101 protein-coding genes and 1 riboswitch (2 of these 102 only partly in view) are annotated in these 115,343 nt (G+C 42.3%); of the genes, 60 read left to right on the forward strand and 41 right to left on the reverse strand.

Translation table 11 applies throughout. The annotated features are described in order from the left end of the window. Positions 1–810 carry the 5' portion of a 3-keto-disaccharide hydrolase gene (locus J3L18_RS08250; protein ID WP_129570121.1) on the reverse strand. 168 nt of this gene lie to the left of the window's left edge, so only the first 810 of its 978 coding nucleotides appear in the window; it begins with the start codon at positions 808–810; the stop codon falls past the left edge of the window. 414 nt (positions 811–1,224) lie between these two features. Then, positions 1,225–1,641 (reverse strand): DUF1003 domain-containing protein, encoded by a 417-nt coding sequence (locus J3L18_RS08255; RefSeq protein ID WP_091170840.1) that lies wholly within the window; start codon positions 1,639–1,641, stop codon positions 1,225–1,227. A gap of 174 nt (positions 1,642–1,815) precedes the next feature. On the opposite strand from J3L18_RS08255, the gene J3L18_RS08260 reads away from it, so the two are divergent. The 14 genes from J3L18_RS08260 to J3L18_RS08325 all read left to right on the forward strand — a co-directional run bounded on the left by J3L18_RS08260 (position 1,816) and on the right by J3L18_RS08325 (position 22,609). Further along, a complete protein-coding gene (locus tag J3L18_RS08260) occupies positions 1,816–3,330 on the forward strand; it encodes a lipase maturation factor family protein (protein ID WP_129570122.1) in 1,515 nt (504 codons plus the stop codon). Between the two features lie 91 nt (positions 3,331–3,421). Continuing rightward, positions 3,422–3,775: a HopJ type III effector protein gene (locus tag J3L18_RS08265; RefSeq protein WP_129570123.1), complete on the forward strand. Its 354-nt coding sequence runs from the start codon at positions 3,422–3,424 to the stop codon at positions 3,773–3,775. A gap of 135 nt (positions 3,776–3,910) precedes the next feature. After that, on the forward strand, positions 3,911–4,576 hold the full coding sequence (locus J3L18_RS08270) for an RNA polymerase sigma factor (RefSeq protein WP_189549285.1): 666 nt from the start codon (positions 3,911–3,913) through the stop codon (positions 4,574–4,576). Between the two features lie 63 nt (positions 4,577–4,639). After that, on the forward strand, positions 4,640–5,659 hold the full coding sequence (locus J3L18_RS08275) for a FecR family protein (protein WP_129570125.1): 1,020 nt from the start codon (positions 4,640–4,642) through the stop codon (positions 5,657–5,659). 243 nt (positions 5,660–5,902) lie between these two features. Continuing rightward, the gene (locus tag J3L18_RS08280; protein ID WP_243771463.1) at positions 5,903–9,160 is read left to right on the forward strand and encodes a SusC/RagA family TonB-linked outer membrane protein; all 3,258 of its coding nucleotides are present in this window, start codon (positions 5,903–5,905) and stop codon (positions 9,158–9,160) included. 28 nt (positions 9,161–9,188) lie between these two features. Further along, the gene (locus J3L18_RS08285; protein ID WP_129570126.1) at positions 9,189–10,847 is read left to right on the forward strand and encodes a RagB/SusD family nutrient uptake outer membrane protein; all 1,659 of its coding nucleotides are present in this window, start codon (positions 9,189–9,191) and stop codon (positions 10,845–10,847) included. A 179-nt stretch (positions 10,848–11,026) separates the two neighbouring features. Next, positions 11,027–11,749, forward strand: coding sequence for a rhamnogalacturonan acetylesterase (locus J3L18_RS08290; protein WP_311085772.1), 723 nt, complete (start codon positions 11,027–11,029; stop codon positions 11,747–11,749). Beyond that, positions 11,739–13,394, forward strand: coding sequence for a glycoside hydrolase family 43 protein (locus J3L18_RS08295; protein ID WP_129570128.1), 1,656 nt, complete (start codon positions 11,739–11,741; stop codon positions 13,392–13,394). The genes J3L18_RS08290 and J3L18_RS08295 overlap by 11 nt, the downstream gene beginning before the upstream one ends. Positions 13,395–13,503: 109 nt before the next feature. Continuing rightward, positions 13,504–14,712: a glycoside hydrolase family 88/105 protein gene (locus J3L18_RS08300; protein ID WP_129570129.1), complete on the forward strand. Its 1,209-nt coding sequence runs from the start codon at positions 13,504–13,506 to the stop codon at positions 14,710–14,712. Positions 14,713–14,821: 109 nt separating this feature from the next. After that, the gene (locus tag J3L18_RS08305; RefSeq protein ID WP_129570130.1) at positions 14,822–15,661 is read left to right on the forward strand and encodes a chromate resistance protein ChrB domain-containing protein; all 840 of its coding nucleotides are present in this window, start codon (positions 14,822–14,824) and stop codon (positions 15,659–15,661) included. Between the two features lie 78 nt (positions 15,662–15,739). Next, positions 15,740–17,146 (forward strand): TolC family protein, encoded by a 1,407-nt coding sequence (locus J3L18_RS08310; protein WP_129570131.1) that lies wholly within the window; start codon positions 15,740–15,742, stop codon positions 17,144–17,146. Beyond that, entirely contained in the window at positions 17,143–20,301 is a 3,159-nt protein-coding gene (locus tag J3L18_RS08315) for an efflux RND transporter permease subunit (protein ID WP_129570132.1), read from the forward strand. The genes J3L18_RS08310 and J3L18_RS08315 overlap by 4 nt, the downstream gene beginning before the upstream one ends. Further along, positions 20,298–21,386 carry an efflux RND transporter periplasmic adaptor subunit gene (locus tag J3L18_RS08320; protein ID WP_091170874.1) on the forward strand — a complete coding sequence of 363 codons (1,089 nt, stop codon included), beginning with the start codon at positions 20,298–20,300 and terminating at the stop codon, positions 21,384–21,386. Before J3L18_RS08315 ends, J3L18_RS08320 begins: the two co-directional genes overlap by 4 nt. A 236-nt stretch (positions 21,387–21,622) precedes the next feature. Next, positions 21,623–22,609, forward strand: a complete 987-nt coding sequence (locus J3L18_RS08325; protein WP_129570133.1) for an energy transducer TonB — start codon at positions 21,623–21,625, stop codon at positions 22,607–22,609. Between the two features lie 7 nt (positions 22,610–22,616). Here the strand turns inward: J3L18_RS08325 and J3L18_RS08330 are convergent, their stop codons facing one another. Continuing rightward, positions 22,617–24,116 (reverse strand): malate:quinone oxidoreductase, encoded by a 1,500-nt coding sequence (locus tag J3L18_RS08330; protein WP_129570134.1) that lies wholly within the window; start codon positions 24,114–24,116, stop codon positions 22,617–22,619. Positions 24,117–24,417: 301 nt separating this feature from the next. Here J3L18_RS08330 and J3L18_RS08335 point away from each other — a divergent pair, with 301 nt between their 5' ends. Beyond that, a complete protein-coding gene (locus J3L18_RS08335; protein WP_129570135.1) occupies positions 24,418–24,948 on the forward strand; it encodes a hypothetical protein in 531 nt (176 codons plus the stop codon). 19 nt (positions 24,949–24,967) lie between these two features. Here J3L18_RS08335 and J3L18_RS08340 read toward each other — a convergent pair whose 3' ends face one another. Beyond that, positions 24,968–29,272 (reverse strand): hybrid sensor histidine kinase/response regulator, encoded by a 4,305-nt coding sequence (locus J3L18_RS08340; RefSeq protein ID WP_129570136.1) that lies wholly within the window; start codon positions 29,270–29,272, stop codon positions 24,968–24,970. Positions 29,273–29,445: 173 nt separating this feature from the next. Here J3L18_RS08340 and J3L18_RS08345 point away from each other — a divergent pair, with 173 nt between their 5' ends. After that, positions 29,446–29,658, forward strand: a complete 213-nt coding sequence (locus J3L18_RS08345) for a VF530 family protein (RefSeq protein WP_091170888.1) — start codon at positions 29,446–29,448, stop codon at positions 29,656–29,658. A 125-nt stretch (positions 29,659–29,783) separates the two neighbouring features. Here J3L18_RS08345 and J3L18_RS08350 read toward each other — a convergent pair whose 3' ends face one another. The 4 genes from J3L18_RS08350 to J3L18_RS08365 all read right to left on the reverse strand — a co-directional run bounded on the left by J3L18_RS08350 (position 29,784) and on the right by J3L18_RS08365 (position 32,950). Further along, positions 29,784–31,082, reverse strand: a complete 1,299-nt coding sequence (locus J3L18_RS08350) for a DEAD/DEAH box helicase (protein WP_129570137.1) — start codon at positions 31,080–31,082, stop codon at positions 29,784–29,786. A 406-nt stretch (positions 31,083–31,488) separates the two neighbouring features. Next, positions 31,489–32,301, reverse strand: coding sequence for a tRNA pseudouridine synthase A (locus J3L18_RS08355; RefSeq protein WP_129570138.1), 813 nt, complete (start codon positions 32,299–32,301; stop codon positions 31,489–31,491). Between the two features lie 94 nt (positions 32,302–32,395). Next, complete coding sequence (locus J3L18_RS08360) at positions 32,396–32,620, reverse strand: CDGSH iron-sulfur domain-containing protein (RefSeq protein ID WP_090525766.1); 225 nt, start codon at positions 32,618–32,620, stop codon at positions 32,396–32,398. 102 nt (positions 32,621–32,722) lie between these two features. Then, the gene (locus J3L18_RS08365; RefSeq protein ID WP_311085786.1) at positions 32,723–32,950 is read right to left on the reverse strand and encodes a hypothetical protein; all 228 of its coding nucleotides are present in this window, start codon (positions 32,948–32,950) and stop codon (positions 32,723–32,725) included. A gap of 148 nt (positions 32,951–33,098) precedes the next feature. Between J3L18_RS08365 and J3L18_RS08370 the strand changes: the two genes are divergently transcribed. The 4 genes from J3L18_RS08370 to J3L18_RS08385 all read left to right on the forward strand — a co-directional run bounded on the left by J3L18_RS08370 (position 33,099) and on the right by J3L18_RS08385 (position 38,163). After that, positions 33,099–34,130 (forward strand): aldo/keto reductase, encoded by a 1,032-nt coding sequence (locus J3L18_RS08370; protein WP_129570140.1) that lies wholly within the window; start codon positions 33,099–33,101, stop codon positions 34,128–34,130. 165 nt (positions 34,131–34,295) lie between these two features. After that, the gene (locus J3L18_RS08375; protein WP_129570141.1) at positions 34,296–35,114 is read left to right on the forward strand and encodes a peptidoglycan-binding domain-containing protein; all 819 of its coding nucleotides are present in this window, start codon (positions 34,296–34,298) and stop codon (positions 35,112–35,114) included. Positions 35,115–35,399: 285 nt separating this feature from the next. Continuing rightward, positions 35,400–36,731, forward strand: coding sequence for a Gfo/Idh/MocA family protein (locus J3L18_RS08380; protein ID WP_129570142.1), 1,332 nt, complete (start codon positions 35,400–35,402; stop codon positions 36,729–36,731). Between the two features lie 70 nt (positions 36,732–36,801). Further along, complete coding sequence (locus J3L18_RS08385) at positions 36,802–38,163, forward strand: 3-keto-disaccharide hydrolase (RefSeq protein ID WP_129570143.1); 1,362 nt, start codon at positions 36,802–36,804, stop codon at positions 38,161–38,163. 159 nt (positions 38,164–38,322) lie between these two features. Here the strand turns inward: J3L18_RS08385 and J3L18_RS08390 are convergent, their stop codons facing one another. The 4 genes from J3L18_RS08390 to J3L18_RS08405 all read right to left on the reverse strand — a co-directional run bounded on the left by J3L18_RS08390 (position 38,323) and on the right by J3L18_RS08405 (position 43,133). Next, on the reverse strand, positions 38,323–39,351 hold the full coding sequence (locus tag J3L18_RS08390; RefSeq protein WP_129570144.1) for a GntR family transcriptional regulator: 1,029 nt from the start codon (positions 39,349–39,351) through the stop codon (positions 38,323–38,325). A gap of 117 nt (positions 39,352–39,468) precedes the next feature. Next, entirely contained in the window at positions 39,469–40,482 is a 1,014-nt protein-coding gene (locus tag J3L18_RS08395; protein ID WP_311085791.1) for a cytochrome d ubiquinol oxidase subunit II, read from the reverse strand. After that, on the reverse strand, positions 40,479–41,801 hold the full coding sequence (locus tag J3L18_RS08400) for a cytochrome ubiquinol oxidase subunit I (RefSeq protein WP_129570145.1): 1,323 nt from the start codon (positions 41,799–41,801) through the stop codon (positions 40,479–40,481). Before J3L18_RS08400 ends, J3L18_RS08395 begins: the two co-directional genes overlap by 4 nt. A 294-nt stretch (positions 41,802–42,095) precedes the next feature. Then, the gene (locus J3L18_RS08405) at positions 42,096–43,133 is read right to left on the reverse strand and encodes a LacI family DNA-binding transcriptional regulator (protein ID WP_091164875.1); all 1,038 of its coding nucleotides are present in this window, start codon (positions 43,131–43,133) and stop codon (positions 42,096–42,098) included. A gap of 130 nt (positions 43,134–43,263) precedes the next feature. Here J3L18_RS08405 and J3L18_RS08410 point away from each other — a divergent pair, with 130 nt between their 5' ends. The 7 genes from J3L18_RS08410 (at position 43,264) to J3L18_RS08440 (ending at position 52,562) form a co-directional block, all read left to right on the forward strand. After that, on the forward strand, positions 43,264–44,739 hold the full coding sequence (locus tag J3L18_RS08410; RefSeq protein WP_129570146.1) for a xylulokinase: 1,476 nt from the start codon (positions 43,264–43,266) through the stop codon (positions 44,737–44,739). 111 nt (positions 44,740–44,850) lie between these two features. Continuing rightward, positions 44,851–46,176 carry a xylose isomerase gene (gene xylA / locus J3L18_RS08415; protein WP_091164857.1) on the forward strand — a complete coding sequence of 442 codons (1,326 nt, stop codon included), beginning with the start codon at positions 44,851–44,853 and terminating at the stop codon, positions 46,174–46,176. 48 nt (positions 46,177–46,224) lie between these two features. Next, positions 46,225–47,931: a sodium/sugar symporter gene (locus J3L18_RS08420; RefSeq protein WP_091164853.1), complete on the forward strand. Its 1,707-nt coding sequence runs from the start codon at positions 46,225–46,227 to the stop codon at positions 47,929–47,931. 209 nt (positions 47,932–48,140) lie between these two features. Then, positions 48,141–49,541 carry a glucuronate isomerase gene (uxaC, locus tag J3L18_RS08425; protein ID WP_129570147.1) on the forward strand — a complete coding sequence of 467 codons (1,401 nt, stop codon included), beginning with the start codon at positions 48,141–48,143 and terminating at the stop codon, positions 49,539–49,541. Next, positions 49,542–50,573 (forward strand): sugar kinase, encoded by a 1,032-nt coding sequence (locus tag J3L18_RS08430; protein ID WP_129570148.1) that lies wholly within the window; start codon positions 49,542–49,544, stop codon positions 50,571–50,573. Further along, positions 50,570–51,232, forward strand: coding sequence for a bifunctional 4-hydroxy-2-oxoglutarate aldolase/2-dehydro-3-deoxy-phosphogluconate aldolase (locus J3L18_RS08435; RefSeq protein WP_129570149.1), 663 nt, complete (start codon positions 50,570–50,572; stop codon positions 51,230–51,232). The genes J3L18_RS08430 and J3L18_RS08435 overlap by 4 nt, the downstream gene beginning before the upstream one ends. Before the next feature lie 19 nt (positions 51,233–51,251). Continuing rightward, on the forward strand, positions 51,252–52,562 hold the full coding sequence (locus tag J3L18_RS08440) for an MFS transporter (protein ID WP_129570150.1): 1,311 nt from the start codon (positions 51,252–51,254) through the stop codon (positions 52,560–52,562). A gap of 52 nt (positions 52,563–52,614) precedes the next feature. On the opposite strand, the gene J3L18_RS08445 is transcribed toward J3L18_RS08440, so the two are convergent. Next, a complete protein-coding gene (locus J3L18_RS08445) occupies positions 52,615–52,854 on the reverse strand; it encodes a hypothetical protein (protein ID WP_091164845.1) in 240 nt (79 codons plus the stop codon). A gap of 163 nt (positions 52,855–53,017) precedes the next feature. On the opposite strand from J3L18_RS08445, the gene J3L18_RS08450 reads away from it, so the two are divergent. Together J3L18_RS08450 and J3L18_RS08455 are read left to right on the forward strand one after the other, a co-directional pair. Then, positions 53,018–53,953 (forward strand): MBL fold metallo-hydrolase, encoded by a 936-nt coding sequence (locus J3L18_RS08450; RefSeq protein WP_129570151.1) that lies wholly within the window; start codon positions 53,018–53,020, stop codon positions 53,951–53,953. A gap of 37 nt (positions 53,954–53,990) precedes the next feature. Further along, on the forward strand, positions 53,991–54,254 hold the full coding sequence (locus J3L18_RS08455) for a DUF3820 family protein (RefSeq protein WP_129570152.1): 264 nt from the start codon (positions 53,991–53,993) through the stop codon (positions 54,252–54,254). A gap of 46 nt (positions 54,255–54,300) precedes the next feature. Here J3L18_RS08455 and corA read toward each other — a convergent pair whose 3' ends face one another. Further along, on the reverse strand, positions 54,301–55,425 hold the full coding sequence (corA, locus tag J3L18_RS08460) for a magnesium/cobalt transporter CorA (RefSeq protein ID WP_129570153.1): 1,125 nt from the start codon (positions 55,423–55,425) through the stop codon (positions 54,301–54,303). Then, positions 55,426–56,037: a WbqC family protein gene (locus J3L18_RS08465; RefSeq protein ID WP_129570293.1), complete on the reverse strand. Its 612-nt coding sequence runs from the start codon at positions 56,035–56,037 to the stop codon at positions 55,426–55,428. Positions 56,038–56,072: 35 nt separating this feature from the next. Here J3L18_RS08465 and J3L18_RS08470 point away from each other — a divergent pair, with 35 nt between their 5' ends. Further along, positions 56,073–56,957: a lysophospholipid acyltransferase family protein gene (locus J3L18_RS08470; protein WP_129570154.1), complete on the forward strand. Its 885-nt coding sequence runs from the start codon at positions 56,073–56,075 to the stop codon at positions 56,955–56,957. Then, on the forward strand, positions 56,954–57,991 hold the full coding sequence (locus J3L18_RS08475; RefSeq protein WP_129570155.1) for a glycosyltransferase family 2 protein: 1,038 nt from the start codon (positions 56,954–56,956) through the stop codon (positions 57,989–57,991). Before J3L18_RS08470 ends, J3L18_RS08475 begins: the two co-directional genes overlap by 4 nt. Here J3L18_RS08475 and J3L18_RS08480 read toward each other — a convergent pair. Then, the gene (locus J3L18_RS08480) at positions 57,963–60,506 is read right to left on the reverse strand and encodes a mechanosensitive ion channel family protein (RefSeq protein WP_129570156.1); all 2,544 of its coding nucleotides are present in this window, start codon (positions 60,504–60,506) and stop codon (positions 57,963–57,965) included. The two genes, J3L18_RS08475 and J3L18_RS08480, sit on opposite strands and share 29 nt — an antisense overlap. Before the next feature lie 79 nt (positions 60,507–60,585). Further along, positions 60,586–61,005 carry a type II 3-dehydroquinate dehydratase gene (aroQ, locus tag J3L18_RS08485; protein WP_129570157.1) on the reverse strand — a complete coding sequence of 140 codons (420 nt, stop codon included), beginning with the start codon at positions 61,003–61,005 and terminating at the stop codon, positions 60,586–60,588. A 40-nt stretch (positions 61,006–61,045) separates the two neighbouring features. On the opposite strand from aroQ, the gene xerD reads away from it, so the two are divergent. Continuing rightward, on the forward strand, positions 61,046–61,945 hold the full coding sequence (xerD, locus tag J3L18_RS08490) for a site-specific tyrosine recombinase XerD (RefSeq protein WP_129570158.1): 900 nt from the start codon (positions 61,046–61,048) through the stop codon (positions 61,943–61,945). Between the two features lie 2 nt (positions 61,946–61,947). Here xerD and J3L18_RS08495 read toward each other — a convergent pair whose 3' ends face one another. Both J3L18_RS08495 and J3L18_RS08500 read right to left on the reverse strand, forming a co-directional pair. Beyond that, positions 61,948–62,370 carry an acyl-CoA thioesterase gene (locus tag J3L18_RS08495; RefSeq protein WP_091164824.1) on the reverse strand — a complete coding sequence of 141 codons (423 nt, stop codon included), beginning with the start codon at positions 62,368–62,370 and terminating at the stop codon, positions 61,948–61,950. Between the two features lie 18 nt (positions 62,371–62,388). Beyond that, on the reverse strand, positions 62,389–63,543 hold the full coding sequence (locus J3L18_RS08500; protein WP_129570159.1) for a serine hydrolase domain-containing protein: 1,155 nt from the start codon (positions 63,541–63,543) through the stop codon (positions 62,389–62,391). A gap of 126 nt (positions 63,544–63,669) precedes the next feature. On the opposite strand from J3L18_RS08500, the gene J3L18_RS08505 reads away from it, so the two are divergent. Then, positions 63,670–64,026, forward strand: a complete 357-nt coding sequence (locus J3L18_RS08505; protein ID WP_091164818.1) for a response regulator — start codon at positions 63,670–63,672, stop codon at positions 64,024–64,026. A gap of 108 nt (positions 64,027–64,134) precedes the next feature. Here the strand turns inward: J3L18_RS08505 and J3L18_RS08510 are convergent, their stop codons facing one another. From J3L18_RS08510 to J3L18_RS08520, 3 genes are read right to left on the reverse strand one after another with little or no spacing between them, the layout of a single operon-like run. Further along, positions 64,135–64,911: an HAD-IIA family hydrolase gene (locus tag J3L18_RS08510; RefSeq protein ID WP_091164815.1), complete on the reverse strand. Its 777-nt coding sequence runs from the start codon at positions 64,909–64,911 to the stop codon at positions 64,135–64,137. A 58-nt stretch (positions 64,912–64,969) separates the two neighbouring features. Further along, complete coding sequence (locus J3L18_RS08515) at positions 64,970–65,353, reverse strand: SRPBCC domain-containing protein (RefSeq protein ID WP_091164811.1); 384 nt, start codon at positions 65,351–65,353, stop codon at positions 64,970–64,972. 23 nt (positions 65,354–65,376) lie between these two features. Further along, on the reverse strand, positions 65,377–65,967 hold the full coding sequence (locus tag J3L18_RS08520; RefSeq protein WP_129570160.1) for an acetate uptake transporter: 591 nt from the start codon (positions 65,965–65,967) through the stop codon (positions 65,377–65,379). A gap of 104 nt (positions 65,968–66,071) precedes the next feature. On the opposite strand from J3L18_RS08520, the gene gpmA reads away from it, so the two are divergent. The 4 genes from gpmA (at position 66,072) to J3L18_RS08540 (ending at position 69,713) form a co-directional block, all read left to right on the forward strand. Further along, the gene (gene gpmA, locus J3L18_RS08525) at positions 66,072–66,761 is read left to right on the forward strand and encodes a 2,3-diphosphoglycerate-dependent phosphoglycerate mutase (RefSeq protein WP_091164799.1); all 690 of its coding nucleotides are present in this window, start codon (positions 66,072–66,074) and stop codon (positions 66,759–66,761) included. A gap of 89 nt (positions 66,762–66,850) precedes the next feature. Then, positions 66,851–67,336 (forward strand): hypothetical protein, encoded by a 486-nt coding sequence (locus tag J3L18_RS08530; protein WP_129570161.1) that lies wholly within the window; start codon positions 66,851–66,853, stop codon positions 67,334–67,336. 240 nt (positions 67,337–67,576) lie between these two features. Continuing rightward, entirely contained in the window at positions 67,577–69,187 is a 1,611-nt protein-coding gene (locus J3L18_RS08535; protein ID WP_208102473.1) for a hypothetical protein, read from the forward strand. A 181-nt stretch (positions 69,188–69,368) separates the two neighbouring features. Beyond that, positions 69,369–69,713, forward strand: coding sequence for a phosphoribosylpyrophosphate synthetase (locus J3L18_RS08540; RefSeq protein WP_090525677.1), 345 nt, complete (start codon positions 69,369–69,371; stop codon positions 69,711–69,713). A gap of 134 nt (positions 69,714–69,847) precedes the next feature. Here J3L18_RS08540 and J3L18_RS08545 read toward each other — a convergent pair whose 3' ends face one another. Beyond that, positions 69,848–70,411: a HEAT-like fold family protein gene (locus J3L18_RS08545; RefSeq protein WP_129570162.1), complete on the reverse strand. Its 564-nt coding sequence runs from the start codon at positions 70,409–70,411 to the stop codon at positions 69,848–69,850. Positions 70,412–70,536: 125 nt separating this feature from the next. Between J3L18_RS08545 and J3L18_RS08550 the strand changes: the two genes are divergently transcribed. From J3L18_RS08550 to guaB, 3 genes are all read left to right on the forward strand, one after another. Beyond that, entirely contained in the window at positions 70,537–71,775 is a 1,239-nt protein-coding gene (locus J3L18_RS08550; RefSeq protein WP_129570163.1) for a M16 family metallopeptidase, read from the forward strand. Between the two features lie 103 nt (positions 71,776–71,878). Beyond that, entirely contained in the window at positions 71,879–73,159 is a 1,281-nt protein-coding gene (locus tag J3L18_RS08555; RefSeq protein WP_129570164.1) for a M16 family metallopeptidase, read from the forward strand. A 279-nt stretch (positions 73,160–73,438) separates the two neighbouring features. Continuing rightward, the gene (gene guaB, locus J3L18_RS08560) at positions 73,439–74,911 is read left to right on the forward strand and encodes an IMP dehydrogenase (protein WP_129570165.1); all 1,473 of its coding nucleotides are present in this window, start codon (positions 73,439–73,441) and stop codon (positions 74,909–74,911) included. Positions 74,912–74,989: 78 nt separating this feature from the next. On the opposite strand, the gene J3L18_RS08565 is transcribed toward guaB, so the two are convergent. Continuing rightward, complete coding sequence (locus tag J3L18_RS08565; protein ID WP_129570166.1) at positions 74,990–75,769, reverse strand: hypothetical protein; 780 nt, start codon at positions 75,767–75,769, stop codon at positions 74,990–74,992. A 97-nt stretch (positions 75,770–75,866) separates the two neighbouring features. Between J3L18_RS08565 and J3L18_RS08570 the strand changes: the two genes are divergently transcribed. Together J3L18_RS08570 and J3L18_RS08575 are read left to right on the forward strand one after the other, a co-directional pair. Then, positions 75,867–76,451 carry an LOG family protein gene (locus tag J3L18_RS08570; protein ID WP_129570167.1) on the forward strand — a complete coding sequence of 195 codons (585 nt, stop codon included), beginning with the start codon at positions 75,867–75,869 and terminating at the stop codon, positions 76,449–76,451. Between the two features lie 189 nt (positions 76,452–76,640). Then, positions 76,641–78,269, forward strand: coding sequence for an acyl-CoA carboxylase subunit beta (locus J3L18_RS08575; protein WP_129570168.1), 1,629 nt, complete (start codon positions 76,641–76,643; stop codon positions 78,267–78,269). Between the two features lie 151 nt (positions 78,270–78,420). On the opposite strand, the gene J3L18_RS08580 is transcribed toward J3L18_RS08575, so the two are convergent. From J3L18_RS08580 to J3L18_RS08610, 7 genes are all read right to left on the reverse strand, one after another. Continuing rightward, positions 78,421–79,164 (reverse strand): hypothetical protein, encoded by a 744-nt coding sequence (locus J3L18_RS08580; RefSeq protein WP_129570169.1) that lies wholly within the window; start codon positions 79,162–79,164, stop codon positions 78,421–78,423. A gap of 17 nt (positions 79,165–79,181) precedes the next feature. Further along, positions 79,182–81,485 (reverse strand): family 20 glycosylhydrolase, encoded by a 2,304-nt coding sequence (locus J3L18_RS08585; RefSeq protein WP_129570170.1) that lies wholly within the window; start codon positions 81,483–81,485, stop codon positions 79,182–79,184. 321 nt (positions 81,486–81,806) lie between these two features. Further along, positions 81,807–82,763, reverse strand: coding sequence for a thioredoxin-disulfide reductase (trxB, locus tag J3L18_RS08590; protein ID WP_129570171.1), 957 nt, complete (start codon positions 82,761–82,763; stop codon positions 81,807–81,809). 73 nt (positions 82,764–82,836) lie between these two features. Then, positions 82,837–84,012: a dipeptidase gene (locus J3L18_RS08595; protein WP_129570172.1), complete on the reverse strand. Its 1,176-nt coding sequence runs from the start codon at positions 84,010–84,012 to the stop codon at positions 82,837–82,839. Positions 84,013–84,073: 61 nt separating this feature from the next. Then, positions 84,074–84,529, reverse strand: coding sequence for a DUF3592 domain-containing protein (locus tag J3L18_RS08600; RefSeq protein WP_129570173.1), 456 nt, complete (start codon positions 84,527–84,529; stop codon positions 84,074–84,076). A gap of 56 nt (positions 84,530–84,585) precedes the next feature. Beyond that, the gene (locus tag J3L18_RS08605) at positions 84,586–85,581 is read right to left on the reverse strand and encodes an aldo/keto reductase (protein WP_129570174.1); all 996 of its coding nucleotides are present in this window, start codon (positions 85,579–85,581) and stop codon (positions 84,586–84,588) included. Between the two features lie 110 nt (positions 85,582–85,691). Then, positions 85,692–86,294, reverse strand: a complete 603-nt coding sequence (locus J3L18_RS08610) for a CDP-alcohol phosphatidyltransferase family protein (protein ID WP_129570175.1) — start codon at positions 86,292–86,294, stop codon at positions 85,692–85,694. Between the two features lie 75 nt (positions 86,295–86,369). On the opposite strand from J3L18_RS08610, the gene J3L18_RS08615 reads away from it, so the two are divergent. From J3L18_RS08615 to J3L18_RS08635, 5 genes are all read left to right on the forward strand, one after another. Beyond that, positions 86,370–88,418 carry a BatA domain-containing protein gene (locus J3L18_RS08615; protein ID WP_129570176.1) on the forward strand — a complete coding sequence of 683 codons (2,049 nt, stop codon included), beginning with the start codon at positions 86,370–86,372 and terminating at the stop codon, positions 88,416–88,418. A 32-nt stretch (positions 88,419–88,450) separates the two neighbouring features. After that, complete coding sequence (locus tag J3L18_RS08620; RefSeq protein ID WP_129570177.1) at positions 88,451–89,701, forward strand: dihydroorotase; 1,251 nt, start codon at positions 88,451–88,453, stop codon at positions 89,699–89,701. A 7-nt stretch (positions 89,702–89,708) separates the two neighbouring features. Further along, positions 89,709–90,377, forward strand: a complete 669-nt coding sequence (locus tag J3L18_RS08625; RefSeq protein ID WP_129570178.1) for a hypothetical protein — start codon at positions 89,709–89,711, stop codon at positions 90,375–90,377. A gap of 8 nt (positions 90,378–90,385) precedes the next feature. Beyond that, positions 90,386–90,964, forward strand: coding sequence for a DUF4199 domain-containing protein (locus J3L18_RS08630; protein WP_129570179.1), 579 nt, complete (start codon positions 90,386–90,388; stop codon positions 90,962–90,964). Positions 90,965–91,207: 243 nt separating this feature from the next. Then, positions 91,208–91,774 carry a DUF4199 domain-containing protein gene (locus J3L18_RS08635; RefSeq protein WP_112652298.1) on the forward strand — a complete coding sequence of 189 codons (567 nt, stop codon included), beginning with the start codon at positions 91,208–91,210 and terminating at the stop codon, positions 91,772–91,774. 161 nt (positions 91,775–91,935) lie between these two features. Here J3L18_RS08635 and rseP read toward each other — a convergent pair whose 3' ends face one another. From rseP to J3L18_RS08665, 6 genes are all read right to left on the reverse strand, one after another. Then, the gene (gene rseP, locus J3L18_RS08640; protein ID WP_129570180.1) at positions 91,936–93,270 is read right to left on the reverse strand and encodes an RIP metalloprotease RseP; all 1,335 of its coding nucleotides are present in this window, start codon (positions 93,268–93,270) and stop codon (positions 91,936–91,938) included. A gap of 19 nt (positions 93,271–93,289) precedes the next feature. Then, a complete protein-coding gene (locus tag J3L18_RS08645; RefSeq protein WP_223266198.1) occupies positions 93,290–94,477 on the reverse strand; it encodes a 1-deoxy-D-xylulose-5-phosphate reductoisomerase in 1,188 nt (395 codons plus the stop codon). Between the two features lie 6 nt (positions 94,478–94,483). After that, on the reverse strand, positions 94,484–95,983 hold the full coding sequence (locus J3L18_RS08650) for a GH3 auxin-responsive promoter family protein (RefSeq protein ID WP_129570181.1): 1,500 nt from the start codon (positions 95,981–95,983) through the stop codon (positions 94,484–94,486). 2 nt (positions 95,984–95,985) lie between these two features. Next, positions 95,986–96,687: a hypothetical protein gene (locus J3L18_RS08655; RefSeq protein WP_129570182.1), complete on the reverse strand. Its 702-nt coding sequence runs from the start codon at positions 96,685–96,687 to the stop codon at positions 95,986–95,988. Positions 96,688–96,692: 5 nt separating this feature from the next. Then, positions 96,693–97,661, reverse strand: coding sequence for a glycosyltransferase family 2 protein (locus J3L18_RS08660; protein ID WP_112652293.1), 969 nt, complete (start codon positions 97,659–97,661; stop codon positions 96,693–96,695). A gap of 117 nt (positions 97,662–97,778) precedes the next feature. Then, complete coding sequence (locus J3L18_RS08665) at positions 97,779–98,729, reverse strand: glycosyltransferase family 2 protein (RefSeq protein ID WP_129570183.1); 951 nt, start codon at positions 98,727–98,729, stop codon at positions 97,779–97,781. Positions 98,730–98,946: 217 nt separating this feature from the next. On the opposite strand from J3L18_RS08665, the gene J3L18_RS08670 reads away from it, so the two are divergent. The 6 genes from J3L18_RS08670 to J3L18_RS08695 all read left to right on the forward strand — a co-directional run bounded on the left by J3L18_RS08670 (position 98,947) and on the right by J3L18_RS08695 (position 106,135). Beyond that, positions 98,947–101,550, forward strand: coding sequence for a M1 family metallopeptidase (locus J3L18_RS08670; RefSeq protein WP_189549287.1), 2,604 nt, complete (start codon positions 98,947–98,949; stop codon positions 101,548–101,550). Between the two features lie 230 nt (positions 101,551–101,780). Beyond that, on the forward strand, positions 101,781–103,706 hold the full coding sequence (thrS, locus tag J3L18_RS08675; RefSeq protein WP_129570184.1) for a threonine--tRNA ligase: 1,926 nt from the start codon (positions 101,781–101,783) through the stop codon (positions 103,704–103,706). Position 103,707: 1 nt separating this feature from the next. Next, positions 103,708–104,274, forward strand: a complete 567-nt coding sequence (infC, locus tag J3L18_RS08680; RefSeq protein ID WP_090525629.1) for a translation initiation factor IF-3 — start codon at positions 103,708–103,710, stop codon at positions 104,272–104,274. Between the two features lie 81 nt (positions 104,275–104,355). Continuing rightward, the gene (rpmI, locus tag J3L18_RS08685) at positions 104,356–104,556 is read left to right on the forward strand and encodes a 50S ribosomal protein L35 (RefSeq protein WP_090525627.1); all 201 of its coding nucleotides are present in this window, start codon (positions 104,356–104,358) and stop codon (positions 104,554–104,556) included. 81 nt (positions 104,557–104,637) lie between these two features. Continuing rightward, positions 104,638–104,982, forward strand: coding sequence for a 50S ribosomal protein L20 (gene rplT, locus J3L18_RS08690; protein WP_022829871.1), 345 nt, complete (start codon positions 104,638–104,640; stop codon positions 104,980–104,982). A 58-nt stretch (positions 104,983–105,040) separates the two neighbouring features. Then, positions 105,041–106,135 (forward strand): acyltransferase family protein, encoded by a 1,095-nt coding sequence (locus J3L18_RS08695; RefSeq protein WP_189549289.1) that lies wholly within the window; start codon positions 105,041–105,043, stop codon positions 106,133–106,135. 67 nt (positions 106,136–106,202) lie between these two features. Here J3L18_RS08695 and J3L18_RS08700 read toward each other — a convergent pair whose 3' ends face one another. Beyond that, the gene (locus tag J3L18_RS08700) at positions 106,203–106,937 is read right to left on the reverse strand and encodes an SRPBCC family protein (RefSeq protein ID WP_112652289.1); all 735 of its coding nucleotides are present in this window, start codon (positions 106,935–106,937) and stop codon (positions 106,203–106,205) included. Between the two features lie 65 nt (positions 106,938–107,002). Further along, a complete protein-coding gene (locus tag J3L18_RS08705; RefSeq protein ID WP_223266199.1) occupies positions 107,003–108,331 on the reverse strand; it encodes a serine hydrolase in 1,329 nt (442 codons plus the stop codon). Then, positions 108,305–108,499, forward strand: a riboswitch (cobalamin riboswitch). (Overlaps the previous gene by 27 nt.) Positions 108,500–108,619: 120 nt before the next feature. Here J3L18_RS08705 and J3L18_RS08710 point away from each other — a divergent pair. The 4 genes from J3L18_RS08710 to J3L18_RS08725 all read left to right on the forward strand — a co-directional run bounded on the left by J3L18_RS08710 (position 108,620) and on the right by J3L18_RS08725 (position 112,721). Beyond that, complete coding sequence (locus J3L18_RS08710; RefSeq protein ID WP_189549292.1) at positions 108,620–110,572, forward strand: TonB-dependent receptor plug domain-containing protein; 1,953 nt, start codon at positions 108,620–108,622, stop codon at positions 110,570–110,572. Between the two features lie 51 nt (positions 110,573–110,623). After that, positions 110,624–111,196 (forward strand): DUF6580 family putative transport protein, encoded by a 573-nt coding sequence (locus J3L18_RS08715; RefSeq protein ID WP_129570187.1) that lies wholly within the window; start codon positions 110,624–110,626, stop codon positions 111,194–111,196. Positions 111,197–111,281: 85 nt separating this feature from the next. Beyond that, positions 111,282–111,968 carry an SIR2 family NAD-dependent protein deacylase gene (locus J3L18_RS08720; protein WP_129570188.1) on the forward strand — a complete coding sequence of 229 codons (687 nt, stop codon included), beginning with the start codon at positions 111,282–111,284 and terminating at the stop codon, positions 111,966–111,968. Positions 111,969–112,007: 39 nt separating this feature from the next. Then, on the forward strand, positions 112,008–112,721 hold the full coding sequence (locus tag J3L18_RS08725) for a Dph6-related ATP pyrophosphatase (protein WP_129570189.1): 714 nt from the start codon (positions 112,008–112,010) through the stop codon (positions 112,719–112,721). 226 nt (positions 112,722–112,947) lie between these two features. Here J3L18_RS08725 and J3L18_RS08730 read toward each other — a convergent pair whose 3' ends face one another. Both J3L18_RS08730 and J3L18_RS08735 read right to left on the reverse strand, forming a co-directional pair. After that, on the reverse strand, positions 112,948–113,196 hold the full coding sequence (locus tag J3L18_RS08730) for a hypothetical protein (protein ID WP_090525603.1): 249 nt from the start codon (positions 113,194–113,196) through the stop codon (positions 112,948–112,950). A gap of 7 nt (positions 113,197–113,203) precedes the next feature. Further along, the gene (locus J3L18_RS08735; protein ID WP_091164683.1) at positions 113,204–113,905 is read right to left on the reverse strand and encodes a DUF3291 domain-containing protein; all 702 of its coding nucleotides are present in this window, start codon (positions 113,903–113,905) and stop codon (positions 113,204–113,206) included. Between the two features lie 74 nt (positions 113,906–113,979). On the opposite strand from J3L18_RS08735, the gene msrC reads away from it, so the two are divergent. The 3 genes in view from msrC to J3L18_RS08750 are tightly spaced (each overlapping or abutting the next) and all read left to right on the forward strand, a layout consistent with a single transcriptional unit that may run on beyond the window. After that, on the forward strand, positions 113,980–114,456 hold the full coding sequence (msrC, locus tag J3L18_RS08740; RefSeq protein ID WP_129570190.1) for a free L-methionine (R)-S-oxide reductase MsrC: 477 nt from the start codon (positions 113,980–113,982) through the stop codon (positions 114,454–114,456). Next, positions 114,456–115,106 carry an alpha/beta hydrolase gene (locus tag J3L18_RS08745; RefSeq protein WP_129570191.1) on the forward strand — a complete coding sequence of 217 codons (651 nt, stop codon included), beginning with the start codon at positions 114,456–114,458 and terminating at the stop codon, positions 115,104–115,106. The genes msrC and J3L18_RS08745 overlap by 1 nt, the downstream gene beginning before the upstream one ends. Then, positions 115,103–115,343, forward strand: partial view of a DNA-3-methyladenine glycosylase gene (locus J3L18_RS08750; RefSeq protein WP_129570192.1) — the beginning only. It continues 362 nt past the right edge of the window; the window shows 241 of its 603 coding nt (coding positions 1–241); the start codon lies at positions 115,103–115,105; its stop codon lies beyond the right edge, outside the window. Before J3L18_RS08745 ends, J3L18_RS08750 begins: the two co-directional genes overlap by 4 nt.

Below are 115,343 nucleotides of genomic sequence, written 5' to 3' on the forward strand. Positions count from 1 at the left end.
ACGCCCTACCAGTGTAATATCATATGATTGCCATTCCCCGGCATTTTTTGCCATCATTTTATTAGGCGGCAGGAAACCGTAAATAGCGCTAAACTGGTTATTGATAGGTTCAGGCTCACCGGTTTTAGTGTCGATAACCTGTACCTCATAGCGCCCTCTCAGATAAACGCCGCTGTTGCTGCCTTTTTGATAGCGAAATTCGATGTGTAATTTAAAATCGCTGAATTTTTGATCGGTAATAAGGTTTGCGCCGGAGTGCTTGCTTCTCAATATGCCCGATTCTACTACCCATTGGTTTTTGCCGTCAGTATGCCAGCCTTTGGTGTCTTTACCGTTGAACAGTTTAACAGGTTTGCCCCAAACAGGTGCCTTTGCCCTTGTCATTGATGGAGCTCTGACACCTGTAAAATGATAAGTAACCCCATCTGAATATACCATTGTTCCGGTTAATTCTTCACCCTTAACCTCAAATTCAAAATCCATGTTCCGGTTTCCCTCTTCCCATTGCAGCGGGATAGAAAAGCTGTATTTGCCGTCATGTGGTTTTACTTCTGATATTGGTCGCGCACTTCCGAAAGCATAGGTAAAACGGCCAATCAGGGTATGTGTGCCTGATTTTTGAACTTCCAGCCAGGAAGGAAGGCTTTTGCCACCTTTATCAATAGTTATATCCCATCGGCCGATAACGGCAGGATCCTTTGCCTGTTGAGCTTTGGCTCCCGAAATTATTAAAAGCAGCAATCCCGCGATAAGCTGTATGCGGATGAATCTGCTATTTGAGTTCTTTTTAATAGTAGTTTGGTTTCTCATAATTTTTAAATCTACAAACTATCATTCAATATTTTATTACACGGTTAGTTTTTTGTAACAACCATACAGCGATCATTTTCTTAAAGTTTAGTTAACATTAGTAATGTAGGTTTGTAATATCAAATGATGGAAAATGCCGATACTATTTTTGCTTTCACGAATCAGGGAGAACGATCATTCGGCTTTTGATCTGCTGTTTGAGCGTCACCTTTAACAGCATTAAACATAGTAAGGTTTGGGGCTGGATTACCCGCAACAACTACTGCCGACCAGGCATCATTGCGCGCTAAGCGAGTGGTACCTTGCCAAAACAGCGCTTTATGGACACCTTTTACACTCAACAAACGATTGGCAAAGATTAAGAAACCAACTATCCTGAAAAGGTGGTTGGTTTCATGTTTGTGAGATTATGGATTATTCTTTATCCATTTTTTCAAGCAATGCCAGGATCCTGTCAAGCTTGTCTACTTCAATGGCGTTTAAGCGCAGTTGCAATTCTTCAATTTCTTTTTTTGCTTCCACATTGGTTCGGAAGTCTTCATTGGCCTGGGCGCGGTCACGTTCATTTTGGCGGTTCTGTGCCATCATGATAATCGGGGCTGCATATGCCGCTTGGGTTGAAAACAACAAGTTTAATAAAATGTATGGGTAGGGGTCCCAATGACCAATAAAGGCCACTACGTTTAGCGCCATCCACAACGCAACAATTAAGGTTTGAATGATGATGAACCGCCATGAACCCATGCCGGCCGCTACAGAGTCGGCCAATCGCTGCCCAAAGTTCATAGAATCGATATGCCTTTGATACCAGTTTTTTTTATTGTTTGCCATTTTTTAGGAATTAAGCTTTGGGTAATAAATATATAAATTTAATTGCTGTGGCTGCTTATTGGGCTGAAGTCCTTAGGGTATGAGCAAGAAATTCATTTTGATTCGAATACTGCGTTAATCAAATATTTCTACCCATAGCCTTCAAATCTCTGTAACTTTAAGATACATGTCATTATGTTAGATAGCTTTGAACATACCTCAGCACCCCAATACTGGCTCACTCGTTTTGTGATCCTTCGTTTGCTGGGTGCGGTTTACGCGGTGGCGTTCCTTGTGGCTATAACCCAGGTGCTGCCATTAATCGGCTCAAATGGCTTATTACCGGTTGATCATTATTTGCATCAGGTAAGTATAGCACTGGGTTCAAAAGGAGCAGGGTTTATGCGGCTGCCTTCAGTGTTTTGGTTTTGGCATTCAGATCAGGCATTACTGCTTGTTTCATGGACAGGTTTAATTTTATCCCTGATTGTTGTGGCCGGTTATGCCAGCGCGTTTTTAATGGGGGTATTGTGGGTATTGTATCTATCATTGGTACATGTTGGGCAGGACTGGTATGGTTATGGCTGGGAAATCCAACTTACAGAAACGGGCTTTCTTGCTATATTTTTATGCCCTTTGCTGGATATGCGGCCTTTTCCCAGACGTCCGCCGCCTTTGCTGGTTATCATCCTGTTTCGCTGGCTCATCTTCCGGATCATGTTTGGTGCTGGAATGATCAAATATCGTGGCGATGCTGTGTGGCGCAATGGAACTGCATTGTATTATTATTTTGAAACCCAGCCAATACCGGGACCGTTTAGCCGCTGGTTTCACTTTCTGCCACATTCGTTATTGCGGCTTGGTGTTTGGTTCAATTGGCTGGCCGAACTATTGGCACCCTGGTTTGTTTTTGGCCCGCGGATATTCAGACACATCGCTGGTAGTGTTATTATTTTGTTTCAATTTGCAATCATCCTGAGCGGGAACCTCTCTTTTTTGAACTGGCTTACCATTGTGCCTGCGCTGTCTTGCCTTGATGATGGTTTTTGGGCTAAACTTTTGCCGGGCGTACTTGTACGCAAAGCTGCGAAGGCCGAAGAGCAAGCTGAAGTTTCGCAGCCTATGCACTACACCGCACTGATAGTAACTTGTATAGTAGGATTGCTAAGCTTCCAGCCCGCGTTTAACCTCCTGTCGCCCAAACAAATTATGAATACCTCATTTGATCCACTGGAGCTTGTAAATACCTATGGTGCATTCGGCAGCGTGGGACAGGAACGTTTTAATGTAGTTTTTGAAGGAACAAGTGATCTCAATCCCGATAGTGCAAACTGGAAAGTTTATCCTTATAAAGGCTTGCCGGTAGCACCTGACCAGTCTCCCCGCCAGGTGGCGCCGTACCAATTAAGACTGGACTGGCAGATGTGGTTTGCCGCAATGTCCACAGCCGATCAGTACCCCTGGACATATCATCTGGCCTGGAAACTATTGCATAATGAACCGGGGGTAGTTGGTTTATTTGCCGGAAATCCTTTCCCGGAAAAACCACCGCGTTATATTCGTGCAGTTATTTACCGTTACCGTTTTGCCCGTCCCGCGCCTGGTGCCGGCCCTTACTGGGAGCGGGAAAAGTTAGGATTATGGTTACCGGTGCTTTCCGCGCAAAACCCGCAATTTGTTGCTTATCTAAAAGGCCAGGGCTGGCTATAGGCTACGGTTAATCCGGCTCCATTTCAATTGAAATCAACGACCTGCATCAATAACTATTTTTAAATTTTATTTTCGCGAAAATATTTTCTTAATGAAAGAGCAATTGTCTGGTTTACTTACCGCCCTAAAAGAGGGTACAGTTACATTTAATGAAGTTATCGAATTTATTAATAATTATTACGAGCATCAGCCAACTGCATTTAAAAATGGCAATGTTTATAACGAAGCAGCACAGAACCAGGGCAGCGCCAGGGTTTTCGCTTTTGCACAACTCAATAATCTAAGTGAGCCTGATACGCTTTATTTATTTGCGGAGCACTATAGGACCGTCCTTGCAAATCCAGATGGTACAGATCATCAGAATATCCGTCAGTTTATGGCCTATGGCTGGCCGGGAATCAGGTTTGAAGGAGATGCACTTGTATTGAAGTCAGGACAGGTCTGAAGCGGACCTTAAGATTCCGTTATCGACATATTTAGCAATAATTTACGATATATCATTTAAGTAAAGGTTGACCGGTACAGAGCGCATTATTAATTGTATTCTAAACAATCATTTATTCACTTATTTATTGATTATTTGAATAATAGATTGTTACTTTATGATTCCAATTATAATATTGCCTTGTTCAACAATTTGGGCTCATCCGATACAGGTGACGAAATATCAAATTCGCTGCACCAGCGTCTGTCATCGGGCGATGAGCTTGCTTTTAAGTTATTCTTCCAAAAAAACCAACCCCGGCTTTTCGCCTATATTTATAAAGTTGTCAAGTCTCGCGAAATTGCAGAAGAATTGGTGCTTGATATTTTTGTAAAGATCTGGTCGGCTAAAGAGATCTTAAGTGAAGTAGAAAATGTTGATGCTTTTCTTCACCGGATGGCTGTAAATAAATCACTCGACTTTTTACGTACGGCCGCCCGTGAAAAAAAAATACAGCAGCTCCTTAACCAACACATGCAGTATGAGCAGGCAACGGCAGCCTCAAATCACGATTTTAAAGAATATAACCAGCATGTGATTCATTGTTTGCAAATGCTTACTCAGCAGCAACAATTGATACTCAATTTAAGCCGGGAAGAGGGGCTTACGCATGAGCAAATTGCTGATAAGCTAAACCTGTCAAAAAACACCGTAAAAAATCACATTGTTACAGCTTTAAAAAAAATGCGCGAGTTTATAAAGCACGGTCAACTATCCATCTTGCTTACAATCTCGCTTTTTTTTATTTTTTTTCAGATCTGATTAGTCCTCTCTTCTCTTTTTATCGTCATGTATATGAATTGGTTTTAACCAGCCAAGTGCAGCATGTCAACAGCCTCGGTTTTTCGCATAAAATACTTATTTCAAAAATACCTGGACTCCTCGTGTACTACAGAAGAGTTTAACGAACTTTTTGAACTGATGGCCAAAGAGGAGAATCTACCAGAAATTGAAGGTTTATTGGAGAAACTATGGGCCGATACTGAAATGAAACCTGATACTGACGCAGAAGTCGGCCATCAGGAGGTTTTATATAATAAGTTGCTTGAGATTGTAAAAAAGGAAAAAAACGTTTACTCATTTCAAAAAAGAAGCTCCAAAACAATTATCCGTCCGGTTGCCGCGACCATTGCATTGTTAATATGCGCAGGCCTGTACTTTTTACACACAAGGCCCAAGCCAATGCCCACGCTGGCCCGGGTAACACCATTAAACCCCGTCCGCCATGTGCACGAGATCAGGCTGGCCGACGGAAGCGTAGTGACATTAAATAAGAACAGTCATTTAGACTACCCGGCAAAATTCAACGGGAAAACCCGCGAAGTATATTTAACCGGCGAAGCCTATTTCGATGTAAGGCATGATCCACTTCACCCTTTCCTGGTGCATACAGGGCAAATTACAACCCGCGTGTTAGGTACGGCATTTAATATTAAATCGGAAGGCAGTTTGATCCAGGTAACGGTAACCCGTGGAAAAGTTAAAGTATCTACCCCTAAAAAAACTTTAGGCATTTTATTGCCCAATCATCAGATAAGTTATAACGAAATCAATAATCAATCTTCCATAGATATATTGAATGCCAAAACAACGGTACTTTGGAAAGAGACCGATTTGGTGATGGATCATATGACATTGAAAGAAGCCGCGGCCGTTTTAACAGAAAGATATGGTGTAAAAGTTATCCTTGATAGCGAAAAGATAGGGAGCTGTCGTTTTAGCGCCACCTTCTTAAATACTACTGGGTTGGAACAGGTTGTCAAAGTATTATCGCACCTGAATAATTTGAGCTATAAATGGAGTAAGGAGGGGGATGTTACGCTATCTGGTTCCGGCTGTGAATAATAACCAATTTTTTACCTCTTAAATAAAAAACCTATGAAACATTGATACTTTAAACCTTCCAGATTAAAAAAGCCCCGTTGCTTACGACTTCTCACATCATTCGGCGACAGGGCAAGTATTTAACCAATTATTATTAACCGATTAAAACCAATGCAAGTTATGAAAAAAACTCTTGCGTTTAAGCAATGGTGCACATTATCCGGTGCCTCTGCACGCCAATTTTTAAACACATTCCGAAAAATTATGCGATTCAGTTTTATGATCCTGCTGGTATTACTGGTCTCCGGTCAATTGCTCTTAGCTTCCTCAAGCAAGGGGCAATCGCTTGATAAGATCAATGTCAGGCTGGAAGTGGGTAACGAAACGATAAAATCGGTGATCAAAAAAATTGAAAAGCAAACCAATTTGCGGTTTGCTTACAAAGACAATGTCCTGTCACCAAACACCCGCGTTACCGTTTCTTCCCTCGACAAATCGGTAAAGGATATCCTGGACGAGCTCTTTGCCAACAGGGGAATTGGGTATAGCCAGATAGACAACAATATTATTTTGTTTAATACCGCAACCAGAGGGCCTGCTTCGAGCAACAACAACGGGCAAATCGAAACAATACCTATAAATGGCAAAGTAACCGACGAAAAAGGTGAACCCCTGCCTGGTGTATCGGTAAGGATAAAAGACACTGATATCGGTGTAGCAACTAATGTTTCGGGCGATTTTACCATTACTGTTCCCAATGCCAATACCGTATTGGTATTTACTTTTTTAGGATTCAGGCCGTTAGAACAGAGTGTTAATGGCAAAACCTTTTTAAAGGTGGTTTTAGTTCCTTTGAGCAAATCGCTCGAAGAGGTGATTATTGTGGGTTATGGTGCGGTAAAAAAGAGGGATCTTACCGGTTCCGTTGTTTCTGTTAAGGGTGATGAGATCACCAAAGTTGCGGCATCAAATCCTATGGAAGCGCTTCAGGGAAAGGTTTCGGGTGTAGATATCGTGCGTACAAGCGGTGTCGCAGGTGCAAATGTAAGCGTAACTGTTCGTGGTAACCGGTCTCTATCTGCAGGCAACGGTCCGCTTTATATAGTCGATGGAATCCAGTACAGCAATTATGAAGATATCAATCAAAACGATATTGCATCCATGGAGTTTTTAAAGGATGCTTCATCAACTGCTATTTATGGTTCGCGCGGAGCAAACGGTGTAATTATAATTACAACAAAAAGAGGCAGCAGCGGGCAACCGAAAGTAGCTGCGGGTTCATATTATGGAATTTCGGATGTTGCAGGCTATCCGGTACCCATGACAGGGCCGCAATATGCAAACCTGAAACGTGAAAGCTTCAGAACTATCGGAACATGGAATTCTCCTGCCGACGATCCAAAAGTTTTTACCAGTGCAGGCGATCTGGCTGCGGTTCAAAGCGGCCTGTCATATTACTGGCCTGGATTTTTACTGCATAAGGGCTCCCAACAGGATTATAACGCCAGCGTTTCCGGTGGTAGTGAAAAAACAAAAGCTTACTTTTCTTTTGATTATTTTAAGGAAAAAGGGTTATATGCTAATGATTACTCAAACAGGTATACCCTGCGGTTAAATATAGATCACCAGTTATTCAAAGCTTTTAAAGTGGGGCTGCAAAGTCAGCTTGCTTATTATGATCAAAACCTTCGAAACGATGGGGTATTATCCGTAGCCAATAAAATTATTCCCTATTTTAATCCGTACAATGCAGATGGTAGTATAGCTAAATTTCCGGGTAACGGTAACCAGGCCAATCCTCTTTTTGATGATGATGCATCCCAGTTTGTAAATAAAAACAAGATTACCCATTTGCTTTCAACCGCCTATGCAGAATGGAAGCCAATAAATGGCTTAACCATACGGTCAAATTTAGGTATCACACTATCTGGTTCACGAAACGGCCATTTTGAAAGTGCCAATACTATAAACCGGGCCTTATCTTCAGGGTCATTATCGTCAGTAACCAATTCAAACGAAACTAATTTGCTTTGGGAAAATATTATCACCTGGCAAAAAACAATAGCCAGGCATAGCATAGTTGTAACGGGTGTTACCAGTTATCAATCAAATGCTATGGACCAATCCGCAGCACAAGGCACCGGACAACTAATACCCGATCAGTCCTTCTACGCGCTGCAAAACAATCCGTCTAACTTAAAAATATCAAGTAATTACGTTGGGCAACATTTAACTTCAGGAGCATTACGTTTAAATTATGCATTTAAAGACAGGTATTTACTAACCCTGACTGGGCGTGCTGATGGTTCATCCGTATTGTCGTCGGGAAATAAGTGGGCATTCTTCCCTTCGGCGGCCGCGGCCTGGCGTATGGTTGATGAGGGATTTATGAAAACCCAAAACGTGTTTTCTGAGTTGAAATTACGTTTAAGCTATGGGGTTGCCGGCAATGCTGCTGTAAGCGCATACCAAACCCAAAGTAAGGCAGTGCTTATTCCATTTTCATGGAACGATATAACTGCGTTAGCATATGGCCTTGACCCCAATATCGGAAACCCTCAATTAAAGTGGGAGTTAACAGGAACCTTAAACGCTGGTATAGATTTCGGAATTTATAAAGACAGGGTTTCGGGCACTATAGATTATTATGATTCGCACACCAGGGATTTGTTATTGCCACAGCAATTACCTGCCTCAACAGGAGCGCTAAGAACATTGGCCAATGTTGGCAAAAGTCGTAATACAGGTATTGAGATTGCACTGAAAACCATTAACATCCAATTAGAAAGCTTTACATGGACATCCAATATCACCTATACACGCAATAAGGAGCGCATCACGTATTTACCAAATGGTGTGAACGACCTTGCCAATGGCTGGTTTATAGGCTACCCGGTTGTATCTTTTTACGATTATCAAAAAACAGGGATCTGGCAAACATCTGAAGCTGCCCAGGCTGCAACTTATGGGTATAAGCCAGGTGATATTAAGGTTGCTGATTTAGATAATGACGGAAAGTTTACCACAACATTTGACCGTAAAATACTTGGCTCAGCTGTCCCAAGGTATAGCTTTGGCTTTAGCAACGATTTTAAATATAAGGGCTTCGATTTAAATGTGCAGGTATTTGGACGTATCGGGCAGATGTTCGTATCTCAATACGCGTTGAAGTATGAGCCTAATGGAATTGAAAATGGCGCCAACGTAGACTATTGGACGCCTGAAAACCCAACAAACTCCTACCCAAGGCCAAGTGCCAATATCACAAAAGCATCCGAGCCATTTGCTTCAACATTGGGCTACAAAGATGGTTCGTATGTTAAAATAAGGAACGCAACGCTTGGGTTTACCATTCCTGCAAGTGTAACTAAACCCATCCACGTATCTAATTTGAGGATCTATGTGAGCGCCAAAAACTTTGCGACCTTCTCAAAGATAAAAGATTATGATCCTGAAGGCGGCGGTTCATTTGACAGGCCACTTACTAAATTGTTCCTGGCCGGTTTAAATATTTCCTTTTAACCAATACTAATATCTTAAAAAACATATTATGAAAAATTTACTAAAAAGTTGGGCGCTGCTGCTTATAGTCATTGCCACTTTATTTAGTGCCTGCAGCAAAAAGCTCGAAGAATATAACCCCAGTAATTTAACCGCTACAACAGTTTATACCAAAGCGGTAGGTTTTGAAACATTGGTTAATGCAGCCTATACCTATACCCGGTTTTGGTATGGGAAGGAAGAAGGATACCTGGCCTCTGAAATGGGAACGGATATCTGGACGAGCGGTACCGGCGACCCATACCCAATGTTTACTCAATATATTAATTTACAAGGCACCGCAGACCCGCTGCCTTTATTGTGGAACAACTTGTATGCCGGTGTAAATTTATGCAATACGGGCATAGCCCAGATTGCTGCCGTTACAGATTATACGGCAGCCCAAAAATTGAACCGCGAAGCCGAGCTGCGTTTTTTAAGAGCATTTTATTACTGGCATATTGTTGAAACCTGGGGTGGTGTAAACTTTACCACCAAACCAACTGCAGGCGCCAATACAGAAGCTAATAAAACACCGGTAGAGACTTTTTACAAGCAGATATTTGAAGATCTTACATTTGCAGTAGCTAACCTGACTCCAACCACCACCGATTACGGACGGGCAACAGTGCCGGTAGCTAAAGCCTTTTTAGCGCGGATGTATTTGACCCGTGGTATGAATGCCGAAGCATTTAACATGGCCGATGATGTGATTAAAAACTATAGCTATGTTTTGCAGCCTAAATATGCTGATCTGTGGAATATGGGGAACCTGAAAAATAAGGAAGTGATTTGGGCCATTGATTATTCAACCAACCTGGCCAATAACGATCTTACCTCGGCAACATATCCAAACGGGCACTATCGCGGTTCAAACAACGGGCACTTACTATACCTGATGGTTTATGACCAGGTAAATTCAAGCCTGCTCGTCCGTGATATTCCGAACGGAAGGCCGTTTAACAGGTATATGCCCACTTTGGCTTATCTAAACATGTTTGATCAGCAAAATGATTCACGCTATGCCGGTTCTTTTCAGAGTGTTTGGTATGCTAACAAAGCAGGTAATTATAATGGTAATGCTGTTAAAGTTGGCGATACGGTTTGTTATACCCCCAATGCAACTATACCTGCAGCATCGCAGAGCAGTAAATACGTTACTTATGACCTGTCCAAGGTATATAAATCAAATGGGGTACCTATTCAGCGTAAGTTTTATGTTTCTTTATCAAAATTTAAAGATTCAACACGTGCAAGTGTGGCTGAGGCCCAAAGTGCCCGCGATGTCTTTGTGATCAGGCTGGCCGAGATGTACCTGATTGCTGCCGAAGCAAAATTAAACCTGGGCGACCCGGGAACCGCGGCAACTTATATTAACGTACTCAGGACAAGGGCGGCAAAACCTGGTCATATCGCAGAAATGCAGATCACTCCTGCACAGGTTACGCTCGATTTTATTTTGGACGAAAGAGCACGTGAGTTGGGCGGCGAACAGTTACGCTGGTTTGATTTGAAGCGAACGGGTAAATTGGCGAGCCGGATCCAGGCTATGAACCCGGACGCGGCAGCCAATTTCAAGTCATATGAATTGGTACGCCCCATACCTCAGGGACAAATTGATGCCGTAACCAATAAAGATGTATTTAAACAAAACCCGGGCTATAATTAATTTGAAACGGTAAAAAGGGATCTGATAATTGATCCCTTTTTATAATTTTTGAGCCTGCTATAAGTATGCAACCGGAGAGAACAAATTTTGCTAAAAAACAATATATGATGTACAGGAGCGGTAATATTAGAATTAAAGGCTTATTATTTATCTGCCTTTTAATGAGTGCGGTGTTGTTGATGTCTTTTCTGATTACTCCCGGCCATACCACCGTATATCTGGCGGGTGATTCAACAATGGCCAATAAGCAGCCAAAGGCATTTCCCGAGACAGGTTGGGGGATGCCTTTCAGCGCTTTTTTTGATAGTACGGTAGTTGTTGACAACCGTGCGCAGAATGGCCGAAGCACCAAAACGTTTATTAGTGAAGGCTTATGGCGTTCTATTATCGGCAGTTTAAAGGAAGGCGATTATGTATTTATACAATTTGGCCATAATGATGAGGTGCCCACTAAAAAGAGCTATATCAATGAGCAAGGGTTCCGGGATAACTTAGCAAGGTTCATCCGCGAAACCAGGGAAAAAAAAGCAAACCCGGTATTGCTGACACCAGCAGCGCGAAGAAAGTTTGATACAACAGGAACCATAATTGGCACACATGAAGTGTATTCGGCCATAGTGCGTAAACTGGCAGCAGAACAAAAGGTCCCGCTGATTGACCTGGACAGAGAAAGCCAGGCTTTATTGCAAAAACTCGGGCCCGAGGGATCAAAAAAGTTGTTTAATTACCTTACTCCGGGAGAAAGTATTAATTATCCGGAGGGCCGGGCTGATGATACGCACTTTAGTAAGTTGGGAGCCCTGAAAATGGCCGAAATAGTTTTAGCAGGCATCCGGTCGTTAAAGCTTGGACTTACCCCGCATATCGCGCATTCAAATGTTAAACCTTTATATGAAAAATAAATTACTGTTCGTTACGCTATTAATTATAAACGGACAGGTTCTTGCGCAGCAAAAAAAAGGACTATCCGTAACTGGTGCCAATTATGTCTCTAAAGTATGGGTGGCAGATCAGGGTAATGGCACCTATAAAAATCCGGTGATAAATGCCGATTATTCCGATCCTGACGCTATTCGCGTTGGCGATGATTTCTATCTTGTATCTTCAAGCTTTGAAGCAATTCCAGGTTTGCCTGTTTTGCATTCAAAAGATCTGGTTAACTGGAGCATCTTAGGTTACGCGTTATTGAAGCAGCCTCCCTTTGATCATTTTGACGTACCGCGGCACGGCGATGGGGTTTGGGCCCCCGCCATCCGCTATTACCATAACGAATTTTATATTTATTATCCTGACCCTGATTTTGGCATTTACGTGGTAAAAGCTAAAAACCCTGCCGGTCCCTGGAGCAAACCCGTTATGGTAATGGAAGGCAAAGGTATAATAGATCCCTGCCCGCTGCTGGATAGCGACGGCAGCATGTACCTTGTGCACGGCTTTGCAGGCAGCCGGGCAGGTATAAAAAGCGTAATCGCTGTAAACAAATTAAATAATGACGGAACCAGGATAGTTGACGACGGCGTGATTGTTTATGACGGACATGAAATGGACCCTACCATAGAAGGCCCGAAGTTTTATAAGCGTAACGGGTTTTACTACATTTTTGCTCCGGCTGGGGGCGTCCCCACAGGCTGGCAACTGGCGCTGCGTTCAAAAAATATCTATGGGCCATATGAGCGGCGGGTAGTAATGGATCAGGGGAAAAGTAGCATCAATGGCCCGCATCAGGGTGCATGGGTGGATACACCAACCGGAGAAGACTGGTTTCTGCATTTTCAGGATAAGGGCGTTTATGGGCGCGTAGTGCATTTACAACCAATGATCTGGAAGGATAACTGGCCTGTTATTGGTGTGGATAAGGATGGTGATGGCAAAGGCGAACCGGTATTAACGTATAAAAAGCCCAATGTTGGTAAAATCTTTCCGGTGAGCACTCCGCAGGAAAGTGACGAATTTAATACCATGTCTCCAGGCTTACAATGGCAATGGATGGCTAACGCGAAGCCCGTATGGATGTTTATGAACACCAATAAAGGCGCTTTGAGGCTTTATAGTTATCAACCCCCAAATAATCCCGCTAACCTGTGGTTTACGCCAAATGTGCTGTTACAAAAGTTTCCGGCTGATGAATTTATGGCTACTGCCAAAATCACCTTTACGCCTAACTTAAAGCTGGAGGGTGAAAAAACGGGACTTACCATTATGGGTTTCAGCTACGCTAATATAGCCATGCAAAGTAAAAAAGATGGCATATACCTGGTATTTACTACTTGTACAGAAGCAGATAAAGGCAAAAAGGAGCTGGAGGAAGTGATTACGAAGCTATCGTCACCAACTGTTTACCTGCGTGTTAAAGTAACGAAGAACGCTGTATGTAACTTCAGCTACAGCACCGACGGAATAGATTATAAAAATACCGGCAGGCCATTTACGGCCGAGGCAGGCCGTTGGATTGGGGCCAAGATCGGCTTGTTTTGTACGCGTACAAGCCAGATCAATGATTCGGGTTATGCTGATGTAGACTGGTTTAGGGTAACGCCTAATAATTAACACGTTGTGTGGGTATATATTGGAACCGGTACCCATGATTTGTTAATCAGCAATAAATAAAATAAACGAAGATGATCCGGTTAGTTTATCATCACCAAAATGAATTCGTATGAGAAGTGATCAGCTTATAAAAAGGTGCCTGCTTATTATTGCCATCCTTGCACAGTGTTCATTGATGTTACAGGCTCAAAACAAGCAGCCTTATTCGCAGCGCATGACACAAACGGTTATGACTATCTGGAAAGATAACCTGACAACCGGCGACAAGTGGACTTATGACCAGGGAGTGATTTTGAAAGGCATAGAAGGCGTGTGGCAACAAACAGGCGACAAAAGATACTTCACCTATATACAGCGATGTATGGACAGATATGTTACGCCCGACGGCAATATCCGCACCTATCAGCAAGCTGATTATAATATAGATAACGTATTGTGTGGCCGTAATTTGTTGACGTTATATAAAGTGCTGGGTGCCCAAAGATACTATAAGGCGGCAACGTTGCTGCGTGAACAACTGCGGAAACAACCGCGTGTACCACAGGGAGGCTTTTGGCATAAAAACCGTTATCCAAACCAGATGTGGCTGGACGGCTTATATATGGGCGAGCCTTTTTATGCTGAATATGCTGCTGCTTTTCATGAAGATACCGCATTTAATGATATAGCCAGGCAATTTATCCTGATGGAAGAAAAGGCCCGCGACGCAAAAACCGGGCTGTTATATCATGGCTGGGATCAAAGTAAAAAAGAACGTTGGGCTAACCCGAAAACCGGCCAGTCGCCTAATTTTTGGGGCCGGGCAATGGGTTGGTATGGGATGGCATTGGTTGATGTGCTTGATTATTTTCCGGCGCAGCATCCCAAACGCGTGGAGTTACTGGCAATACTTAACCGGCTTGCTGCGGCAATTGTTAAATATCAGGATGAAAATTCTGGCTTGTGGTACCAGGTACTTGACAAAGGTTACGCCAAAGGGAATTATCCGGAAGCATCGGCATCATGCATGTTTGTATACACTATGGCAAAAGCGGTGAGGCAGGGATACTTACAACCAACCTATTTACCCGCCATTCAAAAAGGCTATAACGGAATTATCAAAAAGTTTATTGAAACAGATGCAAATGGACAGTTAAATCTTAACGGCACGGTGAGTGTATCGGGGCTTGGAGGGAAACCATACCGGGATGGAAGTTACGAGTATTATTTAAGCGAAAAGGTAATAACTAACGATGCTAAAGGTGTCGGCGCATTTATATTAGCCAGCGTTGAGGTAGAGCGCCTGGCCGATGTGTATAGCGGAATGATAAAACAATAATTCTGGTAGTCGAAAAAATCTTATGTATCATAATTATCACTAATTCCATTGCCGATTATAGGAATGGGGTCGCCACTAATATACTTTAGATTTTTAACTTTGATCCACTATGAAATGGATCACGCGTGCCCGTCCTAAAATTGACCGTATTGCCTGCCCCTGGCTCATCAAACGCTTCATTGATCCTGAAGGTGAAATCATCTACGTTCCTTACGAAGAAGTGTTGGCGAAGGCAGCTGAGCTGGATGCTATCGCCTTTGATATTCCCAATGTAGAGTATACCCACTACGAAGATCAATGCACCTTTGATTATTTCCTTAAAAAACACCAGTTAAAAGATGCAGCTTTAAACCGGCTTGCCTCGATAATCAGGGGCGCGGATACCGACCGTCACGATTTTGCGCCGCAATCAGCCGGGTTGGAAGCGGTATTTTCGGGGTTAAGACATGATATTGCCGATGATCAGCAGCTCCTGGCATTAGGCATGGTGATCTACGATGGACTATACAACTGGGCCAAATACCTCCATAAACAAAAACATACAGATGGGCCTGTTGAACAAAGGCTTATAGCGGTTTACCACCAGTACCTCAAAACTAAAGGAGATAAAAAAGCGCCATCCTGGACAAAGGAACTTAAAGAGATGATCCAGGATCAAATCGATACCAATATGAGCCTGAGCCTGCAACAGGCGTCTGAAGAGTTGGAAATCAATCCGGCCTATTTATCCAGGGAGTTTTCCAAATATTTTGAGAATATGAGCTTTGGCGATTATATCCGGAAAATGCGGATTGAAAAAGCCATTAACCTGATGGGGACCACCACCCACAGCTTCACAGAGATTGCTTACCTGACCGGCTTTTCTGATCAGGGCCATTTTTCGAGGATTTTTAAACAGCATACTGGGCAAAGCCCTTCGGAGTATAAAAAAAGCCTGGCCAAAAAGTAAAATCTATCCAAATGGTAAATTTTATTCAAGCTTTTCCTGTAGATTGTTTATAGCGTTGCAACCATAAATTTATATATAGTGTATTCAAAAACCTATTCGAAATTTTATCAGGCTAAAACCTCAAAAATTATACTGTTGATGCTGGCCATGGGGTTGTTTTGTCAGCAGCTTCATGCACAGCAATCCGGCAGCATTTATCTTGATTCCCTGCTCAGCACGGCGGCCCGTAATTATCCGCTGATCAAGGCCAAACGTTTGCAGACCCAGGGATTGCAATATGCCGTTAAATTACAGCAAAACGGCATCATTCCTTCTATAAATGCATCTTACCAGGTAGATTACGCTACTTACAACAATATTACGGGTATGATCTACCCGCAATACATCACACCTATCAGCGGGCCGCCAAGCAAATCAAATGATTATAAAGGCACGCCGGGAAGTGCTGCGGCTCTGAACCTGCAATGGGAGCCTTTTACCTTTGGGCAGCGTGGAGCAGCCGTTGAATTGGCCAGGGGAAAACTCAAAAACGGGCAAGCCGACGAAACGCTTACCATTTTTCAGCATAAGATATTTGTGATTAATGCCTGGCTCAATTACCTGCTTACGGCCGACCTGGTTAAAGTTTATCAAAGTAATATCAGCAGGGATGCTTATCGCCTGAAACAATCGCAGGCTGTTGTATCAAGCGGGTTAAGGCCCGGAACGGATTCATCTACTTTTCACGCCGAACTGGCTAAAGCGCAGATTCAACTCATAGCTTTTGAACGCCGAAGGGATTCATGCCTGATCGTTTTAAAAGAATTTACCGGTGGTAACTTACCCGGTACCCCGGTGGCAGATTCTGCGATGTTTAAGAGCCTGCCTGTTGTTCCACTCAATGCTGATGATACTGAACATCCCGAGCTTAGCTTGCAAAAAACCAATGTACTGACCAATGAGTTAACCCTTAAAACCTACAAAAGGAGCCTTTTGCCTAAACTAACTATCTGGAGCGTGGGTCATGGCCGCGGATCAGGCGTAGCCGCCGATGGGTCCGTTAATAATGGTGATGGGTGGCGTTTTGAGCGGTATAATTACGGTATCGGCGCACAGCTTTCTTTTCCTATCCTGGAAGTATTTCGACAGAAACCATTATTCAAACAGCAGCAACTGAATATTGAGGCCAGCCGGGAGCAGCTTAAACAAACCGAACTTCATTTGAATACTGAGCGGGAAATAGCAGATTCCGCTTTAACTAAGGCCATACAATCTGCCCGCCTGGCCCCGGAAGCATTGAAAGCGGCGCGGTACGCCTACCAGGCTATACAATCCCGGTATCAGTCGGGGCTCATCAGTTATTATGATGTGATCCAATCCCTGCAATTGCTTTACCAATCGGAAGCCTCGGTTAAGATCGCTTATTGGGGAGCCTGGAAATCTTTATTAACTAAGGCCGCTTACCAGGGCAATATAGATATCTTTTTAAATCAATACGGAAAATGAATATCATCCAGCTTTTATATGGTTCATTAAGAAAACCGGTAACGATCATTGTCGCGGTTATCGCCATTATTTTCTTTTCCGTAATTTCTATTCGCAATATGCCCGTGGATATTTTTCCAAAACTGGGCACCCCAACCATCTATGTAGCGCAAACCTATGGCGGCTTGTCTGCCGAGCAATTGGAAGGTTATATCACTTCTTATTATGAATACCACTTTCTGTATGTTACCGGCATTAAATCGGTTGAAAGCAAGACAATACAAGGCGTAACCCTGCTAAAGCTGAACTTTCATGAGGGTACGGATATGGGCCAGGCCACCGGTGAAGTTGTGGCGATGGTGAACCGGGCGAGGGCATTTATGCCACCGGGTACTATATCTCCCTTTGTTACCCGTTTTGACGGCGGCAGTGTACCGGTAGGGCAACTGGTATTCAGCTCAACGCGCTCCCTTTCCGAAGTGCAGGACCTGGCCTTGTTTAAGGTAAGGCCCATGTTCTCAACCCTGCCGGGTGTTTCCGCTCCGCCGCCGTTTGGGGGTAATCAGAGAACCGTACTCATTAAAGCAGATCCTGATAAATTACGCAGCTATAACGTTACACCCCAGGACCTGGTAACCGCCATTGCCAAAGGGAATGTTATCACCCCCTCAGGCAATATTCGTGTGGGCGATCAAACGCTGATCACGCCGCAAAATACGGTTGTGGAAAATATCCAGGACCTGGCTAATATTCCCATTAAAACTGGCAGCGGCCCGGCTGTTTTTGTACATGATGTGGCCGCGGTAGATAATGGGGCGGACATTACATCAGGTTATGCGCTCATTAACGGCAAACGCTCAGTATATATTCCTGTAACCAAAAGGGCCGATGCTTCTACCTGGGATGTGGTTCAACGGGTTAAAGCGGCATTGCCGGATATGCAGGCTGCCATACCGCCGGATATCAAAGTGAGCTACGAGTTTGACCAGTCGGGCTATGTCATTAATTCGATAAAGAGTTTAACTACAGAAGGGATATTAGGCGCCGTACTCACTGGCCTCATGGTACTGTTATTTCTGCGCGATTGGAGGGGATCGCTCATTGTGGTGCTTACTATTCCGCTGGCCTTGTTATCAGCAATTATTTGTTTGAAATTATTCGGGCAATCCATCAATATCATGACTTTAGGCGGCCTGGCGCTGGCCGTTGGTATTTTGGTAGATGAAGCTACCGTTACTATAGAAAATATCCATCATCACCAGGAAAAAGGCGAACCCAAAGGCCGGGCGATACTAGAAGCTTCTAAAGAGATAGCATTACCCAAGCTGTTAATATTGCTATGTATCCTTGCGATATTTTTTCCGGCATTTTTTATGTCCGGTATTCCCAAAGCGATGTTTTTGCCTTTATCCTTAGCGGTAGGTCTGGCCATGATCGCGTCATTCCTGCTTTCACAATCCTTTGTCCCGGTCATGGCCAACTGGCTTTTTAAGGATCGTTTGAGCGAAAACGCGAAAGAGGGTGAAAAGATGAGTAAATTTAAAGACCGGCATGGCAAATGGCTGAAAAAAGCCGCCACCGCATCTACATTGATTGTTACGGTATACCTGTTGGTATCTGTGGTTGCCGCGGTTTTATTGTTCAATGTTTTAGGAAAAGAATTATTTCCTAAAGTTGATGCAGGCCAATTCCAGGTCAGGATTCGTTTAGCCGATGGCACCCGTCTCGAGCGTACTGAAACTAAAACCAAAGCATTGCTGGCCCTGATAGATAGTTTATCGGGGCAAAAAATAGCCATTACCTCTGCCTTTATTGGCAACCAGGGCTCGTCATATCCTGTTAATGCTATTCACTTATGGACAAGCGGCCCCCAGGAAGCAATTCTGAAGGTCAATTTTGTGGAGAATGCAGGCATAAATCTCGAAGATTTTATGGAAACTTTGAGAAAAGAAGTGGCCCTGAAAATACCTGGTATGCAAATTTCCTTTGAGCCGTCGGACCTGGTAGACCAGGTGATGAGCCAGGGCACCAACACCCCTGTACAAATTAGGATATTGGGTAAAAATTTATTACAGGACAGGGATTTTGCGCAGCGGATCCTCGACCAACTACACAAATTGCCATACCTGCGGGATATTACCTATGGCGCACCTCAAAGTTACCCCGCCATGAAACTGGAGTTTGACCGGGTTAGGTTAGGACAATTAGGCTTAACGGTAGATGACGCAAGTAAATCACTGATCGCGGCCACGTCTTCCAGCAGGTTTACCCAGCCCAATTACTGGCTGGATAAAGCTAATGCCACTGCTTACCAGGTGCAGGTTCAGGTGCCGGAGTTTGTCATGAACGACCCTGGTAAGGTAGATAATATCCTGTTGGGTTCAAATGGCGGCAAACAGGTGTTTATGCGGGATGTGGCCAGTTGGAAGATGGGTAGGATAGAAGGGGAGTACGACCGTTTAAACCAAAAGCGTTTTATCACGCTTACAGCTAACCTGCATGGCAAATCGTTAGGCGCTGCCATCAGCGACATTGATAAGATTATTGCGGGCTTAGGCAAGTTGCCCGATGGTATGAAGATCCAGCAGCAGGGCCAGGCAGAAGTGTTTCAGCAAACATTTGATGAACTGCAAACAGGTGTCCTGCTGGCCATTGTCGTGATATTCCTGTTGCTGGCTGTTAATTTCCAATCATTCAGGATTTCGCTGATCGTGATCGGTATTATACCAGGCGTATTGACCGGGTGTTTTTTATTGCTGTGGCTAACGGGCAAAACCTTAAACATTCAATCTTACATGGGTTGTATTATGGCCATTGGCGTGGCGGTGGCCAATGCTATCCTGTTTATCATACAGGCAGAAAGCTATCGTAAACTAAGAACCGAAAATTCATTTCTGATCGGGATCAGGGATAGGACGCGGCCAATCCTGATGACCGGCCTTGCAATGATCGCAGGTATGGTCCCGATGGCATCGGGAATAGGTGAGGGCGGGGATCAGACCGCGCCTTTAGGCATAGCGGTAATAGGCGGGTTATTATTCGGGTTGCTCTTGAGCCTGTTAATTTTACCACTGATCTATCATGCCTTAGCCGGCGATCGCCCGGTTAAGTTAATCTCACTTGATCCCGACGATAAGGAAAGCAAATACTTTACCATTACAGAACCAAACGCATGAAAGCATTACATACATATTTAGGATTAGGCCTGTCGCTGGTACTTGGAGCTTGCGGCAGCAATGAAAATAAGACACCGGTAGCTACGGTGGCGCCGGCAAAACAACCTGTAGAGCTGATTGAACTTAAAGCCGGTAAAGTGAGCAATAAACTCAGCCTCACCGGGGAAATTATACCAAACGACCGCGCCAATATCTATGCCCGTACAGCCGGTTATGTAAAAGATGTAAAAGTGGACATTGGCAGCAAGGTGAGTAAAGGCCAGGTGCTTTGTATCCTGGACGCGCCGGAACTAAAAGCCGGCGAGGCGCAGAGCCGCAGTAACAGCCAGGGAGCTTATTCTAAGTTCCTGTCCAGTAAAAGCGTTTATTCGCGGTTGTTAAAAGCATCCAAAACACCCGGCGCCATATCAGATAACGAGCTGGATATTGCCCGCAACCAAATGAAAACGGATAGCTCCGCTTACGAAGCTTCTAAAGCTGCTACCCGGGCTAACCATGCATTAGAAGATTACCTGGTTATCCGGTCACCATTTAACGGAGTAGTTACCGCGCGTAATATTTTTAAAGGCGATTATGTGGATAATACCGGTAAAATCCTGCTTTTTACTGTAGAGGATAACTCGTTGTTAAGGATCCAGGTGTCGGTACCGGAGGCTTATAATGCTACTAAAATAGAAGATAACCAGGCCTCGTTTACCGTTTCTGCTTTGCCGGGTGTTGTATTTAAAGCCAATCTTGCCCGAAAATCGGAAGCGATCAGCTCAGATACCCGGAGCGAAACATGGGAGTTTAGTTTCCCCAATCAAAAAAAACAGCTTAAGCCCGGGATGTTTGCCCAGATCACCTTAAACGTTGATCGACCTGATCCTGGCTTTACGGTACCTTACAAGGCTGTTGTAACTACGCAGGAACGCAAGTTTGTCGTGAAACTCGTGGATGGCAGAGCGAAATGGGTAGATGTAAAAACAGGGTTTACAGGCAAAGAAAAAGTAGAAATTACTGGTGACCTGAAAGATGGCGATAAACTGGTTAAACAAGCCAATGAGGAGATGAAAGAGGGTGCAACTCTTCCTGTTAAGCAATAGTTGATCAATGTATCACACAGAGGTTATAAATTAATTCCGGGGTTCCAATCGAAACATTGACAGATACACAGGCAACAGTGCTATCAGGGCACAGGTGAGCTTTTCCATAGATCATTTGCCGCAATATGCAATGGCGATCCGTAAGCCTTGCCTTAGTCATATCAAAAAACGGTTTTAAAATTTCAATTTCATTGCTATCTTAACCTGATTTTTTGATAAGATTTGTACCTGAACCCATGCGTAAAGTAGTTCCCTTATTGCTAATAGCAATTATCCTTTGTACTGAACGTGTAAGCGCACAACGCGACACTATAATGGCTTACATGAAGAATTTTACTGTTGCCCCCTGGCTGGCACCATCAGCGAAAATAACCAATAGTAAAGATAGTGCTGATTTTATCCGAATGGTAACCACACCAGATTCCAGTACCGATAACCAACTTTTCCCCGTCAATGATTATTATTTAAATGGGAAACCCAAACTTCAAGGTGTTTCGAATACAGGTTTAATAGAGGCACAATTACAAGGTGCCTGTATTGAATATTTTCCTAATGGTAAAAGGAAGCGTATTTGCAATTATGAAAAAGGCAGGCTTTCCGGCGATATAACCGAATACTATCCCAACGGCAAAATTTATTTGTCCGGAATTTACAAAAAGGATACATTAATCGTTGCCCAGTGCGCTGACTCAACAGGACGCGTATTAGCCGAAAACGGCAACGGTACTATAATTCTTTATTCTGATGATTTTAAAAACACAATCGGTACTGGTCCTATAAAAGACGGTTTAAAAGACAATGCCTGGAATGGAACCTTAAACGATACTTTACGCTATGAGGCGACTTATAAAAGCGGCAACCTGATTGCAGGGAACAGCTATGCGAAAAGCGGTAATAAATATTCTTTTAATAAGGAATATACTGCCCCTGAATTTATGGGAGGGCTAAACAAATTCGGAAGCTTCCTTGCGAAAAGTATAGTATACCCGCTTGAAGCACGTAATAATAATATACAGGGGCGGGCAATCTTAACCTTTACCGTTGATCGGCAGGGCATCTTACACGATATTCGCTCCATACAAGGGAACCTAATCCTGGCTCAAGAAGCTTTACGGGTGATGCGTTTATCCCCGCCCTGGAAACCCGCCACCAGTTATGGCATCACTGTTGATGTAATTTATTCTGTACCAATAAGTTTTTCATTGGCTTATGAACAACGCTAAGTTAGTTTTAAACCAATCCCAACACTTTGCTCGTCCTTGCCCTGGTTTCATCGCTCAAAGCCTCGTTACTGGCCAATGACACGCCATATGAAGGGATCATTTGCCTGAATTTTTGCTGCCAGGCCTCTGTTTTGACGTGGTTTTTAAAACAACGTTCGATAAGCTGGATCATAATAGGTACCGAAGTAGATGCGCCCGGTGAGGCGCCTAACAAGGCTGAGATACTGCCATCAGCAGAGGTAACCACCTCTGTGCCAAATTCCAGCACACCAGTATGTTTGGCGTCCTTTTTAATAACCTGTACACGCTGGCCGGCTATATCCAGATCCCAGTCTTCGGCTTTGGCCGTTGGCATGTAATCCTTAAGTGCGTTAAGCCTGTCGGCAGGCGATTGCATAACCTGAGATATGAGGTATTTGGTTAAAGGCCAGTTATCGCGCCCCACAGCAAGCAGGGGAAGTATATTGTTTAACTTAATAGAACCAAAAAGATCAAGCAGAGATCCTTTCTTCAGGAAGCGGGTTGAAAAACCTGCATATGGACCGAAAAGTAAAGATCGTTTACCATCAATCATCCGGGTATCCAGGTGAGGAACCGACATTGGCGGCGAACCAACCGATGCCTTACCATAAACTTTGGCTTCATGTTGTTTTACCACATCGGGGTTGTTACATACCAGCCACTGGCCGCTTACCGGGAAGCCGCCAAAGCCCTTACTTTCCGGAATTCCTGATTTTTGCAACAGGGGCAAGGCACCACCACCGGCACCAACAAAAACAAATTTAGCATTCAGTTTTCTTTTATTGCCAGTGTTTTTATCTTTTACCGTAATTTTCCAGGTACCGTCGGCATTGCGTTTAATATCTCTTACATCATGATTAAGGCTTATGTTTACGCCTCCTTTTTGTTTAAGCTCATCTATAAGCGCACTGGTAAGGCTGCCAAAGTTTACGTCGGTGCCGATATCCATAAACGTTGCCGATACTTTTTCATCAGGGTCGCGGCCTTCCATCACCAGCGGGATCCATTTCTTTATCTGAGCTTTATCCTCCGAGTATTCCATCCCTTTAAAAAAATGATGCTTGGTAAGGGCCTGCTGACGTTTTTTTAGATATTCAACATTTTCTTCACCCCAAACAAAGCTCATATGCGGCACTTTACGGATAAAACTTTGCGGGTTATTTAAAAGGCCCTGTTCAATAAGATAAGCCCAAAACTCTTTACTGGTTTCAAACTGCTCGGCAATTTTAATAGCTTTTTTTATTTCAACGCTACCATCGGGAAGCTGGGGTGTGTAGTTTAATTCACAAAATGCTGAGTGACCGGTACCTGCATTGTTCATCGGGGCCGAACTTTCGGCAGCGATAACATCCAGGCGTTCAAAAATTTCAATCGTCAGATCGGGCTGCAGCTCTTTAAGCATTACACCAAGGGTGGCGCTCATAATACCTGCGCCAATTAAAACCACATCAACTGTTAAATTTGAACCTGTACCGCTATTAGTCATTTTATTATGATATCCTGCATATGCCGCAGTGTTATTTATAACAAGGTAAACCTCGTTTTTTTAAAATTGTTATGATGGTTTAAGTCCTGCCGCTAATTAACCGGCCCGGCAAAATAAATCAGGCAATTTTAAGAAATTTTTATAGAAAAACTGTTCTTTACCTGTCCATTAAATGCAATAAAATCTATGTTTAAATTGTTTAAACTCCATTTATAGATTAATACCGCATTTGGTATATCAAAACACGATAACACAAAACGGCTAAAATGATGTATATAAGTTAAGAGCTAATCTATAAACCATGATTCTGTTTAAACCATGTATTTGTTTTTGCGCCTTGGCGATGACCATATTTGCCTGCAAACAAAACAAACCGAAGCCTGTATCAAATGATATTTCAAAAACAATAGTTACCGTTGCAGGTAAAAAAAATAGCGTGATCAATAATCCGCGCAAAAAATATGGAGAGGCAACGGTGGGCGATCCATGCGTAAAATGTTTGCTTACAGTTATTCAGGATAGTAAAAGCTACAAAGAAAACACCAACGGTGTTTCGCCGCAAAACATAAATTATACCATTAACTGGGTAAAAGCGTCGGCCCCGGCATTAACACCAGACACGAGTAACAAAACCAACGGTATAAGAGTTGACGTAAAGAAAGATGAAGATGGTGAAGACGCGCGCTTATGCACATATATTTATAACAATACCAGCGGTACCATGTACCTGCTCAATAGCCAGAATAAATATCAGCATGAAGTGTCAAGCATAACACCCGCAATTCTTAAAAAAATCCGCCATAATTGTTACTGGGGTGTGGCATCAGAATAATTAGCTTTGCCTTCAACAGTTAAACATACTTGCCCTTTACATTCTTCATCATTTTGTAAGCGCCCTTTAAAACATTGATCAATGCTTCGGTTTTCATGGGCTTGGCAATATAATCGTCCATGCCTTCACTTATACACATATCCCGGTCGTCGGGGCCGGCATTAGCGGTCATAGCGATGATAAAAGGCTGCTTAAAAGCATATTGACGAATATGCCGGGTTGCCTCAAAGCCATCCATCTCAGGCATTTGTACATCCATGAAAATTACATCGAAGGTTGGATTAGCCTTTAATTTATCGAGCGTTTGGTGCCCGTTATGGGCCAGTTCAAAACTATAGCCCAGCTTTTCCAACATGCGGCTAATGAGCTTTTGATTAACCGTATTATCTTCAGCCACAAGTATGCTGAGGGGGTGATCTTTCGCAAAATTTACATCAAGCAATTTATCCGGCTTTGCTTCAGGAGCCGGCGCCTGTGTTTTTCCCTGGAACTCGGCCTGGAGGCTTTTACCTAATTGCGATTGTTTTACAGGTTTGGTTAAAATAGTTGAAAATAAGCCCGGATATTTTTTCTTTGAACCATCGCCTATAGAACTGAGCATAATTATCGGCAATTCCCCATAATTGCTCTTGATTTCCCGCGCCAATCCTACGCCATCCATCTCAGGCATTTCCATATCGGTTATAACCAGGTTAAATCCATTATTGGCAGTAAGGATGTCAAGCGCCTGCCTGCCCGAGGCCGCCGCCACCGTTTGGATTCCCCACTGTTCGAGCTGCGTTTGCAGGATAAACCGGTTTGTTTTATTATCATCAATAATAAGCACCTTTTTGCCCTCAAGCTCTTCGGCATTAAAAACAATAGGTACATGTTTCGACTGTTTATTGCTGATAGTTGTTTTTATGGTAAATACAAAAACAGAGCCTTCTCCATAAACACTTTCAGCCCATATTTCGCCCCCCATTAAGTTTACCAGACGCTGGCTGATCACGAGACCAAGGCCAGTGCCTCCATACTTTCGCGTTGTTGATGAATCAACCTGGGAAAACGCATTAAACAAAGTTGTCAATTTATCCTCCGGGATCCCTATACCGGTATCCATTACACTAAAACCGATTTCAATTTCCTTATCGCTAATATTTTTGGATAAAAACACTTTAATAAATACTTCGCCGCGTTCGGTAAACTTAAGTGCATTACCAGTTAAATTAGTGAGCACCTGTTTTAATCTCAAACTATCACCAATTACCTGCTGGGGCAGGGCGGGGTCAATCTGGTAAACCAGCTCCAGTTCGCGTTTGGCTGCATTTTGCGAAAAGATATCCATTACCTCTTCAATACACTGGCGCAGGTCAAAATCTTCCTGCTCCATTTCCATCTTTCCTGATTCGATTTTGGAGAAATCAAGGATATCATTGATCACATTTACCAAGCTATCACCGCAGGAAATAATGGTATCCGTATAATCGCGCTGCTCGGCATTCAGTTCAGTTTCGCCCAGGAGTGAGGCCATGCCAATAACACCGTTCATGGGTGTTCTGATCTCATGGCTCATGGTAGCTAAAAATATGCTTTTGGCCTGGTTGGCTTTATCAGCTTCTTCCCGGGCCTCACGTTCCTGTTCTTTTTGCAGTTGCAGCTCTTCCGATTGGGAAAGCAGTTCTTCGTTCAAAGCCTGTAACTCTTCTGACTGATTTTGGAGTTCGGCATTTAAGGTCTGCAGATTTTCGGATTGTGTTTTCAACTCTTCCGATTGTTGCATTACCTCGGCGGTACGTTCGCTAACCTGCTTTTCAAGCAGGTTTTTTTGTTTCACTATAGCATTTACTTTATAGCGATAAAATGCATAAATGGCCGTAACAATCAGCACGATCAGCAAACTGATAAACCACCAGGTAAGCCAGAAAGGCGGAAGCACAGTAACATTCAGGCTTACCTGCCGGATAGACCATTTGCCATCGGCGCTGCGGCTTTTCACCCTGAATACATAATTTCCGGCCGGCAGATTGGTATACGTGGCCGTGTTTTTATTGCCTACATAATTCCATGCTTTATCAAAGCCTTCGAGTAAATAAGCGTACGTTCCCTTATTGCTTAGGGCAAAGTCCATAGATACATATTCAAACGATATAACCGATTGATCATGCGTTAAGGTTATTGATTTTGTTTCGGAAATATCTTCTTTCAGGGGCGAAGGATCATCGCTGTTTTGAGCTACGCGGATAGATTTGTTATAAATCTGAAAATCGGTAAGTACCAGTGGAGGGTTATATATATTTTCATGGATATTTTCAGGATTAAACATATTAAACCCGTTAACCCCGCCAAAGTACATGGTGCCATCATGACTTTTTACAGCCGAGTGAGGTTTAAACTCGTCGGCCTGTAAACCATCCTCAATGGTAAAATTCCTGAATTGGTTAGTTTTAGGATTGTATTTGGAAATGCCTTTATTGGTACTGATCCATAAATTACCGCTGTTATCTTCTTCAACCGCGTACGCGTAATCATTGGGAAGGCCATCCTTTGCTTTAAAATTTGTAACCTTACCGGTAGCAGGATTTAAGCAATAGATACCGCCGTAAGTGCAGATCCAGATATTACCCAGGTGATCTTCAAAAAGGTCGAGCGCGGTGTTGTTGCCTACCGCACTGTTCAGTTTTTCGTATTGTACCGGTTTAAATGAATCAGTTGCAGCATCATACAGGTTTACGCCTCCATCATTAGTGCCCACCCAAAGGTTACCTTTCGAATCGCCAAGCAGCGAATTGATATTATCACTGCTTATGCTTTTGGGGTTGCCGGGATCGTGACGGTAATGAATAAACCTGTTGGTTTTAGGGTCAAATAAATCAAGCCCTGTCCCAAGCGTGCCAAACCATAGTTTTCCATCAAGTGTTTTAGTGATGGCATAAATGTTATTCCCGCCTATACTTGTACTATCGTCCGGATTATGTTTAAATGTCCTGAACCTGCGGGTTTGCGGGTTCATCATACTTACCCCATCGCCCCAGGTGCCAATCCATAGGTTATTTTTCGCATCTTCCTGTATAGCCAAAACATAGTTTCCGCAAACACTGGCATTGTCGTTTTTGTTGTTTTTATAAACCTTAAACTCACCCTTCTCCGGGTTGAAAAGATTGAGGCCGCCGCCATCTGTGCCTTGCCATATGTTGTTATTTTTGTCTTCGTAAATACTTAATACAAAGTTATTTGACAGACTATTTGGCTGAGCGCCGTGCCTGTAATGTATGAAGTTTTCGCTTGTTTTTTTATAAAAGTTAAGGCCTGATGCAAATGCAGCGATCCATATATTCCCGCTCTTATCTTTTAGGATCACATCTACCGAGTTATTAGCAATGCTGCTGTTATCTACATCATCCTCAAAATGGTTGTTAAATTTTCCTTCGGCATAATTAAAAATACTTAAACCGCCGTTTTCCGTACCTATCCACAAGTTATGATTACTGTCTTCCACCATGCATTGCACCGTGTTGTACGAAAGGGAATTATTATTGTGCGGATCATTCTTATAATGAGTAAAAGTTTGGGTTGCCGGATTAAACAAATTAAGGCCCCCATCACTTAGCCCAACCCATAAACGATGATCGCTATCTTCCAAGATAGCATTGACCTTGTTGGCTGATATAGAAGAAGAGATGCTTTCATCATGAACAAAGCGGGTAAAATCACCGCTTTGAGGCTTATAAAGATTTAGTCCGCCGTAGGTTGTACCCACCCATATCTTATTTTGACTATCTACATAAACTGTACGGACATTGTTATCACTTAAACCGGTTGCATCGGCTGCATTATACCGGTAATGGGTAAACTTTTTTTTCGCGATATTAAACTGATCAAGACCTTCTTTTTGATTCGAGACCCACAGGTTGCCGCTTTTATCGAGCGCTATCTTAACTAAAAGATCGCTCGCAATTGAATTGGTATTGTTTCGATTATGGCGATAATGGATAAAACGATCAAGTTTTCGGTCGTACATGTTTAAACCCCCACCGCTGGTCGAGATCCACAGGTTTCCGTTTTTGTCCTCAATTACATCCTGAACAAAGCTGTTGCTGATACTGTTAGTATCGTTAACGATGTTTTTAAAAACTTTGAATTTGTTACCGTCATAACGGTTAAGACCGTCACGCGTGCCCACCCATATAAAGCCGCGGCTGTCCTGCATAATGCAATTGATGTTTAACTCAGAAAGCCCCTCGCGACTGCCGATATGCTGAAAATGAATAGGACGGTTTTGCGAGAACACGCATAACGAAATAGCTTGCAACAATAAAACAAGATAACACTTATAGCTATTCATTAAAATATTTCTGGGCAAATTGAAGAAGTGGTTTAACCGTGCATGATTGGCTGCATTAAATTTAATAAAATTTACCGTTTATTAAATATCAGCTAATATCATTTACTATTTAAACGAGATGGTAACAAATTTTGTTATACCATTTTAACAAAACAAACATTTACTTTTGCCATATGCAGCAACAGCCCAATAACCCGTTACATGGCAAAACACTTGAGATGATCCTTAATGAATTGGTAGCTCACTTTGGCTGGAAAGAACTGGGCACACGGATCCGGATCAATTGTTTTAACGATGATCCAAGTATAAAATCAAGTCTCAAGTTTTTGAGAAAAACCGATTGGGCAAGGAAAAAGGTAGAAGAGTTGTATTTGGAGATAGTGTGATACTTATAAAAAGAAAGTCATGTTAACTTGTTTTAACACCTCACTCGCTAAGCAACCATGCTGAGCAAATTGGCTATCTGGCTTATGGGGTGCCGAAACAAGTTTTGAATGACATTGGGATATAACTACCCGTGTTTTTTCTTTTTATTCATTTTAGCCTTGGTACCGGCACTTAAATTATAAGTTTTAGCATTTGATGCTTTTTTTTCGTGGAAAGCTTCACCAACACCTGCGGGTTTAACATCTTCCTTAGCATCCGCTTTTTTAGGCTTCGACTCGGTTACTATCACCAGGTCATCCGGTAGCTCGGCTACTGGGATTTTATTCCCTATCATCTGCTCAATCTTTTTTACCTGGCTCAACTCGATATCAGTAGCAAAGGTCATGGCCAGCGTTTCTTCCTTATCGTCCGGATTAGGATTTGCCACACGGCTAATAAACAGTTCATTATCTGTAGGCAAATCAAAATGGATCAGGAAGGGGATACCGCTCAGGTTAAGGTTTTCGTCATTTTCGTTAGTCACGATCAGGATTCTTGCACCCGCTTCGGCTTTAAACTCTTGAATGGTTTTGAACCCCTTTGAGTCGAAAAACTTAGGGTTTAAATATGCTACACCGGTACGTAAACGGCTTTTAAGGCTTTGAAAAAGCTTCTCAGCAGTTGTTTGGGTGTTTACGAATACAATGGTTTTAGTAAACAGTTCTTCATCGTACATGAATAAATTGAGCAGGTTTAGCTTGGTGCCAAAGTTTGGTACGTTATATAAAAGCTGCTCATGGGTTTCAATAGCCGTTTCGCCCAGTTCATCAACCTCAATTGTAGCCGGTTGCCTCATGAACGGATCAAGCATTTTTTCGAGTTTGGCGTGCATCACCTCGGTAAACACCAGGTGTTGGCCCTTGTCAATACTGTTAGCCAGTTCAACAACCGGCAATTGCAAACCTTTTTTTACAATCTGGTCGGCATCATCTATCACCAGCAAATCAACCTTATTTAAATTTAAGGCCAGTTTAAGATAGATGGCCCTCGCCCTGTCGGGAGTGGCTACAACAATGTCGGCACCGTCGGCAAGCTCATCCATCTGGCTTTCAAAGCCAGGAGTGACGTACAGGCCAACTATGCGGATAGATTTATTTTTGTTAAGCCTGTCAAACTGTTCTATAACAGCAAACACCTGTTCTTTTTCGGGTACAAGCACCAATACACGCGGAACACCTTCGGGAGCATAGTTAAAGCGGTTTAATACACCTAATACATAAGTGGTGGTCTTCCCGCTGCCTTCGGGGCCTATGGCGATAATATCCTGCCCGCCAATTATGCGGTTGATTGTTTTAAGCTGAAGCTCTTTAGGGTTTGCAAAACCGGCTTCATTTACCGAACGCAATAATTGTTTGTTAAGCTTCAATTTATCAGACCACGCCATCAGGATACTTATTAAAAGTTAAAATGAGGGTGCAAAAGTACCAAATTAACGCGTCATATTTTTAAAAATCAGCAGATAAGGCAGGGGAACTGCATCTAAATATTTAGCGGCGACGACTTGTTATAAGATTGCTAACAAAATAAGGTTATGATGTTGGTGAGCAATCAGCATCAAATGATACTTGTTTTATGGCCTGATCGCGGTTAATGTTACTGGTTTTATGTGTACCTGCTTTTGCCGATAATAGCCATAAACATTCGGACATGTTTAAGTGCTCAAAACATCAGTTAGTGCAACCCTTGCTTTGACTTAAGTATCTGAATATAAGTTATTTGAAAATGTAACTTTTAAAAAGTGTTAACCCTGTTAACCCCCATTTACATACGTTTGTCATGGCAAATAAATGTTATAGGGGGTACCAGTCTGTACTGTTGAGCAGTGAAAATGCCGACCGCGGTTCAAGATCAAGGTAACGATAAGTTACTTTTGAAAGATACAAGCCCTGGGGGTGTGCCGGAATAATGATTTTGGGTGTTTGTTTGTTGGCAATATAAAACTCAAATTCATCTGTGCTCATCTGTCCTTTGCCAATTTCAAGCAGGCGACCAACAGTGATCCTGATCATCTTATATAAAAAACGATTGGCGGTAATGTTAAATCTGAGCTTGCTTCCATTGCCGTCGATATAAAGCCCTGTAGATTTTACGTGGCAAATAGTGTGCTCAATCCTGTCGGGCGTTTTGCACAAGGCGCGGAAGTCGGTGTAATGAGGCAGGATGGAAACAGCCTTTTTCATTGCATCCAAATCAAGATCCTGATCCGGATAAAGTGAACTGAAATTACTAAGAAATGGGTCTTTATAATTATGGATGAAATAATCATAGGTACGGATCACGCCATCAAAACGGGCATGCGGATCGCCCTGCATCGGGATAATATCAAATACAGCAATATCATCCGGCAGCAGTTTGTTAAGGCGAAATAACAGGTCGAAATCTAAACTGTCAGGAATATCTGCGTGAAAAAAATACTGACTTGCATGCACCTTAGCATCTGTACGGCCGCAACCGTTAATGGCAACAGGTTGTTTTAGTATTTTAGAGAGGGCCGTTTCAATTACCTCCTGCACTGTAATTGCTTTAGAAAGTTTTTGCCAGCCCGAATATCTTGCGCCGTGATAACCGATATGAAAAAAGTGCCGCTTTGTTGATTTAAGCATAGTTTTCAAAAATGCAGATTATTTTAAAAATCGTGTACAAAACAAAAGCCCAATGTAATTAAACACCGGGCTTTATGTATATTAAAACAATTGTTTACACTTTTTTGGGCGGAAGATCAAATGCGATAGCATTATGTTCAAAATGACCTTTGTGCGAACCGTCGCAAAATGGTTTGTTTGCCGATAAACCGCAACGGCAAATAGAAACTACAGTACGGCCTTGTAAACCGTATGCGTTGCCCTGCATATCAACAATTTCAAAATCGCCTTCTATTTTAACCGAACCGTTATTATTAATGGTAAGTTTAGTTTTCTCCATGTGTTAAATTTTGGCCAAAGTTAAAACTTGACAGGCCGCCAAAATTGTTTATTTGTTATTTAGAAGTGTTCCTGATTGGACGAAAACAGGGGAGCGGGTTAATTAGTTGAATGACTGGTTAAATGCTACAAGCACCTGCAAAAACACATCTCTGTCTAAGGCAAAGGAAGCAGGCTGTTCGGGTTTTAACGGTCTGCCATTTTTTATTTTTAGCGGGAATAAGGCAATAAAATCGCGAATGCTGATCTCATACCTTAGCATAGGATCGCGGCGATGGATTTCTTCCAGCCTCATCTCAAAAAGGGAAACGCTTAGCGGGTCTGCAATCATTACCCAAAACTAATATTTGTTTACCGCTATGCAATGAAACACCGGCCATAAATGACAAACTTATGATTTGCAAAAATCCCTGCCAGCAACCATTCCGCATAAATTTGTAATACAGGCTACCGCCTGCTACATCATAAAACATTAAACTATGGAATACAGACAATTAGGCGCATCCGGTTTAAGGGTGCCAGTATTAAGTTTCGGCACGGCCACATTTGGCGGTGGTAATGAGTTTTTTAAAGCATGGGGCAATACCCAGGTTGACGAGGCAAAGAAGCTAATAAATATTTGCCTTGATGCTGGTGTTAATTTATTTGATACCGCAAACGTTTATTCGCATGGCATTTCTGAAGAAATATTAGGTAAGGCCCTGGAAGGCATCCGTAATGAAGTGCTGATTTCAACCAAAGCCACGTTTACTATGGGGCCGGGCGTTAATGATTATGGTTCGTCTCGCTATCACCTGATCAAATCGGCCGAAGACAGTCTTCGTCGTTTAAATACCGATAGAATAGACATTTATCATATGCACGGCTTTGATGCGAACACCCCGGTTGAAGAAACATTAAGGGCACTTGATGATTTGGTTACCAGCGGTAAAGTGCGTTATATTGCCTGCTCCAATTTTTCGGGCTGGCATTTAATGAAATCATTGTCGGTGTCTGAAAGATATGGATGGAGTCGTTATGTAGCCCATCAGGCATATTATTCGTTGCTTAACCGCGAGTTTGAATGGGAGCTGATGCCATTAGGTATCGATCAAAAAATAAGCACTATTGTTTGGAGCCCCCTGTCATCGGGTCAGCTAAGCGGCAAATTCAGGAGGGGACAACCAATCCCCGAAAACTCAAGGACCGTGCAGGGCGGCGCCCACGGCCCGGCTACAAATTTTGAGCATTTATACAATATTGTTGACGCGCTTGACGAAGTTGCTGAAGAAACCGGTAAATCTGTGGCACAGGTAGCATTGAACTGGTTACTGCAAAGGCCTACTATTGCCAACCTGGTAATTGGCGCACGTAACGAAGAGCAACTTAAGCAAAACCTCGGCGCAATAGGATGGAATTTGACAGTTGAGCAGGTAAAAAAATTGGATGCCGTCAGCGAGGTAGACCCAATATATCCATACTGGCACCAGCGCCAGAATTTAAAGCTGGTGCCGTTGCCGATACAATATTAAAAATCACTAACAGGAAAGCTTACGTAAAACTACGTAAGCTTTCCTGTTAAATCCCGTAACAGTACGCTGTTATAGTTGTAATGATTGCTTTAGCTTTGCTTTTGAAGGTAATGAAATATCCATTATTACGATATCTAAACCTTATCACTATTAAACCTTTCCTTTATGATCAAAAAACAATACCTCAAAGAAATAGCTATATCGGCTACCCAACAAAAAGGCGGTGCCTCAAACAATCAAAAAGAAGTAAGTAAAATTCAAAGCTGGCTTAACCTATATGCGGTTACCAATCCTTCGGCAGGTACAGCAACAGGCATTGACGGTAGCTTTGGCCCGGGCACCGAAACAGCAGTTAAGAATTTCCAAAAGGCAAAAAGCCTACCGCAAACCGGCATTGTTGACAGCAATGTTTTCGGTGAGTTATGCCAACCCATGATAAAAGCATTTAAAAGCCCGGTAGCAGATACCGGCTTAAGGGAATTGGTTGTGAATACAGCTATTCAACATTTAGCTAACGCGCCATTTGAACTTACCATTAAGGGGCAAAGTAATTGCGGTCCCTGGGTGCGGGCCTATATGGATAATAATGAAGGAACAGAGTGGTTTTGGTGTATGGGGTTTGTACAAACCATTATTGACCAGGCCGCAAGCCAGTTAGGAAAAGATTTTCGTACACTTATGCCGCTAACCTATAGTTGCGATACTGTGGGTACTACCGGCATTAATAAAGGTTTGTTAAGCCGTGTTGCAACAGTAAGGGCTAATCCTGCTATAGTAAGGCCCGGCGATATTTTCCTGGTTCAGAAAACACCCAACGACTGGGTACATACAGGTATTGTTATTGGCGTGCATGGCGATTTATTTGATACCATTGAGGGAAATACCAATACCGACGGAAGCAGCAACGGCAACGGTGTGTACAAACGTGTACGTAATTTTCAAACCTCAAAGCTCGATGTGTTTTCGATACAACCTCTCGTTTAAAGCATGTTTTGCAAATTAATACTCCCGGAGCCCCTGTAAAGGGGCTTTCTGCTTTAAAAGCTAAAGCTTAGGGCTGAAAGCCTAAAGCCAATTTGCTTGTCAAAATTATTTCACGTTAACGATCTTCGCTTTCAGCCTTAAGCTTTCCGTTCAATTAAGTAACAGTTAAATTACAATTGCTTCATAAAAAAATGGCAGGATAGCTTTAGCCCTTTCCAAAACTTAGCTAATTTGCGGGGCGGTCCGCCGGGGCACGCTTATCAACCCAATTAACCTGTTTTGAATATGATCAATCGTAGAAAGTTTATTCAATCCACTGCCGTAGCTGGTACAAGTTTCCTGCTTGCGCCGCAACTATCAAAAGCCACCGGATTTTTTAAAGGATCGCCTAATGAAAAAGTAGTATTAGGCATGATGGGCACTAACAGCCGGGGCCTATACCTTGCTCAAAGCTTTGCCAAATTACCCAATGTAGAGATAGGTTATATCTGCGATGTTGACGCAAACGTAGTTGCTAAAACGATTGATGCCATCTATAAGCAAACAGGCAAAAAGCCGCAGGGATTAACAGATATCCGCAAAATGCTGGAGATAAAGGATCTCGATGCAGTAGTGGTTGCACCGCCCGATCACTGGCATGCTCCAGCAACTATCATGGCCTGCCAGGCCGGCAAACATGTGTATGTAGAAAAGCCTTGCAGTCATAATCCGCACGAGGGAGAGATGGCTGTTGAAGCAGCAAATAAGTATAAACGACTGGTGCAAATGGGCAGCCAGCGTCGCTCATTCTCTAATGTGCAGGCCATGGTGAAGGAACTGCATGACGGGGTAATCGGTCGTACTTATTATGCAAAGGGCTGGTACACCAATCATCGTGCAAGCATAGGCAAAGGCAAACAGGTGCCGGTGCCAGCCAATTTAAATTATGATTTATGGCAGGGCCCTGCGCCAAGAAGGCCTTACCAGGATAACCTGATCCATTATAACTGGCACTGGTTTTGGAACTGGGGCACAGGTGAGGCGCTGAATAATGGTACCCATGAGTTGGACGTGATCCGCTGGGGCCTTGGTGTTGATTATCCGAGTAAAGTGGTATCAACAGGCGGCCGCTTCCATTTTAATGACGACTGGCAAACACCCGACACACAAAATATCCTTTACAATTTCCCCAATAATACGGCCGCCGAATGGGAATGCCGCAGTTGCAACGGCTTTGATATTGAAAAATTAAGCAGGGGAGTAGTATTTTATGGCGATAAAGGCACGCTGTTTTATGATAGTGGCAACAGCTATCGGGTTTACGATGGTGATAATAAACTGGTAAAAGAGGTTAAAGACGACACCAAAGTCGACGGCACCAACAAAGTAAGCCCGACGGAGGCGCTGGATGGCTTCCACATGAAAAACTTTGTCGATTCGGTAAGAGGAACAGATAAACTGAACTGCCCGATTGAGATCGGTTTCAAATCAACCCTGTTGCCGCAATTAGGCAATATCTCCTATCGCGTTGATCGTGTATTGCATATCGATCCAAATAATGGTCATATTTTAAATGACCCCGAAGCTCAAAAACTCTGGCGCAGGGAGTATGAAAAGGGTTGGGAAGTGAAAGTGTAATTTCTTAATTACGTTATTGCTTCGTGTTCGCAATGACGGTTCATTTTAATCAAACAAGAAAATATCAAATATGAAAAAAATAATCTACCCTGCAATTATGCTTTTGGCGTCAACGGCATTTAGCCCAGTAAGCGCGCAAACCAAACTGTTTGATGGTAAAACTCTTAAAGGCTGGAAAAAGCTTGCCGGCAATGCCGATTATAAAGTAGAAGACGGCGCTATAGTAGGCACTACTGTACTCAACTCGGGCAATTCATTTTTAGTTACCGAAAAGGAATACGGTAATTTTATATTAGAGCTGGATGCAAAAATTGAAAGTGAGTTGAGTAATTCGGGCGTGCAAACCCGCAGCCATTACGACCCGGCCGGTAATAAGGGCAAAGGAAAAGTTTATGGCAGGCAATTTGAAATAGACCCATCTTCACGCAAATGGACTGGTGGCATTTATGACGAAGGCCGGCGCGATTGGCTTTATCCGCTGGATCTCAACCCAAAAGCAAAAGACGCTTTTAAAGTAGGCGAGTACAACCACATCAAAATTGAATGTATCGGCAACGAAATGAAGACATGGGTAAATGGTGTCCCTGCAAGCGATGTTGTTGATACTATCGATAGCAAAGGCTTTATAGGTTTACAGGTGCATGCGGTAAGTGAGGAAAAACAGGCAGGCAAAAAGGTATACTTTAAAAATATCAATCTAAAAACCAATAATTTAAAAGCCACCCCTTTTCCAAAGGAAGTGTATGTTGTTAACCTTACACCAAACAGCTTAACAGCGGCCGAAAAAGCAAATGGCTGGAAGTTATTATATGATGGCAAAACCAATACCGGCTGGCGCGGTGCAACCCTCAAAGGTTTTCCTGAAAAAGGCTGGGAATATGCTAACGGCACTATGCACGTGCTGCCATCTGCAGGACAAGAAGAATCAGGCGGCGGCGATATTGTAACCAATGATAATTATAGCGCTTTTGACCTGTCGTTTGAGTTTAAGCTTACTCCGGGTGCTAATAGCGGTGTCAAATATTTTGTCACCCTGTCTGAAGTTACCAAAGGGTCGGCTATTGGCCTGGAGTACCAGGTACTTGATGATAAACTGCACCCCGATGCCAAACTTGGCCGCGATGGCGACCGTACATTAGCCTCGTTGTATGACCTTATCAAAGCCAATAAACAAGAACGTTTTGTACACCCGATAGGTGCCTGGAATACTGGTCGTGTGGTAGTATATCCAAACAACCATGTTGAGCACTACCTGAACGGTGTTAAAGTACTGGAATACGAACGCGGTTCAAAAACTTTCCGCGACCTGGTAGCAATCAGTAAGTACAAAATCTGGAAAAACTTTGGCGAAGCCACTGAAGGGCATTTATTACTACAAGATCATGGCAATGAAGTGTTTTTCAGGAGTATTAAGGTTAAGGAATTGAAATAAAATCTTTGCGCTCGTTTTTAATGAGTGCTTAACTTGGGTTTGCGTTTGCAACGCACTGGCGATACAATCGCCAGACCATAGTAAGCACTCATTAAAAACGAGCGCAAGTTGATTAAGCCCTCACTTGACTATGGTTCTCTCTTAAGGGAGTTTGGGTCTCTACAACGAGCTTCTCAATCTCACTGTAAACGGCACCGCGAAATGCTCGTGGCAGTTATTCAGCGCAAACTCGGCAGTTTTGCTGCCCATCAATTTAAAATCGGTTGAGATGGTAGTGATGCCGTCAAGAATGATCTCTTTAAGCGCCGTTTCGTTATAGGATATCACGCCAACGTCCTTAGCCACTTTTAAATCGGAGGCGATGATCTTTTTAATAAGTTCCACCAGGTCATCCTCTGTAAGGCTGATATATACGGTATTTTTCTGTATAGTTTCTGTAGATAACGTCTCAACTATACCGTATTCAAAAGCATACTGCCTGCAAAAATTCAGGAAGCCCTTCATGATCTCTTTAGAGTGATAGGTTTTGCCGGGGAAAATCAGCTTGAGCGTATGGTATTTACTGAGGCTATCCAACATGCTCTTCAACGCCTCATAAACGTCGGTCGCAAAATTCTCAAATATCGCAGCAAATTTACCGTTTACACCAGGTACAAGGTTGTCCAGTAAAATCAGCTTGTCTTTAGGGATGGTATTGATAATTTCATGAGCCTTGGTTTCATTATCTAAAAAATGTGGGATAATGATGTATTTGGCATAATCGCTCTGGATACTTTCGGCAATGATCTTTTTAAAAAAGTAAAAATCGTTGTTGTAGATATAAAAATCTATAGCAGCCTGCTCGCCGATAGTAGCAACAAAGGCATCATAAATAATTTTCTTGTGCGCGCTGAGTTTGTTGAACAGTAGGAAGATCTTAAGTGGCTTCTGAAAATCGGTATTGGAAATAAAAAAGCCTTTTCCCGGAACCGAGCTTACTATGCCTTTTTCCTTCAGTTCCTTATAAACACGCTCAATGGTATTGCGTGAAGTATCCAGTGCATAGCTGAGATCATTGATTGAAGGGAGCATATCATCCTTTACAATCTGCCCGCTTTCAATGGCCCTGATAATAGCATTGGAGAGTTGCAGGTACTTAGGCGTAATGGAATATTCGTCGATTGACAGGATCTTTAAATAATTCTTCACAACACAAATGTAATATTTGACAGCACATCTCGTCTTTTAAACAAGACAGATAAAGACGGTTAAGCTTTGCGAATAAATATTATAATCAAATTAACGAAATCAGCGTAATCAAATAAATCAACGGTCTTTCTTCTTAAACGCGTAATATAAATACCCCAGCGCCGGCAATATAAATAAGCTACCTACCAATAAACCAATCCCTAAGTCATCGATACTATTGCTGTTGGCATGTTCGCTAAGTAAGGACATGGAGCTGCCATCTTTAAAAATAACAAACCTCGGGAAGCGCGAAAACCCTACCGATATCAATATCATACACACCTGGAAGGCAGCAAGCACCCTGATCCATTGCCTGTTTCTGCGGTGTGATATAATCAGATAAAGCACTACCAATGAAATGGTTGCAGCAATTACCGAAACTAAGCTTACGGGGTTGCCAAAAATCCAGTTGGCCAGGTGAACGTGCTCAAAATGAGAAGCTAAGAACACCAATGCACCACATATCACGGCGGCTATGTTCATAATCTTTGCCTTACGGATGTAGCGTTTAATTTCGTCAACATCTTCCGTTTCACCAACTATATAAATAGCTGCAAGGAAACCGCATAGTGCCACGGTAAAAAAGCCAACAGATACTGAAAACCAGTTAAACCAGCTAAAGATGTAAGCGTGCAGAAAATCAGTGGCTTTAGGATCAATCTGCCCAGATAGGGCACTGCCTGCAATGATACCCAGGAACAATGGTGTAACAAAACTTGAATAAACGAATATATGCGTATAAAATGCCTGTGTTTTTTCGTCTTTAATGGCGTCATAATTACGGAACGAAAATGCGGTGCCCCGGGCTATTACTCCAAGCAGCATTACCAGTAAGGGAATATGCAGGTAAATGCACATTTCACTATAAATAACCGGAAATCCTACAAAAAGTACTACCACTGTAATGATCAGCCACATGTGATTGGCTTCCCAAATTGGGCCGATAGCCTGGTACATGATCTTGCGCGTGCGGTGTTTATTATCGGTTGATGTGAAAAGCTCGATAATACCTGCACCAAAATCAGCTCCGCCCAATAAAAAGTAGAGGGTGATAGCCGCAAAAAGAAAAAGAATTACAATATATAACATCATGGCTGGGCAGTTTTACGGTCATACAATTCAGGCACCATCTGGATTTGCCTTTTTAATAAAAATATAACAGCCACACTCAGCGTAAAATAAATAAAGCTGAACAGGTAAAACGAATATTGGATACCCGGCATTGGCGTAACTGCCTCGCTGGTACGCATAACACCTTGTATGATCCATGGCTGGCGGCCAACCTCGGTCACCGTCCAGCCGGCTTCGAGAGCTATAAAGCCCAGCGGGGTAGCCCAGATAAAAGTTTTCAGGAACCATGGTTTAGAGAGCAGGTCCTTCTTTTTCCAGAGCTCGTAAAAGTAAATAATCCCCATCAGCATCATCAAAACGCCTATACCCACCATAATCTGGAATGCGTAATGAGTAACAGCCACTGGCGGCTGGTTTTTAACAGGGATTTTATCCAACCCGTTTACCTGTGTTTTAAAATTGTCATGCACTAAAAAGCTTAACAGGCCGGGGATCTCTAAACCATAATTTACTTTTTTTGCTGCGGTATCAGGAATACCACCGATAACCAGCGGTGCGTATTCCTGGGTGTGAAAATAAGCTTCCATTGCGGCCAGTTTCGCAGGCTGGCGTTTAGCTGCGTTTTTGGCTGATAAGTCGCCGCTGAAAGGTTGTAAAATAGCTGCGGCTGCCCCAAAGATGATAGCTATTTTAAACGCCTTAGTATGGAAAGCGATATTCTTTTTACGGTAGATCATGAGCGCATGGATCCCGGCCACTGCAAAACCTGTTGCCGAAAAGGCGGCTATAATCATATGCAATGATTCTGAAAACCAGGCTTTATTGAACATTGCTTTTATGGGATCAATATTGATATACTGTCCGTTCACAAAATCGAAACCGGAAGGGCTGTTCATCCAGGAATTGGCTGACACTACGAGGATACCTGATGCAACGCCGCTTATACCGACAATAACCCCGGCCGTCCAATGTACCCAGTTATTTAATTTGTTCCAGCCATAAAGGAATAAGCCAAGTGCTATAGCTTCGATGAAAAAGGCGACGCCTTCTAACGAAAACGGCATCCCGAAGATCGGTCCGGCGTGTTTCATGAAGCCGGGCCAAAGTAAGCCGAGCTCAAAAGAGAGCATGGTGCCGGATACCGCGCCGGTGGCAAAAAATATGGCCACGCCTTTACTCCAGGCTACAGTGATGTTTTTATAAACCGGGTCCTGGGTTTTGATCCATTTATAATGTGATATCGCCATAAAAACCGGCATCACCATGCCGATACAGGAGTATATGATATGAAAACCTAACGATAAGGCCATTTGGGATCTGGCCGCTAAAAAATCATCCATATGTGTTATACTTAAATAATGGTTGAAATTAAAGCTTAATGTAACAAATCTGTAACTAAATGCTTATCGATATTGAATTTAAAATATGTTTTTTATCCGACGAGTGTTGTATTAATCAGGATAATTTAGTAAAAATTTACAAACACAGAGTTCATTGCGAGAGAGAAACGGCGATGCTTTTTACTGACTTTTACTGGCGCAAGTATGGAGGGCTGACTATTAACGAAAACTATTTGTGCTGCTAAGCCGCGGCACAAGTAGCCTTCACTTTATGCTTGCCCCAGTTAGAGGGGGTTAGAGCGAGCTGTTCTTTTTCGTCGATCCCCTTATAATCAACTCAGGCTTAATACTGATAATCTTGGGTTTAACCGAAACCTCGACGTTGGCAATCTCCTGGAAAAACAGGTTGCCAATGGTTTTGCCCATATAAACGCTAAACTGATCTATAGTGGTTATCGATGGACTGGTAATCTCTGTAAAAGCTTCATTAGAGTAACCGCAAATGCCCAACTCTGAAGGTACCTTGATATTCATAACATTGGCTACCTCCAAAACACCTAAAGCCGAAAAATCAGACGTAGAGGCAAATATTGCATCCGGCGGGTGGGGGAGGTTAAGCAGCTTACGGGTAGCTTCGGCACCAAGCTCCTTTGTCCATGCATTTTCAACCACCAGTTCGTCAATCACTTTCACCTTATGCGTTTCTAATGCCCTTAGGTACCCGTTTTTTCTCTGGCGAAAAATGTTGAGATTTTGGGGGCCTTCAAGCAAAGCGATACGTTTATAGCCGTTTTCTATCAGGTGCGATACCGCTTCAAATGAAGCCTGTTCGTTGTCGTTGATCACTTTAAGCGTTTCCAGTTCTTCAGCAACACGGTCAAACTGGATCAGCTGAATGCCATGGTCGAGCACATTTTGCAGGTGCTGATAATCATAGCTATCGGCCGATACCGAGATCACTATGCAATCCACATGCTGATTAATGAGCGTATTTACACATTGAATTTCCTTATCATGCACCTCGCCCGACTGACATATGATGAGGTTATAACCTTTTTGATAAGTTGTTTCCTCAATGCCGGCTATCACGTTACTGAAAAAGTTCTGGTTTATCCGCGGCACCACTACGCCAATAGTTTTTGAATGTCCTTTGCGCAGGTTGGAGGCAAGGGTGTTGCGTTTATAATTGAGCTCATCGGCGGTTTTGATAATCAGCTCCCTGGTTTTTTCGTTTACCTGGCTACTGTTATTCAGCGCTCTTGATACGGAAGACGCGGTTATGCCGAGCTTTGCGGCAATGTCATAAATGGTGGTGCGTTTAACTTTCTTCATTATAGCGTGCAAGTTGGAAAAAATATTTTACGCAATCGATTGCAATTTTTATTTATTTCTTTATTTTCGTTGCGTTAAGTTACCAATTAATAAATACAACCAAAAAATCATATAAAAATCTGAATAGGCTATGCTGTTATTAGGGATCGATATAGGTACTTCGTCGGTAAAAGTAAGTGTTGTTGACGCCGCAACGCAAAATACAATCGCTTCGGCACAATACCCAGACCAGGAGTCGCCAATTAAAGCCTTGCATCCCGGCTGGGCCGAACAATCTCCCTCAATGTGGTGGGAGCAGGCGCACAAAGCATTGGAGCGCTGTCATGCTAAGGGAGGTTACAACTCAAAAGATATAGCTGCCATTGGTATCGCTTACCAAATGCACGGCCTTGTACTTGTTGATAAAAATCAAAACGTACTTCGTGATAGTATTATATGGTGCGATAGCCGCGCTGTTGAAATTGGCGATAAAGCTTTTGCCACCATTGGCGAAGAGCATTGCTTATCGCACCTGCTCAATTCACCGGGTAACTTTACGGCCTCAAAACTGGCCTGGGTAAAGGAAAATGAACCGAAGATCTACAGTAAAATTGATAAGATCATGTTGCCTGGCGATTATATCGCCATGAAGCTTACCGGCGAGATCACCACATCTGTATCGGCATTATCTGAAGGGGTGTTTTTCGATTTCAAAACCAACTGCATCTCCAAAGAGATCATCAATTATTTTGGTTTTGACGAAAGCCTGTTTCCGGTTATTAATCCTGTATTTTCATCGCACGGAACTTTACAGGCATCCGTGGCCGAAAAACTGAATTTAAAGGCAGGTATTCCGGTTACTTATAAATCCGGCGACCAGCCCAACAATGCCTTATCGTTAAATGTACTAAATCCCGGCGAGGTAGCTGCCACTGCAGGTACTTCTGGCGTGATATATGGTGTAGATGACCAACTGGTTTATGATCAGCAATCGCGCATTAACACCTTCGCACACGTTAATTATGCCACCGAACAGAAAAGACTTGGTGTGCTGCTTTGTATTAACGGAACCGGAAGCTTATATCGCTGGGTAAAAAACACGTTCGGTACAGGCTATAGCTATAACGAAATGAATGCCGAAGCTGAAAAAGCACCCTTGGGCAGCGAAGGCTTGCAGGTATTGCCATTTGGCAACGGTGCCGAGCGCATGCTAAATAACAAACAGGTTGGTGCGCATTTTCAAAATATCGACCTTAACCTGCATACAGCGTCACATATTTTCAGGGCTGTGCAGGAGGGGATAGCCTCGTCGTTTCGTTATGGCTTTGACATTATGCGCGGCAATGGTATGAACCCTACTGTGATCCGTGCGGGCAAAAGCAACCTTTTCCTGAGCGATCTGTTTACCCAAACTTTTGTAAATGCCACAGGCGTTCCTGTCGAGCTCTATAATAACGACGGAAGTGTAGGCGCTGCCTTAGGCGCAGGTATAGGCGCAGGCATCTTCAAATCACCGGCTGAGGCATTCAGTAATATCAAAGCCATTAAACTGGTTGAACCAACAACCGACCAGTTTGAGCCCGTTTACCAGGAGTGGAAAGCCCTTTTAGAAGCGAAACTGAGGTGAAAGGGAAAAGGTTAAAGGCGAAAGGTGTTGCCCGTGTATCCAAATAAATAATTAAACAATTGCCCAATAAAAAAATCACTAATTCAATAACTCACTAATTCAATAATTAAAATGATAGTAACAGGCGAAAAAGAATTTTTCAAAGAAATAGGCCAGATAAAATTTGAAGGTCTTGAATCAGACAACCCGCTGGCGTTTCGCTGGTATGACGCGGACAGGGTGGTGGCAGGCAAAACAATGAAAGACCATTTACGTTTTGCAGGTGCTTACTGGCATTCGTTCTGCGGTAACGGTGCCGATCCGTTTGGCGGTGCTACGCACGTTTTCCCATGGGATGAAAAAGCTGACGCTGTTGAGCGCGCTAAAGACAAAATGGATGCAGCGTTTGAGTTCTTGACCAAAATGAACCTGCCTTACTACTGTTTCCACGACGTTGACGTGGTTGACTATGGCAATGATGTTGCCGAAAATGATCGTCGTTTGCAGGCTTTGGTTGATTATGCCAAACAAAAACAGGCTGCCAGCGGGGTAAAACTGCTTTGGGGTACTGCGAACCTGTTCAGCCACAAACGTTATATGAACGGAGCATCAACCAACCCCGATTTTCATGTATTGGCGCATGCCGGTGCGCAGGTTAAGGCTGCTATGGATGCAACTATTGCATTAGGTGGCGAAAACTATGTTTTCTGGGGTGGTCGCGAAGGTTACATGAGTCTGCTCAACACCAATATGAAACGCGAGCAGGAGCATTTAGCTCGGTTTTTACACGCGTCTAAAGATTACGCGCGCAAACAAGGCTTTAAAGGCACTTTCTTCATCGAGCCTAAACCATGTGAGCCAACCAAGCACCAGTATGATTATGATGCAGCAACCGTACTGGGCTTCTTGCAGAAATACGACCTGATCAATGATTTTAAACTGAACCTTGAAGTTAACCACGCTACTTTAGCAGGCCACACTTTCCAACATGAGCTTCAGGTAGCTGCCGATTCGGGTTTATTAGGTTCGATAGATGCTAACCGTGGTGATTCACAGAATGGCTGGGATACAGACCAGTTCCCGAATGATATCAATGAAGTGACAGAATGTATGCTGATTATTCTTGAAGCAGGCGGCTTCCAGGGTGGTGGTATTAACTTTGATGCCAAGATCCGCCGTAACTCTACTGATCCTGCTGATTTGTTTTATGCACACATTGGTGGTATGGACCTTTTTGCAAGGGCATTGGTAACAGCTGATAATATCCTGCAAAAATCAGAATACAAAAAATTACGTACCGACAGGTATGCGTCATTTGATGCCGGCACCGGGAAAGATTTTGAAGAGGGTAAGGTTTCTTTGGAAGATTTGCGTAACTATGCGATAGCTAACGGCGAACCTAAAGTGACAAGCGGTAAACAAGAATACATCGAAAATTTGATAAATCGATATATATAGTTTATAATTGTCAATCATACATATTAAACCCAAAGACAAACCAAAACAATGAACCTCAAAACCCTTTCAAATGGCGATTATGCTGTTTTCTTTATCTACTTTATAATTGTTGCCAGTTACGGCTGGTGGGTGTATAAGCGTAAACACAACGCCGATGCCACCTCAAAAGACTATTTTTTGGCCGAAGGGTCGTTAACCTGGTGGGCTATCGGAGCATCGCTCATCGCCTCAAATATCTCTGCCGAACAATTTATAGGTACAAGTGGGTCTGCGTTTAAAATGGGCTTAGCCATATCTACTTACGAGTGGATGGCCGCTATCACCCTCATCATTGTGGCGGTTTTCTTTATCCCGGTATATCTTAAAAATAAGATCTTTACCATGCCGCAGTTCCTGCATCAGCGGTATAACGGAACAGTAGCCATGATCATGGCCATATTTTGGCTGTTGCTGTACATTGTGGTTAACTTAATGTCAATCCTTTACCTCGGTGCATTAGCTGTCAGCGGTATTTCAGGTCTTGATATTCACTTGTGTATCTGGCTGTTGGCCATATTCTCGGCAGTTATTACACTGGGCGGTATGAAGGTTATCGGCTATACCGACGTTATCCAGGTAGCGGTATTGATATTGGGTGGTTTAATGGCATCTTACCTTGCACTTACTTTGTTAAGCGAAAAAGAAGGTACAACAGGCTTGCTCAATGGTTTCAAGATCCTGCATAGCGAAGCTACGGATCACTTCCATATGATCTTTAAAAAGGATAATCCAAATTACATGGATCTTCCTGGTTTATCTGTTCTGATAGGCGGCATGTGGATCACTAACCTTAACTATTGGGGCTGTAACCAGTATATTACCCAAAGAGCTTTGGGCGCAAACCTTAAAACCGCCCGTGGCGGTATCCTGTTTGCAGCTTTCCTTAAGTTGCTGATGCCTGTTATTGTAGTGCTGCCTGGCATTGCGGCATACCTGTTATATCAAAAAGGTATGTTCCACCAGGAAATGGCGAGTTCATCCGGAGTTTTGGATCCTAATAAAGCATATCCATCACTGTTAAACTTATTGCCAAGCGGCTTAAAAGGCCTTTCATTCGCTGCGTTAACGGCTGCTATTGTAGCGTCGTTAGCGGGTAAAGCAAACAGTATCGCTACCATCTTTACGTTGGATATTTACAAAAAAGCAATCAATCCTGAAGCTACCGATAAGAAACTGGTTAACCTGGGTAAAATCTCGGTGCTTGTTGCCTTATTGTTAGGTATCCTTTTATCTGAATTGATCGGTAAGGCATTGATGGGCGAAGGTAAACAGGGCTTCCAGTATATTCAGGAATATACAGGCTTCGTGTCTCCGGGTATCTTTGCCATGTTTATCCTTGGTTTCTTCTGGAAAAAAGCTACTTCAAATGCGGCTTTATTTGCAACTATTGGCGGTTTCATTTTCTCATGTTTCTTTAAACTTTGTCCAAAGTTTATTGACCTGAGCTTCCTGTCGCCGTATGGCTTCTCAAAATTAGCCTTGCAGGATGATAAAGTAACGAAGTTATATGAAATCCCTTTCCTTGACCGTATGGGTTTTGTATTTATCCTGTGCGTTATCGGTATGTACATTATTTCAAAAATTGACCAGGCCCGGGGCGTTACAACAAACGGCCTCGAAATTGATGGCTCAATGTTTAAAACTTCGAGAGGATTTTTAGCAGGCGCCTTAATTGTAACAGGTATTGTGGTTGCATTGTACTCGATTTTCTGGTAGCAGAAATTTCACCAATAGATAAAAAAGGCGATGGGGTGATAACCTCATCGCCTTTTTGCTTCATAGTAGTTGTTTTTACGTCTCAACGAAAACGTTTGCGTGGATTGTTTAGGCTTATTACTTCCAACTTGCCCGTATGATGTGTAATTTGCCGCTTACAAGTATAAACTACTATACCGCTAACTCCGGTATATATCTGTCAATAACCAATGAAGAATTTTTTAGATCAGGATTTTTTACTTCAAACAAAAACGGCGCAGCGCTTATATCATGAGTTCGCCAGCCATCAGCCCATTATTGATTATCATTGCCACCTGCCGCCAGATCAGATTGCTGATGATATCAATTTTAAAAACATAACCCAGATCTGGCTTTATGGCGATCATTACAAATGGCGCGCTATGCGGGCAAATGGTGTTAATGAAGCCTATATCACAGGTAATAAAACCGACGAAGAAAAGTTTATGCAATGGGCTGCTACGGTTCCTTACACTTTGAGAAACCCGCTATACCATTGGACACACCTTGAAATGCAGCGTTATTTTGGCATAAATGAATTGCTTTCGCCAGCGTCGGCACAAAAAATATATGCCCAGTGCAACGAAAAACTGCAATCGCCGGAGTTCAGCATCCGTAATATTTTAAAAAGTAAAAATGTAGAGGTTGTGGGTACTACTGATGATCCGTTGGATAACCTTAGCCATCATCAGAAACTGAAACAGGATGGATACAGCGTGAAAGTATTGCCGGCCTACCGCCCCGATAAAGCTATGAACGCCGATGACATTGCCGGGCTCAACAAATACATTGACCAACTGGAATCAGTGGCAAATGTATCCATATCTAACATTGATGAATATCTTTCGGCCTTAAAAGCAAGACACGATTACTTCGCCGAAAACGGCTGCAAATTATCAGATCACGGACTGGAGCAAATTTATTCCGAAGATTATACTGATGTAGAGATAGCTACCATCTTTACCAAAATAAGGAACAGCGAAGTGTTGTTGCCTTTGGAAATCCTGAAATTTAAATCGGCCATGTTGTATTACTTTGCCATTTGGGATCATGAAAAAGGCTGGGTACAACAATTTCACCTCGGTGCATTGCGTAATAACAATGCGCGTGCTTTAACCAATTTGGGGCCTGATACCGGCTGGGATTCTATAGGCGATTTTGCACAAGGCAGGGCATTATCCAAATTCCTGAACAGGTTGGATACCACTAACCAGTTAGCCAAAACCATTATTTATAACCTTAACCCTGCCGATAACGAGTTGTTTGCTACTATGGTGGGCAACTATAACGACGGTTCGGTAGCCGGCAAAATGCAGTTTGGATCGGCCTGGTGGTTTTTGGATCAAAAAGATGGCATGATCAAGCAATTAAACGCTTTATCAAACATGGGCCTGTTGAGCCGTTTGGTTGGGATGCTTACCGATTCGAGGAGCTTTATGTCATTCCCGAGGCATGAGTATTTCCGCAGGTTGCTTTGTAACTTGTTGGGTGACGACATTGAAAACGGCGAATTACCAAACGATATTGAATGGACAGGAAAGATCGTGAGCGATATTTGCTATTTTAACGCCAAAAACTATTTCAATTTTTAAATGAGCAATATAGAAAATACAAAGGGAAGCATCCTGTCGTTCGGCGAATTATTATTACGCATGTGCCCGGACGGCGAAGGGCAGTGGCTTGCAAAAAACAAGCTGCCATTTTTTATGGGCGGTGCTGAGCTTAATGTTGCCAACGCGTTAGCTTTATGGGGGCAGCCAATAAAATATTTTACCGCTTTGCCTGATAATGCCTTATCCGAACAGATTATCAGTTACCTGGAAAGCAAAAGCATCGACACATCAGCAATACATCATAGTGGTAACAGAATAGGTCTTTATTATCTTACCCGTGGTAAGGATGTAAAGAATAACGCCATTGTATATGACCGTGCAGGTTCATCCTTTGCCGACCTTAAACCGGGTATGGTTAACTGGGATGTTGTTTTGGAAGGTGTAAGCTGGTTTCATTTCAGTGCGATTTGTCCGGCCTTGAATCAGCTTGCAGCCGATGTTTGCGAAGAAGTTTTACAGGCAGCAAGCAAAAAACATATCACCATATCTGTCGATCTTAATTATCGCCCCAAATTATGGCAGTACGGTAAAAAGCCGGTAGAGATCATGCCGAAACTGGTACAATATGCCGATATCATTATGGGTAATGTTTGGGCCGAAGAAACCATGCTTGGTATTCCCGTTACGCCAGATATGCATGAATCGGGCCAGCAAAGTATTTACCTGAAAGAAGGGCTTTATTCGTCTGAAAGGATCATGGATGCTTATCCGCGCTGCCGGGCTGTTGCCAATACCTTCCGCTTTGATGCAGGCAAAGGCGTTGAATATTATACTTCGCTTTATACAGGCAATCGCTTTTATCACTCCCCAACCTATACCACCGAAACCGTGGTTGACAAAGTTGGCAGCGGCGATTGCTTTATGGCCGGGCTTATTTACGGCTTTTATAACAAGCAAGATCCGCAGCAATTGCTGGACTTTGCAACGGCAGCCGCATTCGAGAAGCTATTTATTGAAGGCGATGCGACCACCAAAACAGTTGATCAAATTTATAACACAATGAAACAATGAGTAAAAAAAATATTGTACTTGACGCGATATTAAAGCAGGGTACGTTGCCCCTGTTCTTTTATAAAGACCCGGAAGTGAGCCTGCAAATTACCCGTACGCTTTATAAAGCCGGGATACGGGTATTTGAATACACCAACCGCGGTGCAGCCGCCCTCGAAAACTTCAAGGTTTTAAAACAAGCCCTTGCCAACGGCGAAATGCCGGGCCTGGAATTAGGTATCGGTACCATCAAAAGTGTTCAGGAAGCTGAAGCTTTTATTGCTGCCGGAGCTGATTTTATCGTATCACCGATTGTTAATCCCGAGGTTGGCAAACTGGCAGCGCAGCACAACTTGTTATGGATTCCTGGCTGTATGACACCAACCGAAATTTACACAGCTCAACAAAACGCGGCTGCGCTGATAAAAATATTCCCGGCCAATATACTGGGGCCTGAGTTTGTATCCTCAATCAGGGATTTGTTTGCCGGTCAGTTGTTCATACCAACAGGTGGGGTTGATTTGAACCATGACAGTATCAGCACCTGGTTTAAAGCCGGGGTATGTGCGGTGGGTATGGGCAGTAAACTAATCAGCAAAAGCGTACTGGAAAACCAGGAGTACGATAAACTGTATAACGATACCCTGAAGCTGCTTGAAATAGTACAAACCATTAAATAGCCAGTTAACCTAAATTATAATGAGAGAAGAAAAAGTTGGAAACTACCGCTGGGTGATCTGCTCGCTGGTGTTTTTCGCAACAACCGTTAATTACCTTGACCGGGCAGTAATCAGTTTGCTTAAATCAGACCTTACCAAGGAGTTTAAGTGGAATGATGGCGATTATGCCAATATTGAGATTGCTTTTAAAATAGCTTATTCAATAGGTTTGCTGGCTGCCGGACGGATCATCGATAAGATAGGCACCAAACTCGGCTATTTCCTTTCAACACTACTATGGAGTATTTCGGCCGTATGCCACGCCTTTGTTGGCGGCACCTTTGGTTTCGGCGTAGTACGTTCTGCACTGGGCCTTAGTGAAGCGGGAAATTTTCCTGCAGCCATTAAAACAGTGGCCGAGTGGTTTCCCAAAAAAGAACGTGCATTTGCTACGGGGATCTTTAACTCGGGTGCAAATATAGGTGCTATAGTTGCCCCTTTAACGGTTCCGTTTATAGCAGCTGCCTGGGGATGGCGCTGGGCATTTATCATAACCGGCTCAATCGGTTTTATATGGCTTGTATTATGGCAGGTAATTTATCGCGCACCTTCAAAGCATAGCAAGGTATCAAGAGCCGAGCTTGATTACATCAACAGTGATCATGACAGTCAAACTGAAGCTTTGCAGCCTGCTGAACAAAAGAAAATATCTTGGGGCAAGCTGCTTTCGTTTAAGCAAACGTGGGCATTTGTTATAGGTAAATTCCTTACCGACCCTATATGGTGGTTTTACCTGTTCTGGCTCCCCGATTTTTTGGAAAGCCAGTATCATTTAAAGGGCACAGAAATAGCCATTCCCGTTGCGTTGGTTTATACCATGTCTACCTTTGGGAGTGTTGGCGGCGGTTGGTTGCCTATGAACCTTATTAAAAAGGATTGGCCTGTATTTAAAGCCCGTAAAACATCTATGTTTATCTACGCACTGGCGGTAATACCAATCATATTTGCGCAAATTCTGGGTGGTGTTAATATGTGGCTTGCTGTTATAGTGATAGGGATAGCAGCATCGGCGCACCAAGCATGGAGCGCTAATATATTCACCACAGTTTCGGATATGTTCCCAAAACGCACTATTGGTTCGGTAACGGGCTTAGGTGGCATGTTCGGTTCTATCGGTGGTGTGTTCCTGTCGCTTGCCGTGCAAAAAAACCTGTTTGTGTATTACCGGTCAATCGGTAAAATTGAGATAGCCTATTATATTATGTTCTTTGTTTGCGGAAGCGCTTACATTTTAGCCTGGCTCATTATGCATTTCCTGGTGCCTAAAATGAAACCAATTGAATTGGATTAATCATATGAAATATAACGAAGGAAGCCGGGGCAAATGATCCGGCTTCCTTTTTTTATAAAGAGTGGCTTACCGCCTGTTCGGCCAGTTCATCAATCCAGCTCGAAAGGTAAGGCTCCGTACCATCAATCCTGATCCATTCGCCATCCTGGTCTTTGACAATTACTAAATGTAGTGTGCCATCTATCGATTTAAACTCATATGCATTGGCATAACCGGCCCAGGTCACCTGTTGCGCTGTACCTTCAATAATGCTATCGGTCCCCGTAAGCGTGGCATCAAATTGTTGTTTCATAGTGTTTATAGTTTACTAACCTAACATAGTTCTGGCAGTTTCTGTTTGCGCTGGTGTTAAGCCGAAGGCCGTGTTATTTGTTTTAGACTGATAAAATTGTGTTTAAATTTAAGCAGCTAAAACTTTTAATACAAGAGTTACGTTTTGTTAATAATTATAAACCATGAACAGAAGGCTCAGTACAAAATATTTCCAGGTATCGCAAAGGGTATGGGGAACTAAACTATTATTTGTTAATGTTTACATGATCGCCAACCGTCCCGGTGCTGCCAAAGGCTGGGTTTTGGTTGATACGGGGTTAAAAGGTTCGGCAAAAAAAATCATTGCTATGGCCGAAGAGCTTTTTGGCCCGGGAACCAGGCCTGCAGCTATTGTGCTCACACATGGACATGCCGACCACTCGGGAGGATTAGCAGAACTTTTGAAGATTTGGAATGTACCTGTTTATGCCCACGCACTTGAATTGCCTTACCTAACAGGCCTGTCATCATACCCACCGGCCGATCCATCACTGACCGACGGGCTGATGAGCTTGTTGTCGGTATTTTTCCCAACATCCCCCATTAACCTCGGTACTAAAGTAAAAACCATCGATATGGAGGAAGGGATCCCCGAACTGCCCGAATGGAAGATCATTCACACACCGGGACATACGCCGGGCCACATTTCGCTGTTTTTGCCAATAAATTCGACCTTAATAGCCGGCGATGCGTTTTCAACTACCAAGGCCGAATCAGCTTTACATTCATTTATTTCGCTTAAAAAGTTAACCGGCCCGCCGAGGTATTTCACTACCGACTGGGAAGCTGCTGCCCAATCAGTACGAAGGCTTGCCGCGCTTGAACCACGCACAGTAGCGGCAGGTCATGGCCCCGTAATGCGCGGCCGTGAGCTGCATGATCAATTACATGAACTGGCCGATAACTTTGAGCAGGTAGCAATACCTGTAAAAGGCCGCTATGTGGGGCATCCGGCTGTTGCCGATGAAATGGGCGTGACCTATATCCCGCCTTATATAAGCAGCAGTATTTTAAAAGCAACAGTTGGCGTCGCAGCTGCACTCGCAACATTTTTTATTATAAAAGGATTGCAGGAATAGGAGCAGAATCCCATCGGTTTGTGCTTACCTTTACCGCGTGGAAAATTTAAAGCCAGATCCAAAGATCCTCATTGATATTGTACAAACCAAAATGCCTTACGGTAAATATAAAGGCACTATTATAGCCGATATCCCGGTATCATACCTGGAATGGATGGCGGGCAAGGGTTTTAGTAAAGATAAAATGGGGATGTTGCTTTCAACCACATTTGAGATCAAAACAAATGGGCTGGGTGAGATCCTGTATATGGTAAAGAAACAAGTTCAAGCCGCCCGGCCTCCTAAAGGGGGTGCTTTGTAAGCTTGTTCAATAACTCCTTTTTTCTCCCCTTTAGGGGGCGGGGAGCTTATAGCCTGTTAAACCAACCCTTTTTCCAAAATACAAACACCTGTATTAAGGCTATCAAAAACATAAACACGATAGCATAAATGTAACCATGGTGCCAGTACAATTCTGGCATGTTATCCGGAAGGATATGGCCTTTATCATCCTGGCGCGAAAAATTCATGCCGTAAATGCCCGCAATAAAAGTAAGCGGAATGAAAATCACCGAAATAATGGTAAGCACCTTCATGATCTCGTTCATGCGGTTACTTACCATGGATAGGTACAGATCGATTATGCTTGATGTTACCTCCTTATAATTTTCAATGAGATCCATAGCCTGGATGCAATGGTCGTAAGCGTCGCGTAAAAACAATTTAACTTCCGACGTTATCAGCGGACTTTCAGACCTGATCATGTCATTGATCTTATCCCGCTCGGGCCAGCTGGCACGGCGTACAACAATGAGCGTACGTTTTAGCTGCTGGGCATTAAACATGATGGTTTTATCGGCGCTCAGGTAAAGCTTGTCTTCAAGGGCATCCAAATGATCGCCAATTTCGGCAAGCAGTACAAAGTAGGTATCAATTATAGTGTCAGTAAGCGCATAACACATATATCCGGGGCCAGCGGTACGGATAGCGCCCTTCCCGGCTTTTAAGCGGGCTTTTACGGCATCAAAGCGCTCGGTATGGTCCTCCTCAAAGCTAATGATGATATTATCTTTTATGATAGCCGAAAACTGGCAGTTAATGATCTCGTTATCCTTATTAAATTGAACGATGCGGCTGGTACAAAAGGCATAATCCTCGTATTCATCAAATTTGGGGCGCTGGTGTGTATTGGCAATATCCTCCAAAACCAGGGCATTTATATTGCAATGCTCACCAATTTGCTCAATCAGCGAGGCGTCGCCCAAACCATTAATCTTAATCCAATGGGTATGATTATCACATTTATTTAGCTGTTTTAAGGCTGTTTTGATATCCTTGCCCTCGCAGGTTACTAACTCATCTTTATTGTATGAGTAAACGGATATAATGGGTTTCAGTGCATCCTCGGCTACCCTGATAGTACCCGGTCTGTCACCTACATTTCCTGCGTGTTTGTGTTTTTTAAGGCGCAGGCGTTTAAAGTTACCATTCATCTACAGATAGTTTACGGTTTGCGGGCCCTGGTTAAACAGCAGGTCAATAATACTCAGGTTTTTCATAAAGCCCTTGCGGTCTTCAAATACCTGGAAATATGGTTTCTGCTGCACTTCGCTTTCTTTTTTAGGATGAATAGAAAACCGAAAATCGTGCAGGTTAGGATATTCGGCCTGGTATTCATTCGTGTAATTTAATTCCGTTTTTATTTTAGTGAGCTTGAGCAGCAGGTTCAAAAGCTCCTGATTATAATCAAACAAGTAGGTAATTTGTTTTTCATAAAAAGGTGCAAAGTCATCTTCATAAAACTCAAAATAAGCCGAACGGCGATAACAAGCCTGCAAGCTGTGCCAGTGCAGGCGCTGCCACATAAAATCGTAGCTGATTTTCACATCTTTAACTTTAGTGTGATTTTTTGAACCTTTTATTACCGGAACCACCAATGCCAGTACCCCATCGGGCGAGTAAATATTAGCCCGGTTGCGATAAGTTTGTTTGGGGAAATGCTCTTCTTTTTCTATCAGTATATCAGGCTTATACGTATTTAATTGTACAAAATAATCTACCGGCGGAAGATAAAACATGGGTAACACAGCGCCTTTTTCAATCATATATTTTATGTTTGTGCTCAAAATTGGCTAAAATAATGATAAAAAAGGGTTTTACTAAGTTAGGGATATTAATTTTATACCTTATATCGTTGCTTCCCTTTTGGTTTTTATACATTTTATCCGATATTGCGTTTGTTATTATTTACTACGTTGTTCATTACCGCCGTGATGTAGTGCAGCAAAACCTCCGCAATTCCTTTCCCGAAAAAACAGATCAGGAACGCCATGATATTGAACGAAAGTACTATCGCTACCTGGCCGACCTGATAGTGGAAACCATTAAAATGATCACCGTATCAGAAAAACAGATCCGGAAAAGAGTAGTCGCAACCAACTCCGATTTGGTGTTTGAATATTTTGCTAAAGGTAAAAGTATTATTGCAGTTGCCGGTCATTACTGCAACTGGGAAATGGCCGCGCTCAATTTTAATTTCGTTACCGATAAAAGGTTCATGATCATTTACAAAAACCTGTCGAACAAAACGTTTGATGATTTTTTTATTAAGATCCGCTCAAGGTTTGGTGGGCAGCCAGTTGCCATGAAGCAAACATTGCGTAAAATGATTGAATACCGTAAAGAACTTACTGTAAGCGTGCTCGTGGGCGATCAAACTCCCGTGATGCATGAGGTAAACTATTTCACCAATTTTTTAAACCAGCCTACTGCGGTATTTTTGGGTATCGAAAAAATTGCCAAAACAATTGACGCAGCTGTTGTTTTTTACGACATGAAAAGGGTAAAACGCGGATATTATGAATATACGCTAATCCCGCTTACCGAAACACCAAAAGAAACTGCCGAACACGAAATAACAGATATGCATGTTAAATATCTTGAGGGGATGATCAGGGGAGAACCGCAATATTGGTTATGGTCGCACCGGAGATGGAAGTTTAAGCCGGAGGATTTACATAGATGACCCATACACCTAAAGTTGCTGTAGTTATTTTAAACTGGAACGGCGCAAAGTACCTTAAACAATTTCTTCCTTCGGTATTATCATCAACGTATCCTAACCTGGATATCGTTATGGGGGATAACGCTTCTTCGGATAATTCAGTGGCGTTTATGCGCGAAAACTATCCATCAGTGAGGATTATCCAAAATGATAAAAACTACGGTTTTACAGGAGGTTACAACCGGGTGCTGGCCCAGGTTGATGCCGATTATTATATCCTGCTTAATTCGGACGTGGAGGTAATCCCCAGCTGGATTGAACCTGTTATCGAATTAATGGAAAGCGATAGTTTAATCGCTGCCGCTGCTCCCAAGATCCGGTCGTATGCGCAAAAAGAGTACTTTGAACATGCTGGCGCTGCCGGTGGCTTTATTGATAAGCACGGCTATCCTTTTTGCCGCGGCAGAATCTTTTACGAACTGGAAAAGGATAACGGCCAATATGAGCAATCGGGCGAAGTGTTTTGGGCCTCAGGGGCATCGCTGTTCATCAAAAAAAGTATCTGGGATGAAGCTGGTGGCTTTGATGAAAGTTTTTTTGCCCACATGGAAGAGATTGACCTTTGCTGGCGCTTAAAAAACATTGGCTATAAAGTAATGTATTGCGCGCAATCAACCATATATCACGTTGGCGGCGGTACATTAAATGCCGAAAATCCGTTTAAGACCTATCTCAATTTCAGGAATAACCTGCTGCTTATAAAAAAGAACCTTCCATTTTGGCGGGCGTTTTGGGTGATCAGCGTCCGCTTTATAATGGATCTCCTGGCCTTGTTCAGGTTTTTGATAGAAGGTAAACGCAAAGATGCCTGGGCAGTAAGCAGGGCACATCAGAGCTTTGTGTTAAGCCTCTTTAAGAAGGTTAAAGGCGAAAGGCAAAAGGCGAAAGGTAACGCGGTACATAACACAAAAGGTATATACAGGGGCAGTATTGTTTGGGATTTCTTTGTGAAAAAGAAAATTCATTTTACTGATCTTGATCCTTCGGAGCTTTAACGTCATCTGCACCCTGTTCCGGCTCTGTCTCGTCACTTATGCCCGGCGCTTCTACTTTAATGGGAGGCAAGCCTTTCGGCCATATTACGCGTACGTCCTGCTGGCGGAACGGTATTTCGATACCTTCTTTAGCAAAAGCATCATAGATATCGGCAAGCACGCGGCTTTTCAATGAAAGCCATGTGGAGATATCCGCAGCCCAAAAGAACAGCCTGAAATCAACCGAGCTTTCGTTGAGATTGTGCAGGAACACAGACGGCGGAGGCTGAGCCATGATATCATCATGGTTCATCAATAAGTTTAATAATATATTCCTAACTTTTTCGATATCAGATCCATATGCTACTCCTACTATTAGCTCTACGCGGCGATTGTTATTGCTTAGCGTCCAATTAATTACATGGTGCGAAATCAGGTCGCCGTTAGGAACGATTACCTCGGCGCCATCGGAAGTGGCTATTTTACTGGCCCGGATACCGATATCCATTATAGTGCCCGACCGGTTATCGACCTCAATGATATCCCCAACCTGGATCGGTTTCTCGAAAGCCAGTATCAAACCCGATACGAGGTTGTTAACGATATTCTGTAAGCCAAAACCAATACCAATACCAAAGGCGCTGATAATAATGGTTATTTTATCGATAGGCACTCCTGAAGCAGCTACGGCCAGGAAGAAGCCTAAAGCAATTACCCCGATACGGATAAGCAGGGTAGAGGTCCGGTTCTTTTTCTTGGCTACGTCAATATCATTGGCATGCTTGGCGGCAATATCATAAAGATAACTGATGATCTTAGAGGCTATAGACGACAGCCAGATCACGGCCACAAATATAATCACGCTTTGAAACGTGAACTGGGTATTGGTACCGCCGATGCTGCGGTTTTTGGCAAGAAAATCGCCCAGGTAATCAAATACGGTATCTTCAACGTTCAGGTTTTGGGTAAGCATTACCAGCCACAACAAGGTAGCCAATATGCTCAGCACACTCCTGAACTTATTTTGCATTAATTTATAATCGATAAAAGAAGTGAGGTTGTTGCTCTTTTTACCGGCTTCCAGTTGCAGGAACAAAGCTTCCATAATGATGTGCACTATATAATACATAGCAAGAGCAAGCCATAGGTTATAAACCACGCTGACACCAATGATCTTGGCTAAACTCACCCTGCCAAAAACATTGCATAAAAAAGATGAGGCCTGCAGAAATATGAAAACCTTCAATATAAAGCTGGTATAAGGCAGGTAATCAGCCCTGGCTTTGCGCACTTCTGATAAAAACCTGAAACTTATTATAGATGCTGCCAGACCTAAAATCAAAACAACAACCCTGTCGATATTGGTAACCTGGATATAAAGATTGCTCAGGCTGTAAATAATAGTGATGCCAAATAATTGTAGCATGTAACGGAACATGGTTGCAGGGCATGCTTTTTTTATGAGGTAAAGCAGGGCGATCATCAGCACCAACAAAAACATCTCCAATACAATTACTGGTGGGTGATCATAAATGTTAGGCAGCAACGTGAAAGTTAAAACTATTGAGGATACAAACGGATAATTCACAACGTAATTCGCTTGGCTAAACACACTTTCGGGCGTATCGTTATCACGTATGATCCTACGGCGACTGGCGCGGACCCAGGCAAAAAAAGCAAATAGAACCACCAAGCCCGAAAGATGGATCAGGATATCCCGACCTATAAAAAAGTTGAACAGCTTGGAGTTCATATCGGCGGTAGCTTTTGTTGCCGGGCCGAAATCGCTGCCTTCATCAGCATTCATGTTCCATATGTTGCTATACTCCTGGGACATCGCCCTGATGCTGAAATCCCTGATCTTGGTATCAATCTGGTCTTTAAGGTCGAGTATCGAAATATAAACAGCTGAGGTGCGGTTTTGCAGCAGGCCTACTTTCACCATTACTTTTTTGTTGGTAGTATCCAGGCGGTGATATTTGCTGTCGATAGCTATTTTTTGGATGAGATAGGTAGTAGCCAGCGAGCTATCAGCAGGCAGGATCTTTAAAACGCTGTCGCGCGATATGGCATCCAGATCGTTTTGGTTTTGAACAAGTTTACTATTGATATCGGCAAGCTGCTCCTGCCAAAGGTCAAGCTGGTCATCACTTCGGGTAAGCACATCCCTGATGGTATAAAGATACCTTAACGTGCTTGATTTATCATTATCAATAAGTGATTTGATGAGCGTAATCCGCCTTTCAAATGATGGTAGCTTAGTGCTGATCTCTGCCGTATCTAACTTTTTTGACAGGTTGCTTTTGATCTGGTTAAAGGCAGATGTATAATATTCAACCTTTTGCAGCAGGTTATTGACCGATGTATCTGAACGTTTAAGCGCCCGCATCATCGAATCGCGCGAGAGGATAGAGGCGCGGAGCGAGTCTCTTACCGATTTTGATCTTTTCTTTTTGGCTTGGGCAAATGCATCAACACTGAATAACAGCGTAATAAAAAGTAAACTTAGCGCGGCAACCCTGAATATTTTAAGCATCTGGAACAATAAGCTGAAAGCAATATTTAAACGCTTTTACACCAAAAGCGTTTTATCAAAACGATAAAATATTTTAATATTATTTAAGCGACAGGTTTTCAATGGCGAGGCGATAGCTATCCATCCCGAAACCTGCGATTACGCCACGACAACTGGCCGCTATCATTGATTTATGCCTGAACTCCTCGCGCTTGTGTACGTTGGAGAGATGCACTTCAATAACCGGTGTATTGATTGCAGCGATAGCATCGGCAATGGCAATAGAAGTGTGGGTATATGCTCCGGCATTCATCACAATACCATCGTAACTAAATCCAGTTTCATGCAGTTTATTTATAATTTCGCCCTCAATGTTGCTTTGATAATAATCAATGGTGATGTTTGCATAGCGTTGGCGCAAAGTTTCAAGGTAGGTTTCAAAACTGGCATCGCCATAAATTGATTTTTCGCGAACGCCTAACAGGTTCAAATTGGGGCCGTTTATAATTTGTATCTTCATTAGTTCAAACTTAGCTATAAATCATCAAAACTAAAATCAATTGGATTGGCGTTCGGCAATAAAAGGTTTCCAGGCATATTTAAAATTAGAGAAGTCGCTATCCGACAACTCTATCGAAGCTTACAGCAGAGATATAGAAAAATTATATCAATATTCAGATTCACAGATAGTTAAAATAAAACCAGAATTAATTACTTTAACTGATTTGCGCGGGTTCATTAACTGGATAAATGAACTGGGTATGATCCCTTCATCGCAAGCCAGGATTCTTTCGGGCATAAAAGCTTTTTATAAATACCTGCTGATGGAGGATATTATTAAATCCGATCCGTCAGAACTGCTCGAATCGCCCAAGATCAGGCGTAAGCTGCCGGATACATTGAGCTATGAAGAGATCAACAAAATTATAGCTGCGTTAGACCTATCCAAACCAGAAGGCATCCGTAACAAAGCCATCCTGGAAACCCTGTACGGTTCAGGCCTGCGTGTATCCGAGCTTACCGAACTGAAACTCTCTAACCTGTACCTTGATATTGAATTTATAAAGGTGACCGGCAAAGGCAATAAGGAACGATTGGTGCCGATAGGCAGCGAAGCTATAAAAGCACTGAAGATCTGGATAGAAAATGTTAGAATACATAACCCAATAAAAAGAGGTGAGGAGGACTATGTTTTCCTGAACAGACGGGGTACAAGGTTAAGCCGGCAGATTATTTTTTTAACCATCAAAGGGTTGGCTGAAACCATTGGATTGAAGAAAAAGATAAGTCCCCATACCTTTCGGCACTCCTTTGCCACACACCTTGTTGAAGGTGGCGCCGATTTACGGGCAGTGCAGGAGATGCTGGGCCACGAAAGTATCACCACGACAGAAATTTATACCCATTTAGACAGGGAGTATCTAAAAAGTACCATCAGCCAATTTCATCCGCGCAGTTAAGGTCAGATCAGGTACTGATCAATTACATCCTGAGGGATCTTTGCACCGCGTCCGGTAGCCATGTCAATCATCACATAATCAAACCAACCATCGCAGCAGATCTTTTTAGTGGCTTTATTGGTGATGATAAACTTTACACGGCAGCCTTTGTCGTCAATACTTTCAATACCGGTTTTCACAATAAAGTAATCGCCCATGGTTAAAGCACGTTTATAATCCACATGGGCGGTACGTACCACCCAGCCGAAGCCGCGTTCCATAAATTTTTCCATCGCCATTCCATAGCAACGCTCCATCTGTTCGTAACGCGCAGCCAGTACATAATCAAAATATTTGCTGTTATGTACGTGCTGAAACATGTCGATATCATCGGGGCGTACGCGAAACTCAGATTCAAAAGTGGAAAGTTGGAGTGGTGTATCCATGCAGCAAATATAGTAAACCTATTTAAGCGAAAGGAAAGCCTCCAGTTTCTCATTAAAAGTGTTCCCGTGATCGCAATTGGTAAAAAATACATAGCCGGACTGCCGGGCCTTATCCATCATGAAAGCTGATTGAAAATTGCCATTATTGCCTGAGTGTAAGTAAATTGCACCTGATGGAATTTGCGCTATTGCTATGCCCAATCCCCAGGCTGAATAGCCTGCTTTGCGGAAATCTTCGGGAAGGGGCACGGTTAATTGCTGCCGGAACATTTCATGGATACTATTGGTACTTAGTCCTTGGTCATTCATCAGGGCTATGAGGAATGCGGCATAATCTAAAGCGTTGGTGTGCAGGGAAGCTGCAGGATTGAAAGTGTTTGAATCAATGCTGATGGATGGAATTATAGGCCAGTTTAATCCGTTAGCAGGATCTATGTGCCCATCCTGATGTCCTCTGACCTTATGTTTCAAAATATAGGGATTGGCAGTGTATGAACTATGGGGCATGTGTAGTGGGATAGCAACTTCACGTTCAAACAGTGGCTCCATATTTTGCAATGAACAGTTAAGCAAATGCGCTACCACTTTGCCCAGGTAAAGAAACCCCTCGCCCGAATAATTGAATGCTGTACCTGGCTTAAAATTCAAATAAAGGTCACCTTGTTTCACGTGTAAAGTGGAATCGGCAGTGAAGAAACGCCAGTTTGGAAAACCGGATTGGTGAGAAAGCACCATCCGGGCGGTGATTAGCTTGTATCTCTCATCCTGTGCAATATCAGGATAGGGAAGATATTTATACAAAGGGGTATCCATATTTAATATGCCCCGGTCAACCAATTTCATAACCCAATAGGTAAATACAGGCTTGGAGAGCGAAGCCGCTTCAAAAATCGACTGTTCGTCTATTGGGGTTTTTGTTTTAATATCTGTTACACCTAAAGCACGGTGATAAACGATTTTGCCTTTACTGATAAATGCTATTGATAATCCGGGAAGCTGCAATGAGTCGATCTGTTTTTGCAGAAATGTGTCTATCATGGCATTGCTGATAAGTTTTCCTGCCGGAGTTACTATTTGGGCTTCTGAAATACCGCAGAACCCAAATGAAATTAAGCAGATGAGAATAAATAACTCAGTGTATTTATGGTATAAGTATTGTATGTGATTTTTCACTGTTAGGTAAAGTATGATGTGTGTTTTTATTGAGACGCAAGCATTAACTAGATGGTTACAGATTTTATCATACTTTCGCGGCCACCCAACTACTAAGGGAGTACTTTCGTAGAAGAAGGATAATTTATGAGCAAACACATTGTATTAATAGAAGACGAACCTGATATCCTTGAATCTACCACGCTGCTGCTCGAAAATGAGGGTTTTCGGGTGTCTGGATTTAAGGCTTTCACCACTTTGGAGGAAATGGTGGCCTTACAGCCTGATTGTTTTTTACTTGATGAAAACCTGCCGATTATTAGCGGCCATATAATTTGTATTTTATTTAAATCGAAGCCCGTAACCCGGGAAATTCCTGTTGTGTTGATTTCTGCCAACCCTGCAATTAAACAAAAAGCAGCAATTGGAGAAGCAGATGCCTATATTGGCAAGCCTTTCGAAATTCAGGAACTGGTGGATGTTTTGACAAGGGTTATGGCTTAATAACTTGTTGCAAAACTCCAAATGATTTAATTTACTCATGTAGTCAAAAACAAAAACGGACGACCAGTAAAAATGATCGTCCGCTTTTAATAGGCTTGCAGAATTATCTTATGACCACCATTTAAGCGGAAAAACTATTTTATCAACCGAGCTTGCTATCATATCAGGTTTAAAGGCATAATGGCTCAATTGATCTTTGCTGGAAATGCCTGATAGTACAAGGATAGTTTTATAGCCCATTTGTACACCTCCCTGAATATCAGTTTCCATAGTATCGCCAATAACAGTCGTTTCGGCCGTTTCAAGCCCAAGGAATTTCCTTGCCGAACGCATCATTACCGGGCTCGGTTTGCCCGTTACAAAAGCCTTACGGCCTGTAGCTTCCTCTATCATGGCTGTTGTAGCTGCAATACCTAAATTGTTCCAGCCCGGTTTTTTAGGAGATGGATCCCTGTTGGTGGTTATAAACTTAGCGCCTGCCAGGATCATGTCGACCGCACGCTGCACCATTTCCAATGTAAAGTTGCGGCCTTCGCCTAAAACAACAAATTCCGGGTCGGAATCAACAAGTGTGATCCCGTTTTCGTGCAAACTGCTCAACAAACCACCCTCACCTAGCACAAAAGCGGTACCATTGGGGCTTTGATCGCCCAGGAATTTCCCGGTAGCCATGGCGCTTGTATAAATATGTTTTGTTTCTACAGTTATTCCCAATCTTTTAAGTTTCCGTACAACCTCCAGGCTGGTGCGCTGGCTGTTGTTGGTCATAAAAGCAAATGGTATATCATTATCAATAAGGTGTTTGATGAATTTATCAGCGCCCTGTATCAGTTCTTCGCCGCTGTAAATTACACCATCCATATCAATTAAAAGACCTTGTTTCATGCGTATAAATTATAAATGTTTTGTTTTATTAAAGAGGTGATGTTGAATACCCGACGTTTTAAGCTCCCTCAAAAAAGTCGATCAGGCCGCCAAAGTAACTCTCGTTCCACCCGTCAACAATATCATTATAATCATCATCGGGAATGTTAGTGTGCCTTAACTCGGCCGAAGTGCCTTGCTTATCAGCATGTAATTTGATGGTAACGATAGAATTATCGCTTTGTCCTTCAAAATACCATTGCTGAACCACCTTTTTATTGGGTTCAAATTCGATGTTTTTACCTACGATACTACCATCCCACATAGAAAATTCGGTACCGGGCTCTGTCGACATTTCGGCGACTTCGCCAGTCCACAATTCAATGGTAACCGGGTTGGTGATGGCCATGTAAATCTCTTCGGGAGTGGCCGGTATGCTGTAATATTTTTTATAATCTTTCACCCGCGCAATTTAGCTCAAATAATTTAAACCTTCACCGGGCCAATCGGCAAAACGGTTTTTCCGTAAATCTCATTCAAAACATTAGCGATACCGGTGTAGATAGCCGATGCCCCACAAATAATACCTTCATAACCAGCCAAGTGTTTAATGCCTGCATTGCCGGTGACATCACCAGCCACTAACAGGAAAAATAATATAGTTAACGATGCAAAAACAAATTGCAGCGCACGGTTAAGCCTCAATGTTCCAAAAAACAACAGCAGGGTAAACACACCCCAGATGCTTAAGTATGCGATCATGGCGCCTTCAGATGGCGCAGCTCCCCAGCCAAACTTGGGCATTACCAACAGGCCCACTAATGAAAGCCAGAAAAATCCGTAAGATGTAAAGGCTGTAAGCCCGAAGGTGTTGTTCTTTTTAGCTTCGATAACACCGGCGATAACTTGTGCAAGCCCACCGTAAAATATACCCATGGCTAAAATCATGGTGTTCATTTCAAAAAAGCCGGCGTTGTGGATGTTTAGCAAAACAGTAGTCATTCCGAAAGCACAAAGGCCAAGCGGTGCGGGATTGGCAATGCCATCTTTCACCGGTACTGGTGTAGTAGGGATCATAATAGGTTTTAGTTTATTTGGTTTGTACCGCAAGCTAATTGATTTATAAATATTAAGCAAGTTTTTCACAACCCTTAACCTACTTTTGCGTTAACTAAGTACCTATGCAAAAATTAGTATTAATACGCCACGGTGAGAGTATCTGGAACCAGGAAAACAGATTTACAGGCTGGGAAGATGTCGACCTGTCAGACAAAGGTTACGAACAGGCCCATCGCGCCGGAAAAATCCTTAATAAGAATGGCTATAATTTTGATATTGGCTTTACATCCTATTTAAAGCGATCAATCAAAACATTGCATTACATACTGGAGGAGCTCGACCATCTATGGATCCCAGTTGAAAAATCATGGCGGTTGAACGAACGCTTTTATGGTGCCTTACAAGGGTTAAATAAAGACGAAACCATTGCCCGGTACGGCGAAGAGCAGGTATTAAAATGGCGGCGCGACCCCAATGAACACCCGCCTGCTATAACCAAAGATGATGCGCGCTACCCGGGGCATGATCTTAGGTACAAAGATCTGACCGAGCGTGAGCTCCCGCTGACCGAAAACCTGAGCGAAACTATGGACAGGGTATTGCCTTTCTGGAACGAAAGAATTGTCAGGGCCTTGCGCCGCAATCAAAAGGTCATTGTAGTGGCACATGGTAACAGCCTGCGTTCGCTTATAAAATATATAGATAATTTAAATGATGAGGAAGTGACTGCGTTGGAAATCCCTACCGCCACCCCCTGGGTTTATGAACTTGATGGGGATTTAAACAGGATAAGGCATTATTACCTGGAATAATTTTCCCTCCGGATCTTCATTTCTCTTTTTTATGTAGCACAATTGTTTATCTTGTAAGCCATAAACCAATTAATCCCTAATTAATACGAATGAAAAAATCCGACATTTATGAAGTCGCCATTAAAGTACTGGGCATATACCTGCTGGTGGCCGATATCTCTAAACTTCCCGGCCTGATCACCTTTATCAGTAACCATGCGGGTTCCTCTCTCGAACAGCAGCCTGCCGATCAGGGAAATCTTTTGCTGGTAAATGGTTTAAACTTTATTTTCCTGATCGTATTGGCTGTGCTGTTAATTGCCGGTACAAAAAGAATCACCCGCTGGATCACCAACGAAAGTGATTACCAGGAAAACGCGAAACTTTTTGCCGAGCGCAAAGTCATCTACGAGATATCCCTGATAATAATAGGAGGGTTATTGTTGGTAGGCACCATACCCGATTTTTTATACCACTTGTATACGCTTGCCAATGTTAATGAACAAAGCAGTGTAATATCGGCAGGGGCGAAAATATTTATCGGCATAATTACCGTGGCATTTGCCAAAAGGATAGGGGCTTATTTTGCCAAATAAATTTGAACAACTTTAATGTATTGAAAGAGCGGCCTTTTTGGACGCTTTTTTTGTTTGCGGCCGGCCATATGTTAGCCGTTCCACTTCTGAAAATGGAACACTTATATAAATGTAAGAAGCTTCAATAGGTTTACTTAACAATAAGTTAATGAAATAGCAATGATTACGAATTAACCTTTGTACGGTTTTACCGTATAATTTAACATTATTAACTTATACATTAAAACCTGAAAAATCATTATGCTAAAACTTACTAATCTACGTATGTGGGTATTGGCCGCTGTCGCTACAGGCATGTTGGCAAGCTGTCAAAAAAACGGCCAGATGCCTGCATTGAAAGCTGCCGACCAAACTGCAACCAGTACAAAAACAATTAAAACCTTAGCTGTATCCTTAACACAGGGTTTTGAAGTTGGCGCAACCAGTCCCAAAACTGCTTATGATGTATCGCCAACCGGTTCATCGAGCGGCGATAATGTTACCCTGTCTGGCAATTCATGGAATATGTATGATGCCCTGATTGGCAATCTCTCTGCCGACCAAAAAGCGGGCTCATGGAGTGCCCGGATCCGCAACACCGGTAAAATTACTATGCTGTTTGACGTTACCACGGGCATCAGCACGGTTACCATCAAAAGCGCTACCTACGGCGGCGATACTCCAAGCACATGGGGATTGTTTTATTCTGTTAACGGAGGTTCATCCTGGACGCAATCCGGTTCGGCAATTACTACTACCGCAACTCTTACTATATCAACTTTTACTGTTACACAAACCGGTAATGTACGTTTAGAGATCCGTAAATTATCCGGCGGCACCAACCGTATCAATATTGATGATATCACCATTAATGATAACGGCGGCGGCGGTACAGGCGGGGGTACTGTACTTACAGGCAAAAAATTCCTGTTTGATGCAAGTCACCTTGAAAATGCAGGCAGCGCCGACTGGCAAATAGATGCCGACGGCACTGAGCAGGTTGCTATTTACACAGGCGGTACCACTACCGAAACCAAAGCACAACGCGTTCCTACTCCTTCATACACAGGTATTACTTCATCTACTACCGAAACTTATTGGAAAGGCGCTCTTTCAGCATGGGCTGTAGAATTGGTAAAACGCGGCGAACTGGTTGAATCGCTTCCTGTAGGTACTGCTATCACTTATGGTGGTGGTGGAGCCCAGGATTTGAGCAATTACGATGTATTTGTTGTTTGCGAACCTAACCGCTTATTTACTGCCGCCGAGAAAACTGCTTTGATGAACTTTGTAGCTAACGGTGGTGGTTTATTCATGATAGCAGACCATACCGCGGCCACAACTGCCGGTACTGACGCCAATGGTTACAATCCTTCAGACCGCGATGGTGATGGTTATGATTCGCCAAGGGTTTGGAATGACTTGATGACCAACAATGGCATCAATAACAACAACCCTTTCGGCTTTAGTGTAAATTATGTTGATATCAACGAAAGCCCGTCAACCAACGTTTATACCGGTTCCAATGCCGATGCGCAAAAAGTGCTGAATGGTGCGGCAGGTACTGCTTCAAAAATGGCTTTCTACGATGGTTCTACAGCAACCCTGTTCCCGGCCAACAACTCAACCGTACAGGGCTTATTCTGGCGTAACAGCGCTACCAATGGTGGCAATGCCAACGCTATGGCATTATTGGCAACCTATGGAAGCGGCCGTGTTGTTTGGATCGGCGACAGCTCGGACGCCGATGACGGCACAGGTGATACAGGCGATAACCTGTTTAATGGTTGGTCGGGCGATGCACCATCAGGATATACTTCGCATTCGTCATTTCATTTAAATGCTTCATTCTGGCTGGCCAAAGCCCAGTAAGCATAGAATAACCTTTCCCCAACGGGAGAATTTTCATTTGTTAGTTTAAGTCCGGTTGCCCGTGGCAACTGGACTTTTTTATTTCCCCGCTTCAAACAAGTTAGTTGCTTTGGCAGTTATATATTTATACGAAGGTGATCAATGAACTCATCTTCCGTTTTATCTATACAAAAACATCACCATGAAAAATTATGAAACCTTAGTGGATGCCACTAATGACCTCATGAAGAGGGGATATACGGCCAACCTTAGCCTTGATGGCGATACAATTGATGATAAAGAAAAGGATATCAGGATGACCGCTGATGACTTTGAGATCGATGAGTTTTACCGATTTGAAGGTCCAAGTAATCCATCGGATATGTCGATAGTATACGCTGTATCATCATCAAAATATAACTTAAAAGGAGTGCTGGTAAATGCTTATGGTACTTATGCCGATGATAGCTCATCAGCGTTAGCTGCCAAATTGCATCATGGCCAGGTGAGTCATAACCTGCACGGCGACGACAGGCCCACGGCGTAAGTAAGTAGAAAGTCTTAAGTCAAAAATCTTAAGTTAAAAGTCGGTGACAAATATTTCTGTAGGGACAGCGGGATATTTGTTGGCGGCTTTTGGCTTTTAATACAATAGCCAACTTTAAAATCTTCCCTCGGGGATTAGAGGGGCTTAGATCTCAGTTCCTTCATCATTTTTTTTCCTGCCGACTGGATGGCCGCCGTACCATTACGCATTAAAAATTCAAGCTGGTCCTGTAGCTCATCGGCCACCCAGGCATAACGGCGCCGCAAATTAAACAAAGCCCAACCCGCAAATACTTTTACTGCTATTTTAACTTTGGCATCAATCATCCAGTCAAAAAGGCGCTCAACAACGGGTTCAAGATCAAGGCGGTTGAGTTTTTGCTTTACCGGGGAGTGTTCCTTTTCTTCGGTAGCGTGCATCAGTATTTTAGCATAATGCCTCTGGCAGCCGGGGTTCGTAACCTGTAGCAACCGCTCAATAAAATATTGCAAGTTACCGGTAAAGACATCAGCGTCCTTCAAAAAAATATTTTCAAGCAGCCAGGCCGCACGGAAGGCGAGAGGTTTATCGGGGTGAAAGGTAATGTCAATCAGATCGTGCAAATTAAATTGCTGGTCGGTTAAAATACGGCTCAATTCAAGTACCTTGAGCTTGCCAATGGTGTTCTCTATTTTTTTGGTGAGTTCGTCGCGGGTCATTATAGTAGCTTAAAAGTAAATAAATGCTGATACTTAACCTAAAACACCTGTTCATTTCTGGCATTCACTTTCTATGTCATCAAAAGTTATACATTTGCTATCCGTATTAAAAATTTAAGAGATACATGGTTAAATTCAACCGATTCACACTTGACAATGGCCTTAGGGTTATTGTGCATGAAGATAATACAACGCCGATGGCGGTGCTTAACATTTTATATGATGTTGGTGCACGCGATGAAGATCCCGAACAAACCGGCTTTGCCCATTTGTTTGAGCATCTCATGTTTGGCGGATCAGTCAATATCCCTGTTTATGACGAACCACTGCAAAGGGTAGGAGGTGAAAATAATGCCTTTACCAGCAACGATATCACCAACTATTATATCACTCTGCCATCGGCTAACCTGGAAACCGCATTTTGGTTGGAGAGCGACCGGATGCTGAGCCTTGCTTTTAGCGAAAAAAGCCTGGAGGTGCAGCGTAACGTAGTTATAGAGGAGTTTAAACAGCGGTACTTAAATCAGCCTTACGGCGATGTTTGGTTAAAGCTTCGTCCGCTGGTTTACAAAAAACACCCTTATCGTTGGGCAACCATCGGCAAAACCATCAAACATATCGAGGATGCACAAATCGAAGACGTAAAAGCTTTCTTCAAAAAACATTACAATCCTCAAAACGCTATTATGGTAGTAGGGGGTAACGTAACAACTGAACAGGTAAAAGAACTTTCCGAAAAATGGTTTGCTCCGATCCCGGCCGGCGAAAGATATCACCGCAGCCTTCCCCAGGAACCTGAACAGCAGGAAGCCCGCCGCGAAACGGTCACCGCCAAAGTACCACTCAATGATGTGTATATCGCTTTTCAGATGGGGACCCGCACAGATCAAGATTACTATGTGGTAGAGCTGCTTTCGGATATTCTTTCGCGCGGCAATTCATCACGGTTGTATAAATCGCTGATTAAGGAAAAACAGATTTTTAGCGAGGTACATGCCTATGTGACCGGCAGTTTGGATAAAGGCATGTTTGTGTTAGAAGGCAAACCGCTCGATGGCATCAGCATTGAACAGGCGGAGGCTGCATTATGGGAGGAACTGGAGAAAATAAAAGCTGAGGAGATCCCGGCAAATGAACTTACTAAAGTTCAGAACAAAACCGAGTCAACCATGATTTTTTCCGAAATGTCGCTGTTGGATAAGGCCATGAACCTGGCCTCATTTGAATTGCTGGGTGATGCTGACATGATCAACCATGAAACAGCAAAATATCTTGCTGTAAACGCTGCCCAGGTAAAAACACAAGCTAATAAACTATTCAGAAAAGATAATTCATCAACACTTATTTATTTGGCGGAGAAATAAAAGAAACCCTGATTGAAAGGATTTTAGGATTGCCCTGATGCATGGAATTATTCGGATCAGGGCAATCTTTAAATCATGCCAATCAAGGTTAAACACTATACATATGATCAACAGAAAATTAGCCCCCGAATTCAAGGCTATCGATAATATTAATCTGATTAGGCCAGAGCACAAGAAACTCAGCAATGGCTGCAACATTTTTTGCTTTAACTCTGGCGACCAGGAGCTTGTGCGCATTGAGTGGGTCTTCGGTAACCTAAGCTTTGATCCGGCGAAACCATTGCTTAACATGGCCGTAAACTCCATGCTTACCGAAGGCACTACAACTTTAACTGCTGCACAGATTGCCGACAAAATTGACTTTTACGGCGCCTTTTTACAGGTTGACTATGGATACGAAAACTCGCAGATAACACTGTATAGCTTAAATAAACACCTGCACCATACTTTACCGGTTATTGCCGATATCCTGAATAATTCCATTTTTCCGGAAAAAGAACTGGAAACTTTTAAGCGCAACCAACAACAAAAATTGCAGGTTAGTTTGCAGAAAAATGATGTGGTGGCACGGAGGGCATTTAACAGGGCAGTTTATGGAGCTACCATTTTTGGATATGCTGCTGAGATGACTGATTATCAAACCCTGCAGCATGATGATATGCTGGCACATTATAAAAAAATGTACCAGCCTTCCAATTGCACTATCGTTATAGCGGGTAAGATTGAGCCTGAAATGCTGACATTGCTTACCGATACATTTGATAAAGACTGGGGAAACAGCCCAACCCCGGCGGTTACAATTCAGCCCGATATTAAAGCCGCCGGGGTTGGGCTGTTTTATTTTACAGAGAAACCGGAAGCTTTGCAATCAGCTATCCGGATAGGTACGCCTATCATCAACCGTTCGCATGAAGACTTCCAGGCGTTACAGGTTTTAAATACAGTATTCGGTGGTTATTTTGGATCGCGGTTAATGGCTAATATCCGAGAGGATAAAGGATATACCTATGGTATAGGATCGGGGCTGGCGTCATTTAAGCAGGGCGGATCATTTTTTATAGCGACAGAGGTTGGTGCAGATGTTTGTAAGTCGGCGGTTGCCGAGATTGAAAAAGAAATGAACCTGTTGAAAACCGAACTTGTACCAGAAGAGGAACTTTCCCTGGTGCGCAATTACATGTTAGGTTCATTATTAGGCAGTTTGGAGAATGTATTTTCGCATGCTGATAAGTTCAAAACCATCTATTTTGCAGGTTTGGATTACGATTATTATGACAGGTATACGGTGACCGTAAAAAACATAACTTCAGATAAGCTGATCCAACTGGCTAATACTTATTTCAACTTCGATCAGTTTTATAAAGTGATTGTAGGGAAATATTAATTTTTGATTTCGGAATTGGGATGTTCGATTTCGGATTACTTTGATTCGGAAATTCGCTTTTTGATTTGTTTAACGGCGAATCAGAAAGCGAGACTCCCAAATTCTTGAATGGATTTGAGTAGTAAAAATAAAATAAATCCGAAATCGAACATTCAAAATGCCAAATCCCGAATTATCATCTTAAGGCAATTTTAAATAAATAGAAAAGCGAAATTCCGAATTCCGAAATATTTTATTACCTTTGCCCGGCAAATAATAACTCCAAAATAATTATTTGCTATGCAGTTAGACCCATCAAAATTTGTTGCCGAAGGATTAACTTACGACGACGTTTTACTACTCCCGGCTTATTCAGAAGTTTTACCACGCGAAGTGAATACCGGCACTTACTTAACTAAAAGCATCCGGTTAAACATTCCTATTATCTCGGCCGCCATGGATACGGTTACCGAGGCTGAGCTGGCTATAGCCATTGCGCAGGCAGGTGGTATAGGTATGTTACACAAAAACATGACCATACAGGCACAGGCCGACGAGGTACGCAAGGTTAAACGCTCAGAAAGCGGTATGATCCAAGACCCGGTAACTTTACTGGAAGACGCCCTGCTTGCAGATGCTTTCCAGATCATGAGGGAATTTAGCATTGGTGGTATCCCGGTTATCGATGCAGATCATAATCTGAAAGGCATTATCACCAATCGTGATCTTCGCTTCCAAAAAGATATGAGCGTTCCCGTGAGCGAAGTAATGACCAAAACCAACCTGATCACCGCACCTGCAGGTACCACCCTTGTGGATGCTGCTAACATACTGCAAAGCAATAAAATTGAGAAACTACCGGTTGTGAATAAAGATGGGAAACTGGTGGGCCTCATTACTTATAAAGATATTCAGAAAGTTAAAAACTTCCCGAACGCTTGTAAAGACGAATACGGTCGTTTACGTGTTGGTGCAGCCGTTGGTGTAGCCGCCGATAACATTGACCGGGTAACCGCCCTGGTTAATGCCGGTGTTGACGTAATTACGGTTGATACAGCTCATGGCCATTCAAAAGGAGTTATTGATATGGTTAAGGCAGTTAAAAAACTCTATCCTAACCTGCAGGTAATTGCCGGTAACATTGCAACGGGCGATGCTGCTATCGCACTGGCTGATGCCGGGGCTGATGCGGTTAAAGTAGGTATTGGCCCAGGCTCGATTTGTACAACCCGTATCATTGCAGGTGTGGGTGTACCACAGTTATACGCGGTATATGAGTGCGCCAAGGCACTTGAAGGCCGTGGCGTTCCGGTAATTGCCGATGGCGGTATTAAACAAACCGGAGATATCGTTAAAGCTATTGCCGCCGGTGCAAGCTCAATCATGGCAGGTTCATTATTTGCCGGTGTTGAAGAGTCGCCCGGCGAAACTATTATCTATGAAGGCCGTAAATTTAAATCATACCGTGGTATGGGTTCGGTTGAGGCGATGGCCAAAGGCTCAAAAGACCGCTATTTTCAGGATGAAACCGATGTGGTTACAAAACTGGTACCGGAAGGAATTGTTGGTCGGGTGCCGTTTAAAGGCAGCATGGCCGAAGTGATTTTCCAGTACATCGGTGGTTTACGTGCCGGCATGCACTATTGCGGTGCTGCCAATATCGAAGACCTCCAACGTGCCAAATTTGTGAGGATCACCGCTGCTGGTATGCGCGAAAGTCATCCGCATGATATTACTATCACTAAAGAAGCGCCTAACTATACAAGCAGGTAATTCTTAATATAAACTGCATAAAACAAACGCGGCTGAAAGATAGAGGATCTTTCAGCCGCGTTTGTTTTTGATAATAACCTATTGGCCGGTCACTGATGATGATTTTGAAATTAAACCGTTCGCGGTGATGATCTTTAACGCCTGTTCGTAATTGAACCCCACTTTAACAAGTGCATCAAAATAATCTTTATTTAATTTAGCTATTTCGGCTATTTTGCCGGGCTGCTTAAAGTAAGCGAGTTGAGCGTCAAGCACTGATTTTGCCATCGATGCGTACATCGGCCCCATAGAATTCATCGCGTTTTGCATGTCATTAGAGGCGCTTCCATTAAATAGTCCTGTTGAGGCTGTATCCGTGGCTACAGGTGGTGGCGGAAGCAATACAACATCGGTTACCTTGACATGCTTGGTTGCGGCAGCTTGCTCAGTTAAACTAACATTATAAAAATTAAAATAGTTAATTCCCGACCTGCTTAACCCGGCATGCTCTATGATGTCAATGGATTTTGCAGCAGAAGGTATTTTTTTAAAATATACCTTAAACTCAAGCTTATCACCAGCCTTTTTTAATACATTTTTATTGGGTACCATGGCTATGTTTTCCGACTTAACATAGTCATAATGTGCGTTGCTTAAATCAGTTTGAATAAAGATCTCTTTATTGAGCTGTAGCCACGCATTATCCTGGTAGGCATAGTTTTCAAAGGTCACAATAGTATACTGACTATTGGTTTCTATTTTTTTGATGATTGTGGATTGATCGTCTTTTTGCTCAACATTAGGAGTTGTGATGTTTTGTGCGAATGCCTGCACTGCAACAATAAAAAACGTGATAATGGTTAAGATAGGTTTTTTCATGTGATAATTTTTCTAAATATATAAATATTGGATTACATACAATCAACAGGTAACAAAACCTTAATAGGCCATTGAACAAATTTTGTTATCATTGAGCATGAAATCTATCTGTGTATTCTGCGGTGCCAATTTCAATGGCGATCCTGCATTAAAACAAGCCATCGAACTATTGGCAGAGGTTATGGTAAGCCGTAACATTACACTTGTGTTTGGCGGCGGTAAAGTTGGCGTTATGGGTTTAATGGCCGATGCTGTGTTAAGCAGGGGAGGTAAAGCTATCGGTATAATCCCGCAGTTTTTGATGGATAAAGAAGTAGGGCATACAGGTTTAACCGAGTTGCACATTGTAGAAAATATGCATCAGCGTAAACAAATGATGAACGATCTTAGTGAAGGCATCATTACGCTTCCGGGCGGATGGGGCACTCTTGAGGAGTTTTTTGAGGTGCTAACCTGGCTGCAGTTGGGTTTGCATAACCATCCAATCGGATTGTTAAATGTAAATGGTTTTTACGATCTGTTACTTAAACAAATGGATGTAATGGTTGAACAACGTTTCCTGAAACCTACTAACCGCGAATTGATCCTTACTTCCGGCGATCCGATAGTATTGGTGAACCTTATGGATAACTTCAACGCCAAACCCGACGAGGTATGGTTTAAAGACAGAAACCTTACATAAGTCTTAAGTCTGGAGTTCTGAGTCAAAGTCTTGATGCGTAGAAAGATTTAGTTGGCTGATTAAACAACTTGATGCGAACTTTTTACGGCAAACTGGTAACAGGTTGCACCTCTTTGAAACAAAACCGTTTGCAATTTCCTTTTTTAGATAGGAAATTTTCTAAATTACCTGTCCTATCTAAAACCAATTATGAATATCGAATTCAATAAAAATGAAGATATCAATAAGCAGCTTGTTTATGAGCTAAACACCCGGCTTAACAAAGTATACCAGGGCGGCGGCGAAAAAGCTGCAGCTAAGCAAAAAGAAAAGGGTAAAATGCTGGCCCGCGAAAGGGTGGCTTATCTCATTGATAAGGATAAGCCATGGCTGGAAATTGGCGCTTTTGTTGCCGATGGCATGTACACCGAACATGGTGGTTGTCCATCCGGTGGCGTTATTTGTGGTATCGGGTATATATCAGGCAGGCAGTGTATTGTTGTTGCTAATGATGCCACTGTAAAAGCGGGGGCCTGGTTCCCGATAACAGCTAAGAAGAATCTCCGTGCTCAGGAAATAGCCATCGAAAACAAATTACCTATCATTTACCTCGTCGATTCAGCAGGGGTTTATCTGCCCTTGCAGGATGAGATCTTTCCAGATAAAGAGCATTTTGGCCGCATCTTTCGCAATAATGCTATCATCAGCAGTATGGGAATTATCCAGATCGCAGCCATTATGGGTTCATGCGTGGCAGGAGGAGCATACCTTCCAATCATGAGCGACGAAGCGATGATTGTGGAAGGTACAGGTTCGGTTTTCCTGGCAGGGTCGTATCTTGTAAAATCGGCCATTGGCGAGGATGTAGATAACGAAACCCTCGGCGGTGCCACTACTCATTGCGAAATTTCAGGCGTTACCGATTATAAACAGCCTAATGATCAAGCCGCTCTTGATTCCATCCGCAATATCATGAGCATGACCGGCGATTATACCAAAGCCGGTTTTGACAGGATTCAGTCATCAGTTCCGAAGCTCAATGAAAAGGAAATCTATGGCATATTGCCCGATAACCGGGAGAAGGCCTATGATATGAAGGAGATTCTTCTCCGTTTGTTGGATAACTCAGAATTTGAACCCTATAAAGATGGCTACGGACAATCTATCATTTGCGGCTTAGGCCGTATTGACGGATGGGCCGTAGGGATTGTAGCTAATCAGCGCAAGGTGATCAAATCAAAAAAAGGCGAGATGCAGTTTGGTGGGGTAATCTATTCCGATTCGGCAGATAAGGCTACCCGTTTTATCATGAATTGTAATCAAAAGAAGATTCCGCTTGTGTTTTTACAGGATGTTACCGGTTTTATGGTAGGCAGCCGGTCGGAGCAAGGGGGAATAATCAAAGACGGAGCAAAAATGGTGAACGCAGTAGCCAATTCCGTTGTGCCTAAATTTACCATTGTTATTGGCAATAGTTATGGGGCAGGCAATTACGCCATGTGTGGCAAAGCCTACGATCCACGATTGATCTACGCCTGGCCATCGGCAAAGATCGCCGTAATGGGAGGTGGGCAGGCGGCCAAAACCCTGTTACAGATTCAGGAGGCAAGCCTTAAGGCGAAAGGCGAAGAAGTTGACGCAGCGAAAGAAGCTGAATTATTGAAACAAATAACTGACAGATATAATAGTCAAACAACCCCATACTACGCCGCTGCCCGGCTTTGGGTAGATGGGATCATCGATCCGCTTGAAACCCGTAAAGTAATATCAATGGGGATTGAAGCCGCTAATCACGCACCAATAGAAAAAGCTTTTAATGTAGGGGTGATACAGACGTGATTTTAGTAATTAGAGGTTGGAGATTAAAGATCAGTAAAAAAGCGCAATGATGACTTGCTCACCATGGCGCTTTTAACGTTTGACTTGTTTCGTCTTGCGCTCATTTGTAACGAGTGCTTAACCAAAATTTGCGTTTGTAACGCAAACTAAACTACCCTCTGTGCTTTTTATGCTTTTTCTTAGTTGATTTTGAAGAAGAAGATGAGCTTTGTTTATCCGAAGATTTTTTCTCATCGGCTTTAGCAGGCTGATTGTCCTGTTTCTTTACATCGGTCGAATCTTTGCTCAGCTGTTTAACTGTAAATTCATTACCGCGTAAGCCATATTCCAACTGGCGTTTTGCTCCTGATGGCTTGGCATCTTTGCCGGTGCCATTAAATATCGGGAACTCCCGCATCAACTTTCCTTCCTTGATATAGAAGTTATCATTACCACGATAACCTTTGCGCTGCGAGCTGGTCAGCTTTGGAAAATCAAGCTTATTGGCCTTACTGTTATTGTCGTTAAACTCAAAGGCGTAAATTGACGTATAATTGGTTGTATCCTTTGATTTCGCCTGAATCAGGATCTCTGGATTACCATCTACATCCATATCTGAATTGTAAACATCGATAATAGCACCATCCAAATCACCGGTTGTAGTAGTGTATTTTATGGCCGATGAATCTGAATGCAATATCATGAACGAACCGGCTTCTTCGGCGCCGCGCCCCCAGCTCAAAATGTCATAGCTTTGGCCAGGAGACACCTCTATCAGTTTGTGATACCTGAAAGGCGCCATCAATTCCGGCTTTTTAGGTGCCGTAGGAGCGGCAGGCTTTTTTGTTTCCTGCCCGCCGCATCCAGCCATTAATGCACTTATTGCAAGTGCAAAAAGGTAAAACCTGTTAGTCATATTTTTTAGGGTTCAACTTAGTTGTATAACGTATCTGGTGTTAGCTCGGCTTTTGCTTTACCAGGTGCGGTAATAAACACTTTTAATGATACAGGGCCAACTCCCTGGTCAAAATATTTTACCGTTACCTTATGGTAGCCTTTTAATAACGGCGCAGCTCCCATTTGTTCATTCATGGTGTGTTTTCCATCATTATCAACTACCGGTTGGTCATCAATTAACAAAACCGAACCACCTGCAGATGACGTTGCAAAGCCATAAACGCCATCGGTTTCAATATTAATAAATCCTGTATAAATCACACCATATTTACCTTTATTTTTTCGCAGATCGGTCGTATTAAAGGTTTTGGTTACGCCGCTGTCCGCAGGCATAACGCCAAGCTGGTTTGTACTGCTATAGAGACCGGGAAAAACCTGGTACTTAAGTCCTGATGCTGTACCTGTATAACTAACGGCTGCCATTGGCGCTTTATTATAAATCAACGTACGGGTTACATTGCTCCGTTTGCCCGAAGGAGTGATCACAATAGTCTGTAGTTCGCGGTATTGGTCAGCGGGTATATCCAAATTTAATGGGGTGGTATAAATCAAATCTGTTTCGCGTGGGGTGTAACCATCAATAGTATAATAAATTTTTGCACCTTCAACAGATGGTTTTAATACGGCATTTAACTTGCTGCCTATCATTACTGTATCTTTTGCGCCTATAGCTGTGGGTACGTGATAGTCAAATCCATTTTTATCCAGCCATGCCAAATGACCAGGTAATCGTGTATCAGCAAAATCAGTATAATTTTTATTGGCAAATGGCGACCAGGCAATTTCTGATAACGCAAGCAACCTCGGCAGCAGCATAAATTCCACTTTGGCATCTGTGGCCACATATTCCGTCCACAAATTGGCCTGCACACCTTTAATGTATTTTTGCTCATCAGGCGTTAATACAGCAGGAGTGGGGTTATAGCTGTAGATTTTTGAAAGCGGTTCGTTGCCACCGATGCTTAAAGGTTCCTGGCTTGGTTTGCCCTGGCCGTGGTCGATGTATAAACCGTTGCTTCCTGGCGTCATGATCACATCGTGTTTTTGCTGCGCTGCTGCAATTCCACCTTCTTCACCGCGCCAGCTCATTACAGTAGCGTTAGGAGCAAGGCCGCCTTCTAAAATCTCGTCCCAGCCAATGATGCTGCGACCTTTTGAGTTTAAAAACTTTTCAATGCGTTGTATAAAATAGCTTTGCAGTGCGTGCTCGTCTTTCAGTTTCAATTTTTTAATTAGCTGCTGGCAAAATGGAGAGCTTTTCCATGCATCTTTCGGGGCTTCGTCACCGCCAATGTGGATGTATTTACTCGGGAAAAGCGCCATCACTTCTGTTAAAACGTCCTGCAAAAAGGCAAAGGTTTTTTCATTAGGGCAGTAAATATCGTTAAATACGCCCCATGTTTCGGCAGGTTGATACGTTTTTGACGGGTCACAGCTTAACTCGGGATAAGCAGCAAGCGCAGCTTTAGAGTGCCCCGGCATTTCAATTTCAGGTACTATGGTAATAAACCTGTCCGAGGCATACTTTACTACCTCGCGGATCTGGTCTTGTGTATAAAAGCCCCCATAAGGCGTACCATCAAATTGTTGAGGTGTACGGTCATGATATCCCCCAATTAATGTTTGAGCGCGCATGCTGCTGATTTGGGTTAGCTTAGGATATTTTTTGATTTCAATGCGCCAGCCCTGATCTTCAGTAAGGTGCCAGTGAAAGGTATTCAGTTTATAAGCAGCCAACAGGTCGATATATTTCTTAACCATTTCCACCCCAAAAAAGTGGCGACCAACATCAAGCATCGCGCCCCTGTAACCAAAGCGTGGGTAATCTTCAATTTGCACGGCAGGCAGTTTTATGGTAGCCGAATGCTCAACGGGCATTAGCTGGAGCAGTGTTTGCACTCCATAAAAAAGCCCGGCCCCTTTACCTGCAACAATCACTTGTTCCGGAGTAATAGTTAAACGGTAACCTTCGGCAGGTAAACCATCAGTACCGGCAGCCGTAAGTGTTATAACTTTGTTGCTTTTGCTGCCTTTTACAACAATTGGCTTGTTGTATGCCTGGTTATTGGCAAGATAATCTTTAAAAAACACTACTGCTTTGTTTGAAGGTGTATCCGCCTGAATGGTAGTTTCCTGGCTCAAAACAAATTGGCCGGGAGCTTTTTTCAATGAAACAGGAGCGGGGATGATACCCATGTTTGGATCCGTGTCCTGTGCGTTTACAGTGGTGGTGTACACTGCGAGCATAGCAAGCAGTACCAAAGAAGCCTTTTTATACATAATTTATCTAACAGGTTAGTGTGAGCCCGTAAGATAAAACTTTTTTAAAAAATTTAAAAAGTTTTAATGTGTAAAAATCTTAGTTCAGTAAGTATTTGTCTGAACTCGAATTTATGGAATGAAACGAATTAACAGGATGCTAAGCAAATTCAAAAGAATCTTATTGTTTGCTAATTCGGGTTAGACCACGGTGTGCAGTGTAAACCGAAAAATCTCCCCAAACCCCGGTTCAGAAATGAAAAAAGCGATAGGGGATACCTGTCGCTTTTTATGATCGTAAGAAACCATCTAATCTCTTACCTCCAATCTCTAATCGCTTGATTAAGCTGTCACCACATGCTCTTTGGCAGCCAGGTAGCGCTCAGCATCGATAGCGGCCATACAGCCGGTACCGGCTGCTGTTACAGCCTGGCGATAAATATGGTCTTGTGCATCGCCGGCGCAAAATACACCCTCAACGTTGGTTTCAGTTGAACCGGGACGGGTGATGATATAACCGGTTTCATCCATATGTAACCAGCCTTTAAAAATATCGGTATTAGGGTGGTGACCAATTGCTACGAAAAATCCTGTAACATCAAGATCAGTTTCGGCGTTGGTTACGTTATTGATCACTTTAACACCGGTAACACTTTGGCCATCGCCTAAAATTTCTTTGGTTTCGGTATTATATAATATTTCAATGTTTGGTGTGTTCAGCACGCGGTGAACCATCGCTTTTGAAGCGCGGAACTCGTCCCTGCGAACGATCATATATACCTTGCGGGCAAGTTTAGCTAAATAAGTAGCTTCTTCGGCAGCGGTGTCACCGGCACCAACAATAGCCACATCCTGGCCTTTAAAAAAGAAGCCATCGCATACTGCACATGCAGAAACACCAAAGCCGCTATATTTTTGTTCAGACTCTAAACCAAGCCATTTGGCCGAAGCTCCGGTTGAAATAATCACGGCATCAGCTGTAATGGTTTTCACATCATCAACTACAACTTTATGTGGCAGGCTTGAAAAATCTACAGAACTAACATATCCGAAACGGATTTCGGTGCCCAGGCGCTCAGCCTGTTTGCGAAAATCTTCCATCAGTTCAGGACCCATAATGCCCTGCGGATAGCCCGGGAAGTTTTCAACTTCGGTAGTTTGTGTAAGCTGGCCGCCTGCCAGTAAACCGGTATACATAACTGGCTTAAGATCAGCGCGGGAAGCATATATAGCTGCAGTATAACCTGCAGGACCTGAGCCTATGATCAGGCATTTTACGTGTTCAGTTTCTTGAGACATTTTATTATAAATGAGTTGCGAATTTACGATTTTAAGCGCATAAGGCAAAGCGCATATCGTCAACAAAGTGACATCATTTGCCTGTATTTGCGGCAAGTACCCGCATTACATTTTCACCCAATATTTTATCAATATCTTTTTGGCTGTAACCTAATTTCAATAATTCTACGGTTATTTTTGGATAATCAGCAACGCTATCCAAACCAAGAGGGTATGATTCGGCACCATCAAAATCCGACCCGATACCCACATAATCAACACCTATCAGTTTCACAATATAATCGATATGCTTGATCAGCAGCTCAAGCGGAGGTCTGAGCTTGTCTGATTCCGTTTTATAAACTGAGTTGATTCTGATATTGGCCAAATCTACATCGTTATAAACTTTTGTAAGCGAATCTAGCTCTGCTTTGTGCTCTCCTAAAAACTTAAGTACTTTGGGTGTATAGGTACTATCTACAAAGCCACTATAAAAATTAATGCATACCACACCACCATTTTTTGCAAGCGCCTTTAATTGGTCATCCTTTAAGTTGCGGCGAAATGGATCGATACTATAAGCACAGCTATGTGAAGCGATAACAGGCTTTGCGGTAGTTGCCAGCACATCATAAAAAGTATGCTCACCCACGTGCGATACGTCAACGATAACGCCAAGCTCGTTCAGGTGCTTTACTATTTGTTTGCCATAATCGGTAAGCCCTAAATGTTTCAAACTATCCTTTTTAGTAACCTCGTCACGTGCCGAAGTTGCCCATGAAGTGCTGTTATTCCAGGTGAGGGTAAGATATCGCATCCCCCGTTTAGCCAGACTATCAATGTAATCCATCCTATCTTCGATCATGTGTCCGCCTTCAACACCAATCAACGCTGCCAGTTTTTTGTCATGCACAGCTTTTTTAAGTTCTTTGGTATTGCGCACTAAAGCTATTTTATCAGGATTACGCTTGATGAGCGCGTACAACGAATCTATTTCCCGGTTAGCAAAGGCAAAGGCGGTTCCTTTGCCATAACTTTCTCCGCACCAGATAGAAAAGATCTGTGCATCAAGTCCGCCGTTCTTAGCACGAACCAGATCAAAATTCCCCTCGTTTTGGCGCTTCCCCAAATCAACTTTGGTTATCAGTTCGTTTGAAATAACATCATTATGCGTATCAACTAAGATAGCTTTTTGATGAATTTGCTGTGCGTTTTGGGCAGATAATTTTAACGCGAACAATAACGGGAAAATTAATAGCGACTTTTTCATACTTGGAATATAGGAAACTTGACCACCGATTTAATTTTTTTTTGATTCCCTTGAAAAGATTCTATTTCATTATATAGAAAACAACAGCTCCAATGATTAGCACTAAGCCAATTAAAATAAAGACACGGGGGATGATTTTTGATGCAGCGTCATTGAGCATAAATGAAGAAGTATCCTTAGGATCATATATAACATTTACGGAATCGCCTTCTTTATATGAAGAGCCGCTACTGATGCCGATGTTGTATTTTTTTGTTATCAGTTCGTTTTGTAACGTCCGATAACTAACTACGGGGTAATTAAGGGTCATCGAATTTTTACTGCTCCTTTCGCGTTCAATACTTATAACCGTACCCTCAACTTGTACGCCTTTTTTAACCAGCCTTTTACGGCGATCATTCATTACGGCACCTATAAGGCTAAATATGGCTCCTATGCAGCCAAATATTAAAGCGCGCGCAGCAGGATCAGTGTTAGATGTAAAATTATTACTATATAATAAAGTATCAATAATCATGATTAAGGTTATTGGGTTTTGTGAAGAGTCAATGACTCTTCACAAAAGTGAATAATTTATCCAACAATTACCAAATCATTCAACTGGTTATTGATGTATTCCATTTCTTCTCCATTGATATGAATATTTATTGCTTTTGCATTTTCAACTGATTGTTCGGCATTACGGGCGCCAACCAGCGCTACGGTTATGCCTGGATGATTGATTGTCCAGCGGATAACCAATTGCCCTAAAGTTGCACCTTTTTCGTCGGCCAATGGTTTTATTTTGGCAAGAAAGGCATTAGTACGCTCAATGTTTTGATCTTTAAAATATTTAACGCCTGCACGATGATCGCCCTCGCCGAAATTTTGGCCGGGTTTCATTTTACCGGTCAATAAACCACGCTCAAGGGGACTATAAGCTAATATTGCTTTCCTATTCTCGATGCAATAAGGGATTAGCTCATCTTCAATAGCGCGGTTTACCATGCTAAACGGAACCTGGTTTGCCGCCAGCTTAATGGTTTTGGCAGCGATTTGCATTTGACTTAAATTGTAATTACAAACACCTGCTTCGCGAATTTTCCCCTGTTCCTGAAGGCGTAAAATGGCCTCCATAGTTTCGTCAATAGGAGTAGTTTTGTCCGACCAATGAATTTGGTACAAGTCGATATAATCCGTACCAAGACGTTTGAGACTACTTTCACACTCGGCTATAATGCTGTCTTTACCGGCATATCGATATACATCAATATCCTTTCCGCTGTTGTCTTTACTTTTGAAAAAGAACTCACCTTTTGCAAGGTCCCAGCGCAAGCCATATTTAGTCAGGATCTGTACCTTATCCCGGGGCAAGTCTTTAATAGCCCGGCCCACCAGCTCTTCGCTTTTACCTTGTCCATAAACCGGGGCTGTATCAATTGATGTTATTCCAAGATCGTAAGCCGCGCGCATGGCATCAATAGCTTCCTTGTCATCATTGCCTCCCCACATCCAGCCTCCTGCTGCCCATGCTCCAAAAGTTATTGCCGATACGCTTAGTTTACTTTCGCCTAATCTTCTGTATTCCATTTTTTAAGTAGATTGATGTATGCACCAAATATATTTATTTATACATGATTTGAAAGGGGAGACCGATATTAGGATAGTTAAAGAGACAAGGCCATATTGTTTCCTTGCAATTAGCCATTGAAAAGTTTATGGCGCGTTATCTCTTTGCCACTCCTTATCAAAAAAGCATGGTAAATAGTTGGGATGTCGTTTGTCCACTCTTTTATAATAAGTAGCATGCCTATTATTTCCATGCGGGTAGCTATTCCCAGATAAAAACAAATATTAAATAGAATTACAGAAGAGCAACTTACTGTAACCTGAATCATAGTTGCGAGCAGTACAAGTGTCCAAAATTTTGAAGATATGGCGTGTGTGGCCACCTCTTTACCAAACCGGATATAGCTTATGGCATAACATCCTGCTTCCATGGCAACCAGCAAGCTTATCTTTAGCAGATTGTCTTTAAAAAACTGTGGACAGGTGATATAACATCCTGCCACAATACTCAACCAAAAAAATTGATCGACACCTGAATCAAGCCGTCTGAGCATGGGGCTTGAAACGTTCAGCCGTCGGGCAATGATTCCATCAAAAATATCTGATAGTAAGCCGAGTATCATTAATATTATAATGATGTTTCGGAAATACAGGCATTGTATTAAGCTTAATGCAATAATTATGATACCAAATAAAACTCGCGATAAAATTAATAACAGGGGGATTTTTTTCATGTTCCGGTACTGCAAGATAACAGAAATTCAATTTAATTACCACATTTGTAAATAGCACAACCATCTATATAAAATATGTATTTTTTATATCCTGCTTTTTTATTCGCGTTGTTAAGTCTGGCCATCCCGGTTGTGATCCACCTGTTCAATTTTCGTAAATACAAAAAGGTATATTTCAGTAATGTACAGTTTCTGAAAGAGGTGCAGGAACGGCAGGCCTCGCGTCGCAATTTGAAGGAGCGATTGATATTGGCGGCGCGTTTACTCGCTTTGTTATTTCTGATACTGGCATTTGCCCGACCTTATATCCCCGGCGCGCAAAATGCTAATGCTGGTAAACAACAGGTGATGAGTGTTTTTGTGGATAATTCTTACTCCATGGAAACCCTTAACCGCGAGGGGTCGTTACTTGATGAAGCTAAACGCCGTGCTAAGGAAATTACTTCGGCTTATAATATTAATGATCGGTTTCAATTACTTACGCAAGATTTTGAAGGTAAACATCAAAGACTATTGAGCCGTGATGAATTTAATGATGCAGTTGATGCGGTTAAAGTAAGTTCACAAAGCAGGAGCTTACAACAGGTTATCAGCAGACAGGAAAACCTATTGCAAAATCAACCGGGAGCTGCCAAGTCGGTGTTTATTATTTCTGATTTTCAAAAAAACAGAAATGATAAACCAGTGAAAGCCGATAGTAATATTACCGTTAACCTTGTTCAGCTTAAAGCCGGAAACCTTCCCAATGTTGCTGTTGATTCGATTTGGCTCCTTGGTGCGGTACATCGCCCGGGTGAAAGTGAAAAACTGGTTGTACGCCTACATAATTACGCTACAGAAAAAGCAGAAAAGATTCCCCTCAAAATATTAATTAATGGTGAGCAAAAGGCGCTCGGTAGCTTCAGTATCAATGCCCGCTATGTTCAAAATGATACCTTATCATTTTCGGGCTTAAAACCTGGATGGCAGCGCGGTGAAATTCAGTTGCAGGACAATCCGGTCACATTTGACAACCAGTTTTATTTTAGTTTTAATGTAAAGGAGCAAATGCCGGTTCTGCTGATAGATGGAGGCGCTCCAAATCCATATCTGAAAGCTGTTTTTGCATCTGACGCTTTCTTTGCTGCATCGCGTATAACCGATGGTAACGTTGATTACGCTGTACTTAATAGCTACCCTATAGTAATTATCAGCGACATTAAAACCATAGCTACCGGACTGGCACAGCAGTTGAGAACGTACGTGACAAAAGGAGGGACGCTGGTTGTATTTCCGTCGGCCGATGCTGATCTGGCTAATTATAAGTCATTTTTATTAGCCTTAAATACCGGATATCCTGAAAAGCTAATAACCCAGGACGTAAAAGTAGCCTCCATCAACAAACAGAGCGCAGTATTTAAAAATGTATTTGAGAGCTTTCCTCAAAATCCTGATTTGCCATCCGTAAAAAAATATTATCAGCTGAGTAAAAGCGGTTCTAAGCAGGAAAGCCTGATGAACCTCGCTACCGGCGAAGCTTTTTGGGAGGGTTACAGCGGCGGAAGAGGAAATGTTTATGTGTGTGCTGTTCCACTTAACGAAGATTTTAGTAATCTGCCCAGGCATGCGTTGTTTGTTCCGATACTTTTTAGGATGGCATTATTAAGCGGGCATGACCAACCCTTATTTTACACCCTTGGCACCGACGAAAATTTTGAGGTACCACCTGTACAAACCACTGAAAAGCAATTGCTCAAACTCACCAAAGGCAATCAAAGCATTATCCCGGATGTAAGGCAGCGGGAGGGAAGTACGTTGTTATATGTTTCTGATCAATTGAAAGAACCCGGAATTTATTCGCTCCGAAAACAGGACAGCACGCTGGCAACGCTTGCATTTAACGACGATCGTGCCGAATCTGACATGAGTTATTTTTCGGCAGCCGACCTGGAAAAATTGATACCAAATGCAAAGCCCTTATTAATAGCGGGAAACGGCTCATTAAAAAGTGTTGTTGCCGAATCAAATTTTGGCACACAATTATGGAAACTTTGTATAATTTTGGCGCTGATCTTCCTGCTTGCAGAAATATTGTTAATTAGATTTTATAAGCCTGATCAACAAGGTGTTATTCAGGCGGGATAGGTCCATACAAATCCACACATAAAGCAGTGCTAATGAATTTGCTTATCAAATCAGCCACTATTCTTGATCCCGGATCATCCTTTCATCAACAAGTTGCCGATATTTTAATTGAAAATGGTGTTATTACCCGCATAGCCGACGATATTGATGCCGATACCGAACTGTTTGATGCCGAAGGCAAATATGTTTCGCCCGGCTTTTTCGATCTTAACTGTAACGTAGGCGAGTTGGGCCTTGAAACCAAGGAAGACCTTCGCTCAGGTACAATGGCCGCGGCGGCAGGAGGTTTTACCGGCATAGCACTAATGCCCAATACCCAGCCGCCGGTGCATTCCAAGTCGGAAGTTGAATACCTGCTAAACCGCTCAAAAGGTAACCTGGTTGATGTTTATCCTCTGGGTACCATATCCCAGAAGCGTGAAGGGAAAGATCTTGCAGAAATGTACGATATGTACCAAAGCGGCGCAAAGGCTTTTACCGATGGCAGTCGCCCGGTACAGGATGCCGGTTTAATGGAAAGAGCTTTACTGTACGCACAGGGCTTTGATGCACTGGTTTTCTCTTATCCGGAAGATATAGCAATAGCAGGTAAAGCAAAAGTTAACGAAGGCGAGATCAGCACGCTGCTGGGTATGAAAGGCATCCCATCACTGGCCGAAGAACTGATGGTTGCCCGCGATCTTTATCTTGCGGAATACACCGTATCGCGCATCCATTTTACTACAATATCAACAGCCCGTTCGGTCGAGCTGATCCGCGAGGCCAAGCGTAAAGGCATTGAAGTTACTTGCGACGTTGCTGCGCATCATTTAATATTAACCGATGAAGCCCTTTTAGGCTTTGATAGTTTATATAAAGTGAAACCACCCCTGCGTACTGCCGATGATGTTGCTGCGTTGATAAAAGGTTTAAAAGACGGCACTATCGACGCCATTGTATCGCAGCATACCCCACACGAAATTGAATTTAAAGATGTGGAATTTGAAGTTGCCGAGTATGGTATTATCGGTTTACAAACAGCCTTCGCCCTGGCTTTAAAAGCGGGTTTACCGGTTGAACTTATAGTTGAAAAACTTGCTGTTAATCCCCGCGAAATACTTGGTGTTGAACTGCCGGTTATCGCTGAAGATGAAAAGGCAAACCTCGTGGTTTTTGACACCGATGCCGAGTGGGAATACACTGCGGCTAACAACAAATCTAAATCTGCAAACTCGCCTTATATCGGGCAACGTTTAAAAGGTAAAGTATTGTTAACTTACAACAATAAACAAATCTTTAAATAACATACCTATGATCGATCCAAAAATAGAAACCGCCTTTATAGCAGCGCTTGAGGCCTTCTCCAAATACAACAGCTTTGATGCAACCCAGCTAACTGATGAGTTTGCCGAAGTATTTGCATCCGACGAAGATTTTTTATCTAAAGTTGATGAATTGGATGCGGTTTTTGATGAAAATTCAGAGGTTGAAGAGCTTCGTGAAATATTTTTCGACCTGTTGATGATTAATTTCTTCAGCGCCGATGTTAAAAAACTGGAAGAAGACTACCTCGATACTCCGGAATGGGAGAGCATTGAAGAAGAAACGCTCGACCGCGGTACCGAACTCCTTAACCTTTTACTATATCTGAATGAGTGTGAAGATGAAGATATTGAGCCGGAACTGGAAGATTACCTGAAAGAGTTTTTATTAGTTGATGAAGATGAATTCCAGGATGAGTATCGCATTTATGAACCTGTTATTGCAAATCAGATCCTGATTGAAAGCCCTGTATCAGAGATCAGCAAAGTAGCGGCTACACTTCCTGAAGATTCGGAGCTTAAAGAATTGTTTTATCCTTTGATGTGCTTTTTCCAAAACATCGATCCGTCAGATGAGGAGAAAAAAGAAATTGCCGACAACGCCATCAACAAAGAATTTGATATGGCAGTTTTAGAAATTTTAGTTAATTTTCAATAGCCTTTTTGATGAGCGCACAATTAGAAAGAACCATAAAAATACAAGGACTTATCAAAGGATTGATTTTAGGTGCAGTATTGGCTGTGGTAAGTATTATTTATTTTTATTTTATGGTAAGTGTAGCATCGGCTGTCGCAATAACAGTTGGTGCAATACTTTTCACGTACATATTTCCGATAGCTATTGCTGCTTTGTTTTGCATAAATCTGAGGAGCAAAGTCGGCGGGTATTGGACAATGAGGCAGGCCGCCACCGGAATTTTCATTATGTTTTTCATTTCAAACCTGACCATATTTATACTACGTGATCAGATATTTGCAAACGCTATAGAACCGCAAATGGCTCAGAAGACTAAGACAGCTATGGTTACAGCTTTGACTAAACTGAAAGAAAGCACTGCCAAACCGGAAGAAAAGAAGGAAGCTGACGCTAAGATTCAGGAGATGGAGAAAAGCTTTCAAACCGGAAAAAACATTACCATAGGTCAGCAAATCCAGTCATTAGGTATAAGCATTATATTTTTGTTTGTTTTATCGATAATTTTCGCAGCCTTCTTTAAACGGGAGCCGGCGGGATCCATTTCCTGAATAAAAGATTAATCGTATAACAAAACAGGCCTTTCAAATTTGAAAGGCCTGTTTTGTTATAGCAAATTTGAGGAGTTAAAACCAGGAAAAACGCATCTAAATGGGGTTAACGCGGGTTACTATATTTAACAACAAAATATCGGCGATAAATATTTGAAATACGTTTGCCTGGGTAAAAAAATAAACATATACATGATATAGGATAATTAGTTAATTTTAACCAAACACTAAATAACCTATATCATGGAAATAAAAAAAGCGAGCCCGTCGCAACCAGCCCTGAAGTGGGCGTTAATTAACCTGGTAACCTCAATAGTTATAACTTACGCATTTCAGTTTCTGGACCTTGATCCCAACTCATCTCTTAAATACCTCAGCTTTTTGCCCTTCATCGCTTTCTTGCTGTTAACACAAAAAGAATACAAAGACCAGCTTGGCGGATATATTACCTATGGAGAAGGTTTCTTATCCGGGTTTTTATATGCGATTTTTACAGGAGTTTTCGTGGCAGTATTCACTTATGTGTATTATGCAATATTAAGTCCGGAAATGGTTAATAAGGCTCTAACTGCTTCGCGCGCACAAATGGAAGCAAAAGGAAACCTGTCGCAGGACCAAATAGACAATGCCTTAAGTATGGTGAGTAAATATTTTGCGGTTATAGCAACCGTAAGTGTGGTATTTATATACGCCATTTTCGGCGCTATAGTAAGTCTGATCTCAGCAGCGGTATTTAAAAATGAAAGATCACCTTTTGACACCATTTCCGATAATTACGAAAATCCGAAACCAACTGATCCTGCGGTATAAAAACAAGCTGAAAGCAGAATGCTCAAAGCTTAAAGCTAATTCTAATTTGTACAGCTATTCAATTGATTGATAAATTTATATAATACAAGAAAGGCCTTTCAGTGGTTGAAAGGCCTTTCTTGTATTATATGCTTGGGAGCCAACTAATCTCTAATTTCTAATCACTTCTTCATTACCAGCTTCACAATATCGTTACCAAAAACAAATACCATCAGGGTAACTAATATTACAAAGCCAACAATTTGCGCACGTTCAAGGAACTTATCGCTTAACGGTTTGCCTTTAATCATTTCAATGATCAGGAATACCGCGTGGCCTCCGTCAAGAGCTGGAATAGGCAAAAGGTTCATTAATGCCAATACCATCGAAAGGAAGCCTACCAGTGTCCAAAAGTGAACCCAATCAACAGTACCGCCAAACAGGTTGGCTATAGCTACCGGTCCGCTTACTGCTTTGCCCGGGTTAACATCACCTCTGAAAATTTTGCCGATTCCTTTGGCATTATCTCTGAAGGTTCCCCATGCTCTTTGCGCCCCTATAGGGAAAGCCTCGAAGAAACCATATTTTATAGTTTTGATATCCGGGAAATCGCTTTTTGCACGGTAAAAGCCCAGCTTTCCTTCTGGTGTAACCTGTGCCTTAAGTGTAACCAATTCATGGTTACGTTTTATACCTAACTCAATCTGTTTGCCTTTGTTGGCCGATAGCTGAGCTTGTAATTCATCCCAAAATACAACCGCATGGTTATTCGCCATCACAATGCTGTCACCCTTTTTTAAACCTGCTTTTACAGCGTTACTGCCTGGCTCCAACGAATCAACAATGAACTTAGCACGGGGCAGGCGACTGATAAAACCTTCAATGTCATGATCGTTCAAATCGTTTAGGATGGTACGCGGGATGCTGATCTGCAAAGTTTGAGTGCCGCGTAATACGGTAAATACAGTGTTATCCAATAGCACTTGCGGGCTTGTAAGGTCATCAAAACGCTCGAAAGGCTTACCGTTGATAGCGACAACCTTGTCACCTATTTGAAGGCCTATTTTTTTACCTACTTCGCCAGGTACAATACCGTATTTTGCTGCCGAATTAGGTATATAACTATCACCAAAACGCATGGTTAACACCCAAAATATCAGGATTCCCAGTATAACATTGACAGTAACACCGCCAAGCATCACAATAAGGCGTTGCCAGGCTGGTTTTGAACGAAATTCCCACGGCTGCGGTGGACCTGCCATTTGCTCTGTATCCATCGACTCATCAATCATACCGGCAATTTTAACATAGCCACCAAGCGGTAACCAGCCAATGCCATACTCAACGCCTTTATATGTAAATTTAAACAGGCTCACGTTCCATGCATCAAAAAACAGGTAGAATTTTTCTACCTTGATGCCAAAGGCACGTGCCGCCAGGAAATGCCCCAGTTCATGCAGGATTATCAAAATTGAAAGGCCCAGTATAAGCTGGCCCACCATGATCACTATACTCATTATCTATATCTATGTAATATTAAAATTGTAATGTTTTTGAAGGTAGTTGCTGTATATAATTTTGCGCAAAGATGCGTGTTTCTTTGTCAGTATTCAAATAATCGGTTAGGGTTGGGTTTGCAATAAAATTTATTTTCTGCATACATTCTTCAATGATGCCACTCATAGTTAAAAAGCCAATTTTACGGTCAAGAAACCCGGCAACCGCTATTTCATTTGCCGCATTGATAATGCAAGGCATGTTACCTCCCTGTTTTAAAGCAGCGTACGCTAAGCTTAGATTACGGAAAGTTTCCATGTCTGGTTTTTCGAAAGTGAGGTTAGCGTAGTCGGCAAAGCTGAAACGTTTAAAATTCGTTTCGATCCGGTTGGGATAGGTGAGAGCATACTGTATAGGAAGCTTCATATCGGGCAAACCCAATTGTGCCTTAATTGATCCATCCCTGAACTGTACCAGTGAGTGAATAATAGATTGCGGGTGAACTACAACTTCAATCTGATCTGCCTCGACATCAAACAGCCATTTGGCTTCAATAACCTCAAGGCCCTTGTTCATTAATGATGCCGAGTCGATGGTGATTTTGGCGCCCATTACCCAGTTTGGATGTTTAAGCGCGTCTTCGCGGGTAACGTTGGCTAAGAAATCAAGACCGCGGCCGCGGAAAGGCCCGCCCGATGCGGTAATGATCAGTTTTTCTATCGACTTATACTCCTCACCAACAAGGCTTTGAAATATTGCTGAATGTTCCGAATCAACCGGTAAAATCTGAACTGCATTTTGTTTCGCCAAAGCGGTTATGATATCGCCGGCAACAACCAATGTTTCTTTGTTAGCGAGGGCAATGTCTTTACCGGCTTTAATAGCCGCAATTGTTGGCTCCAGGCCGGCAAAGCCTACCATGGCAGTTAGCACAACCGCAATTTCGGGATGCGTTACTGTATCAATGATAGCCTGGTGACCGGCAAGTACCTGTATAGGCAAATGCGCTAAAGCCTGTTTAACTTCCTGGTATTTGCTTTGATCACAGATAATGGCATATTCCGGCACAAACTCAATAGCCTGGCTAATGAGCAATTCGGCATTAGAATGTGCTGTGAGCAAAAACGCCCTGAATAAATTGCTGTTCCACTTTATTACATCAAGCGTTTGTGTACCGATGCTGCCTGTTGAGCCAAGAATGGCAATGTTTTTTATCTGGTTACTCAAGTATCTTTATTTTATAAAACTCTTTAATCCTTCGGCAATCTTCCTGTCGTTTGATAGCCTTGGTACTTTGTTTTGCCCGCCAAGCTTGCCTTTCGAACGCATATAATTTATAAAAGCATCTTTTTGCAGGCTTTGGATCACCAAAGGTTGCAAAATGTTACCTTCAATCAGGTCAAAATAGTAAATATTTTTATTCTGCAACGCTTTGTCCACTTTTATGGCGAAAGCCTGAAGATTGTCAGGGGCTGTACCAAACTCAATAAACCATTCATGGTAAGGTAATTGCCCCGCTGCCGGGTTAACCTGGGGTGCAACGGTAAATTCAACTACGTCAATGCCTTCTTCTTTAGCCACACTCATTAATGCATGCTCCACTTCTTCGCCTATAACATGTTCGCCAAAAGCCGATATATAATGCTTAATGCGGCCGGTCACCACAATACGATACGGATCTTTTGAAACAAATTTAATCGTATCGCCTATGCTATAGCCCCATAAACCAGCGCTGGTGTTCATGATGAGCGCGTAGTTTCTATTCAACTCTACATCTTTAATATTAATGCGGGTTGGGCTTTCATTAAAATACTCTTCGGATGGGATGAATTCGTAGAAGATCCCAGAATCAACTAATAATAAAAGGCCTTTTTCTTTTTGCGAATCCTGGAACGCGATGAAGCCTTCGGATGCTGGGTAGGTTTCTATCGAATCGATCTTGAAACCGATACTTTCCTCAATACGGGCGCGGTAAGGCTCATAGTTAACCCCTCCGTAAACATAAAGCTTAAAGTTTGGGAAAATGTCTTTTATCTTTTTACCACCTGCTTTAGCCGAAAGCCTGTCGAAATACATCTGGCACCAGGGAGGGATCCCGCTGATGAGGCGCATATCTTCATTAAAAGTTTCGTCTACAATGGCATCAACTTTTTGTTCCCAGTCTTCTATGCAGTTGGTTTCATAGCTCGGCAGGCGATTTTTTTGCAGATAAGCCGGAACATGATGTGCAACTATGCCCGAAAGCCTGCCTGTTGAAATGCCATGCTTTTCGGCTAAAATGGGACTGCCCTGCAAAAATATCAACTTGCCATCAACAAAATCAGCGTTACCGGTTTCGTGGATATAGCTTAGCAAAGCATTACGTGCCGCTTTGATATGCTCCGGCATGCTTTCTTTAGAGATGGGGATATATTTTACCCCGGATGTTGTACCGGATGTTTTGGCGAGATAAGCAGGTTTGCCGGGCCACAGCACATCCTCCTCGCCATTAACCACTCGGTCGATATAGGGGCGAAGGTCTTCATAGTCATGTACAGGTACCAATCGTTTAAAATCCTCGTAGTTGTTGATCTTTTCAAACTGATGATCTTTACCAAAACTGGTGTCTTTGGCCGCATGCACCAGATCTGTAAACGCCTTTTGCTGAAATGCAACCGCGTTTTTACGAACCTTATTTAATTCCCGATTAACAAAGGCAGCAAATACTTTACTTAATGCAGATTTAAATCCCATTTTTAATTGGTTTCAGATAGGTCATCATCCACATCAAGGTGGCTATAAACCAGTTTGCGATAGGCTGCCATCAAAATTATATTAGCAAATGGAATAGCTATTATTAACCCTACAACGGTGATTGCTGCAACCAGCATCAATATTTCGATTATAATGAAGATCAAGAAATATTTTAAAAAATTCCCCTTTATCAAATAAAAGCTTTGTTGTACTGATTCTATCGGCCCCGACGCGTCATCAACAATGAAACAGGTGCAAATAGGAAAATAGAACAGGAAAAAGAACTGAACAATAAGTCCGATAATAAATTTGAAAAAATCCCGGGCGAAACCCTCTTTTAAACCTTCAACCAAGTGGGTTGCAAAAACGGCTAATGTACTCACCAGTACCAGTAACGTAAGATAGCTTACCAGCATCCTGATTTTAGGAATGATCTCGCTAAAATCAAAATCATAGTATTCTTTGTCCATTAATCTGAATACCAGCTTTATAAATGCTAAGAATATGAAAGTTATTTCAACCAGTAACACAACAAAGCCAATAGAACTCACCATTGCATTATCATCAAAATAAAATACGGCAAAGCCTGATATGAACACAAATATCATGGCAACTACCGAATAGACCGAGATTATGGCAAAATTCTTCTTTAAAATATTCCATGCGGTTTTAATGGTCTCCGCTACAGAAAAGGGGTGGTACATATTGCTTATGATCTACTTAAAACTTTCCGCTTCCAAAAATCCTGTATAAATCCTAACCCGTAGGCAATAAGTTGTGTGAAGGCAGCTATAATGCTCAAAAATGCGATTTTTACCGATTTATTTTTCCACCAGGCATGGAAAAAAATTAACAAAGTGAAAATCAACAGTATAAAATTACCTACAGGTGCTAATACAGAGCCAAATAGGTTTAGAATAATAGTAAGGATAACACCCACTGTAAAAGCAGCCGGAAAAAAATGAACCAGCTTTAACTCTTGAGGAAAAAACTTAGATATGTTGATGCGGGCCCTCCCAAAAAAGTGCAGTTGCTTATAAAACTGGTAAAAGTTAGTACGCCGTTTATGGTAAACAATAGCGTCGGGAATCAACCCAATTTTAAAGCCTAGTGAATGGATCCTGATACTGTATTCAATATCTTCACCAAGACGGGTAATAATAAAACCACCTGCTTTTTCCCAGGCCTGCCTTGAAACACCCATGTTAAAACTACGCGGGTGAAACTGCCCTATACCTTTTTTATTACCACGAATGCCTCCGGTAGTAAAAGGGGAGGTCATAGAATAGCTTATGGCTTTTTGTGTAGGAGTAAAAGATTCATGTGCACCATCGGGTCCGCCGTAGGCATCAAGGTAATTTGCCGCCAACGAATCATTAACAATTTGCAGGTAAGCAGGAGGGATCAGGCAGTCTGAATCAAAAATTACAAAGTAATCGCCTTTGGCACGCTCAAAACCAAAATTACGTGCGAAACCCTGGCCTTCATTCCGTTTTTTAAAATAACGCAGGTTAAGCTTATCGGTAAAGGTATTTACTATGGCTTCAGCATCATTTACAGAACCATCTTCAATAACCAAAACCTCAAAATTGCGATAGGTTTGCAAGGTGAGACTTTCCAGCAGTTCTTTAATTTCCTGCGGTCGGTTATATAAAGGAATGATGATGGAAAAAAACATGTTTTATAGATAGGTGTGCAAATTCCAAATGTGCAAATGTGCAGATTGTTTTAGTTATGGCTGATGATTTATGGATTTTCATCTGCACATCTGAAATCTGCATATCCGCACATCTAATTAAATTGTTTCCTCGATTTGGTAATGATTGCGTTCGCTTGCGCTGCGCGATACAAGCTCGGCAACAAAGCCCGTTAAAAACAATTGCGAGCCCAATATAATGGCTACCAGTGCTATATAAAATAACGGGCTCGTGGTTACATCCCTGTATTTTAGATTGTGTGCTATATTGTAAAGCTTTTCCCAAATTATCCAGATGGCCATAACCAAACCCGTAAAAAAGCTTAATGTGCCCAGCGTACCAAAAAAGTGCATCGGACGCTTGCCAAATTTACCTACAAAGAAAATTGAAAGCAGATCAAGAAAGCCATTGATAAACCGGCTTAAGCCAAACTTGGTTTTGCCATATTTGCGGGGGCGGTGCTCAACAACCTGTTCGCCAATTTTGGTAAAACCTGCCCACTTGGCCAGCACCGGGATATAACGGTGCATTTCGCCATAAATTTCAATGTTTTTAACTACAACATTACGATAGGCTTTTAAACCGCAATTAAAATCATGCAGGTTATGGATGCCACTCATACGACGGGTTGCCGCGTTGAATAGTTTGGTAGGTATAGTTTTGCTCAATGGGTCGTGCCTTTTTGCTTTCCAGCCCGAAACAAGGTCGTATTTCTCTTCAGTTATCCGGCGGTAAAGTTCCGGGATCTCATCCGGACTATCCTGCAAATCGGCATCCATGGTGATTACCACATTCCCTTTAGCAGCGATAAAACCGGTGTTAAGGGCTGCGGATTTACCATAATTACGCCTGAATTTAATGCCTTTGATAAAAGGATTACCGGTTTGCAGCTTTCTGATCATTTCCCATGATCCGTCCTTGCTGCCATCGTCAACCAAAATTATCTCGTAAGTAAAACGGTTTTCGTCCATTACCCGGCTAATCCAAGAGGTTAATTCGGGTAACGACTCTACTTCATCGTAAAGAGGTACTACAACTGATATATCCATTTATTAGGGCTGCGATCAACGACTGTATGTGCCGTAAATCATCCGCAAAAATATAAAAAATAGGGATTGATTTGCAACAATGTATCAACGGTCATTTTAGCAAAATAGTTTACTCGTAATTGTTATAAACCAATGAGCCTGATACTACGTAACCAAGCAATTACGTTTCAAGTCAAATATATTTTAATATCTTTCCCTCACAATTAAAACACAGTTAATGAAATTCTACAAAGCCGCGTTGTTATTGGTTTTAGGCATTTATGCCGGTGAAGTAAAAGCACAAAATGCAGATCAGGCAGCACCTAAGTATGATCAGCATAAAGTATTTAACCCTATATTTTACCCTGAAAGGGGCGGTGAGTTCAGGACGGCCAGTGGTGCTCCAGGTCCAAAATATTGGCAAAACCGGGCCGATTATAAGCTTGATGTTACGCTTGATACCGCTAAACACCGGATAGAAGGCAGCACTTTAATTACTTACACTAATAACAGCCCGGATGCGCTGGGCTTTTTGTGGCTCCAGGTAGATCAGAATATTTACAAGGATGATTCGCGTGCCGAAGCAACAAGCAATGTTTCGGGTGGAAGGTTCGCAAATAAATCATATACGAAGGGTGGCGAAATAAAATCGGTTTATATCATTAATAAAGGCAAAACGCTGAAAGCCGATTACCTGATCACTGACACCCGTATGCAGATCAAGCTTAAAGATTCGTTACGCGCGGCCGGGAGCAAATTACAGATCAAGATTGAATACGGTTTTGATATTCCCGAATATGGTACCGACAGAATGGGCCGTCAGCATACTAAAAATGGCTGGATCTATGAAATTGCGCAGTGGTACCCACGCATGGAAGTTTACGACGATGTAACCGGATGGAACACCATACCATATCTTGGTGCAAGCGAGTTTTACCTGGAGTACGGCAATTTTGATTATACTATTACCGCGCCTGCAAGTTTGGTTGTAGCAGGATCGGGCGAACTGCTTAACCCTGCTGAAGTATTATCACCTACCTCGATAAACCGCTTGGCCGAAGCCCGTAAGAGTGATAAAACAGTTATCATCAAAGATTCGACTGATATTTTACGTAATAACGATTACCCAAAAAAGTCGACGCTTACCTGGCATTTTATGTGTAAAAACGCCCGTGATGTGGCCTGGGCTGCGTCAAAAGCATTCATTTGGGATGCTGCGCGGATCAATTTGCCGAGTGGTAAAAAAGCTCTTGCACAATCAGTTTATCCAGTTGAGGCTAAAGGGAATAATTCGTACGGCCGCTCAACCGAATATGTTAAAGCCGCCATTGAATTGTATAGTGATAAATGGTTTGAATATACTTATCCTGTAGCTACTAATGTGGCCGGTATAGTAGGAGGGATGGAGTACCCGGGTATAGTATTTTGTGGCTCAAATAATCAAAACGGAGGTTTGTGGGAAGTTACCAATCATGAGTTTGGCCACAATTGGTTCCCGATGATTGTTGGATCAAATGAGCGTAAATACGCCTGGATGGACGAGGGTTTTAACACCTTTTTAAATAATGTTGATACCAAGGTATTTAACAAGGGTGAATATTATGAAAAGCCCGATCAGCAAAAAAGTGCCGCTTATTTATTTAGCCCAGGTGCTGAGGCTATTATGAATACGCCCGATGTGATACAGGAGGATTTTTTAGCAGTTGCTGCTTATGAAAAACCGGCCTTAGGATTAACTATTTTACGCGAACAGATCTTAGGTGAAGAGCGTTTTGATTATGCATTTAAAACCTATATCAAACGCTGGGCTTTTAAACATCCAACCCCCTGGGATTTTTTCCATACGATGGATAATGCCGCAGGTGAGGACCTGAGCTGGTTTTGGAACGAATGGTTTTTCACCACCTGGAAAGTTGATCAGGGTATAAAGGATATTTCATATCCTGATAATGATGCCACCAAAGGTGCTATGATCACCATTGTAAACCTGGAAGAAATGGCATTGCCGGTTACCATATCAATTAAAGAAGAGAACGGAAAAACCGGCATTGTAAAACTTCCGGCTGAGATCTGGCAGCGCGGCGATACCTGGACCTTCCCGTACAAATCGACCTCGAAAATTGCTTATGCAACCATCGATCCTGATCATAATTTACCTGATGTTAACCCCGAAAATAATTCATACAGCGGGCTTCCAATTCCACAAGGCACAACTGCAAGTACTGTGATCAAGGCGTACTTAGATGCCATTGGCGGTGCCGACAAACTCAAGAATATTCGCGATCTGCAAACATCGGCAGTTGGCAATATACAAGGCGCTGATGTGCAATTGGTAACCCGGTATAAAATGCCTGATAAGTACTACCAGGAAGCAATAGTACCCTCATATAATAACCTTGTTGTGTCGCATATAACACTTAATGGTGATAGCATAAAAGCAAGGCAGGTTAACAGGGATGTACAGCTTGATGATGCAGCTAAAAAAATGATCAAACTTAAAAGCCGCCCGTTTCCTGAACTTGATTATGAACGGATAAATCAAAATATAACGCTGCAGCCTATTTTAAGAGTGGTAAATAACGAGCTTGCCTACGAGGTTGATATCAATATAGGTACCGAGATTCATATCCATAATTATTACAGCCAAAAAACAGGACTGAAGCTTAAACAAACCATTGAAGGGGCAAATGACCTGACTGTTGAGTTTGGTAACTACGAAGGAATAAACGGAGGTATTAAAATTCCGTTCTCTGTAAAGGCCATCCTGGTTGGGCAACCAATTGAATTTAAGGTTAAAGAAACATCTGTTAATTCAAATCCGTCGAACGAGGCTTTTAAGTAGGCTCAATACATAAACTGGTGGGGCATCTTCATTTTCAATTTATATGAAAATGAAGACGCCCCATTTTATTTTCCATGGTGTGAGTCTGAAAATCCCTATCAAACAAAAATTATGAAGCTGCTTTGATGTTAAATGCTATTTAAAATTCTATTTTTGTACCCACAAAATGAGGGTCACTTTGTAGGTGACCGTTTAAACGTAATTTTATAAAAATTAAATCATAGTTGTAGATGATTAACATTACACTTCCCGATGGATCCGTTCGTCAGTATGACAAAGGGATCTCTTCCATGCAAATCGCGCAGTCGATTTCTGAAGGCTTAGCGCGTAACGTATTAGCAGCCGAAGTTGACGGCCAGGTTTGGGACGCAAGTCGCCCTATTGAGCAGGATGCCCATGTTAAATTATTAACCTGGAACGATGCCGATGGCAAGTCAACTTTCTGGCATTCATCGGCCCACTTAATGGCCGAAGCTTTGGAAGCCCTTTATCCGGGTACTAAATTTGGTATCGGTCCGGCTATTGAAACAGGTTTTTATTACGATGTTGATTTTGGCGACAAGGTTTTATCTTCTGACGAGTTTAAGCAGATCGAAGATAAAATGATCGAGCTTGCCAAAACCAAAGAGGAATACATCCGCAAACCAGTAAGTAAAGCAGATGCTATTGAGTACTTTACCGAAAAAGGCGATGAGTATAAACTCGATCTGATTAAAGATTTGCCTGATGGTGCTATTACTTTTTATACTCAAGGTAACTTTACCGACTTATGCCGCGGACCTCATATCCCTAACACAGGCTTTATAAAAGCGGTTAAGTTGATGAGCCTTGCCGGCGCATACTGGCGTGGCGATGAAACACGCAAGCAATTAACCCGTATATACGGCGTTACTTTCCCAAAAGCAAGCGAACTTACCGAATATCTGCACATGATCGAAGAAGCTAAAAAGCGCGATCACCGCAAACTGGGTAAGGAACTGGAGCTGTTCGCCTTTTCTGAAAAAGTAGGCATGGGCTTGCCATTGTGGTTACCTAAAGGAACTGCATTGCGCGAACGCCTTGTGAACTTTTTACAAAAAGCACAGGTAAAGGCAGGTTATGAGCAAGTGATCACTCCGCATATCGGTCATAAAAACCTGTATGTAACATCAGGTCACTACGAAAAATATGGTGCTGATTCATTTCAGCCGATAAAGACCCCGCAGGAAGGAGAGGAGTTTTTCTTAAAGCCGATGAACTGCCCTCACCACTGCGAAATCTATAAAACAAAACCGCGTTCATACAAAGATCTGCCGGTTCGTTTTGCTGAATTTGGTACTGTGTATCGTTATGAGCAAAGTGGTGAGTTGCATGGTTTAACACGTGTACGTGGCTTTACTCAGGATGATGCCCACTTATTTTGCCGTCCGGACCAGGTAAAGGATGAGTTTAAAAAAGTAATTGACCTTGTATTGTATGTATTTAAAGCTTTGGGGTTTGAAAACTACACTGCTCAGGTGTCGTTACGTGATCCTGAAAACAGGGCAAAATACATTGGTACAGATGAAAACTGGGCCCTGGCAGAAAGCGCTATCATTGAGGCTGCAGCCGAAAAAGGATTGACTACAGTTGTGGAATTAGGTGAGGCTGCGTTTTATGGCCCTAAGCTCGATTTCATGGTGAAAGATGCCCTTGGTCGTAAATGGCAATTGGGCACTATCCAGGTTGATTATAACCTGCCCGAGCGTTTTGAGCTGGAATACACTGGAAGCGATAACCAAAAACACCGCCCGGTAATGATCCACAGGGCTCCGTTTGGTTCGATGGAACGCTTTATAGCGGTATTAATTGAGCATTGCGCCGGTAATTTCCCGCTGTGGTTATCGCCAGAACAGTTCATTATACTCCCCATATCAGAAAAATATGAAGAATATGCAAAAAAAGTTTCTGATATATTAAAAGATTCCGATATTTGCGGGCTAATCGACTTCAGGGACGAGAAAATAGGCAGAAAGATACGAGATGCTGAAGTCAAAAAAATCCCTTACATGCTGGTTGTGGGCGAAAAAGAAGCTGCCGAAGGCTTGGTTTCTGTACGTAAACACGGTACCGGTGATTTGGGAAGTATGAGCATAGAAGATTTTAAAGAACAAATAACTAAAGAAATAACAGTATAACTTGGCATTAAACAAACCTTTCAATAGAGGACCAAGGCTTCCTTTTAAGAAAAAAGAAGCCGAACATAACATAAACCAATTCATTAGGGCTCAGGAAGTTCGCCTTGTAGGTGATAACGTTGAGCAGGGAGTTTACTCATTAAGAGATGCCCTTGCAATAGCGCAGGAGCAGGAATTGGATTTGGTTGAAATATCTCCTAACGCCGTACCACCGGTTTGTAAAGTAACTGATTACAATAAGTTTATTTACGAGCAAAAGAAAAAGCTTAAAGAGATAAAAAGCAATGCCAAGCAAACGGTTATCAAAGAAATCCGTTTCGGACCTAACACTGATGACCATGACTTTGAGTTTAAATTAAAGCATGCCATTAAGTTTTTGGAAGCTGGCGAAAAGGTAAGGGCTTACGTACACTTTAAAGGTCGTGCAATTGTTTACAAAGAACAAGGCGAGATCTTACTACTTCGCTTTGCCCAGGCATTAGAAGAAGTTGGTAAAGTGGAGCAGTTACCAAAGCTTGAAGGAAAAAGGATGTTTTTAACCCTTGCACCAAAGGCAGCTAAAAAGTAATTAAATAACCTCGGTCTCAGGATCGGGGTTTGAAAATAAAACGTTGAGAAACGTTAATATCTAACACAAATAAATAGAGTTATGCCAAAAATGAAAACCAATTCCAGTGCTAAAAAGCGCTTTAAGCTTACTGGAACAGGTAAAATCGCAAGAAAAAACGCATACAAAAGCCACATCTTAACCAAGATGTCGACAAAACGTAAGCGTGCCCTTGGTCAAACCAGCTTAGTATCTGATGCCGACATGGGTAACGTAAAACGTATGCTTTGTATCGGAAAGTAATTCACAAATTTTAAAACCAGGTATTAGAGTTTTAAGTCCGGCACACGAGATGCAGGCACTCACTACCAAAAAACACACAAGATGCCACGTTCAGTTAACGCAGTAGCGTCGAGAAGACGCAGGAAAAGGATCATGAACCTCGCCAAAGGTTATTGGGGTTCACGTAGCAAGGTATACACCATCGCAAAAAACACAGTTGAAAAAGGTTTACAATACGCTTATCGCGACCGTAAAACCAAAAAGAGAGAATTCAGGGCTTTATGGATCCAACGTATTAACGCAGGTGCCCGTCAGCACGGAATTTCTTACTCTCAGTTAATGGGTAAATTAGCCGCTAAAGAAATCGGTTTAAACCGTAAAGTATTGGCCGACTTAGCAATGAACAACCCAGACGCTTTCAAAGCAGTTGTTGATGCAGTAAAATAATATCGCATTGTAATGCATGAGAGAGGCCGCAATTTGCGGCCTTTTTTGTTTTAATTATTTGAGTATCTATTTTTACGGTATGACATCACACAAGGAGGGACAGCCTGTCTTATCCAGCTTATTGCGCAGTAACTATTATTACTCCTTAAATGGATTTCGCGGCATTTCAATTATCCTGGTTGTATTTTACCACCTTCAGTTATCTGATAATCATTTTTATACTACAATATTCAATGGTGGGTTGGGGGTAAACATTTTCTTTGTAATAAGTGGTTTTTTAATTACGAGCCTATGTTTAAAAGAAAAAGAAGTAACAGGTGGCTTATCGCTAAAAAAATTTTATATCAGGCGTTTTTTGCGAATATTTCCTTTAGCCTATTTATATATTGGAGTGGTGTTTTTATTAAACCATTTCTACAGTTTAAACATTTCCTGGATTCAATTTTTTGGCTCTGCATTATATCTAATGAATTTTAGCTATTTCCGCAGCCATGATTTTACTTATTACTTTAGTCACTATTGGTCATTATCGGTTGAAGAACAATTTTATCTCCTTTTTCCTTTTATTTTAAAGATCAACAGAACTGCATTTTATTATATCATTATCAGCATTGTATTCACATTGCCGCTATTGTGTACAGTGCAACAGTTTGTTCCCGTTTTGAATCGTGGCATTATTTACGGTTTTACTCACTATTTTATAAAGTTTCAATCAATCGGTGTCGGCTGTTTTTTTGCGTTGATGGCGTCCAAAGAAACTTTGAAGGTAATTTGGCTCAAACAAACAAAGGTAGCCGGCAATATTTTGGCTATAATGTTAATGTTTGGATTACACTTTGACGAATTTTATACCTTAAAATCACTGTACGTAAACCTGGCGATTTCGGTCATTACCGGCTATTTAATTTTAAGCAATATCATACCCGCAAACGATTGGATTTTTAAGGTGTTAAACAATAAATTTCTGTCATTTATTGGTATTCTATCGTATGGCATATACATATGGCAGCAGTTATTTACTGGCCGGGATAGTAAAATGCTATTAAGCATATTTCCTTACAATGTATTGAGTTTGATTACTGTCCCTTTATTATCGTATTATCTTTATGAACGGCGTTTTCTAAAACTCAAATCAAAATACACCCGTAAATGATGCTATTGTTGTGAGAAATAAAGGCGCTCGCATTACCTGAGCGCCCTGGGGTAAAGGTGTTATTTTTTTATTTGACGACAATTACTTCAACAAATTCATCCGGATCGTTATTGATATCCATATACTGTTTAAAGTTTTGAATATCCTTATCAACCATATTTTTGAATACCGGGTTTAGTATTTTGGCTATGCCTGCGCCTACACCACCTGCCGGAGGCTGATAGCTGATGACTACATCAACAATGGTACCCTGCCCATCAACCGTATCCTGAAAGCGTACTTTACCGGCATTGTTAATCATTGAATCAGACAGCGAACTCCAGCCGATCACTTCATTAGGTTCGTCATGGACAATTTCGGCATGCCAGCTGATTGTAGCTACATTTTTGGGAAGCTTCAAAACCCAGTGTGAATATTTAGAGTCGATGACCTCCACACTTTCCAGGTGTTTCATAAAAAGGGGCAGGTTATCCAGCTTGCGCCAAAATTCATAAACCTTTTGCCGGGGTTTATTCACAATAAACGACGAACGAATATTTACATTTATGGGATTGGTGGATAGTTTACCAATACGTTTGTAAAGCTCACAATGCCCTGTGATGCCCCTGTTTAACAAATAGCCACCGGCACCTATTTTTACGATACTTGCAAATGGATTTTTGAAAATATTTTTAAAACCTGAGAAACCGAGCTTCATACCACCTGCGATGGACGTAAAGCGTTCGGGCCAATTCAGGTTTATGCGGTCATCTCCATAAAGCACAGGGAAGTTGTCGGTATATTTTACTATTGTAGTTGCCATAGGTTTTTAAATAGTTATCGTTTTTAAAACACCTTTAGGGCTACTAAGTTTTCCAGAAGTGAATTTTATTGCTTTTTGCTATAGGTAAATTTAAATTTAGTTAAATGGGGCAGGTATTTTTTAGGGCGTTTGAGTTCATATTGGTATATCACCTGGCCAAGGTTTTTCAGGAAAGGCAGGCATACCGTTGTGTACTCGTATTTATTATCGTTCAGTATCCCATCTTCATTTGATTGCACGACTGCACTGAGCATAAACTCAACATTGTTTTTAAAATCTACGATATATGCATTATCAATATCATAACCATAGCTATCGCCAACTTTATTAAAGATCCTGATATTGGGATTAATAACTGCCGTGCTATCCCCGCCATAAAACAAAAACTTGCAATAAGCTGGAAAATATTCGGGGCGGTGATAAGTAGGTTTAGTGTTTTCGGTGGGGAAGGTGCTCATGTAACGATAAATGAAGCGATAGTCGTCTGCTGTTAAGTTAAAGCGCTCAGCTTTTGGGAAAGTTTCAGGGAATAACAATCGTTTAAGCACCATCTGCTGATCGGCAAGAGCGTAAATATTCTTTTCAGAAAAGTCAAGCGGTTTATTGACGAGCCGGTCGCTGCTATCTAAATAGGCTTTGCCCTGCAACATATTTTCCAGGTGCATAGGGTAGTTCGAGGCATCATATAATGCAGGTTTCTGATAAATCAATTTATCGCCGTTATAAAAATCAATAGGGTTGGTATGCCGGGTGCTTTCTCCCGCATCGCCAATAGCCAGCCTGCCTACAATACGAGTGTTATTAAGGTGATATTTTTTTAGTTTTTGATTGATCTCCGCCCGGCCAACAAATTCGTACAGGCGGTTGTACGCATCGTTATCGCTCACCAGCAAGATTTTTTTAATGTAGTTTTCAATAGATGGGAGACCTGTTGCAGATGATGTGTCCACACGTACCTTGGTTTGGCCGGAAAATGAGCTATCTGTAATCATCACCGACTTGGGGTTTAAGCCTTGCACCTTCAGCTCATTCAACTTTTCAAGGGCAAATATGGCTGTAGGAAGTTTTACTGTACTCGCCGGATAAAAATAATGCTGCGCGTTGAGGTGATAACTATATGAGGTAAAGTGAGGGGTGTTGTTTCTATCCCTGTCTATCCGGGTGTATAGTATCTGTACTTCATTTTGTGTGGGATGGTTTAGGATACCTGAAAATAATTCAGGATGTTCATGTAATAAGCCCTTAAAAAAAACGGTATCGGGTTGTTGGGCAAAACCGTTAAGTGTGCTCATGATCAGCAGTAAAATACAGAGATATTTCATCATGATAAATATAGTTATGTAATTTGAGGTTAACGGATACTTATTGTACTTTTGCAGCGCTTTAGGTTTCATTATTTGCTTAATGAATTAAAAGGGAATACGGTGTAAATCCGTAACTGTCCCGCAGCTGTAAGTTCCATAACCGTTGCCAAATCTATATAGCCACTTACTGTAAAACAGGGGGGAAGGCCAGGCAAAAGGGGAGCAAGTCAGAAGACCTGCCAAGGCATTATATGTTATTCATAGCTTTCGGGGATTGAAGCTTGAATGTGAATGCTCTTCGTTTGGCGTGTTTTCATTTTATTCATTTCCGTGTATGCTATTAAGGCTGCATTATTATTTTACACATATCAATCATACATGGAAAAAAAGTACGCTAAAATTACTTTGGGATTCGGTTTGTTAGCTGTTGGTTTATCTACCTCAGCAGCATATGCACAGGATACCACACGCACACTCAATACGGTAGTAGTAACTGCAAGCCGTTCGCCTAAAAAACTGTCAGACATTGGCCGCGTTGTTACAATAATCTCTGCAGATGAAATCAATAAATCGCAGGGTAAATCATTACCTCAATTATTAAATACGGTTGCCGGTATAACTTTTTCAGGTGCAAATAATGCCCCCGGTATCAGCACATCGGTTTTCCTGCGCGGAGCTTCATCTGGCAATACCCTTATCCTGGTTGATGGCTTCCCGGTAAATAACGCATCCGGTATAGACGGCAGCTATGATCTTAATGCCCTTTCGGTGGATTTGATAGATCATATCGAGATTTTGAAAGGAAGTGGTTCAACGCTTTATGGTTCTGATGCTGTAGCAGGCGTTATTAATATCATCATAAAAAAAGCTAAACAACAGGGATTGACCGGTGGTTTGCAGTTAACAGGCGGCAGCTATAATACGTTTAAAGAGTCGGCCTCATTAATTGGACAGGTGAAAAATACAGGCATAGCCATTAACCTGTCAAATACCGATTCAAAAGGCTTTGCCGCGGCTACAGATACCACTGGCAAAGGCGATTTTAAGAAAGATGGTTTTCACCAACGTTCGGCCAGTGTGAACCTGAGCCAAAATGTCTCATCTAAATTTATTCTTAATGGAAACCTGCAGGTAAGCCACAACACTGGCGACCTGCCTTATGGTGCTTTTACTAATGATAACGATTACACGTATAAAAACACCTTTTTATTTGGAGGCGTAGGTGCAAAACTGATTTTTCCTAAAGGTAACCTGAACGTGAACCTGTCGCAAAATACGGTTCAAAATGATTTCACCAATCTTCCGTCTGACAATGGCGGAACCCACCAGGTTACAAAAAATACAGGACGTATAACCAATGCCGAAGCTGTGTTTAATTATGAACTGAATAAGTATTTGGACATTACCAGCGGTGCAGGTTTTAAATACAGCAATACAAGCCAGTATAGTCTGTATGAGTCAACAGCTTACCAGGCACCAGCAAGTATTATCAAAGCCGGTGATGCTACTAATAACATATTCAGCGCTTATACTTCGTTGTTTTTCAAATACGATATCTTTCATATGGAGTTAGGCGGCAGATACAATAACCATAGTAAATATGGCGACAAGTTTACCTACACCATCAACCCATCGTTATACCTTGCCGATCAGTTTAAGATTTTTGGTACAATAGCTTCGGCGTTCAAATCACCTTCGTTATATCAGTTGTTTTCTCAGTATGGCAATCCTAAATTAAATCCTGAGATCACCACATCATACGAAGCAGGCTTTGACTGGGAAATTGTTAAAAATACATTGTTATTCAATACGCAGTTTTTCAAGCGTAATACCAAAGATGTAATTTACTTTTTCTCTGAATCGCAGCCGCCGTACGCTTCTTTTTATAAAAACGGACAAGAGCAAAAAGATAAAGGCTTTGAGACCGAGTTAAAATATAGCAACAATAAAATTCACGCATCCGCATATTACGCTTATGTAACAGGCAAGCTAACCGACGAAGCCGGTGCACAAACCAGCAATCTTTACCGCAGGCCTAAGAATACTTTGGGTGCCAACATCAGTTACGATGTTTTAAACGATTTTCAGGTTGGCGTTAACTACAAATATACAGGCAACCGTACCGATCAGGATTTTTCAACTTATCCTTCAAAAGCGATTACATTGAAACACTATAACCTGGTAGATTTACATCTGGAATACAAGGCAACCAAAAATCTAAACGTTTTTGGCGACCTGAACAACGTTTTAGATACTAAGTACGTAGACTGGTTAGGATATAACACACGCGGTATCAACTTCATGCTTGGTGCCAGGTATCAAATTAAATAGCGTTTGCTTATTGTTCGGATTATTAAGTAATTTTACGCCATATATAAAATCATGACCGCAAAAGATAACACCAACCGCAACCTGTTCCTGATCCTGATGATCCTGGTTGCAGCCGCATTCAGGCTTTTAGCATTTAAGTATAAAGAATTGAGCAATTTCAATCCGGTAGGTGCTATTGCGTTATTTGGCGGTGCTTATTTTACCTCAAAGTGGAAAGGTTATGCAACAGTGTTGCTTACGCTGTTTTCAACCGATATTATAATCAATTACCTGTATACTGGAAAGTTAACTTTATGGTATGGTGGAGCAGTCTGGGTTTACCTATGCTTTGCATTCATGGTACTTGTTGGTACTTTGCTTGAAAGGGTGAATGTTATTAACGTGCTTTTAGGCTCAATTGCAGCAGTTTTAATTCATTGGTTAATTACTGATTTGCCATGGTTATACGGCACGCTTTATCCGCATACCTTAGCTGGCTACGGTGAATCATTGATTAAGGCTATTCCGTTTGAGAAAAACATGGCATTGGGTACATTGGTATTTAGTGCAATACTTTTTGGCGGCTTTGAGTTGGCGAAAAATAAGTACACTTTTTTGCAGGATAAAAAGCAATTGGCTTTATAAGATAAATGAACTTAAATTTAAAGCGGATTGTTGAAAAACGATCCGCTTTTTTTATGGCCTAACCAGCCTTTCTACTTAAATCAAAATGAAAAACATAGTAATATTGACCGGAGCCGGTATCAGTGCTGAAAGTGGCTTAAAAACATTCAGGGACAGCGATGGTCTTTGGGAGGGCTATAATATTGAAGATGTTGCTACACCCGAAGCCTGGGAGCATAACCCGGTTATGGTGCAGCAATTTTATAACGAGCGCCGTAAATCTGTATTGGAAGCAAAACCTAATGCGGCCCACTATGCACTTGCTGCGCTCGAAGAAAAGTATAGGGTAACCATCATTACTCAAAATATAGATGACCTGCATGAAAGGGCTGGATCAACTAATGTGGTGCATTTGCACGGTATTATTACCCGTTCGCAATCAAGTATCAAACCAGAACTTACTTATCCTATCGATGGGTGGGAAATTAAAATGGGAGAGCTTTGTGAATTAGGCTCGCAATTGCGTGCACATGTAGTGTGGTTTGGCGAGGCTGTACCGATGATGGAACATGCAGCTGCGATATGTGCAGGGGCTGATGTATTTATGCTTGTCGGTTCTTCGCTTGCTGTCTACCCGGCGGCAGGGCTAATCGGCTATGTTGACCGCGAGGCGCCAAAGTATATTATCGATCCCAATATACCTTTTGTAAATGTTAAAGGGCCGGTTATTAAAATCCAGGAAAAAGCAACAGTTGGCGTACCTGAATTAGTGAACCAATTATTAAAAGATTAAAATCAATAATTCATTAACTTTCTAATTCAATAATTAAATATGAAGTGTATCTTCAATTGGAGCGGCGGTAAAGACAGCGCCCTCGCTTTATATCATTGCCTGCAAAATCCGGATCTTGAAATCGCCTATCTTGTAACTACGATCAATGATGCAGCCGACAGGATTTCCATGCATGGTGTAAGGACGGAATTACTGACTAAACAAACAGAAGCTATCGGCATTCCATTATATCAGATACGCCTGCCCGAAATACCGGGCATGCAGGAATATGACGATGTAATGCGATACCATTTAAACCGGTTTAAAAATGAAGGTGTAACCCATTCCGTTTTTGGAGATATATTTTTGCAGGACCTAAAAGATTACCGCGATGCACGGTTAAGCGAGGTTGGGCTCAGAGGTATTTACCCCTTATGGAAAAGGGATACATCCGAATTGATAAATGAATTTTTGAACCTCGGTTTCGGAACTGTGATAGCCTGTACCCAGCAACGTTTGGAACGCATTGTTGGTAAAGAGATCAGCCGCGAGTTAATTGATGCGTTGCCTGACGATGTTGACGGTTGCGGCGAAAACGGGGAGTTCCACACCTTCACTTTTAAAGGGCCGATATTTAAAAACCCAATTGAATACAAAACAGGGGTGAAAATTTTTAAGGAATACGCAGCGCCGAAAAACGCCGATGATTACTGCGTTTCTGCTACCGATACCAAACCTTCCGGTTTTTGGTATTGCGACCTGTTATTGGCTTGACCTTTCATTTATTCCATTAAAATCAACGCAGAATAAAATTTCGTTTTATATTATAAAATATTAATTATCAATATATTAAGTTTATTTTATTAAATCTATTATTTAGATATGGTGTAAAATAAAGACAAGCATAATTTAAAAAGCCTTTATTTTGCCAAATTAAATTCTGTTTAGAATAATACTTTTTTGCAAAAATCTGATTATCAACAGTATTAATGACCTTGTTTCAATAGTTATATCTAAAATAAGCGTCTTTATAATCGTTACGCATGTCGATAAATCGGGCAGCTATCTTTTTTAAAAACTCTTCATCAAGCAACTCAAAAACGCTGTTAACCCCGTCGGTTAAATCCATTTCCGGGATCTTGTAACTCTGCTCAAGGGAGCCCTGCTCTACCTTTACAATAAACTTATTGTTCATATTCAGGATAGAGATTTTAAAATCCGGATGGGGAAGTTCTGCAATAATTCTCATGTCTTTTTTATTTATTCAATAAACCGTTCAGCGGATCTTTTCCGTAAATGGTGCCAAAGCTCGCGATTGGTTTAAACCGCGCAAAAAGCTCTTCGCTATACCAGCCTTCGCTTCTTGTCTTTTTAATTACTTCGGCATGTTCGGGGCTTTTATATGCAAAAGCTTTGACGTGTTCCAGGCTTTCCCAAACAGAAAATGTAGCTTGTCTGTATACCGGAGCTTCGCCAACGCCAAATGAATTTATATATCCGGGAGCGGATGTCATTATGTTTGCAACGGTATCTACATTAGCCCAGAAATTCTTTAACCTGCTAAGTTTGATTGTTGCGCGTGTGAGTACGGCGACTGGGCCATTAATGTCGCTTGCATCGGGCTTGCCGAATGGCTCTTTTCCATCCCAACTCCCGTGGCTTTGCAGGGGCTGACAAATCATAGTCCAGCTTTCAGTACCTAACAGCTTCCACCAGGATGGGACGAACGACCTGTTATAAAATGCGTCAAAATTTTCCCTGCTATCCCAGCAAGCCAACAAGCCCCATTGTTGCCAGTCGGGTTCAAGGTCAAATGTTCCGTTTTTTCCAGAGCCAAGAAGTTTGTAAAAACTGCATCCTTTTTGCATCAATAGGGGAAGGCGATGAATAGCCATAGCCAACAGGGCAAAAGGAACAAACAGCTTGCGGTATCGGATTATAGTAAGGCTAACTATCATGTAAATGCTAAATAAAAGATTAAATATGATATTTGCCTTATTTAGTTTCAACGTGGCATCCTTACTTTTACATCATGGCAGAAGATCTAACAATAAATACATCGACCGATAAAGCAGAGCAATACGCAACACTTGTCCCTCAAGTAGAAGCGTTACTTTATGGCGAGCCTGACCTCGTTGCTAATATGGCAAACGTAGCGGCAGCCTTAAAAGAGCAGTTTAAATGGTTTTGGGTAGGTTTTTACCTGGTTAAAGAAAACGAATTGGTTTTAGGGCCTTTCCAGGGTCCGGTTGCATGTACCCGCATTGGCTTGGGGAAAGGCGTTTGCGGAGCGGCATGGCAGCAGGCTAAAACTTTGGTTGTGCCAGATGTTGATGCATTTCCTGGGCATATTGCCTGTAGCTCACTTTCCCGCTCGGAAATTGTAGTGCCGGTATTTAAAGATAACGAAGTTGTAGCAGTGCTGGATGTGGATAGCGAATTACTTGATCAGTTTAATGAAACCGATGCGCAATATCTTGAACAAATAGTAAAGCTTATTAATTTTTAATGAGCAGGATCTATCTTATTGCCGGTCTCGGTGCTGATACGCGTGTATACAACAATATTAACCTCAGTGATGACCATGAGGTAATTACGGTAGACTGGATAGAACCGGCTTTTATTGATACTTTAATTTCATACTCACAAAAGCTTATTTATCAATACAATATAAAATCAAACTCAGTACTGATCGGCAACTCCTTAGGCGGGATTGTCGCTGTTGAAATAGCGAAGCTCATCCCTGCCGAAAAGGTTATTTTGATTTCCAGTATTAAAACAAGTGATGAGGCGCCATGGTATTTTAAACTCTTTCACGCGCTGCCTGTTTACAAACTTGTCCCGGGAAAAGTATTTAATTTGATGGGTTTTATGATCAAACCTTTGTTTGGTCACATGAGTCAGGAGGATGCCTGGTTATTTAGCGATATGCTCAAAAGATCATCGCCGGTATTTATGAAATGGGCTATGTATGCCATTTTACACTGGAAGAACGAAGTTATCCCGCCAAACCTCTATCACATCACCGGTGATATGGATTTGGTGTTTGATTACAAAAGAATAAAAAACGCCACCATTGTTAAAGGAGGTACACATATCATGATCTTTGACAAGGCAAAAGAGATTAACAAATTATTGAAGGGGATCCTGAAAAAATGAAAATACCTGAAAGTTATTACCTGGGTAACGATGTTGTAAGTATCAGTAAAGATCTGTTAGGTAAGTATTTATTTACTTGCATTGATGGTATAACAACAGGAGGATATATTGTTGAAACAGAAGCTTATAACGGTGTAATAGATAAAGCTTCTCACGCTTTTGGTAATCGATTTACCCCCCGGACTAAAACCATGTTCATGCAGGGGGGGATTGCATATGTTTATCTCTGTTATGGTA

Source organism: Mucilaginibacter gossypii (assembly GCF_017569325.2).
Lineage (GTDB): Bacteria > Bacteroidota > Bacteroidia > Sphingobacteriales > Sphingobacteriaceae > Mucilaginibacter > Mucilaginibacter gossypii.

Excerpts from the sequence above, each read along its gene's own strand:
- J3L18_RS08585 (WP_129570170.1), bottom strand. The coding sequence starts at position 81,485 with ATGTATAAAAAGGCTTCTTTGGTACTGCTTGCTATGCTCGCAGTGTAC.
- J3L18_RS08470 (WP_129570154.1), top strand. The coding sequence starts at position 56,073 with ATGATAAAAAAGGGTTTTACTAAGTTAGGGATATTAATTTTATACCTT.
- J3L18_RS08355 (WP_129570138.1), bottom strand. The coding sequence starts at position 32,301 with ATGCTTAAATCAACAAAGCGGCACTTTTTTCATATCGGTTATCACGGC.
- J3L18_RS08280 (WP_243771463.1), top strand. The coding sequence starts at position 5,903 with ATGCGATTCAGTTTTATGATCCTGCTGGTATTACTGGTCTCCGGTCAA.
- J3L18_RS08370 (WP_129570140.1), top strand. The coding sequence starts at position 33,099 with ATGGAATACAGACAATTAGGCGCATCCGGTTTAAGGGTGCCAGTATTA.
- J3L18_RS08375 (WP_129570141.1), top strand. The coding sequence starts at position 34,296 with ATGATCAAAAAACAATACCTCAAAGAAATAGCTATATCGGCTACCCAA.
- J3L18_RS08700 (WP_112652289.1), bottom strand. The coding sequence starts at position 106,937 with ATGGCAACTACAATAGTAAAATATACCGACAACTTCCCTGTGCTTTAT.
- xylA (WP_091164857.1), top strand. The coding sequence starts at position 44,851 with ATGATAGTAACAGGCGAAAAAGAATTTTTCAAAGAAATAGGCCAGATA.
- J3L18_RS08575 (WP_129570168.1), top strand. The coding sequence starts at position 76,641 with ATGAATATCGAATTCAATAAAAATGAAGATATCAATAAGCAGCTTGTT.
- J3L18_RS08465 (WP_129570293.1), bottom strand. The coding sequence starts at position 56,037 with ATGATTGAAAAAGGCGCTGTGTTACCCATGTTTTATCTTCCGCCGGTA.
- J3L18_RS08285 (WP_129570126.1), top strand. The coding sequence starts at position 9,189 with ATGAAAAATTTACTAAAAAGTTGGGCGCTGCTGCTTATAGTCATTGCC.
- J3L18_RS08405 (WP_091164875.1), bottom strand. The coding sequence starts at position 43,133 with ATGAAGAAAGTTAAACGCACCACCATTTATGACATTGCCGCAAAGCTC.
- J3L18_RS08305 (WP_129570130.1), top strand. The coding sequence starts at position 14,822 with ATGAAATGGATCACGCGTGCCCGTCCTAAAATTGACCGTATTGCCTGC.
- J3L18_RS08625 (WP_129570178.1), top strand. The coding sequence starts at position 89,709 with ATGATCGATCCAAAAATAGAAACCGCCTTTATAGCAGCGCTTGAGGCC.
- J3L18_RS08665 (WP_129570183.1), bottom strand. The coding sequence starts at position 98,729 with ATGGATATATCAGTTGTAGTACCTCTTTACGATGAAGTAGAGTCGTTA.
- J3L18_RS08265 (WP_129570123.1), top strand. The coding sequence starts at position 3,422 with ATGAAAGAGCAATTGTCTGGTTTACTTACCGCCCTAAAAGAGGGTACA.
- J3L18_RS08350 (WP_129570137.1), bottom strand. The coding sequence starts at position 31,082 with ATGGCGTGGTCTGATAAATTGAAGCTTAACAAACAATTATTGCGTTCG.
- J3L18_RS08510 (WP_091164815.1), bottom strand. The coding sequence starts at position 64,911 with ATGAAACAAGGTCTTTTAATTGATATGGATGGTGTAATTTACAGCGGC.
- J3L18_RS08255 (WP_091170840.1), bottom strand. The coding sequence starts at position 1,641 with ATGGCAAACAATAAAAAAAACTGGTATCAAAGGCATATCGATTCTATG.
- rseP (WP_129570180.1), bottom strand. The coding sequence starts at position 93,270 with ATGAGTATAGTGATCATGGTGGGCCAGCTTATACTGGGCCTTTCAATT.
- J3L18_RS08635 (WP_112652298.1), top strand. The coding sequence starts at position 91,208 with ATGGAAATAAAAAAAGCGAGCCCGTCGCAACCAGCCCTGAAGTGGGCG.
- J3L18_RS08380 (WP_129570142.1), top strand. The coding sequence starts at position 35,400 with ATGATCAATCGTAGAAAGTTTATTCAATCCACTGCCGTAGCTGGTACA.
- guaB (WP_129570165.1), top strand. The coding sequence starts at position 73,439 with ATGCAGTTAGACCCATCAAAATTTGTTGCCGAAGGATTAACTTACGAC.
- J3L18_RS08570 (WP_129570167.1), top strand. The coding sequence starts at position 75,867 with ATGAAATCTATCTGTGTATTCTGCGGTGCCAATTTCAATGGCGATCCT.
- J3L18_RS08315 (WP_129570132.1), top strand. The coding sequence starts at position 17,143 with ATGAATATCATCCAGCTTTTATATGGTTCATTAAGAAAACCGGTAACG.
- J3L18_RS08580 (WP_129570169.1), bottom strand. The coding sequence starts at position 79,164 with ATGACTAACAGGTTTTACCTTTTTGCACTTGCAATAAGTGCATTAATG.
- J3L18_RS08325 (WP_129570133.1), top strand. The coding sequence starts at position 21,623 with ATGCGTAAAGTAGTTCCCTTATTGCTAATAGCAATTATCCTTTGTACT.
- J3L18_RS08290 (WP_311085772.1), top strand. The coding sequence starts at position 11,027 with ATGTCTTTTCTGATTACTCCCGGCCATACCACCGTATATCTGGCGGGT.
- J3L18_RS08300 (WP_129570129.1), top strand. The coding sequence starts at position 13,504 with ATGAGAAGTGATCAGCTTATAAAAAGGTGCCTGCTTATTATTGCCATC.
- J3L18_RS08710 (WP_189549292.1), top strand. The coding sequence starts at position 108,620 with ATGGAAAAAAAGTACGCTAAAATTACTTTGGGATTCGGTTTGTTAGCT.
- J3L18_RS08545 (WP_129570162.1), bottom strand. The coding sequence starts at position 70,411 with ATGACCCGCGACGAACTCACCAAAAAAATAGAGAACACCATTGGCAAG.
- uxaC (WP_129570147.1), top strand. The coding sequence starts at position 48,141 with ATGAAGAATTTTTTAGATCAGGATTTTTTACTTCAAACAAAAACGGCG.
- J3L18_RS08420 (WP_091164853.1), top strand. The coding sequence starts at position 46,225 with ATGAACCTCAAAACCCTTTCAAATGGCGATTATGCTGTTTTCTTTATC.
- J3L18_RS08615 (WP_129570176.1), top strand. The coding sequence starts at position 86,370 with ATGTATTTTTTATATCCTGCTTTTTTATTCGCGTTGTTAAGTCTGGCC.
- J3L18_RS08715 (WP_129570187.1), top strand. The coding sequence starts at position 110,624 with ATGACCGCAAAAGATAACACCAACCGCAACCTGTTCCTGATCCTGATG.
- trxB (WP_129570171.1), bottom strand. The coding sequence starts at position 82,763 with ATGTCTCAAGAAACTGAACACGTAAAATGCCTGATCATAGGCTCAGGT.
- J3L18_RS08410 (WP_129570146.1), top strand. The coding sequence starts at position 43,264 with ATGCTGTTATTAGGGATCGATATAGGTACTTCGTCGGTAAAAGTAAGT.
- J3L18_RS08430 (WP_129570148.1), top strand. The coding sequence starts at position 49,542 with ATGAGCAATATAGAAAATACAAAGGGAAGCATCCTGTCGTTCGGCGAA.
- J3L18_RS08340 (WP_129570136.1), bottom strand. The coding sequence starts at position 29,272 with ATGAATAGCTATAAGTGTTATCTTGTTTTATTGTTGCAAGCTATTTCG.
- corA (WP_129570153.1), bottom strand. The coding sequence starts at position 55,425 with ATGAATGGTAACTTTAAACGCCTGCGCCTTAAAAAACACAAACACGCA.
- J3L18_RS08450 (WP_129570151.1), top strand. The coding sequence starts at position 53,018 with ATGAACAGAAGGCTCAGTACAAAATATTTCCAGGTATCGCAAAGGGTA.
- J3L18_RS08395 (WP_311085791.1), bottom strand. The coding sequence starts at position 40,482 with ATGATGTTATATATTGTAATTCTTTTTCTTTTTGCGGCTATCACCCTC.
- J3L18_RS08475 (WP_129570155.1), top strand. The coding sequence starts at position 56,954 with ATGACCCATACACCTAAAGTTGCTGTAGTTATTTTAAACTGGAACGGC.
- J3L18_RS08565 (WP_129570166.1), bottom strand. The coding sequence starts at position 75,769 with ATGAAAAAACCTATCTTAACCATTATCACGTTTTTTATTGTTGCAGTG.
- J3L18_RS08445 (WP_091164845.1), bottom strand. The coding sequence starts at position 52,854 with ATGAAACAACAATTTGATGCCACGCTTACGGGGACCGATAGCATTATT.
- J3L18_RS08535 (WP_208102473.1), top strand. The coding sequence starts at position 67,577 with ATGCTAAAACTTACTAATCTACGTATGTGGGTATTGGCCGCTGTCGCT.
- J3L18_RS08550 (WP_129570163.1), top strand. The coding sequence starts at position 70,537 with ATGGTTAAATTCAACCGATTCACACTTGACAATGGCCTTAGGGTTATT.
- msrC (WP_129570190.1), top strand. The coding sequence starts at position 113,980 with ATGGCAGAAGATCTAACAATAAATACATCGACCGATAAAGCAGAGCAA.
- J3L18_RS08620 (WP_129570177.1), top strand. The coding sequence starts at position 88,451 with ATGAATTTGCTTATCAAATCAGCCACTATTCTTGATCCCGGATCATCC.
- gpmA (WP_091164799.1), top strand. The coding sequence starts at position 66,072 with ATGCAAAAATTAGTATTAATACGCCACGGTGAGAGTATCTGGAACCAG.
- J3L18_RS08705 (WP_223266199.1), bottom strand. The coding sequence starts at position 108,331 with ATGAAACCTAAAGCGCTGCAAAAGTACAATAAGTATCCGTTAACCTCA.
- J3L18_RS08720 (WP_129570188.1), top strand. The coding sequence starts at position 111,282 with ATGAAAAACATAGTAATATTGACCGGAGCCGGTATCAGTGCTGAAAGT.
- J3L18_RS08440 (WP_129570150.1), top strand. The coding sequence starts at position 51,252 with ATGAGAGAAGAAAAAGTTGGAAACTACCGCTGGGTGATCTGCTCGCTG.
- J3L18_RS08610 (WP_129570175.1), bottom strand. The coding sequence starts at position 86,294 with ATGAAAAAAATCCCCCTGTTATTAATTTTATCGCGAGTTTTATTTGGT.
- J3L18_RS08365 (WP_311085786.1), bottom strand. The coding sequence starts at position 32,950 with ATGATTGCAGACCCGCTAAGCGTTTCCCTTTTTGAGATGAGGCTGGAA.
- rplT (WP_022829871.1), top strand. The coding sequence starts at position 104,638 with ATGCCACGTTCAGTTAACGCAGTAGCGTCGAGAAGACGCAGGAAAAGG.
- J3L18_RS08320 (WP_091170874.1), top strand. The coding sequence starts at position 20,298 with ATGAAAGCATTACATACATATTTAGGATTAGGCCTGTCGCTGGTACTT.
- J3L18_RS08335 (WP_129570135.1), top strand. The coding sequence starts at position 24,418 with ATGATTCTGTTTAAACCATGTATTTGTTTTTGCGCCTTGGCGATGACC.
- J3L18_RS08660 (WP_112652293.1), bottom strand. The coding sequence starts at position 97,661 with ATGTTTTTTTCCATCATCATTCCTTTATATAACCGACCGCAGGAAATT.
- J3L18_RS08435 (WP_129570149.1), top strand. The coding sequence starts at position 50,570 with ATGAGTAAAAAAAATATTGTACTTGACGCGATATTAAAGCAGGGTACG.
- aroQ (WP_129570157.1), bottom strand. The coding sequence starts at position 61,005 with ATGAAGATACAAATTATAAACGGCCCCAATTTGAACCTGTTAGGCGTT.
- J3L18_RS08505 (WP_091164818.1), top strand. The coding sequence starts at position 63,670 with ATGAGCAAACACATTGTATTAATAGAAGACGAACCTGATATCCTTGAA.
- J3L18_RS08345 (WP_091170888.1), top strand. The coding sequence starts at position 29,446 with ATGCAGCAACAGCCCAATAACCCGTTACATGGCAAAACACTTGAGATG.
- J3L18_RS08655 (WP_129570182.1), bottom strand. The coding sequence starts at position 96,687 with ATGTACCACCCCTTTTCTGTAGCGGAGACCATTAAAACCGCATGGAAT.
- thrS (WP_129570184.1), top strand. The coding sequence starts at position 101,781 with ATGATTAACATTACACTTCCCGATGGATCCGTTCGTCAGTATGACAAA.
- J3L18_RS08520 (WP_129570160.1), bottom strand. The coding sequence starts at position 65,967 with ATGATCCCTACTACACCAGTACCGGTGAAAGATGGCATTGCCAATCCC.
- J3L18_RS08480 (WP_129570156.1), bottom strand. The coding sequence starts at position 60,506 with ATGCTTAAAATATTCAGGGTTGCCGCGCTAAGTTTACTTTTTATTACG.
- J3L18_RS08540 (WP_090525677.1), top strand. The coding sequence starts at position 69,369 with ATGAAAAATTATGAAACCTTAGTGGATGCCACTAATGACCTCATGAAG.
- J3L18_RS08555 (WP_129570164.1), top strand. The coding sequence starts at position 71,879 with ATGATCAACAGAAAATTAGCCCCCGAATTCAAGGCTATCGATAATATT.
- J3L18_RS08530 (WP_129570161.1), top strand. The coding sequence starts at position 66,851 with ATGAAAAAATCCGACATTTATGAAGTCGCCATTAAAGTACTGGGCATA.
- J3L18_RS08670 (WP_189549287.1), top strand. The coding sequence starts at position 98,947 with ATGAAATTCTACAAAGCCGCGTTGTTATTGGTTTTAGGCATTTATGCC.
- J3L18_RS08605 (WP_129570174.1), bottom strand. The coding sequence starts at position 85,581 with ATGGAATACAGAAGATTAGGCGAAAGTAAACTAAGCGTATCGGCAATA.
- J3L18_RS08600 (WP_129570173.1), bottom strand. The coding sequence starts at position 84,529 with ATGATTATTGATACTTTATTATATAGTAATAATTTTACATCTAACACT.
- J3L18_RS08495 (WP_091164824.1), bottom strand. The coding sequence starts at position 62,370 with ATGGATACACCACTCCAACTTTCCACTTTTGAATCTGAGTTTCGCGTA.
- J3L18_RS08385 (WP_129570143.1), top strand. The coding sequence starts at position 36,802 with ATGAAAAAAATAATCTACCCTGCAATTATGCTTTTGGCGTCAACGGCA.
- J3L18_RS08260 (WP_129570122.1), top strand. The coding sequence starts at position 1,816 with ATGTTAGATAGCTTTGAACATACCTCAGCACCCCAATACTGGCTCACT.
- J3L18_RS08745 (WP_129570191.1), top strand. The coding sequence starts at position 114,456 with ATGAGCAGGATCTATCTTATTGCCGGTCTCGGTGCTGATACGCGTGTA.
- rpmI (WP_090525627.1), top strand. The coding sequence starts at position 104,356 with ATGCCAAAAATGAAAACCAATTCCAGTGCTAAAAAGCGCTTTAAGCTT.
- J3L18_RS08595 (WP_129570172.1), bottom strand. The coding sequence starts at position 84,012 with ATGAAAAAGTCGCTATTAATTTTCCCGTTATTGTTCGCGTTAAAATTA.
- J3L18_RS08330 (WP_129570134.1), bottom strand. The coding sequence starts at position 24,116 with ATGACTAATAGCGGTACAGGTTCAAATTTAACAGTTGATGTGGTTTTA.
- J3L18_RS08735 (WP_091164683.1), bottom strand. The coding sequence starts at position 113,905 with ATGATAGTTAGCCTTACTATAATCCGATACCGCAAGCTGTTTGTTCCT.
- J3L18_RS08400 (WP_129570145.1), bottom strand. The coding sequence starts at position 41,801 with ATGGATGATTTTTTAGCGGCCAGATCCCAAATGGCCTTATCGTTAGGT.
- J3L18_RS08725 (WP_129570189.1), top strand. The coding sequence starts at position 112,008 with ATGAAGTGTATCTTCAATTGGAGCGGCGGTAAAGACAGCGCCCTCGCT.
- J3L18_RS08360 (WP_090525766.1), bottom strand. The coding sequence starts at position 32,620 with ATGGAGAAAACTAAACTTACCATTAATAATAACGGTTCGGTTAAAATA.
- J3L18_RS08630 (WP_129570179.1), top strand. The coding sequence starts at position 90,386 with ATGAGCGCACAATTAGAAAGAACCATAAAAATACAAGGACTTATCAAA.
- J3L18_RS08650 (WP_129570181.1), bottom strand. The coding sequence starts at position 95,983 with ATGGGATTTAAATCTGCATTAAGTAAAGTATTTGCTGCCTTTGTTAAT.
- J3L18_RS08730 (WP_090525603.1), bottom strand. The coding sequence starts at position 113,196 with ATGAGAATTATTGCAGAACTTCCCCATCCGGATTTTAAAATCTCTATC.
- J3L18_RS08295 (WP_129570128.1), top strand. The coding sequence starts at position 11,739 with ATGAAAAATAAATTACTGTTCGTTACGCTATTAATTATAAACGGACAG.
- J3L18_RS08275 (WP_129570125.1), top strand. The coding sequence starts at position 4,640 with ATGTCAACAGCCTCGGTTTTTCGCATAAAATACTTATTTCAAAAATAC.